Source organism: Kribbella sp. NPDC005582, assembly GCF_040605415.1.
Classification (GTDB): domain Bacteria; phylum Actinomycetota; class Actinomycetes; order Propionibacteriales; family Kribbellaceae; genus Kribbella.
In genome coordinates this window covers 1,084,007-1,195,123 of sequence record NZ_JBEXCU010000003.1, presented here as the reverse complement: position 1 = coordinate 1,195,123, position 111,117 = coordinate 1,084,007, and the positions used below count along the sequence as shown (strand labels likewise).

The following is a 111,117-nucleotide window of genomic DNA, read 5'->3' as shown; positions in this document are numbered from 1 at the left end:
AAACTCACACCCATCGAGTTTGAGACAATTCAACCCGTCGCACTCGCGGCCTGAAACACCAAACCCCGCGAGTCAACTGAACTCGGGGCAGTCCCACTCAGTGGACAACAGGCTGAGGCAGGCTTAGGCAATGGATGATCTTGAGCTTGCCTTTCGTACGTCGGATCTGGCGGCGCGGCGCGCGCTTGAGTACTTCGCTGCCGGGGTCAGTGTGTCGACGAAGGCTGATGGTTCGCCGGTCACCGAGGCGGACCGGGGGGTGGAGCAACTGCTGCGGGAGACGTTGTCGGCGGCTCGGGTTGGGGATGCGTTCCTGGGGGAGGAGTTCGGGGAGTCTGGGGAGTCTGAGCGAGTCTGGATCCTCGACCCGATCGATGGCACCAGCTCCTTTACCCGGGGTGAGCCGAACTGGCGAGTCCAGCTAGCGCTGCAGGTGAACGGGAGGACCGAGCTGGCCGTGGTCACCTCGCCGGCGCTTGGTCTGTGTTGGTGGGCGACTCGAGGCGGTGGCGCGTTCGAGTCCGCCTGGCCGCGGTCGGAGGCACGACGGCTCGAGGTCAGTACGACGGCGACGGTCGCGGACGCCGTACTGGATGCTGTGGGCAATGACCCTCGCCTGCCAACAGCACGGCCACCCGCCAGCCCGCTTCCGCTGATCGAGCTGGTCCGCGGCGAGATCGACGGCTTCCTCGTTGAGCGCTACTCGACCTGGGACCACACGCCGTGGATCCTCCTCGTCGAAGAAGCCGGCGGCCGGTTCACGAACCCGCTCGGCACCAACGCCGGCGATCAGAACGGCGGTGTCTACTCCAATGCCAATCTCCACCCCGAGCTGCTCGCGATGCTCAACTATCCGTCTGTACGGCGGCGTAGCGGGTGGTGAGGGATTGGGCTCGGGTGTGGAGGGCTTGGCGGAGCCAGGGTGGGGAGAGGGCTTCGGCGTTGGTGGAGAGCTGCCAGAGCGCCCATTCGGCGTGGCGGCGGTCTTGGAAGGTGACTTCCAGGCGGAGCCAGCCGTCGTCTTCGGGGGTTTCGGAGAGGATGGCCAGGGCGGTGCGGACGAGGTCTTCGCGGCGGATGGGGTTGATGCGGGCCACGACGGTGACCTGGTCGCCGCTGGTGCGGAAGCGGGTACTGCGTTCTTGCCAGGCGCGGTCGAGGTCGACGCGGTCTGGCCGCTCGGCGGGTTCGGGGAGTTCTTCGGCGGCGAGGATTCGGTCGAGACGGTACGTGCGGTCCTCGCCGGATTTGGTGGCGAGCAGATAGCCCTGCTCGCGGACGGTCACGACGCCGATCGGGTCGATGGTCCGCCATCGCGCGGACTGGTCGGTCGCGGCGTACGAGATGCGCAGCTTGCGGCCAGCCAGTACAGCGCGCAGTACGGCGGCGGTGGTGGCGTCGGGCAACTCGTCGGGGTTGAGGCGGCGCGAGAGCAGATCGGTCTCGGGGTCGATGAGTAGGCGCTGGGATGCGCCGGCCGCGGTGTCGCGGTAGGTCTCGGGGAGGGCGTCGACCACCTTGAGCATTGCGGAGGCGAGCGCGGAGCCGAGCCCAAAGACCTGCGCACCCCGCCGCGAACCGGCGACTACGAGGGCGAGCGCTTCGTCGTGGTTCAGCCCGGTGAGCTCGGTCTGGAATCCGGGGAGCAGTGCGAACCCGCCGTGCCGACCGCGCTCGGCGTACACGGGGACGCCTGCTGCGGACAGTGCCTCGATATCGCGCAGCACTGTGCGGGTGGAGACCTCCAGCTCGCGGGCCAGCGTGACGGCCGACAGCTGACCGTGCTGGCGCAGGAGCAGAACCAGCGAGACCAACCGGTCGGCGCGCATGCGAAAACTCTAACGGAATACACGACACAGGTTGTCGTGATTCGCTGAGAGGCTCTCTTCACAACGTCAACCGAAGGGAACTGAAGTGGGAGTGGAACGAACGGCGGTCAACCCGTGGGACTGGTCGAAGGCACTCGGCTACCACCAGGGCGAGGTCGTCTCCGGCAACACCCGCACCTTGTACTGCGCCGGCCAGACCGCCATGAACGCCGACGGCAAACCCGAGCACATCGATGACATGGCCGGTCAGCTCGCGCTGAGCCTCACCAACCTGGAGGCCGTCCTCACCGAAGCCGGCATGACCCTGGCCAACGTGATCCGGCTCAACGTCTACACGACCGATGTAGACCTTCTGTTCCAGCACTACGGCGTACTGGCCTCCCGCCTCGGCGCCGCCCAGGTAGCCCCGCCGACCACCATGCTCGGCGTCACCCGCCTGGCCATCCCCACGCTGATGGTCGAGCTCGAGGCAACAGCGGTCGCGTAACCCTCAAGCCGGCCAGGGCTCGGGGCGGGTGCCGTCTGTCGTCGTGAAGGCGGTCGCCAGTACGGCGTACTCGGGCGGCTGGGTCCATCCGCGCCCGCCGGTTGTCGACGATGTGCGCCAGGTGCCGCGGGTGCGCCTCGCCTACCCGAACGGCCGCTCGCAGGAGTGGGACACAACTGTCAGCGCTCATCCGGGCTAACACTTCGGCACGTAGGAGACCGTCCACGCGATCAATCTACGGCTCGTGTCGAAAAGGAGGTGGGTGGTTCGACGCAGGGGTAAGCACTCACAAAGGAGCACTCCAGATGACCCGCAAAGTTGTTGCTGCCTACTTCCTGTCGCTCGACGGAGTCGCCGAGGGGGCGGACAAGTTCCTCACCGGGTGGGACGATGAGACGGACGCTGCCGGCGCCCGTCTCATCGAGACCCAGGACACGGTGATCTTCGGCCGTCGCACGTACGACGAGTTCGCCGGGTTCTGGCCGACCAGCGACATCCAGCCGTTCGCGGACTTCGTCAACGCCGCGCCGAAGTACGTCGCGACGTCGACGCCGCTCGAGGCCGAGTGGGCGAACTCGCAGGCGATCGAGGGCGACCTGGCCGAGTTCGTCCGGAGCCTCAAGTCGGAGCCCGGTGGTGACATCGGCATCCACGGCAGCATGTCGGTCACGCAGACGCTGCTCGCCGCCGGACTCGTCGACGAGCTCAGGCTCGTCATCGTGCCGACGATCGTCACCACCGGGCGCCGGCTGCTCGACGGGTTGCCGGGCATCCAGCTCGAAACGATCCGCGGTACGACGTCGCCGAGCGGCCACCTGCTGGTCGAGTACCGCGTCGTCCACTAGGCAGGTCGGCCGAACCAGCGGGTCAGGCGGCGGTCCAGGTTCTGCTGGTCGTCGCCGGCCCAGGCGACATGGCCGTCTGGTCTCAGCAGCACGGCCGGTACGTCGAGTGCCACGGTCGGATCCGCGAGGTAGTCGACGCGGTCCGACCAGGCGCCGACGCTCAAGCGTTCGGTCCGGTCCAGCAGGAGGCCCCGGCCGCGGTGCAGGAGTGCGTAGAGACTGCCCTGCTTCAGGTCGAGGTCACGCAGGCGCCGGCCGACCAGGTCGGGACCCTCGCCCAAGTCGTAGCGGATATCGATCGCGGTGATCTTCTCGATCAGGTGGCGGTTGACCTCGTTGAAGTCCATCAGTTCGGTGAGCAGTCGACGGACTGCCTGCGGGCCCGGCTCCGGCGATGACAGCTCGATCTGGGCGCGGGTGTTGTCGAGGACGTTCGCGGCGACCGGATGGCGTTCGGCGTGGTAGGTGTCGAGCAGCGTCTCCGGTGCCCAGCCCTGGATCTGCGCGGCCAGCTTCCAGCCGAGATTGAACGCGTCCTGGACACCGAGGTTGAGGCCCTGTCCGCCGGCCGGCGGATGGATGTGCGCCGCATCGCCGGCCAGTAGCACGCGGCCGACCCGATACTGCTCAGCCAGCCGAGTGGCATCGCCGAAGCGGGACAACCAACGCGGTGAACGCACGCCGAAGTCGGTTCCGGTGATGGCTCGTAGCTGTCTCCGGAAGTCGTCGAGTGTCGGCTCCTCCGCGCGATCGCTGACGCCTGCGGCGGGGACCACGACGCGGTAGAGCCCGCCGCCCATCGGCCGCAGACTGAGCGACCTGCTGAGCTCCTGAACCTCGGCAACCTTGGCCGCGATCTCCTCCTGCGGCGCGTCTACTTCCATCTCGCCCATGAGGGTCTCGCTCCGCGATGGCTCGCCCGGGAACCCGACGCCGAGCAGCTTGCGCACGGTACTGCGCCCGCCGTCACACCCGACGAGATAGCGCGTACGCAGTTGCTCGCCGTCCGCCAGTTCGACGGCCACATGGTCGTCGTCTTGCGCGAATCCGGTCACCGCCACGCCACGCCGTACCTGTGCGCCGAGAGCGACGGCATGCTCCTCGAGCAGCCGGACGATCACGGGCTGCGGGATGCCGAGGAGGTAGGCGTGTGCCGAGTCCAGACCCTCGGGCGCCGGCTTGTTGATCGCCGCGAAGAAGCCTCCGGCCGGGCGCTCGCGCCCATGTTCGCGAAGGCGTTCCAGCAGGCCGCGCATCGCCATCAACTCGAGACTGCGAATATGCAGGCCGACGATCCGGACGAACGAAGCGGGCTCGGTGTCCTTCTCGAGAACCAGCACGCGGACGCCGTGCAGCCGCAGCTCCGCGGCGAGCATCGCGCCCGTCGGTCCGCAACCGGCGATGATGACGTCAGTCGAAGTGTCCATAGGTGTTACCTCTCAGGAGTGCCCAGTGGGAAGGCGCTCCCGGCGACACCTACGCCAATCGCCCGACCGTGACAGCACAGCGGAGCACCCACATCGCTACAGCGTTCATGGGTCCCACCTCCTCGAGCAGTGTCACGGTTCCCGGCAAACTACAAGCCCGATGCTCACCAAGTCGAACCCTTTTCACCGGTCTGGCTGTGGAGCATGGCTGCTAGTTCGGTGGGGTGGCTGAGTGCTGGGCAGTGGCCGCTGGGGAGCTCGTCGGGAGTGATGTTGAGGCGGTCGTGGGCGAGTTGGCGTTGGAAGGACGCTGGGAAGAGGCGGTCCTCGGTGCAGAGGATGTAGCGGGTGGGAACTGTGGGACGAGCTTTGAGAGGGGACGGGTCGTAGTAGGCGGTGTTGGAGGGCGGGCTCGGCTCTCGAGCCGGGATCTGGTCGGCGAGGTGCTTAGGTACGTCGTGGAAGTAGCAGACTGCTGGGTCCGAGGAGCCGGTGAGGCCGCCGTCGCGGGCGGCCTGAGCTCGGACCGCTTCCGCGTGGCCGGTGTTGCTCCACCAGTCCGATGGACGTTCGCCGGGTAGCGGGACCATCGCGGTGACATAGATCAGCCCCGCGGTGGGGATCCGGTCGACGACCAAAGGCGCGGTGAATCCACCGAACGAATGCGCGACCACGTACAGCTCCTCCGCCGGACCGACCGCAGCGACGACCGCGTCGGCGTACCCGGCCAGGGTTTCCGTCTGGTCGCCGGCCCACAGCGTCGGGGCAACGGTGGTGTGACCGAGCGCTTGGAGCTCGGCCTCCACGAGATGCCAGAACCAGCCGCCACCGACGCCGGCGCCGTGAATCAACGCGAAGGTGCTCATGGCTCACGACGCTAGCCACGCGCAACCAAGCTGTATAACGATGCTTCGCGATCATGATGATCGGCTCCGGGAATCGCTAGTTGATATCGAACTCGTTTCCCTCGGGATCGGTCATCGCGACGGCGTAGTGGTCCAGCCCTTCGGGAGCGTTCGTGCGCACCCGCGTGGCGCCGAGCGCGACCAGCCGCGCTGCCTCGGCCTCGACGCGCTCGCGTCTGACGTCGAGGGACGACTCGCGCCCGCCGCTGGCGTTCACGTCGATGTGGAGGCGGTTCTTGATCGACTTGCGCTCCGGCACGACCTGGAACCAGATCCGCGGGCCTTCGCCGTTCGGGTCAACGATGCTGTCGGCACCTACGCCCAGCTCGTCCTCCGGTACGCCGATCGAGCGGTAGAAGTCGTCCCACGAGTCGAAGCCGGCGGGCGGGGGAGCGATCACGTAATGCAGCGCCTCGGCCCAGAACTGGGCGAGTGGTTCGGCCGCACTGCAGTCGATCACCAGTTGGTAGGACACGGTCATGGGTGGGACCTCCCCGAGATTGGACTGGCAACAGCCTTCCAGGGCCTACCGACAGTTTTCGTCAGCTGACAGAGTGAGCGGATGTTGAAGCAGGTGGCCGACGGCGTTTGGGTACGGCAGAGCGAATGGGTGTGGAGCAACGCTGTCGTCGTGAGAGGCGACGACGGGCTGATTTTGGTTGATCCCGGCATCAACGGTTCGGACCTGAACGAGCTGGCCGATGACGTGGAGCGGCTCGGGACCCCGGTGGTTGCCGGGTTCTGCACGCATCCTCATTGGGATCACCTGCTCTGGCATGCCCGGTTCGGCGATGTGCCTCGGTATGCCACGGCGAGCGCCGTACAGGTTGCCAGCGAAGCGCGCGAGCGGGCGCAGGCGATGGCGGCGGAGACCGCGACGGGCATCCCGCTGGAGCTGATCGGGTTGTTGACGCCGGTGCCTGACGATGGGGGAGTCGTGCCGGGGGAGCTCATCGCGCACGACGCGCACGCCGTCGGGCATACCGCGATTCTGCTGGCGGATCGCGGCGTACTGATCGCGGGCGACATGCTGTCCGATGTCCTGATCCCGATGCTCGATCCTCGCCGTACGGGTCAGGTTGATGCCTATGCGGCAGCGCTTGACCGGCTCGCCGACGCGACGCAGCACGTCGAGGTACTGGTCCCCGGGCATGGATCTGTTGCCCAAGGCCCCGAAGTGGCGGCTCGTCTGGCGGCCGACCGGGCCTATCTCGACGCGTTGCGCCAGGGCGACGAACCGCTCGACGAACGACTGCTGACTCACGACTGGCTCGCGGGCCCGCACCAGGCGAACCTGAAGTCAGCCGGTTAAGGTTTCCACTCGCGCCTGAGGAGTCCGTAGACCCAGGAGTCCGAGACCTCGCCGTTGACGATGCAGTCTTCGCGCAACGTGCCTTCGCGCACGAATCCGAGCTTCTCCAGGATTCGAGCAGACGCTGCGTTGCGCGTGTCGGCTTCGGCCTGGACCCGGTTGAGATCCATCGTGTCGAACGCCCACTCCAGCAACGCACGCGCCGCCTCGGTCGCGTAGCCGTGGCCCCACGACGCAGCGTTGTAGCAGTAGCCCAGTGAGGCGCTCCGGTACGTCGGATTCCACTGGCTGACGCTGCACCAGCCGAGAAACGCCCCATCGGCCGACCGCTCCACGGCCACCCGCGCGCCAGTGCCTTCGCCGGCCATCTGCCGGCACGTTGCGATGAAGCGGTCCGCACGCTCCGGTTCGTCCCACGGCGGCGAGTCCCAGTACCGCAGTACGTCGGAGTTGCTGTGCAGCGCATAGAGGTCGTCAGCGTCCGATTCGCTGAACGGCCGCAACCGGAGCCGGTCGGTGTACAGCGTGGGAGGCGGCAGTGGCATGACCGCATCGAAGCACCCAGCCCGCGCCGTCGCAACGGCATTTGGGGGAGTGGCATGCTGATCAGGTGGCGTTGGATCACCAGCAACTGGAACTACTGAGCCGCTGGTTGCCCGGCGCAGTCATCGAGCACGACTACAGCTGGGGACTCGTCGGTACGACGGTGCTCCAGGTCGGGGGAGTCGACGGCACGCGATACATCGTCAAGGCCGGCGATGCTCACGACCATCACATCGAGCGGGAGCTCGCTGCGCACCGCCAGTGGCTCGCGGTGTGGATGTCCACCGGACAGGCGCCGCGGCTCGTTCATGGTGACGACGCAGCCAAGCTGATCGTCACTGAGTTCCTGCCGGGACAACTTGTCGAAGGCACCGACAGCGAGTGGCAGCTCGACACCTACCGCCAGGCTGGTGAGCTGCTGGCTCGGTTCCACGATCAGTACGCCGTACTGGATGACGGCGAGTATGAGTCGCATCAGAAGGCGAAGACGCTCAGCTGGCTCAAGCGGCCGCACCGCATCGACGAGGCGGCCACGGCAGTGCTGACAGCTGAGGTCGAGAGTTGGCCGACGCCACACTCGCTGGTCGTGCCGACGCACGGCGACTGGCAACCCCGCAACTGGCTCGTTCACGAGAGCTGTGTCAGCGTCATCGACTTCGGGCGTGCCGAGCTGCGACCTCGCCACACTGACTTCGGTCGGCTCGCCGTACAGCAGTTCCGGACGATGCCTGCGCTCGAGTCCGCGTTTCTCGACGGGTACGACGGCGATCCTCGCCGTACTGATGCTTGGCGCCGACTGCAGGTTCACGACGCGATCACCACCGCGGCGTGGTCGCATCACGTCGGCGACGAGTCCTACGAACGCCAGGGCCTCAGGATGATCGCCGACGTACTAAGTGCTTTGTGAGATGGCGTTCAGGAGGTCGGGCAGGCTGGATGGGTGCGCGAGTTTCAGGTCGGGGAGTTCGTTCGGGTGGAACCAGCGGAGGTCGTCGAGTTCGTCTGGGGCGGTGATGGCGGGGTCGCCGTGCCAGTCGGTGACCAGGAATGCGTGTACGTCGAGGGTGGGGTCGGTGGTCGTCAGGGGGATAGGTGTCGGGTGTTGGAGGTGGACACCTAGTTCTTCGAGGCCTTCGCGGTGGACTGCCTGGAGGGGTGATTCGCCGGGTTCGACGTGGCCGCCGACGAGGTCCCAGCAGTCCGGGTACCAGCGGCGGGACGGATGGCGATGGGCGAGGAGCGCGAGATCGTCGCGGACGAGAAGCGCGACGGCGATTTGTATCAGGGGAGTCTCAGCTGACTGATGGGGTGGGCCGGCGTTCGTTGAGCCAGCTCTCGAGGACAGCTGGATCAGTGACATAGCTGTTGAGAAGTCGTACGTCGGCGGGCCAGGCCACTGGGCGTTTGCCCACGTGCAGGGTGTTCGGAGTGACAATGAGGTGCGGTTGACGGGAGCGGGCTGCCCAGACGAAGCAGACGATCGACATGATCGAGAATCCCAGCACGAGCAAGAGCATCAGCCTCGGTGTGCCTTCTGCATCCCTGAGGGCGAGCAACGGAAACACGACACCGGCGAAGCTGAACGGCAGAGTCAGACCGATGCGGCGCACATTCGGACGCTTGCGCAACGGGAAGACAACTCGCCCACTGCGCTCGAGCTCGGCAGTCCAGTCGGCCGGCGACAGCTCACCCATGACCATCGATCCCCACCCTCCAGAAGTTCGCCAACCGTACTGCAGGAAGCAGGCCTTCTCCAGGCGGGCGAAACTGAGGGCGAAGGCTGGCGGATTGTCCGGCCGGCGGCCGGAGCTGGCCAATGGGTCTCGATCGACGCGCTCATCCCCGACGCGGACTGGTTCTGACTCTCACTCCAACGGGAGTGTCTCCCCGAGTGCTGCGGTCTCGACGCCTACGATTTCTCGGCGGAGTCGGTCGCCTGGGCGTGTGGGTGGGGAACATCGGATCCAGGTGGTGTCATTGACCGAACTCCCATGCCAGCGGACGTGCCGGCGCTGGTAGTTGGCCTTCGGGAAGCGGCAGGCGCGATCCGCAAGCTGCACTCAGGTGCTGTCTCGGCGAAACTGTTCAACGACATCATGACGCCCGGCGCTTACGCCAACCTCCTCGAGGACCTCGCCGCCAAGGCAGCTCAGTCCGGAGCGCAGACGTAGAGTTGGAGCGCCGCGGCTGCGTGAACGGCGTACGGGACCAGTCGCCGAAGCGTTCGACAACCCGAAGACCGCCAAGTGTGAGCAGCAGCGGCAACTCCTGGGGGAAGATGCTCCTGATCTCGAGCGGCGTGACACTGAAGTCGGCCTCGGAATCGGTCGAGAAATACCACTGGGCGCGAGTCACCTGCGCGGCCGGGTCGTAGGTCTCCGCGACATCGACATGAACCACGCCACGAGATGGATCCACGAACGACAATGCGTCGCGCCTGCGTCGAACGCCGTCGGCCTGGGCAAGCATGCGCACGCTCGGGTTGAAGACGTCGAAGATGAGCCGTGCTCCGGGCGCCAGGTGCTTCCGCACCGAACGGAAGCAGTCCACCAAGTCCTCAGCCTTGTGCAGATGGAGCAGTGAGTTCGCGGCGATGAACACGAGATCGAACGTTCGCCCCAGGTCGAACTCGCGCATGTCGCCCTGGACCCACTGCACCTCCACGCCGCGCTCGTCCGCCTTGCGCCGAGCCTCGGCAAGCATGTCCGGCGAAAGCTCCAGGCCCACGCACGGATGCCCGTCGGACGCGATCGGGATCAGCTTCTGTCCGGTGCCACTGCCGAGTTCCAAGACCGACCCACCGTGCCGATCGGCTTCGGTCCGGTAGAAGTCGACGGCCTGTTCACCGCCAGGGAACAACCGGTCGTACAGCCTCGCGTCCGAGTAGAACTGCTCGCTCATGAGTCACCCACTCTTATTCGGGGATGGCCAGCCAGACGCTGATCGACATGGTCACGTCTCGCTCGTCATGAGAAGTATCTTCGTGTGCAGGTCGCCGGACTCCAGTCCGGCGTGCACGGAGGCGGCCTCGGCCAGCGGCCGGATCGTATGCGGCCGAAGCTTCAGGCGCTGCTCGCCGAGCCGGGTCATCACCTCGCTCAAGGCTGACCGGATGCCGTCCGGAACGGAAGTGGAGAGAGTGACGCCGAACTGTGGGCCGCGTGGGTCAGACAATGTGATCACGCGTTCGGGGCCACCCGCCAGGCGGACCGCAGTCTCAAGATCAGAGCGGCCGGACGCGTCGAACACGGCGTCCACCGCGGTCACGCTGTCGCCGAGCGGCCGCGCGTAATCGATTGGAGTCGCGCCCAACTGCCCCGTCACGACGAAGTCTTGTTCGCGTACGGCCGAGATCACGGCGACACCAGCCGCGACGGCCAACTGTGTCGCGATGGTACCGACCGCGCCTGCGCCGCCGAGGATCAGAAGCGTCTCTCCTGCGGTGACCCCGAGCAGGCGGAGGACACGTACGGCGGCCTCGCCCGAGGCAGGAACCGCAGCGGCGTCCGCCCAGCTGACTGCCTCGGGCTTACGGACCCAATAGTCCGCCACGACGTAGTCGGCGTAGCCGCCCAAGCCGGGTAAGGACACGGCGACCTCGTCGCCCGGCGCGACGTCGTCCACCCCTGCGCCGACCGCGTCGACGACACCTGCCGCCTCGAAGCCGAGGATCGCGGGATCACCCATCGAGAACACTTGCCGCAGGTGGCCGGCTCGAATCGCCAGGTCGGTTGGGCCGACGCCGGCCAGCCGGACGGCCAGCCGGATCTGGCCCTCGCCGGGATCGGGGAGGTCGACCTCGGACATCCTCAGCACATCCGGCATGCCGTACTCGGACATCACCACTGCTCGCATCGAACCTCCACTCAGTGACCTTTGACGTGACGAACCGGCCGCGATCCACTACCGCGACTGCGTGTGCTGGGTTGGGAGCAGACCGAGGGCGAGCAGGCTTTCCGCGGTCGCGACGACGGTGTCCGCGGGGGAGCGCGGTTGCCACTCGAGCACCGTGCGGGCCTTCTCGTTGGAGACGTGGCGGATCACGCCGAGGTTGGGCAGCATGGCCTGCAACGCAGCGGTGTTCTCGGCGGCCGCACGAACCACGTCGTCCGGCAGTTCGTCGGTGGGCACCGAGTTCGCGGCGTCGCCGAGCCGGCCGCGGATGGCCAGGGCGATCTCGTGCAGGGACACGGCGTCACCCGCGGCAGCGATGAACCGCTGCCCGGCGGCCTTGGGGCTGGTCATCGCGCGCAGGTGCAGGTCGGCGGCGTCCCGGACGTCGACCACCGCGAAGTGTAGGCGGGGTGTGCCTGGCATGGCGCCGGTGAACAGCTGGCTGATGATGCCGATCGAGGAGGAGGAATCGGCGCCGACGACCGGGCCGAAGATGCCGACCGGGTTGACCACGGTCAACTCCATGCCGTTGCCCTCTTGCTCCACGAAATCCCACGCCGCGCGCTCGGCCACGGTCTTGGACTTGATGTACGGGGCGATCGGCCCGGTCGTGTCCGTCCAGTCCTCTTCGGCGAACGCGCGATCGGTGTGGGGGTGACCGTAGCCGATCGCGGCGAACGAGGACGTGACGACCACCCGCTGCACCTGGGCGTCCCGCGCCGCGCGCAGCACCCGGAGCGTGCCTTCCCGCGCCGGCACGATCAACTCGTCCTCGTGCTGTGGCGCCCCGACCGGGAACGGGGAGGCCACGTGCAGGACATACCGGCAGCCGGCCACGGCGTCGGTCCAGCCCGCGTCCCTGGTGAGGTCGGCCACGAGGAAGGTGAGGAAGTCGCCCGCGGTCACGCCCATGGCCTCGAGGTTCTGGCGGACCTGGGATTCGCGATCCGGAGAACGCACTGTGGTGCGCACGCGGTAGCCCTCGCCCAGGGCCTGGGCGATGATGCGACCGCCCAGAAACCCGGAGCCTCCGGTGACGAGGATGGTGTCGACGGAATCGCCGACGGCGTTGTCTGTGGAACTGCTGGTCATCGACAGGTGCCTTTCAACGTGCCGTGTCGGCGGTGAGAGCGGGTAGCAGCAGCGCGTCCATCACGGCGATCAGCTGCTCCCCGGTGGCTTCCTCGCCATTGAGGAGTTTCTCGATGAAGAAACTGCCGAGCAGAAACACCTCGGCATGATCCAGCGCCGGGTTGTCCGACCGGATCGCCCCACGCTCGACGTGCCGCTCCAAGATCGTGTGCAGCGCCTGGACATAAGGGGCGAGCATGACGTCCTGCAGGGCCCGGGCCAGTGCCGGGTCGGACATCACCGCCTGCCAGATCCCCAGCGTGGGGACGCCTGCGGGATGGGGCGGGGGACTATGCCGAGCCAGTGCGACCAGGTCCCCGCGCAGGTCACCGGTGTCGATCGGGGGTAACGGCGGGTACTTGCGCGTGCGAAGCGCGGTGATCACCAGGGTGGGTTTGTTGTCCCACTGCCGGTACAGCGTGGCAGTGCTGGACCGCGTGCGCCGCGCGACCTCGTCGACCGTGGCGTGGTCGTAGCCGACCTCGGCGACCAGGTCGAACGTCGCGTCCAGGATCTCGCGTTCTCGCTCAGCGGTCAGCCGCTTACGCCGCGCCGACTTCACTGCCGACGGTGGCGTCGGCGTCTGCTTGCTCACTGACGAACTCCCGATCCCGGCGTGTCGATCGCAGGGGGATCGCGCACCGGATAGACATCGAAAACCTATTGTCGACAGTACGTTTTCGAAAACGCGTTGTCAAACAATGCTTTTGCGAACTGGCAGGAAGGGGAGTGGCGACGGGTTCGGGGGCGGCCACCATCTCCTTGTGGCCGTCCCGCCAGTGGCTCAGACGGTCGGGACCGTGCCGCCGTCGATGACGTACTCGGCGCCCACGATGGCCGAGGCGCGGTCCGACACCAGGAACCCGACCAGGTCGGCGATCTCCTCGGGCTGGGCGAACCGCCCCAAGGGAACCCCGCCGAGGGAGTCGTAGATCGTCTGCTTTGCGGCCTCGCGGGTGAGCCCGTTGCCCTCGGCGATCCGGTCCACGAACCGCTCGTAGGCCTCGGTCTCGATCCCTCCGGGGCTGATCGCGTTGACCCGCACGCCGCGCGGTGCGAGCTCGTTGGCCAGGCCCTTGCTGTACGTTCGCAGCGCCGCCTTGGCTGCCGCGTACGCCAGCGACGCGTCGTACTGCGGTAGTTCGCGCTGGATCGAGGTGAAGTGGAGCACCACACCCGACCCGGCCTCGGCCATCGCCGGCAGAAGGGCCCGGTCGAGCCGCACCGCACCCAAGAAGTTCAGGTTCAGTTCGGTCAGCCACTGCTCTTCGGTGATGACCGCGAACCCACCCGATGGCGTCGAGGCGCCCCCGACCACGTGCACGAGGACGTCGAGCGCGCCGACGGACTCAGCGATGCGGTTCGCCACGAGTTGCGCGCCATCGGCGGTCGACGTGTCCGCCTCGATGAACCGGTCGGGGCGGTCGTACCCGTTGGGCATTGTCCGGGCCGTGGTCCACACGTCGGCGCCCATCTCCCGCAGGCGGGTGACGACGGCCTTGCCCGAACCTTTCGACCCACCCGTGACGAGCGCGTGACGGCCGTCGAGGCGGTCGCGTTCTTTGCTGGACATTCTTCTCTTCCTTCTGACGGTTCGGTGGTCTGCGGTCGGGCTCAGGCCTCGTGGTTGGCGATGACGAGCTCGGCCACGAGGTTGCCGCGGAGGGTGAAGCGGTAGTCCAGGTCGGCGACGCCGCCCGGGAAGGTGCCTTCGAGGCGCAGGGTCACCACCCAGTGGTCGTCGTCGACGCGGCGGGCGCCGATCTGCTCGGTGGTGTACTCGAACTCGGCGCCGGCGTCGCGCAGGAACGCGTGCACCTCGTCGCGGCCTCGGAAGGTCTCGTTCTGGTCGACGATCACAACGTCTTCGACGAGCAACGACGAGGCCGTGTCGGCGTCGTGCACGGTGCTCGCCGCGAGGAAGTCGCGGACGGTGGCCGGGAGGGTGTCGGAGCGCAGGTTGGTGTTTGTCATGCCCTCACCGTGCGGCCTCGCGGCGCAGGAGGGTCAAGCGTTGGACCCTCTCCCAGAGGGAGAGTCCACACTGGATGCGTGCTGACCATCGGGGAGTTCTCGCGTCTGACCCACCTGAGCGTGCGGACCCTGCGCCGCTACCACGAGGGGGAGTTGCTCGAGCCGGCCGTCGTGGATGAGGTGACCGGCTACCGCTACTACTCCGTCGAGCAGATCCCGACCGCGCAGGTCATCAACCGGCTCCGCGAGCTCGACGTCCCCTTGAGCGACGTGCAGCAGATCCTGCGGACGCCGGACCCCGGTGTCCGGTCGACCCTCGTCGCGGGTCACCTGCTGCGCTTGGAGGCCGAGTTGGATCGCACCCGGGCCGCAGTCAGCTCGCTGCGCCGCCTCCTGCAGCCCGGCCCCGCGCGGATCGAGGTCGAGCTGCGCGCCGAACCCGCCCGCGAGGTCGCAGCGATCGAGGCCGTGATCGGCCTCGACGACGTCGACGCGTGGTTCGCCGGCGCGATGGCCGAGCTGGAAGCGGCCGTGGGCGTGGGTGTGACCGGTCCGCCGGGGGGTACCTATGACAACTCCCTGTTCGAGGAGGGCCGTGGTCGGGTGCTGGTCTACCTGCCGACCTCCGCTCCGCCGCGCACCGGACGGGTGCACGCCGTCACCCTGCCTGCCGCGGAACTGGCGGTGACCACCCACGTCGGTGAGCACGAGGGCGTGGACGTCACCTACGGCGAGCTCGGCGCGTGGGTCGTGGAGAACGCGATGTCAGTGGCTGGGCCCGTGCGGGAGGTTTACCGTGTGGGACCCCGGGATGTGAGCGATCCGGCCGCCTGGCGCACGGAGATCGGGTGGCCGGTGTTCCGCGTGACATGAAGCCGCAAGCCCATGTTTTAAGTGCCGATAAGCGACATTATGTCAACTAGCAGTCTGAGGAGCCCCGCTCGGCGCTCACGATCAGGAAGTTCGGCAAAGCGACGTAGGACTCGATCGCCTCGATTCCGCTCTCCCGCGCGACCTGTGGATCGAGCCTCGGTTCGCACAGTTCAAGCACGCGACACCCAAGGCCGATGACCTCGTTGATGTACGTAGACAGCGGGCGGTGGAAGTCGGGTGCATGACCCGCTGGCATCTCGTACTCATCCAAGTACCGGTCAAGTTGGTAATGACCGTGATCCCGCCACGTTGCGTAGAGATTCTCAAACGCAGGATGAGTAATCGAGAAGACGAATCGGCCGCCCGGCTTCAGCGCGCTGACGCATGCCGCCATCGCCGACTGCCAGGCGGGTATGGCGAGCAGCACCATGCTGCAGACCACCGCATCGAACGGCTGACCAACCTCCGGCAACGTCGACAGATCAGCCTGTACGAACCTGATCCCCTGGCGCCGCTCCTGCTCGATCTTCTGAGCGCGCGCCAGCAGCGCGGCAGCCGGCTCCACACCGACCACCTCAGCTCCGCCTTCGGCCAACAGCCGGCTCAAATAGCCTTCGCCGCTGCCTGCATCGAGGACTTTCCGGCCATCGACGGGCCCCAGCATCCGGAGCAGGTTTCCATTCATCAAGTGGCGCTTGGGAAAGTCGCCCTGATCGTCGTACGCCTCGATCGCGTCAGTCGGCATCGCCGACCACGCTGCGATCGCCTCTGAGTTGCTGATCGTGGACATGCGGTCACACCTCCTTGCTCGCGACCACCAGGTAGTTCTCGGACTCACCGTCGTACGTGCTCACTTCCGTCCGGAGTCCGACGCTCTGCAGCTCGGCTTCGAGTTCCTCGTACCGGTAGGGCCAGCAGGACAGCAATTCCTTGCGGACGACAACCGACCCCGTCGCATCGACTTGGGCGATCGCAATTTCGATGTGGTGCTCGTCCTCCCAGTTCGGCGCGATCTCCCAGCGGTAGACCACGACGGCATCGCGACCGTTGCGGCGGACGAGTCGGTCACTGATGTCCAGCCGGGAACCTCTGGCCCGCACGAGTTCCCAGGTGCGGGATGTGAGCACCAGGCGCCCGCCAGGGCGCAGGAGCCGTGACATCGACTCCAGAGCAGCAGCCCTGGCTGTCGCGCCCGCGGCGTGGTGAAGCGAGTTGCCAACGCAGAACACCATGTCGAACGTGCCGTCCTCGAAGTGGTCGGGCAGCTCTTCCCAGCTCGCCCGCTCGACTCGGACGGATGCCCCGAACTCCCCCGCCAACTCCGCAGTACGTCGAACCATCGCTTCGCTGGCGTCAGTTGCGACAACCTGTAGCCCACGGCCGGCGAGGCCAACCGCCAACTGCCCGGTTCCGCACGAACAGTCGAGGACATGAGCGTTCGGCGGCAGGAGACGGAGGACGTCGTCGAAGGACGCAGCGAACTCGGCTGGAGGCAACTTCGCGTCCGAGATCAGCCATTCGTACACCTCGGCAAGCACGTCGTAATCCGTCACAACCACTACCTCCGTCACGCGGCAGACTCACGGTGGGACGTCAGTCCATCAGCGGAGCGAGCCGTACGCCAATGATTTTCGGAGCTTGAAGATGAGGATGCCGAGGTGCTTGTTCATCCACTCTTGTTTGTGGGGGTATCGGCGGCGGGCCTCCGCCGACAGCTGCGGCTCGACGGTGGTTTCGATCCAGAGTCCGGCGGCGCTGAACTCGTTGAGCAGGTCGGAGATCGTGTACGGGCGCTTGGTGAGCTTGATGTTCTCGTTCCAGCTGTGCGAGTACGTGTACGGCGCTGTGGAGAAGTATTCCTCGCCCAGCGACGTACCGTTGGCTTCGGAGCGGTCGACGGCGAAGCGGATCGGGTGACTCCTGGTCAGCAGGATGAATCCGTCGTCGGCCAGTAGGTCGCGTGCGGCCCGAAGGGTGCGGACGGGATCTTGCGCGTAGCCGAAGGACTGCAGGAACAGGATCCGGTCGAACGTGCGGCCGGTGAGTTCAGGCAGTGAATCCAGCTCGGAGAGATCGCCTTGGACGAGCTCCACGCCAGGCGGCGGGCTGATGAAGTTGGCGCTGATATCGACGCCCACAGAACTGGCTGCCCCCTCGCCTGCCAGCTCGGCGAGTTTGCCGCCGTTGCCGCAGCCGACGTCGAGCACCGACAGCCCGGTGACATCACCGAGGAGGTTTCGCTGCGCCGGCCACTCGACGATGCGATCGAGCGAGTCCTCCTTGGCTCGGCCTTGCTCGTAGTACGACGAGAGTTCCAGCCACGGCCGGCTGGCTTCCGGGAGATTGTCTGCCATGACTCCGACCCTAGCTGCTCCCCCCGGTGCTATTCAGAGCGAAATGATGTCCTTCAGTTCGCGCAGAGTTTGAATGCGGTGGGTGGCTGCCGAGAAGTCGTGCGTTGCAGTGAATTCGTTGTGGACGATCGCGCAGTCGATTCCGGCCGCGACAGCCGAGTTCAATCCCCTGGCTGAATCCTCGACGACCAATGTTTCCGAAGCGGTGGCGCCGAAAAGGCTCAGGCCGGTCAGGTAAGGCTCAGGATGCGGCTTACTGTGGTTGTAGTCTTCGCGCGTCAGGACGAAGTCCATGAACTGCGTGATCTGTCGCTTCTCGTGGATGAGGTCGAAGTCAGTGCGCTTGGCGGTGGTCACGATGGCCATCCGGACGTGTTTCGACAGCTCAGCCAGCGTCTCGACGACGCCGTCGATCTCGATGGATTCGGTGCGCAGATAGTCTTGGTAATACCTGTCGCGTATCCCCCGCTGCCGGTCGATGGTCGCCTCGTCGATACCCGCCGCCCGCGCCTGCGCCCAGGTGCCGATCCCCTGGTTCATGTCCCGGACATATTGTTCTTCGTCGAGAATCAGTCCGATCTCCGCCAGCGCCCGCTCACCGGCTTTGAAATACCAGAATTCGGTATCGACGAGAACGCCGTCATGATCGAAGAGAATATAGTTCTTCATCAGTCGATACAGAATTCGTTGCCTTCGATGTCCAGCATCGGGATGCAGGAATCGGTGCCGTCGTACAGGGTTTGCACGTGGACGGCGCCGAGCGGGATCAGCCGGGCGCATTCGGCCTCGAGTGCGGCGAGCCGTTCGGGGCCTGTGAGTCCGGTGCCGACGCGCACGTCGAGATGGACGCGGTTCTTCACGGCTTTTCCCTCGGGGACGCGCTGGAAGTACAGCCGCGGGCCCACACCGGTGGGATCCACGCACGCGGACCAGGTGTCATCACCAGCGGCACCCTCCGGGACGACGTATCCCAGCACCTCGCACCAGAAGCGAGCGAGACGCTCGGGTTCGGCGCAGTCGAAGGTCACTTGAAACTGCTTGATCCCTGACACGGCAGCACCGTATCAAGGTGCCTATGGACGATGAGGCGGTCGCTCGGGCTGAGGCAGCCAACACTGCAGCGCGTCCGGTGGTGATCGCTGACGGCCTCGTGACGCGTCCAGCCAGTACGGCGGCCGCCACCGTGCAATCGTTTCTGCGGTTCCTGCGTTCGCAGGGCATCGACAGCGTCGCTGAGCCGATCGCGTTGGACGGCGACGTCGAAATGCTGCGGTACCTCCCGGGCGCGAGCGGCGGCGACGCCTGGCAGCACCAGCACACCGACGCAGGGCTGGCCTCGGCAGCGCGGCTGCTGCGACAACTGCACGACGCGAGCCAGGCCTGGACCCCGCCGTACGACGCCGTCTGGGGATCAGCGCCGATCCCGGCCGATGACCTGGTCTATTGCCACGGCGATCCCGGCCCCTGGAACTTCGTTTGGGAGGACACCACCGCCATCGGGCTGATCGACTGGGACTATCTGCACCCCGGTCCGCGGCTCGACGACATCGCCTACGCCTTGCACTGGTTCGCTCCGATGCGCTGCGACGAGTACGCCACCAGCTGGCATCACTTCCCGGAGGTGCCCGACCGCCGGCATCGCATCGCCGTGTTCCTCGAGGCGTACGGCGACCTGCCGGACTTCGACGTGGTCGACGCGGTGATCGCCCGGATGGAGGCGGTGTCCGAGCTCGTGAGCGAACTGGCGGCGAAGGGCCAAGAACCGCAGCGGACGTGGGTTCTCGACGGAGCTCTTGAGCGTGATCGCGAGGAGATCGAGTGGGTGCGCGAGCACCGCGCCCAGCTGTCCCCCGGGTGATGCTGCGAGGATGGCGGCATGCGCGAGTGGTTGGACAGGGCGACCGACACGTGGGCTCCGCCGACGGCCAAGGACACGGCCGGGCCGTTCCGGTTCCTGTTCTGGCTGACTCGCTCCCAGGCTCGTCGGATCTCAGCGGGTGCGTTGCTCGGGACGGTCTGGATGGTCGGGCTGACCGTGCCGCCGTGGGTGTTGTCGCGTGCGGTGGACGAGGGACTCGTGGGCCGCGATCCGGCCGCGCTGGTCAGGTGGGCGCTGATTCTGTTGGGTGTCACCGTCCTGCTCGCGTTGCTGGCGATCGCCCGGCACCGCACGATGACGAAGGTCCGGATGGATGCCTCGTTCCGTTCGGTGCGGGCCACGGTCTGGCATACCTCGCGACTCGGCGCGTCGCTGGCGCGGCGGATGAGTGCGGGCGAGATTGTGACGGTCGGCATCAACGACGTCCACACGGTCGCGATGGCGCTGACCGTCACCGGCCCCGGCGTCGGCGCGGTCGTCGCGTACGTCGTGGTCGCGGTCATCTTGTTCACCACCTCCCCGTTGCTGGCCGCGGTTGTCCTGGCCGGCGTACCGGTGCTGGTTGTTGCCGTCGGCCCGTTCCTGCATCGCATCGAACGGACCGGCGGTGAGTACCGCGTGCATCAAGGACGGTTGACGACCCGACTGGTCGACGTCCTGGCTGGGCTTCGGGTCCTCAACGGTCTGGGCGGGAAGCAGTTCGTCGCCGACCGGTACGGCGAGCAGTCGCAGCGACTGGTCCGGCGCGGTTACCAGGTCGCCGGACCAGCGAGTTGGGTCGGAGCGCTGTCGACCGGGCTGCCCGCATTGTTCCTGGCCGCGGTCGTCTGGTTGTCGGCGCGGATGGCGGCGACGGGGGCGATCACGATCGGCGACGTCGTCGCGGTCTACGGGTACGTCGCCGTACTGGTGGTGCCGGTGTCGATGTTCATCGAGGGCGGTGGCGACATCGCGCGCGCCCGCGTCGCCGGGCAGCGGATCATCGACCTGCTGAACCTGCCGGTGGCGCGTGACACTGAGCAAAGCGGTGTCCCACTCCCCCAGGGGTCGGGCCCGCTGATCGATCCTGAGTCGGGTGTCGTCGTTCGCCCTGGGCTGCTGACGGCGCTCGTCGCCGCACGGCCGGGAGACACGCTCGCGGTCGTCGAGCGGCTCGGCCAGCTGACCGATGCCGACGTGACGTGGGCAGATGTGCGGCTGGACGAGGTCGGCCGAGCGGAGTTGCGGAGCCGATTGGTTGTCGCCGACAACGATGCTGAGGTGTTCGCCGGGACCGTGCGCGAGATCGTTGCCGGCCGGCTGGAGCCGGATGACGACCGGATTCACGCGGCGCTCCAGGTGGCGGTGGCCGAGGACGTCGTCGAGGCATTGCCCGATGGTCTGGATGCCCTGATCGCTGCCGGCGGGTCTGATCTGTCCGGCGGGCAACGGCAGCGGATCCGGCTGGCGCGCGCTGTGTACGCGGCTCCCGACGTACTGGTGGCTGTCGATCCGACCTCCGCGGTCGACGCCAACACCGAGGCGGCGATGATCGACCGGCTTCGCGAGGCCCGGTGCGGCACGACGACGGTGCTGACGACGATGTCGCCGCTCGTCCTGGATCGGGCCGACGAGGTGATCGTGCTGGTCGACGGCAAGATGTCGGCGGCCGGCAAGCATGTCGAGCTTCTGCAGACCGATCCCTCCTATCGCGAACTCGTGTCGCGCGCTCAGGACGGCCGATGAACAGGCAACTGCCTGTGGCCAACCCGGCCGAAGTCCGTACGGCGGCGGTCCGCGATCTGCGCGCGGATCGGTGGGCTGTGGTCGCGGTTGTCGTGGTCAACGCGCTCGCGGCGGCCGCCGGTCTGATCGGCCCGTGGCTGCTCGGAAAGATCATCGACACGATTCAGTCCGGCGAAGGGAACGTGCTCGGCACGGTCGACCGGCTGGCGTTCGGCGCGCTGGTGTTCACCGTCGCACAGACTGTGCTGGCGTGGTGGGCGCTCAAGATCGGCTACCGGTTCGGTGAGCGTACGGCGGCCCGGGTTCGGGAGCGGTTCCTGCAGCGGACCTTGGCACTGCCTCCGCGGGTGGCCGATCATCTGCCGGCCGGCGACCTGATCGCCCGCGGCAGCACGGATGCTTCGCTCGTCGCCACGACGTTGCGGTCGGCCGTGCCCGAGGTACTGGTGGCGACCGTCCATGCGTTGTTCCTGGTGGGCGCCGTACTGGTGCTGGATCTGCGTCTCGGTGTGTGCGGACTCGTGTGTCTGCTTGGTGTCGGAGCGGCGGTGCGCTGGTACATGCGTCGCGCGCGGCCGGTGTACTTGGCTGTCGCGGCAACGGGCGCGGAGGTCGCCGACGTCGTCGCCAGTACGGCGAAGGGCGCGCGCACGATCGAGCTGCTCGGGTTGGATGACCGTAGGTGGCAGGCGTCGGAGGCGGCGATCGCCGAGTCTCGGTCTGCACGGCTGGGAGCGCTGTGGCTGCGGACCGTTCTGTTCCCGTGGTCGGAGGTCGCGCTGGGGATCCCGGTGGTCGGCGTACTGCTGGTCGGCGGCGCGCTGTACGCGAACGGGTTGGTCAGCGTCGGAGTGGTGGTGACGGCGACGGTGTATCTGCGCCAGCTCGTCGGCCCGCTCGACACGTTGATGATCTGGATCGAGCAGTTGCAGGGCGCGGGCGCGTCGTACGCCCGCGTCGAGGGGCTCGCTGATGTTCATGGTGCCGAGCCGGCGCAGACCCAGCATCTCGACGGTGAGCGGATCCGCGTGAGCGATGCTCATTACAGCTACACCGGAGATCGCGACGTACTGCGTGGGATCGATCTGCTGGTGCAACCCGGTGAGCGCCTGGCGATCGTCGGTACGTCGGGAGCCGGCAAGTCCACGCTTGCCCGGCTGCTCGCGGGGCTCGATCGTCCGCACACCGGCTCGGTGACGATCGGCGGCCGGCCGGTTGCCGAGCTGCCGCCTGACCAGTTGCGGGAGCACGTCGTACTGATTACTCAGGACCATCATGTCTTTCACGACACCCTGCGCGACAACCTGTTGATCGCGAAGCCGAGCGCGACCGACGAGGAGCTGTACGCCGCCTTGACCGCGGTCGGCGCGGATTGGCTCGACGAGCTGCCGAACGGCTTGGACACCGAGATCGGCGTCGACATCGAGCTGCCCGACGCGAGCGCCCAGCAGCTCTCACTCGCGCGGGTGGTCCTGGCCGATCCGCACACGTTGATCCTCGACGAGGCCACGTCGCTTCTCGACCCGAAGACGGCCCGCCGTACCGAGCAGTCGTTGGCCGCCGTACTGCGCGGCCGGACGGTGATCGCGATCGCGCACCGGCTGCAGACCGCACACGACGCCGACCGGATCGCCGTCATGGAAGCCGGTGAGCTGGTCGAGCTCGGCACCCACACCGAGCTGGTCAGCGCGGGACGCCTCTACGGCAAGCTCTGGCGGACCTGGAACACCGAAGCCGAGTAGCCCCGATCGGAGGCTCTCCCCTGTGGATGACCCTCGACGTGAATGTTCAACGGCTGTTCACCCTCGGTCGATGAGTGATCAACGCATCGTGATGCGAAGGCTATCCCTTGTGTGACCCCGCAGCTGCCGGTGCGGGCTTGTTGGGACGATCGCTTACCGACAACGATTCCCATCACCGCGGCCCTCCTCCCAGGCCGCCTCAGAGGAATCGGATGTGACCTATGCGTTTCCCGCCCCGCCCCCGCAAGTCCCTCGCCGGTGCTGTTCTCGCTCTCGGACTCGGTGCCGCCGCCTTGGCGCCGATGCAGACCGCGACGAGTGCCCCGGCTCCCTCCCCCGTCGACGGCGTGTACGACGTACTCGGTAAGAGCTGGGGTGTCAGCCCGGCCGAGGCGAAGGCGCGGCTCGATGGCGAGCACACCAAGGCCGCCGCGTTCGAGACCGCGAAGGCCCAGCTCGACGGTGCGTTCTTCAACTCCGAGCGGCAGCTGGTCGTGAACGTTCATTCCGCTCGGGCCGCGCAGATTGCCCGTGAGCACGGTCTGGCTCCGCGGTCCGTGGCCCGTGGTGAGAAGGCGCTGGCCAAGCTGCAGTCGCAGGTGCAGGCGCTGGCCGACAAGTCTGGCTCGCTGCAGGTGCAGTCGATCGGCGCCGACCTGCCGACCGACCGGCTGCAGGTGGTGCTCCAGCCAGGCAAGCAGTCGGCGAAGACAGTTGCCCTGGTCAAGCAGTTGAAGGCGATCTCCGGTGTCGACGTGAGCACGAACGACACCACGCTGACGATGACGGCCGACGTGATCGGCGGCCAGATCATGGACCTGGTGCCGGGCACGAACTGCTCGCTCGGTTTCCCCGGCACGCGCAACGGCGGTGACAACGTGCTTCTCAGCGCCGGCCACTGCGTCGAGGGCAACCCGATGATCCAGAACCGCTCCGGGGTCCGGCTCGGGGTTGGTGTCGCCAGCCGGTTCCGTACCGGTTCGCCGAGCGTCGACATGGGTCTGATGGACATCGACAGCAACAACGTCGGCCGCGGCTACATCGACAACCGCAACGGGCAGACCACCCGGGTCACCGGTTCGTCGAAGGCGCCGGTCGGCTCAACGATCTGCAAGGCCGGTAACACGACCGGCTGGACCTGCGGCACGATCACGCAGTACAACCTGACCGTCAACTACGGCGGCGCCGGCGGCAGTGTCACCCAGACGAGCGGCCTGGCCCGCTCGACCGTCTGCACCGAGGGCGGCGACTCCGGCGGCGCCTACATCTCCGGCACCACCGCGCAGGGCATGACGTCCGGCGGCCCGAACGACGGCCACGACTGCGGCTGGAACCAGGGCAGCAACGCCACCGGTTCCTACTCCTTCTACCAGCCGGTCGTCGACGCCGCCCAGTACTACGGCGTCACCCTCACGACCAGCTGACGCCAACTGGCCTGGACCGCAACCTTGTTAGGGTCCCGGTGGGGTGGGCAGCACGCCCGTCCCACCGGGATCGGAGTTGTTGCATGGGACATTCGGGCATCGCCGTGTGGAGTCTGTCGGCCGACGTCCGGCCGCAAGACGACCTGCATGGCTACGTCACGGCGGGCTGGCGCGAGCGGACGGCGATCCCGGCCGGCGAGGCTCGCGTCGACACATTCGTCGAGCTGTCGTTGCAAGCCGAGGAGCGGCTTCGCGAGCTGATCACCGAGGATGCCGGCGACGACCGCGAAGCGCGCCAGCTCAGTGACTTCTTCCGCAGCTTCCTGGACGAGGCGACGATCGAGCAGCTGGGACTGCAGCCGCTGGCCGGTCAGCTCGATCTGGTCCGCGGAATCAGTGATCTGTCCGGCCTCTGCACCGCGCTCGGCGCGCTGCGGGCCGAAGGCGTCGAGGGGCTGTTCACCTTCGACGTAGCCATCGACTCGAAACAGTCCGAGCGGTTCCTGGCCCACCTCGGCCAGTCCGGGCTCGGGCTGCCCGATGAGTCGTACTACCGCGGCGACACCTTTGAGACCGAGCGAGCGGCGTACGGCGCGCATGTCGGTCGCATGCTCGAGCTTGCCGGGCTGCAGGGGACCGCGGCCGACCGGATTGTGGCGCTCGAGACCCGGCTTGCCGAGCATCACTGGGACGTGGTCAGGAAGCGCGATGCGCCGGCGTCGTACAACAAGTACAGCCGCGCCGAGCTGGCGAAGGCCACGCCGTCGATCGACTGGGATGCGTGGCTCGCCGGCGCAGGTCTCCCCCAGGACTGCCTGGCCGAGGTGATCGTCCGGCAACCCAGCTATCTGGAGGCGCTCACCGACCTGCTGGCCGAGATCCCGCTCGACCAGTGGCGGGAGTGGCTGAGCTGGCGGGTGGTGAGGACCGCTGCTCCCCTCCTCGGCGCCGCCTTTGTCGAGGAGGACTTCGCGTTCAACGGGCGCGTGCTGACCGGCGCGTCCGAACCGCGAGCGCGCTGGAAACGAGGTCTGAGCGTCGTGGAGACGGCGATGGGATCGGCGCTCGGTCGCCGGTACGCCGAGCGCCACTTCCCGCCGGCGGCCAAGACCCGGATGACCGAGCTGGTCGCGAACCTGATCGAGGCCTACCGGCAGCGCATAACCGCACTGGACTGGATGAGCCCCACGACGAAAACCCGGGCGCTGGAGAAGCTCGACCGGTTCGTCGTCAAGATCGGCTACCCCGAGGTCTGGACCGACTACTCGGGACTGAAGATTGAGGCCGACGACCTGGTCGGCAACGTTCGCCGAGCGGCCGCGGACCAGCTGCGCCGCGCGGTCGAGCGACTCGGCCGTCCCGCGGATCGCCGGATCTGGACCTTCATGGACCCGCACTGGGTGAACGCCTACTCGAACGCACGCTGGAACGAGATCATCTTCCCGGCCGCGATCCTGCAGCCGCCGTTCTTCGATCCCGACACCGACGACGCGGTGAACTACGGCGCGATCGGGGCGGTGATCGGCCATGAGATCGGGCACGGTTTCGACGACCAGGGCTCCAAGTACGACGGCAGTGGCAATCTGGCGAACTGGTGGACCGATGCCGATCGGCGGGAGTTCGAGGCGCGGACCCGGCGGCTGATCGGTCAGTTCGACGGTCTGGAGCCGGCCGGTACGCCGGGACACGGCGTGAACGGCGAGCTGACGCTGGGCGAGAACATCGGTGATCTCGGTGGACTCTCGGTCGCGCACACGGCGTACCGGATCTCGCTGGGTGGTGTCGAGGCGCCGGTGCTGGACGGGCTGACCGGCGACCAGCGGTTCTTCGTGGCCTGGGCACAGATCTGGCGGCACAAGGCACGGCCCGCCGAGGAGATCCGGTTGCTGACCGTCGATCCGCACTCGCCGCCGGCGTTCCGCACGAACGTGATCGTCCGGAACCTCGACGAGTTCCACCAGGCCTTCGAGGTCGGACCCGGTGATGCGCTGTGGCTGGATCCGGCCGAGCGGATCAGCATCTGGTGAGGTCTAGGCGATCGTGCCGATCCAGTCGCCGGGGCGGGGGTCGGCGTAGAACGCGACGAAGATGAGGTTGTCGTCTTCGGGGTGGAGCGGGTCGAACAGGACCTGGGTGGCGGTGGTGGCGGTCGGGATCTCGGAGCGGTTGGTGGTCCGGCGGGTGACCCAGCGGTCGGTGCCTTGGAGGTCGGTGAACTTCACGATCACGTCGGCGCCGACGACCGAGCGGTGACCTTGATCGTTCTGCGAGGTCCGTACGTCGATGTTGGTGATGGTCCCGGTGACCGTCCGGCCCGCGGCGAGGAGGCGGTTGCGGTCGGCGATCTGGGTGCTGAGCCGCCGGTTGTGCCGGATGGCGTAGACGGTGGTCAGAGCGGCGATGACCACCGCCAGGACCGGTAGCCAGATGTCGGCGCGGTACATGACCCAGGTGAAGGTGCCCCAGGTGTCGTCGTCCTCGTGGAACACCGGATCGACCGCCGTACCGACGGCGAGCGGGTCGGTCCAGCTGCGGCTGTCCAGGAACAGTCCGAGCGCGACCGCCCAGAGCACAGCGGGAGTCCGCAGCATGAGCTGCTTCTCGCCGCCGCGGTACAGGTCGAGGAGATAGTGGGCGGTTGCGGCCGCCACGATCAGGCCAAAGGTTCCGACGATGAACAGCACGGGGATCGTCCCCAGGCCCAGGAAGCCCTTCGTCCCCGGCTCGTTGTCGGCGAAGACACTGTTGATGAGGCCGTCCCGCAGCAGGTCGACGATGCTGCCGATCGCAAGACCTGTGCACAGCGCCGCACCCAGTTGGGCGACTCCGGCGATGATCGCGCCGACGAGAAGTCCGGGCCGGCCCGCGCGGCTCAGGCGCTTGGCGCGGCGTGCCACGATCGGATCCACTGTGCTCACGTGTGCCCCCTAGGTGCCCGGCCGGAGGCAGCAGATTACACGCGGTGAGGCTCGTTCGGCGTCCAGTTCCAGTCGGTGATAGTGGTGCGCAGCAGGCGGGCGGCGGCGGACAGGTGGCTGTCGGCCGCCCAGTACAGCGTCACCGTACGACGGGAGCCGGGATCGTCGACGGGGATCCAGACGAGCGGGGCGCGGGTGACGCTGCGGTTGGCGAAGGCGGGCACGAGACCGACGCCCAGGCCCGCGCTGATCAGATCGGCGATCGCGCTGTACTCGTCGCTCTCGCACATGATCTTGGGAGTGAGACCGTGGGCGCCGAACAGCCGGTCGAGCAGGCGGCGCCCCCAGTGACCGGGGCGGGCGGTGACGAACGGCTGGTCGGCGATATCGGCGATCGTCACCGACGCGCGACCCGCCAGCGGATGATCGAGCGGAAACGCCACTCCGACCTCCTCGTCGAACAGGAGCGCAGACTCGAGCCCTTCGCCGGGGATCGGCTGCGAGGCGACGCACAGGTCGATCTCCTGAGCGCGCAGCCGCCGCGTCATGTCCTCGGGCGGCGACCAGTGGAGCGCGATGTCGGCATCCGGGTAGGACTGTTTGAAGGCGGACAGCGGGCCGGTGAGCGTCAGGAAGGTCTCCGACGCGAGCCGCACCGCGCCCAGCCCTTGGTCCGCGGCGTCGATGACGGCACGCCGTCCTGCCTCGAGCTCACCAAGGGCGCGCTCGACATGGTCGCGGAAGAGCTTCCCCGTGTCGTTCAGCCGAAGCCGGCCGCTGCGGTCGAACAGCGGCACGCCCAGTTCGCCCTCCAGCCTGGCGATCGTGCGGCTCAGCGACGGCTGGGCGATGTGCAGCTCGTCAGCCGCTCGGCTGAGGTGCTCCAGCCGGGCAACCACCAGGAACTGCCGGAGCGAGTTCAGCTCCATCATGACTCCCTAGACATAACACGATAGCAATATTGATCTTAGACACCATAGCTGTGCGGTCATAGCGTTGTTGTCATGACTAGCTCCGATGAAGCTCACATCCAGCAGCAGCTCGACAGGATCGTCGCGGCACTCCGGGACAGGGACCTCGACGCGCTGAACGCCGTCTACGCGACCGACGTCGTGTCGTTCGACGTCGAGCCGCCGCTGCAGCATCTGGGGATCGCGGCGAAGCTGCGGAACTGGGCGAACGTCTTCACGTTCTTCGAGACGGTCAGCTACGAGATCCGGGACCTGCACCTCACCGTCGGGGACGAGGTGGCCTTCGGGTACGCGTTCGCCCGCCTCAGTGGCACGCTCAAGAACGGGACGGCCGTGGCCGGCATGTGGGTCCGCGTCACGTACGGCCTGCAGAAGGTCGACGGAAGCTGGCTGATCGCGCACGACCAGGTGTCGGTGCCGCTGGACATCGTGTCCGGCAAGGGCGTCGTCGACCTCGAGCCGTGACGGCGATGGCCACGAGGCCGGCCGGCTGGGTGCTGCGGGCGCTCGTGAGCGCGCATACGGTGGCGATCTTCGGCCAGCCGGTCTTCGCCGGCGTCTATCTGAGCGGCGACTACGAGGGGCTGCGCCTGCACGCGACCGGCGCGGACGTCGTCACCTCCCTCGGTTACCTGCAGCTGATCGCAGCGGGCGTGGCCTGGGCACGGCTGCGGCGGCCCGCGCTGTTCCTCACCACGCTGGCGCTGGTGACGGCCGAGACAGTGCAGTACTTCGCCGGACGGGACGGCGCCCTCTGGCTGCATCTACCGCTGGGCGTGGCGACCATCGCCGGCGTCGTCGTCCAGTTCGTCTCGGTCTGGCGGGGCCCGATCACCCGGCAGGAGAACATTGATGAGTGAACTGAGCAGACGCCGAGTGCTTGGCCTCGGCGGTGCACTCGGGCTGACCGCGGCCGCCGGGTTGTCAACTGCGGCAGCGCTGTCCCGGCACCCGTCGGCGACCGGCGCCGAATTGCGCAGCGCTGTCCCGCTCCCACCGGCGTACCGGACGCCGCTGCCGCTGCCGCCGGTCCTGAAGCCAGTCAGTACGGCGGGTGGTGTCGACCGGTACGAGGTGACACAGCGGGAGGCGAACCTGGAGATCCTGCCGGAGATCAGGACGCCGATGTGGACCTACGAGGGCATCTTTCCGGGGCCGACGATCGAAGCGCGCCGCGGGCGGCCGGTCACGGTCACCCATCGCAACGAGCTGCCTGTGCCGACCGTCGTCCATCTCCACGGCGGGCACACCACGGCCGCGTCCGACGGTTATCCGACCGACCTCGTCGTACCTGAAGGTTGGCAGGACCACACGCACGGGCACCATCAGGCGACGGGCGGAATGCACGATCCGCGGGCCGTCGTGACGAGGTTGACGCGGGACTACACGTTCGGAATGAACCAGCGGTCGACGCTGCTCTGGTACCACGACCACCGGATGGACTTCACCGCACCCGCCATCTGGCGTGGCCTCGCCGGGCTGCACATCATCCGCGGCGAGGCGGAGGATGAGCTCGGACTGCCCACTGGTCCTCGCGAGCTGCCGCTGGTGATCACCGATCGCGCCTTCGACGGCGAGGGTGGCCTCAGCTATCCCTCGCTCGATCCGGATCTGCGCAGTCAGCCGGGCGTCCAGGCGCCGTACCTCGCTGGAGTTCTCGGCGACGTGATCCTCGTCAACGGCGCACCCTGGCCCGTCCACGAGGCCGATGCGGCGCGCTACCGGCTGCGTGTTCTGAACGCCTCCAACGCGCGGCACTACGAGCTCGAGGCTGTCACCGATGACGGGCGCCGGCTCGACCTCGTTCAGATCGGCGCCGACCAGGGGCTGCTCGCCGTACCGGTCACTCACGCGACCGTGCCGATCGCGCCTGCCGAACGCTACGACCTGATCGTCGATCTCTCGGGCGTCCCCGTGGGCGGCCGGGTCCGGCTCCGCAACCGGCTGGGCTCGGGACGCACCAGCGAGGTGGTCGCTTTCCACGTCGTCCGCAAGGCTGCCGATCCGAGCCGCATCCCACCCGTCCTCTCCCACGACCTGCCTACCTGGCGCCGGGAGGACGCGGTGCGGGTCCGCGACTTCGCCTTCCGCGCCGGCCGCATGCACGGCGGCCATGGCTGGGTGATCGGCGGCCTGCCGTTCGACCCCGCCCGCAGCGACGTCACCACTCGTCTCGGCGATGTCGAGGTTTGGCGTCTGATTGCCGACGTACACCACCCTGTCCATCTCCACCTCGTCGGATTCCAGGTGCTGTCGCGCGGCGGGCAACCACCCGGCCCGTACGACGCCGGACTCAAGGACACTGTCTCGCTGCGGCCCGGCGAGTCGGTGGAGATCATCACCCGCTTCGACGGCTACCGCGGCCGGTTCCTGTTCCATTGCCACAACGCTGAGCATGAGGACATGGGCATGATGGCCAATCTAGAGATCGTCTGACGCCGGTCGCTTCGGGCCGCGGAGTGCGGTGAACAGAGCCAGCGCTGCCATCAAGATCACGCCCGCCCACATGGAGGTCTGCCAGCCCTCGACGAAGGACTGTTTCGCGGCGTTCACGAGTGCAGGCGTCGCGTGGGCGTCATGCAGCGCGTTGGCGATTCCTTCGCGAGCGGCGGCCGCGGTCGCCGCCGGTACGCCGTACAGCGCGGGCTCGATCGCGGAGCGGTACCCGGCCGTCAGCAGCGCACCCAGGAGTGCGACGCCGAGCGCCGTACCGAATTCGCGGGTGACGTCGTTGAGGGCCGAGGCCACGCCTTGCTGCTCGCGCGGCAAACTGCTGGTGATCACCTCGGTGGACGGGGTCATCGCGATGCCCATGCCGAGTCCCATCGTGATCATGCCGGGCAGGACACTCAGGTAGCCGCCGTCGACGGAGACCAGTACGGCGAGCAACGTCAGGCCGCCGCCGGCCAACGCGATGCCGATCAGCATCGTGGCGCGGGCGCCGAGCCTCTCGGTCAAGCGTGGGCTGATGCCGGAGGCAACCATCATCAGCAGCGCCATCGGCATCAGACCGGCCGTGGACAACAGTCCCGACCACCCGAGTACGGCCTGGAAGTACGGGTAGAGCATCACGAAGATGCAGGCTTGGACCCCGAAGACCACGAGGAGGCCCGGATCTCCCGAACGTGACCCCAGCCGCAAGGTAGTTCGCCCGTTCGCTCTACCGGCTGGCGTGTGTTGGTTCTACGGTGGCGGGTCATGCGTAGTGAGTGGGCGGCGGAGGATGTTGTCGGGTCCTGGACGCTGGTTGATGAGGACTGGCGGTTGGTCGCGAACAAGACGGGGCCGACCAGGCTCGGGTTCGCGTTGTTGTTGAAGTTCTTCGAGCTGGAGGCACGGTTCCCGGAGAGGGTCGACGAGCTGCCTGTGGCAGCGGTGTCGTACATCGCGGAGCAGGTCAAGGTTGATCCGGACGAGCTGGCGGCGTATCGGTGGCAGGGCCGCACGATCGAGTACCACCGTGCCCAGATTCGCGATGCGTTCGGTTTTCGTGAGTTCACGCGGGCTGATGAGGACAAGTTCGCTGATTGGCTGGCGGCCGAGGTGTGTCCGGTCGAGCTGCGCGATGAGCAGTTGCGCGAGGCGGTGCTGGTGCGGTGCCGGGCGGCCAAGGTGGAACCACCGGGCCGGCCGGAGCGGATCATCGGTGCTGCCAAGGCACTGTTCGAGAAGATGTTTTGCGAGCAGACTGTGCTGAGGCTGGGGCCGGGGTGTGTGGAGCGGCTGAGTGCGTTGGTTGAGCTGGGCGACGGCCGGGCTGGTCTGCTGGCGGAGCTGAAGGCGGATCCGGGTCAGGTGAGCCTGGACACCCTGCTGCGCGAGATCGGCAAGCTGAACGCGGTGAAGACCCTGCAGTTGCCGGCGGGGCTGTTCGCGGATTGTTCGGAGCGGCTGGTCCAGGCCTGGCGGTCGCGGGCGATGCGGTCGTATCCCTCAGATCTCGCGGCCGCGGCGCGGCCGGTGCGGCTGACGTTGCTGGCGGCGTTGTGCTGGACTCGGCAGGCCGAGATCACCGATGCGCTGGTGGACCAGCTGCTCGCGCTGGTGCTGAGGATCAACACCCGCGCGGACAAGAAGGTCGAGCGGGAGCTGACCGAGGACCTGCGACGAGTACGCGGCAAGGAAGGGATCTTGTTCCGGCTTGCGCAGGCCGCGATCGATCACCCCGACGACACGGTCCGGGCGGCGGTGTTCCCGGTGGTCGGTGAAGGCACGCTGCGGGATCTGGTGCGGGAGGCGAAGGCGAACAAGAAGGTGTTCCAGGCGCGGGTCCGCACGGTGCTGCACTCCAGCTACACCCATCACTACCGGCGGATGCTGCCGCCGCTGCTGGCGGCGTTGTCGTTTCGGTGTAACAACACTGCCTACCGGCCGGTGATGGACGCCCTGGGCCTACTCGCGCGGTATGCCGGCGTCGACGGCAAGCAACGGTTCTACGCCGCAACGGACCGGCCACCGATCGAGGGGGTGGTGCCTGCGGCGTGGCGCGAGGCGGTGGTCGACGAGACGGGCCGGGTCGAGCGAGTGCCGTACGAGTTGTGTGTGCTGGTCGCGTTGCGGGACGCGATCCGCCGCCGCGAGGTGTACGTCGATGGCGGGGTGCGGTGGCGCAACCCCGAGGACGATCTCCCGGGCGACTTCGACGACACCCGCGAGGTCCACTACGCCGCGCTGCGCCAGCCGACCGATCCGACTGAGTTCATCACCGGCCTGCGGCAACGGATGACCGACGCGCTCACGCGGCTCGACCAGGGCTGGTCGGCGGCACGGCGGGCGGGGTGCGGATCAAGACCCGCAACGGGGAGCCGTGGATCTCGGTACCGAAACTCGGCCCGTTGCCGGAACCGCAGCATTTGCAGGCGGTCAAGGACGAGGTCCAGCGCCGGTGGGGCACCCTGGACCTGCTCGACGTCTTGAAGGACGCCGACTTCCTGGCCGACTTCACACCCGAGTTCAGCTCGGTGGCGTCGCGTGAGGTGCTGGACCGGTCGACGTTGCAGCGCCGGCTGTTGCTGTGCCTGTTCGCGCTGGGCACGAACATGGGCATTAAGGCGATCGTGTCCACCGGCGAGCACAGCGAGACCGAGGCCCAGTTGCGCCACGTCCGCCGGCACTACATCACCCGCGACAACCTGCGCCGCGCGATCGCGAAATTGGTCAACGCCACCTTCGATGCCCGCGACCCGGGCTGGTGGGGATCCGGGACGGCGTGCGCGAGCGACAGCAAGAAGTTCGGGTCGTGGGAGTCGAACCTGATGACGGAGTGGCATCAGCGCTACGGCGGGCCGGGGGTGATGATCTACTGGCATGTCGAACGCAAGTCCACGTGTATCTACTCGCAGCTGAAGTCGTGCTCGAGCAGCGAGGTTGCGGCGATGATCGAGGGTCTGTTGCGGCACTGCACCGACGCCGAGATCGACACCAGCTACGTCGATACCCACGGCGCGTCAGTGGTGGGGTTCGCGTTCACCGAGCTGCTTGGGTTCCGGCTGCTGCCTCGGTTGAAGAACATCGGCTCGATCCGGCTCTACCGGCCCGACGACACCGGTACGCCGTACGCGGCGCTCGGTCAGGTGCTGACGCGGCCGATCCGGTGGGAGCTGATCGCGCAGGAGTATGACCAGATGGTGAAGTACGCGACCGCGCTGCGGCTGGGGACGGCGGAATCGGAGACGATTCTGCGCCGGTTCACCCGCGGCGGCCCCAAGCACCGCACCTACGCCGCGCTGGAAGAACTTGGCCGGGCGGTCCGTACGGTCTTCGCCTGCGACTACCTCGCGAGCGAGGACCTGCGCCGTGAGATCCACGGCGGCCTGCAGGTCGTGGAGAACTGGAACTCGGGCAACACGGTCATCTTCTATGGCAAGGACGGCGATCTGACCGGCCCCGACCGCGAACACGCCGAAGTCTCCATGCTCGCCCTGCACCTGCTCCAGTCAGCGCTCGTCCACGTCAACACCCTCCTGCTCCAGTCGGTCCTCGAGGACCAGGCCTTCCTCGACCTGCTCGACACCGCCGACCGCCGCGGACTGTCCCCGCTGTTCTGGACTCACATCAACCCCTACGGCCGCTTCCACCTCGATATGGACACCCGGCTCGACCTGGCCAGCTTGGCCAGTGCCGATGGTGCTGGGCTGGCTGGCGGCTGAGTCTCCGTACCACGTAGCGATCCGCCGCCACTGGCCCGACACCCTGCGGGGTCGTCGCTTCGATCCAGACCGGCACTGTGACCGGCGGTGGACTCGTGCCGATCATGCCTGCTCCGAAAAGGCTGCACTTTGCTGCAACTGTTCTTCCTTCCCGCTGCTGTTGTCTGGCCGGTAGTTTCGGAGTGCCCGGTGCTGGAGGGTGCCGGGTTTCCGCCCACGGGGAGGTTCGATGAATTTTCGGAGAACGGCGACGCTATTTGTCGCGTTGAGTTTTGGATCAATTGCGTGCATTCCGTCGGCTGTTGCTGCGCCGTCCGACGGACGGATGCAGTCGCGGGTGGCTGCCGACGCACCCGACGACTGCTCGCTATCGGACCAGGATTCAGGTGAGTGTCTGGGGTGGGCAGGTACGGCCGGAGCTGACCCGGCCGCCGCCACCGTCGCCAGCGCCATCCTGCTCGGCAAGGCTGACCAGGCGCGGGCCTTCTTCAGCCGGGAGCGCGCGGCCATGAGCTCTGAGACCCAGAACTTGATCACGCAGGCGTTCGCGGTTGCCGAAGCAGACGGAGCAGACGAAGGCGCGCGTGTGCTTGCTCCGCTTGTGTATCCATCGCCGGATGAGGCTGCAGGTAAGCGAACGAAGAGCTTCAGCCCGACCGTCTCACCGATCAACAACGGCGAGTCGCGTGCGATGAACTACTACAAGTGGACCCTGCACGGATCCACGAAGACCCAGATCTACTACGGGTACAAAAACTCGTCCGGCTACCACACACTCGGCTCCCTCACCGCCGACCTGGAAGCGCACACGTACTTCCAAGACAACGGCACCAACTGGTACATGGACGTCGTTCACAGCTCAGGGGTGCGGCCGTACCTGACCTCTAACGTCGAAAACATTTTGCAGGACGCGACCGGGCCCGACCCCAAAAAGTCGACGCTGAATTGCCCTGGGGGCGGCTATCTGCTGAACTGCAACGTCTACAGCAACCCGTCAATGACAACGGGAAACTGGTACTACATTCAGGCCAATTGGACCAACACCCCCGGGGCGTATCCCGCCTCAAGAGTGTCGGTCCAGACCCGGCGCTGGAAGGTGATAACTTCCAAGAACTGGCAGTTCCCTGTCTACGCCCAAGGTGGCTGAGTTCAAGCTGAGGAGATGACGTGATCGCCGAGGAAGAGATCGCCCAAGCACAGCGCACTCGCCTGGCGATGCTGGACGCTGTCCACGACGGCATCCAGCGGCGGACCGAGATACTGGCGCTCGTCAGCAGTTCCGAGTCGTCGGCTGATGCGCTTGCCGGCATTCAGGAACTTCTCGGGGTGGCCGAGGAGCACGCACAGGCTGTCCTCGATCTCCAGTTCGCGCGGCTCACTCGTTCGAACGTAGCCCGCATCGACCGCGAGCGTGAGCAGTTGCGCGCCGAATGGACCTGAACAACAGGCACTGAAAGGAAGGTGCGTGGTCGGCCAGACATTTGGCCGACCACGCAGCTTTCTTCCCTTTCAGCCCACCACGAGCTGCTGGAAGACCTATGACACGGAGACGCTGCTACTGAAGTGCCTACACTGGTGGCTATGAACGCGAACTTGCACAGCTCGGATCCAGGCGCCTTCCCCGACGCCGTGCAGGACGGCGATGAAGGTCTCGGGTGGACAGGAACGATCGGCGCCGACCCGGCCGCTGCAACCGTGGCCAGCGCGCTGGCACTCGGCGAGGCCGCCGCAGCCCGCAGGTTCTACGACCAGTACCAGGGCGAGGTCGATCCAGCGACGAAGGCACTCATCGAGCAAGCGCTGGACCTGGAGCCGCTCGAAGGGGCCAGCGCCGCCGCCCGCCATCTCAGCTCACTCGTCTACCCATCACCAGACCGTCCGGCCTAGCGCGACAGCCTCGTGCACTCGCGGCCCTGCTGCTTTGGCAGCGGCTCCACGAGCTACGGCGTGCCGTCGGCACCGGAGTCGCTGCCGTTGAGATTGCCCACCTTGCGGCGGTAGCGGCCCTGCGCGGCCTTGTTCGGACTCGCCTCCGAGCGCGGTGGCGATCTGCCGGAACGTCAGCAGCGACGACTCTGCCCGGCCCTTCGCATGGCTGGATAGGTTCTCGGAAACGAACGTTCACGAGACACTCCGAGCAGTCAGGTCAGCCCGGCGACCAACTCGTCATCACCAAGCTGGACCGGCTCGGCCGGTCGCTGGAACACCTGATCGACCTGTCGAAGGACCTGCAGACGCGTGAAGTGGACCTGGTCGTGCTCGACCAGGGCATCGACACCTCCACCGCCGTCGGTCGCATGTTCTTCCAGATCCTCGGCTCGATCGCCGAGTTCGAACACGCACTCATGTCCGAACGCACCCTCGACGGCCTCGCCGCAGCGCGCGCCAGAGGACGCACCGGCGGCCAGAAACCGAAGCTCGGCACCCGCCAGGTCACCCTGGCCCGGCAGATGTACGAAGAACTCGCCGACGACGGGAAGCGGCGCTACACCGTCGCCCAGATTGCAGCCGAGTTCGGCGTCACCCGCCCCACCATCTACCGCCACCTATCCAAGCCATAGACCACAGCCGGGTTCTCAGCCGCTCACATCGGAACGGTCAGGGGCCGGCACCTCCGCCTACCCCGGTCGGCTATCGCCCCTGACCGTTCCATTGCCGCTCGAGCCCCTACGCCACCCACGACCAGGTCTGCGAGCGTGAGTTCGGGACCGAGCGCAGCGTGGCGGCGAGCGCGACCAGAACCAACGCGACCGGCAGGACGAACAGGTACCGCCAGCTCGCGACGTCCACGAGCGCTGCCGACAAGAACATCCCCAGTACGCCGCCTCCCCCGGCCACCCCGGTCCAGACACCGATCGCACGGCCGCGTTCCTTGTCCGGGAACGTGGAGGTGATGACGGCGAGCGTGACCGGCATGATCATCGCCGCGCCGATGCCGCTGAGAATCCGGGCCGCCAGCATCACCTCGGCCGACGGCGCCACTCCCCCGGCGACGTTCGCGATGCCGAAGACGGTCAGGCCGATCAGCAAGACCGGCTTGCGTCCCCACCGGTCGCCGACCGCGCCCAGGGTGAGCAGCAGCGCGGCCAGGGTGAGGGTGTAGCTGTTGATGATCCACAGGATCGTGCTCTGCGAGGCGCCGAAGGCGACGGCGAGATCCGGCTGGGCGACGTTCAAGCCGGTGACCGACGAGATCACCGCCATCAGGGCGATGCAGACCGCGATCAGGATGGCCCGGCGCCGGCGCGCGTCCGGGACGATCGAGCCGGACGGGAGGACGGGCGTCGTACTCATGGATTTCCTTTCGCACACTGACTGAACAAGCTCGACCGTAGGCAGTGTTTGCGGGGTAGGCATAGAGTTGTGCCTATGACGCAAGATGATGGCGAAGTGGACAGCCTCGTACGCAAACGCATCCGGGCGCTGCGAGTGGCCCAAGGGTGGTCGCTGGACGAACTGGCCACCCGGGCGCGGATCAGCGCGTCGTCACTGAGCCGGATCGAGAACGGTCAGCGGCGGCTCGCCCTGGATCAGCTCGTCACCCTGGCCCGCGCGCTCGACACTTCCCTGGACCAGCTGGTGGAGACCGCTTCGGACGACGTCATCTCCAACCCGATGCTGGACGGCACGCACGGTTCGATGCGCTGGCCGATCAAGGCCGACCCCGGGATGACGGTGATGCGCCGCCGGCTGACCGATCCGCCACCTGACAACCCGGCCAAGATGCGCGCGCACCCCGGCCGCGAGTGGCTCGTCGTCCTGTCCGGTACGGCGGTGCTGATGCTGGGCAACCGGCGGTTCCGGGTGGAGACGAACCAGGCGGCCGAGTTCCCCACGATGCTTCCGCACGCGATCGGCGCCGAGGGCCGGCCGTGCGAGATCCTCGGCATCTTCGACCGCGACGCCCGCCGCGGCCACCTGACCGACCAGTCCGATCAGGCCTGAGTGAGCTCCTGGTGCATGCCCAAGGTGTTGTGCGGCGGGTTGAGCGGAGCGGGGTGCGCGGCAGGACTCTGGTACTGCGCCAGCTCGAGCCGGCCGCTGCCGTCGGGAGTCCGCATCATCGCGACATCCGAGACGACGCCCTCGAGGCCGACACACTGGTCCGCCCACGGTCCCTCCGCCCGCGCTCGGCCCTCGACGTCCAGACCGAGCTCGGTGAAGTAGGCAACAGCGGCCTCCAGGTCGCCGACCACGATGCCAACGTTGTCCATCCGGTGAATCGTCACGATGTCTCTGCTTTCCTCAGGTAGCTGTTGCCCCTGAGACGACACCGAGCCGGCGGTCTCGACATCACTCCATTGGTTGGAGTTCGCTACTCCGGCGCTCCGCTTGGTTCGGGCGCTACCGCCGCTGCCTGCGCGGCGGCCAGTTGATCGCGCAGCGCGTCGACCATCTGCTCGGCGGCCCGCTGACCAGAGAGGGCCGCGGCGACGCGGTCGGCCGCGGCCTCCCTGATGTCAGCGAGCTGGGCCTGGTGGTCCGCGCGCAGTTGATCGCGGTCCGCTCGGTGCTCGGTCCGGAGGCTCTCGAGCTCGGCGCGGTGCTGGTCGCGCAACTCGCGCAGCTCTGCACGGAGCTGGTCGGCGGTCTGCTGGGCGATCTGGCGCTCGGACTCAGCCGTGGCTTGAGCGATCCGCGCGACCTCGATCTCGGTGCGTGCCTGCTGAACCTGAAGCTCTGCGGCGGACTGGATCTCGGCGATCCGGCGCTCAGCGTCGAGACGTAGCTCTTCTGCTCGTGCGCTGGCGGCTTCCTGAGCGGCCAACACCTCCTGCCGAGCCTGCTCCACTTCCGCGGCAGCGCTCTCACGGGCGCTGACAGAATCTTGGCGGGCCTTCTCGGCGGCTGTCAGCGCAGCCAGCGCCTCGGCGCGGGCGGACTCCAGCTCTTCGAGAGCGTCCTGGGCAGCCGCGTCGGCCTCCTCGCGGGCGTCTTCGGCCTCGACTGCCTGCTGCTCGGCCTGGCGCCGGCGGTGTTCTTCTTCCCCGCGCTGGCGCTCGACCTCTGCGACCTGGGCACGCGATGCGGCTTGAAGCTGCTCCACCTCGGCCGCCACCGCCTCGGCATCGCCGTACGCCCGAACTGCTGCGGTGATCCCGGTCAGGAACTCCTGCAACTGCTCGAGCCGGCGCGGCAGCTCGAGCATCTGGTTCTCCAGGGTTGTCCTGGCGGTCGTCACCGGGCCGGCAGGCAGCGGCGCGACGGATCCTGCGCCGGCCGGGGCGCGCTCAGGGCGCCTCTCAGCGGCATTCTTCGCCTGCCAGGCGGTCGCCTTGTTGTGGACGACGAGCTTGCCGTCGATTCCAGGGCCTTCCAGACCGCAGTACTTCGGTGGCCGACCCGATGCCCCGGCGTCTTGCAGCTTCGGATTAGGGCAGTTCACGCCAGGAAACTCGCAGAGGCCGTCACGGGCCGGCGAGATCACTTCAGTTTCGGTCGCGGTCATGGATTTCACCCTACCCTACTTTCGTTATTTAGTTCATGGTTACGTTCCTTTAGTTTCGTCATATATGACTGAACTATGAGAACTAAAGTCAGAGTGCAAAGAGCGCATAATCCCCGTTATGCGCTACCCTCGTCGCTGTGGACGATGAGCGGTCGGACGGCCTGGAACGACGGAATCTGGTGGCTGAAAAAGAGCCCCTCCCTGATCGGGTAACCGAAGCTGCCGTGCGACGCTCACTGGGAGCGCGCCGTCCAGTAGGAGCCGAGCGGTCAGCCGCACCGGTAGACCGGCTGGATCTCCTGGCCGCTGCCCTGGCTCCGGAGCTGACCGCACTCTGCGTGCTTTGGCTCGGCGGGACTCGACGCGCCAGCCCACAGACCCGGATCGCGTACGCCGATGACCTGCTGCTCTGGGCGGAGTGGGCCCGCCGAGAGCTCGGCCGCGACCGGTTCGCGCTCGATCTCCACCGGGCCGAGGTGACGATGTGGTTGTCGCAGCAGCAAGATGCCGGGACCAGCGAGTCCTCGATCGCGCGCCGGCTGTCGACCTTGTCCAGCCTCTACCGGTACGCCGCCAGCTGGGGCCTGCAGGTGGTCTCCCCCATCTCCGACGACGACCACCGCCCGAAGTTCCGCCGCGGCCGGCGCGCCACCTCGGCCCGCGTCCTGCAGGCCGATGACGTCTCAGCGATCCTCGCGGCCGCCACCGATGTCCGGGACGCTCTCGTCGTCGGCCTGCTCTTCACCGGCGCACTTCGCGTGTCCGAACTGTGCGCGGCCAACGACACCGACCGGCAGGACGAAGGACGCCGTACGTGGCTGGTCATCACCCGCAAGGGCGGTGAGGCCGTCCGCGTACCGCTCGAGACCACGGTCGCCGAGCTCCTCGACCTGTACGTCGCCATCCGCCCGCCGTGGACCGGCCCTGGCCCGGCGCCTCTGGTTGCCGATGCCGCCGGTCAGCGCCTTGACCGCCACGACGTCACTCGCCTGCTCCGGCGCCTCGCCAAGACCGCCGGCATCCCGCGGCCGGAGAAGGTCACCCCGCACTCCCTGCGTGCCACCGCGATCACCGACCAGAAGCGCCGCGGCCTCAGCGCCGAAGACATTCAGGAACTTTCGGGCCATGCCGACGTACGGACCGTGATGATCTACATCGACGACAGCGGCCGCAGCGACCGTGTCTCGGCGATCACCGACGACCTGGGCCGCGTCATGCGCGCCGTACCGCGTCACCTGCGCCGTACCTGAGCCGGTGCCGCCGAGGACTTGCTATAATTCAGCAGTCGGCCTTCGGCGCCCCTGTTAGGTGCGTGCGGAGGCTTTTTTCATGCCTTCTGACACCTCCGCCGCACCACCCACCACGTACCGCGATCTGCTCCGCCGCCGCGAATTCGTCGGCCTCTACGCCAGCTTCACCCTGATGGTTGCCGCGAGCACCTTGTCGGGCTTCGCGCTCGGCACGCTGGTCAACCAGCAGACCAAGTCCCCGTTCCTGACCGCTGTCAGCATGTACGGCGCCACCTTCGCTACGGTCCTCGGTGCGCTGACGCTGATGTCGGTCGCGGACGGCAGCCGCCCGCGTCGAACCCTCGTCGCGCTCCAGTGCGTCTCGCTCGTGGGTGTGGCCGCACAGGCGATCCCTGGCCTGCCGCTCGCCGCGCGGTTCGGTCTGCTGCTGATGCTGGGGTTCTTCCAGTCACTGGGCACGGGCGCACGGATGGGCCTGCTCGCCGAGGTGGTGCCGACCTCCACCTACGCACTGGCGCGGTCACTGATGAACATCACCTCGGGAGGGATGGCCATCCTCGGATACGCCATCGGCGCCCTGCTACTGCGATCTCTGAGCCCACAGCAAGTCTTCGCCGTCGCGGCAGCGCTGACCGGCGGTGGATTGATCGTCGTGGCGGCAACGGTCCGCGAACACTCCATCCGTTCGACCCGCCGCCCTGGACTGCGCCAGACCTGGACGACGAACATCGAGCTGTTCTCCCACGCCGGCCAACGCGCGCTGCTGCTGAACCTGTGGGTCCCCAACGGCCTGATCGTCGGCTGCACGGCCCTGTTCATCTCCTACGCTCCCGACCACGCCGGCGTCTTCCTAGCTGCCGGATCGGCAGGCATGCTGCTCGGTGACCTTGCAGTCGGCCGGCTCTTCACCGCCGAGCAACGCCGTCGCTACGCCTTCGCCCTGCGACTGCTGCTGGCCGCGCCGTACCTGCTGTTCGCCGTCCACCCGCCGGTGCTGGTGGCGACGGCCGCCGTACTGATCGCCAGCGCGGGCTATGCCGCCACGTTGCCGCTCCAGGAACAGCTGCTCGAGTTGACCCCTGATCCGGTCCGTGGCCAGGTCCAGGGTGTCGAGTCCGCCGGCCGGATGACCTGGCAAGGGATCGGAGCCGCGATCGCCGGCGGAATCGCCCAGCACTTCACCGCCGGCACGGCCATCACCTTGGTGGCGGCCGTCTCGATCGCCGTGACAGTCTTCTCCCGCCCGTTCGTGGTTCGCGCCCGACCCGTCCAGGCGGTCAAGGCCTGGCCCTAGGTGGTCTCACCGGCTGTACGACGGATGTGTCGGTGGCCGGTGCGATGCTCTGCCGCATGCTGATTCCAAGAGCCGCAGCAGTCGTGGTCGACGCCGGCAAGGTCCTCGTCATCAAGCGGTACCTGCGGCAACAACGAGCTGACGACTGCGTGATGTGCGAGGCGCTTGGCGCTTCTGAGTTGATGTGCGCCGGGCACCACTACGCGGTACTGCCCGGCGGTCACGTCGAGGACGGCGAGACCCCTGAAGAGACCGCGCTCCGCGAGCTCACCGAAGAGACGACGCTCACCGCCGAGATCGACCGGCTGCTGTGGACCGGCGAACACAACAAGCGCCCCGCCTACTACTACCTGATGCGCGACGTCCGCGGGACCGTGCAGTTGTCCGGCCCCGAGGCCGAGGACCATCGCCCCGACAACAGCTTCGAACTGCTGTGGATGGAACCAAGCACGCTCAGCTCCATCGGCATCCACCCACCCGAGATCCCATCCCGCCTGAGCGAGCTCCTCGGCTGACACGACGCTGGCTCAGTTGGGGTGGAGGCCGGCCATGAGGAGGTCGAGCAGGCGGCCTGCGAGCGCTTCGTGTTCGCGTGAGCCGGCGACGGCGAAGATGCCGATGAGGGCGGCTGAGATGTCGCTGGCGGGGACGTCGGTGCGGAGTTCGCCGGTCGCGCGGCCGGCTTCGAGGATGCTGTCGATGGCGCCGAGCAGTTCGGCGCGGGTGTCGCCATGGGCGATCTCGCCCGCCTCGACCATCGCGAGCAGCGTGTCGAGCATGCCGTTCTTGGTCGCGATCCACTCCCCGAACAGGTCCATCCAGCGACGCAGCGCCGTGGGCGGGTCAAACTGCGCAAGCATCTCACGGGCACCGGTCGTGAGTCGCGTGACCTGGTCCTGGTAGACCGCGTCGACCAGCGCCTCGCGGGTCGGAAAGTGCCGATAGAGCGTTGCGATACCGACTCCGGCTTCGCCGGCGATCGCGCGCATCGACGGCTCGTCCTTGGCGGCCGCGAACATACGGGTCGCCACGACCAAGAGCTGTTCGCGGTTGCGGGCGGCGTCCGCCCGCGGTCGACGGGCCTGAGTGGCAGGCAAAACGGATCACGCTCCACTTATGCTAGCTTGGATCTCTAAACGGAGCATAGTTCGTTTACGGCGGACCGCTACAGGAGATCAGCGCAGATGAGAGAGCAGAGCCGGGCAGTTCAGTTCGAGTCGTTCGGCGGGCCGGAGTGCTTGAGCGTCAACGACGTACCCGAGCCGCACGCCGGGCCGGGGCAGCTTCGCGTGCGAGTCACCGCCGCCGGTCTGAACCCGATGGACTGGTACATGACGTCTGATGCGGAGACCGCCGCCCGGTTCGGGTTGAGCCTGCCGTGCGGGTTCGGGACCGACTATGCCGGGGTGGTGGACGAGGTTGGTGACGGCGTGACCGAGTTCGCGGTCGGTGGCCGGGTGTTCGGCGGCGCCATGTCACGGGCTGTCGCCGACTACGTCATCGTCGAGGAAGCGGGCGCCATCGCGGCGGGCGGCCAGGCGCATCACACTCCTGATGGCGTCGACGATCGCACCGCTGCCACGCTGACGATTGCAGGCTGTACGGCGGCCGCAGCGCTGGCCGTGGTCAACCCCGGCCCGGGCGACACCGTGCTGATCGGTGGTGCGGGTGGCGGGGTCGGCGTGTTCGCCGTCCAGCTCGCGCGCCTTGCTGGTGCGCGGGTCATCGGGACGGGGGCGGCATCTTCGGCCGATGCTTTGCGGGCGCTCGGGGCCGAGCCTGTCACGTATGGCGATGGTCTGGTGGACCGCGTCCGTGCGCTGGCCCCTGCCGGCGTCACCGCGGTGATGGATCTGCATGCGACAGACACAGCGCTCGCAGGGCGGGAACTCGGCGTACCGGATGAGCGCATCACCACCATCGCGGGCGTGATCGACGGGATCACGCCGGCGAACGGCGCGAACGCGGCGCCGGGGGCCATCGAAGAGATCGCCGGTCTGGTCGCGGCGGGCAGTCTCCGGGTGCCGATCGCGGCCAGCTTCCCGGTCGAGGAGATCCGCGCCGCGGTCGAGCTACAGGCCGGGCGGCATGTCCAGGGCAAGGTTGTCATCGAGCTCTGGGGCGTACAGAAGGACTGGTGATGGGCAGCGTTCATCGTCCTTCGCCGGTCTTGCCCACGCTCGCACGCCCGGCGAGGGCGAGACCTATTAACAGTCCGTCCGTACACCTAGGTGAGGGTCGCTAGGTCTCGGGTGGCGTAGCGGAGGTGTTCCCACTCCTCTTCGAGGATGGTGTGGAGGCAGGACAGGACCGTCTCGGGATATTGCGGGGACCACGGGTTCGGGCGGGACTCGGCCAATGACTCGTCGGTGACGGTTGTCAGGTAGTCGCGGACCTGGGTGAGGTGCTCGGCTCGGACGGCCAGGACTTCGTCGTACGTCGGGTTGGTCGTGGCGAAGACGGACGGATCGCCGCCGTCGGATTCGTACTCGACGTTCGGCTGGCCGACGGGGTGGAACGGGTTCTCGATGCCGAGGACGGCTCGGCCGAGCCAGACGTCGGTGGCCATGATGAGGTGCCGCAGTGTTTGCGCGAAGGACCACTCGCCGTCAACGGAGATGTCGACCGTCTCCGGTGGGAGGGCGGCGGCCCGGTCGAGGGCGTTGGCCCAGGCGCGTTCGAGGGTGGACCACGCTGTGCGAAGAGTGGCGGGGTCCTGGGCGCGGCGGAGTTCGCGGCCGGGGAAGCGGCGGTTGAGTTCGGTGTCGACGAAGGGCGCTACGTTCACGCCGTTGACGAGCAGGACGTTGTCGCCGGCGAGCAGCCAGGGGGCGTCGATGTCGGCGCCGGCGACTTCTGCTCCGCGCAGGACGACTCCGGACAGGTCGCAGCGGACGAAGCGTGCGCCGCGCAGGTTGACGTCGGCGAACCGCGCTCCCTGCAGGTCATCGGATTCCGTGAACGCTGCCATGCCGCCAGTCATATCGCATCGGGGACGGTTGCAGGAACCTGCAAGCCTTTTGCCGCGCTTCGGCGGTGGACCTAGCTTGGGCGATTCGCCCAGCTTCAGGAGGATTGCGAATGTCGAACAAGATCATTGCGCGCGTTGCCGTGGCAGTAGCGGTGACCGCCACGTCGTTGGTGGTCGGCGCCGGTACGTCGCAAGCGGCGATCGATTGCACGCAGTACGGGACCAACAACGACTCCGGGTTCCTCTACACCATCGGTGCGGTCCCCCCTACCGCCGTGGACCGGGCGCCGCGTGTGCGAGCGTCGGCAACCACGAGGGCAAGGCCGCCATCTGGTGCTCGAAGTACAACCCCGAGACCGGCAACCTCTGGTACTACGCGCGCGACATCTCGTCGAACACGGTCGGCTGGGTCTGGGCCGGCAACGTGCAGCGGACCGAGGGCTCGAACCACGCGGGCTGCTGATCGACCCGTCGGGGCAGCGCGTTCAGTGCGCGCTGCCCCCGCGGCCGAAGTGCGCCAGGCAGTGCCACAGGTGCTTGAGATCCTGCGCCGAGTGGGTCGAGGCCCGAGCCGCTCGGCCGATCAGCTCGGGAGTGAGCAGCGGGCCCAGGGACTCGGCCAGCGCGACGATGTGCGGACCCCGGTACGCCGGGTCGATCGCCTCCGCGCGGACCCGGAATCCGGGGTGGTACTCGACCGGACAGCCCAGCCGCTCAGCGGCGTCCGCGATCGGAGTGCCACGAAAACAAGGATCGAGTACGACGGCCTCCACGTCGGCCGTGAAGCGAACCGGACCGTGGACGTGGGCTTCGACGGCATCGTCGAGATCACCCAGAGCTGACGCGTCAGCCAAGGCGCAGAGAGCAGCCAACGCTCTCCAGTCGCCGAAATCGGTCGGTTCGTAGACCGAGTCCGGGAAGCAGAAGGTAGCGCGATCCACGGTCTCCGGACGCAGTCGCACGTACGACGAGCCGAAGCGGACCGCTCCCCCGTACGGATCGGCTCGCCGGTTCCAGGCGCCGTACACGGGTCGGTCCGCGGCGGGAGCGGCGTCGTACCGGCCGGCGAAGAGGCGGGACTCCCAGCGCCAGCGGTCACCACCGGCGTAGGCGGTCAGCCCGCCGTTCGAGCTGCCGGTGCTGAACTGCGAGCGGTAGATGCCGTCGGCAACCATTGACTCGATCACGGTGCGACCCTGGTACGGCCAGTCCGGGTGAAACTGCAGCGTGATCATCGGCGCTGCGCGACGACCCGCACCAGGCCGAGCAGCTCGCCTTGGTCGGCTTCGAGCATGGTGGCATCGGGAGCGTAGCCGCGGCCGACGAGGTCGCACGCGCGAAGCCATTGCAGCCAGTCGTCCCAGCCGCCCTCGACCATCTCCGCCGTGGTGACGTCGACGAGCTCGGTGCGCTGCCAGTGTGTGCGCCACCAGTCGGGGCTCTGCCAGGTGAAGAAGTCCGGAGTCCAGCGCTCAGCCAGGTACGGCGGGAGGGTCGGGCCGGGATCGCGGGTGAGACCGGGCGCGACGAAGCCGACCGAACCTTGTGGCTTCAGGAAGTTGAGCAGATAGGCCAGGTAGCGGGCCTCGGTACCGAAGTAGTGGTAGGCGCCGATGCTGACGACCGCGTCGAAGTAGCCATGCGCGAAGGGCAGTTCGCGGGCCTCGGCGCGGATCGGGTGCACGCGGTCCGCGACATCCCAGGTGCGGATGCGCTGCCAGTTGTCGGTCGGGTCGGTCCAGAGGTCGGCGGCCCAGACTTCGACGCCGTACTCGCGGGCCAGGAAGATCGACGAGACCGCGGCACCGCAGCCGAGGTCCAGCACGCGCATGCCAGGTTCGAGCGTCATGACTTCCATCAGCGACTCGACGCACCACAGTGGGTGCGGGCCCATCGGCACCTCGACGATCCAGGCCGGGTCGTAGGTGGAGCTGCGGGGATAGCGCTCTCGCGTGAGCGCGGTGCGGAGTTCCTGCTCAGTGGTGGGTGGCATCTGTTAGAAGATGACAGGCATGCCGCTGGAGTCGCAACGCAATTCCTCGCCGGGCAGGCTGATCGCCCTGGTCGGTACGTCGAGTGCTGGGAAGTCGAGTACGGCGAAGCAGCTGCAGCTCGTGCTGCCCGAGCCTTATCTACTGGTCGGGCTCGACCACTTCTACGACATGTTCCCGTCGGACTGGGGAGGCCACCGGCGCGGACCCGGCCCGGGGTTCTGGCAGGAGACGGTGACTGACCCGGACGGGAAGCCGCGCATCGTGACGCACTACGGCGAGGCGGGCCGGCGGATGTTCGAGGGTATGCGGGCGTCCGTACTGGCGCTGCTCGATACCGGGAACCACGTCATCCTTGACGAGATGCCGGTGGACGACTCGATCATGCCCGCGTGGCGGGAGGCGCTGCGTGAGCGGGATGTCTATTGGGTTGCGGTCGAGGCGCCGCTCGAGGTGATCGAGGCGCGGGAGCTGGAGCGGAATCACGGTCGGCACCTCGGCAACGCGCGCGGGCACCACGGCACCGGGCTGGACGGTCGTTTCGACCTTCGGCTTGATTCGGCCGCGCTCACGCCGGAGGAACGAGCGGCAGCGGTACTCGAGGGCCTCCTCAGCCGCGGGAACGGTAGCGGGTCATCGCTTTGAGAAGCAGCTGATTGATCGGACCGGGGAGAGCGCGCTCCCACTCTCCGACGGCTTGGACGAGTTCGCCGCCGGTGCCCAGCTTCCAGCGAAGCAGGCCGAAAGCACGGTCTTCGGGGTCAAGCGAGTCGGAGACACCGCGCATGTCGTAGCGGTCGGCACCCAGACGGTGAGCTTCGGTCATCATGGTCCACTGCAGGATGTGGCTGGGGCGGACATCGCGGTGGTGATTGGCCGAGGCACCAGACTGGTACCAGACCCGCTGCCCGACGACGTTCATCGTGTGCGCGGCCAGCACTTCGCCGTGCCACGTGGACAGATAGAGGCGCATCCGGCCGGGCTGCTCCGCGTTCAGCACGCGGTACTGGCGCTGGTAGTAGGCGAGACTGCGCCCAAGCCGGAAGCCGTTGCGGCGCTCGGTCGCCTGCAGCAACTCGAAGAACGCGGGGAGGTCGCTCTCCGAGCCTTGCCGGATCTCGATCCCGGACTTCTCGGCCTTCTGGATGTTGCGCTTCCACTCCTTGCTCAGCCCGGCCCACAACTCGGCCTGCGTCCGGCCGGCGATCGGCACCTGGAACAGGTACCGCGGCTGGGCATCGCCACCGGTCCCCTCCTCACCGCCGCGAGTCCACCCGAGATCGCGCAACCGCTCCGCGACCGACGACCCGACCGGCTCGACGACATCCGGCAGTACGTCGTCGACGCGCCGCCCCCGCCGTACGGCGTTCTTGAGCGTGGACGCCTGCCACCGCTTCAGTACGGCGGGTGGGCCGAGGCGGACTGCGAACACCTGACGCCGATCCAGGTGCTCGAGCAGCGGGTCGAGCCAGCGCTCGAGTCTCGGATCGGCCCAGTCGATGTCCGGCCCCTCCGGCAAGTAGGCGTACCAGCGGGAGACTCCGGGGAGCCGGCGGTACAGCACGAGCGTGGTGCCGACGACTTCGCCGGCGCTGTCGCGCCAAGCGAGTAATTCAGAGCTCCACTCCGTTTTCACGGCCGCCCAGGACGCGACTTGCAGATAACTCCGGCCGCCGTGGAGTCCGGCCGCGGCGTGGTATTCCGGCGGAGCGATTACTCCGATCTCGAGTACTTCCGAACGTGTCCGGACTTCGGTCCTCACGGTGCCTCCCCAGCGATCGCCTCTACCTCTTAAGACGGAGTGGAGCGCCGAAAAGTCACACGTGGACTGGAGATCCGTCCGCGTCGGCCCGGAGCCGGGCAACAAAAAATCCACCCGGAAAGGGTGGACCTGAATTGTTTCTTGCTTTATTCTGAACAAATGCCCAAATGGAATGTAAATGCGTTCCTATCAATAAACTTATCATCAGAAATTGTGAGGTGCAAGTCCATGGAATTTTGGCAGGGAGTGCGGCGGGTCGGGTTCGGGACCAAACGGCTGGCCGGCTCCGGCGGCGGGACCGAGAGCCGGACGAAGGCCGTCTCTCTGCTACGGCGGGCCGTGGATCTCGGGGTGAACCATCTCGACACCGCGGCTTTCTATCCGAGCTTCGCCAGCGGCGGCAACCACCGCAGCTTCGAGTCGCTCGGGTGGGCCAACGAGGCAATTCGTGAGGCACTCTCGCCATCCGGCAAGGAGGTGCTGGTCGCGACCAAGGTCGGTCCGCAGCCCGGCGGTCTGGCGAGACCGGACGAGCTGCAGGCACTCGTCGAGCAGGATCTCCAGGCGCTGGGGCGCGACGTCGTCGATCTCGTTTATCTGCGGCAGACCGGCCTGGAGTCGATCGCCGAGCACTTCGGCGTGCTGGCACAGCTGCGCGACAAGGGCCTGATCAGGGAGCTCGGGCTGTCGAACGTCCGGGCCGAACATCTCGAGCAGGCTCAGCAGATCGCGCCGGTCGTCGCCGTCCAGAACCGGTACGGCGTCGGCTTCGGCCGGGTCAACGACGACCTCATCCGCAGCTGTGGTGAGCAAGGCATCGCCTTTGTCCCGTTCTTCGCGCTCGCCGGCGCTTCCCGCGAGGCCGGTGGCGTGGCGGCCTCCGAGATCGTTCAGCAGATCGCCGACGCCCAGCAAGCAACGCCTGCCCAGGTCCGCCTGGCCTGGACCCTCAGTCGTGGCGACCACGTGCTCGCGATTCCGGGCACCAGCAGCGTCCAGCACCTCAGCGAGAACCTGGCGGCCGAATTCATCCACCTCTCCCCCGCCGACATCGCCGCGCTGGACGCCGTACCGTCTGACTAACCGATCTGGAGGTCACCGCGTGCTCAAGGCAGTCCTGTTCGATCTCGACGGCACACTGGTCGAACAAGAGCACGCGGCGGCCCGGGCGGTTGTCGAGTGGGCAGCGCAGTACGGGGTGACCGGCGCAGCTGTTGCTGAGCGGTGGGCAGAGGTCTCCGATCGGCACTATCGGCGGTATCAGCGTCGCGAGTTGAGCTTCGACGAGCAGCGGCGAGCGCGGGTGCGTGAGTTCCTCGGGCTGCACGGCGACGATCTGGAGATCGACGCGATCTTCGACGGCTACCTGTGGCGCTACGAGGCCGGCTGGCAGCTGTTCGACGACGCGATCCCCGCCGTACGACGGGCTCGCGCCGCCGGACTGCGCGTCGTGGTCTTCACCAACGGGAACTCGGCTCATCAGCAGCAGAAGCTCGACCGCTTCGGGTTGACCGCCGAGATCGATCGCTTCATCTCGTCCGAGGACCTGCCTGCCGGCAAACCCGATCCACGGGCCTTCCAGCAGGCGCTCACGATCGTCGGCGTCGACCCCGATCAGGCGTTGATGGTCGGTGACTCGTTGACCAACGACATCGAGGGAGCGCTCGCGGTCGGCATGGGCGCCGTCCTGGTCGCGCGGTCCGGCCAGCATGCCGAGGTCGGCGTCCGCCGGATCGCGAGCCTGGACGAGCTCAACTGGTGAACGACACCTCGGCGGCCTCTTGGACGCCGGCCGTGCGGCCTGGTGCCCGGTGGTACTGCCAGTAGAGGTTGGTGTGCGCGATCACCTTGTCCGGGGTCGGAGCGCCGTACTCGGAGAGGTCCTCGGTGGTGTGCGCGTCGGCGACCAACGTGACGTCGTACCCGCGGGTGATTGCGCCGTGCAGCGTCGAGCGAACGCACTCGTCGGTCTGCGCACCGGTCACGAACAGGCGGCCGATCCCGTCGGCTGCCAGCACCGACTCGAGGTCGGTCTCCTCGAACGAGTCCGGGAAGGTCTTCGGCACCAGCGCCTCCGACTCGTCCCGTTTCAGCTCCGGCACAAACTGCCAAGCCTCCGTCTCGGCCACCAGGTTCTCACTGGAGTGCTGCACCCAGATCACGGGCACGCCCTCCGATCGCGCGGCCGCGACCACCGTCCCGATGTTCGCCACCACCCGATCGCGCTCATGCGCGCCCGCAACCACCCCGTTCTGCACATCGATCACCAGCACCGCCGCGTTCGGCCGATCAGTCAACGTGGTCATGACACCCCTCCTAGGACAGTGGCAGGACAGTAACGCCTGCCACCGACAGTTTTAGGTGCGGAGCTGGAGGCGGAGGGTCGGGCTGTCGCCCTCGTCGAGGGACTGGGCCTTCCGGACGGCCGCTTTGATCGGGACGATGTAGTCGCCGTCCTTGGGGAAGAGCGACGTGTCCCAGGTGCTGGTGCCGATCTGGGCAGTGACCGGGATCATCCCCCACCCGTAGGAGACATGGGCCGACTCGGCTTCGAGATAGGCGCACTCTTCGTCGGGCACGGTGACGAAGTACCAGGGCGCCGGGCCACGCCAGAACCAGATCTCCGCGGTGAACTCCAGCTCACGCACCGTTACTTGCCTCCAGCAATCGTCGCCCGAGGGTCCGGGACGCCTCCTGTAGCTCGGCCGAGCCGAGAATCCGGTACGGCGCGCGCAGGTCCGCGAGCTTGGTCGCGTACCAGTAGGGATCGTCGGTGCTCGCCAGCAACCGCGTCTGCGCGGAAGAGAGAGCCTCGAGCCGGCCCATGCTGCGAGCGATCCAGTGCCGGACCTCGTCGACCGGAGCGTCGATGACGACCTCGATCGGATACTTCCAGCCCATCGCCAGATGCTCCTCGACGACCGCGAGCGGGTCGAGCTCGGCCGGAGCGCAGAACTCGCCGCCGGTCTCCTGGACGCCGATCACCTTGTCCACGCGCAGCACGCGCTGCGCCTCCTTGGCGTGTGACCAGCACAGCAGGTACCAGCGCCCACGCCGTACGACGACCGCCCAAGGGTCGACGTCCATCGACGCGACCCGGTCCGGGCGGAGGCCGTAGTCGATGACGACGCGGCGCCGCTCGGTGCTGGCGGCCACGAGCGCGGCGGCGATCGCGGGCTCGGGAGCGCGGATGCCGGGGTCGGCTGCGCGGGCGCTGACCTGGCGGATGGCGTCGGTCGAGCGGGCGATCGGTTCGGGCAGCACGCGGATGATCTTGCCGAGGGCGGTGTCGACCGGGTCGTCGGCGCCGCGTGGGCTCTCCAACACGGCCATAACCAGGCCGAGCGCCTCGGTCGTGCTGAACATGAGTGGCGCCAGTCGCAGCCCGCGGCCGACCCGGTACCCGCCGTACGGGCCGCGGACGGACTCGATCGGGATCTCGGCCTCGCGCAGGATCGCGACGTACCGGCGGGCGGCGCGCTCGGAGACCCCGAGCTTGTCACCCAGCTGCTCGGCGGTGATGCCGGGGCGGTTCTGGATCAGCTCGAGCACCGTCAGCGTCCGCGCGGTCGGGCTCACGTCATGTGCCATCGAGAAAAGGCTAACCGAGAAGCTAGTTGGACTCCGGGAGTGAGTAAGGTTCGGAGGTTCGACTTTTGGCTTCTAGTCCCAGGAAGTTCTCGTGACCACATCCCCTCCTCAGCCGCCGCAGAACCCGTACGGCGCGCAGCCCGGCAACTACGGTCCGCCGCAGGAGCAGTTCCCGCAGTACACCCAGCCGGGCCAGCCGGCACAGCCTCAGTACGGTCAGCCCGGTCAGCCCCAGCCCGGGCAGCCCCAGCCCCAGTACGGTCAGCCGCAGGCGCCGTACGGGCAGCAGCAGCCGGGCCCGTACCAGCAGCAGTTCCCGCAGCAGGGCCAGTTCCCGCAGCAGGCGCAGTTCCAGCCGGGCACCTGCCGGTTCTGTGGTGGTTTCCCGGCGGTCGACGCGACCGTCCGCGGCCACCAGGGCATGTTGATCGTGATGCGCTGGCTGAAGCTGACCGGCCCGTTCTGCAAGACCTGCGGTACGGCGACCGTGCGCGACATGACCGCGAAGACCATGGTGCAGGGCTGGTGGGGTATCGGCTCGGCGATCGTGACGCCGTTCGTGATGCTGTCGAACATCGGTCCGGCGCAGAAGTTCAAGCAGCTGCCCGAGCCGCAGCCCGGTCCGGGCCGGCCGATGGATCCGGGCAAGCCGCTGTTCAAGCGTCCGCAGGTCTTCATGCTGCTGATCCCGATCGCGATCATCGCGGCGATCGTGATCGGCAACATCACCACCACCTCGACCTCGGAGGCCGCGGTCGGTCAGTGCGTGGTCAACAACGGCACCGACGACAACCCGAAGGTGAAGGTCCTGGACTGCAGCAAGTCCGAGGCCCAGTACCGGATCGTCGGCAAGCTGGACAACACCACCGACGACAGCCGCTGTGAGCAGTTCCCCGGCTACGAGGCGTCGTACACGGTGCGCGAGCGCTACACCCGCTACACCCTCTGCCTCGGTTCGAAGTGAGCTGAAGGGCCCGGCCGAAAAGGCCGGGCCCCGCGGTGCCTTGCTGTGGCAGGGTGACCGCGTGACTCTCACCGTCCTCGGCATCGAGGTCCCGCCGGCGTTGCTCGACAAGTGGGTCGGCTGGCTGGCGCCTGACACGCAACCGTTCTTCCTCACCCCGCAGCAGGCCGGCGCCTGGGGCTTCGAGAACGACGACCGAACGCTCAGCCCCGAGGACCGCGACACCTTTCTCCAGTACGCCGTCGACTCGAGCGCCACCGTGACCGCCTGGCTGACCGAGGCCGAGTTCGCCGCGCTCGACCAGCCGATCCGGGCGCAACTCGTGCGGGCCCAGGTCCGCCACGGCCGAGGTTCGGTCCCGACGGTACGGCGCTGGCAGCAGCTGATCGGCCCTGCCCTCAAGGAACAGGCCGACGGCCACCGGTTCGTCTGGTGGAAGTCGCTGCTCGCCGATCATGCGGCCGAGATCCTGCCGGTGGTCGTCAGCGAGGACTTCGGCCCGAGCCGCCACGCCGAGGTGCGCAACTGGCCGGCCTCACTCCCCCGCGCCCGGCAGCTCGCCGGGACGTTCGCCGACGGCAGCGGACCGAACTGCTTCGGCACTGTCATGGCGGCCGCCGGGGTCGAGGGCGCGGACAGCGTCTGGATGTTGTGCGAACCGTTCGAGGAGTGGCTGGCCGAGCACACCGTTCCGGGCGGCCGCGACGACGAGCCCGGCACCGTCTTCGTCTGGCGCAACGACCGCCTTCAGCACGCAGCGATCACGATCGGCGGTGGGTGGATGCTGCACAAGCCCGCGCAACAGTGGTGGGCGCCGCGCAAGGTCCGGACCGTCGACGAGGTACGCCGCGCCACGCGGACGGTCGGGTGGCGGTTGTCGCGCCATAGGCTGATTGGGTGAGGCTACTGGTCACCGGCGCGGCCGGCCTGCTCGGCCGCGAAGTGGTGCGCCTGGCCGACCACGACGTGGTGCCCACGTATCACTCGACCCCGGTCGAGGGCGGCGTACGCCTCGACGTCCGCGATCGCGACGAGATCGACGCGGTGATGCGGCGGGTACGACCGGACGCGATCATTCACGCCGCGTTCAAGCAGGACGACTGGGTCACGACCGCGACAGGGCCGGCCAACCTCGCAGTGGCTGCTCGCGACGTGCGGCTGATCTTCGTCTCGACCGACGCCTTGTTCGCGAGCAGCATCGACTCGTACGACGAAGACGCCGTACCGTGCCCGACTACGCCGTACGGGGCGGCGAAGGCGGCTGCCGAGACCGCGATCCGCGCGATCCATCCGGACGCCCTGATCGCCCGTACGTCGCTCATCGTCGGATCAGAAGGCCGGTCGGAGTCGGAGCGGCTGACGCATGCGCTCGCCGGCGGCGGATCCGGGGCACTGTTCGTCGAGAACGTCCGCTGCCCGGTGCATGTCACCGACCTGGCGACCGCGCTGCTCGAACTCACGCCATCGGATCGCACGGGCGTCGTACATCTGGGCGGCCCGGAGGCGGTCAGCAGGCTGGAGCTGGGGCGACTGATCGCCATCCGCGATGGGCTCGATCCGGATGCGCTGCCGTCGGTGCCGGGTGCGGTCTCGCACATCCGGCTCGACAGCACGCGGACGCAGCGACTGATTGGGACCAGGCTGCGTCCGGTGAGTGAGTTCCTCAGACCGCTTCGGTCGTGACCGGCGTACCGAGCTCGACGGTGCGGCTCACCGTGCAGAGGCGGTCGTGCGACATCTTCACCGCGCGCGGCAGCGCCTCGCGGGCCTTGTCACCGTCCTCGCCCTCGGGGAACCGGATCGTGAACTCGACCGCCAGGTTCTCCATCCGGTTGCCCTGCTCGGCGTCGCGGACCTTGTCACCGCGGACGACCGCACTGAACTCGGTCGGTTCGGCGCGCCGGCTGACCACGACGTCGACGTCGATCGCCGAGCACGTCCCGATCGCGGCGAGCAGCAGCTCGACCGGGGTGAAGTCGGTGTCCGCGCCGCCGGAGCCGACGGTGATGCTGCCGCCGCGGTCGTTGGTCACCCGGTAGCTGCTGTTCGCCAGGCGCTCGAAGCCGACCTGACGCAGTGAGTCACCCATAGCCATCACAATCTGTTGCCCGCGGCAACGTCAGAGGTTCGCGAGCGCCTCGGCGACCGGGGTCTGTCCGGCCACGAGTTCGAGGGTGCGGCCGATCGCGGCCTTCGTCGTACAGAGCCCGGCGAGCGTGAGCGCCACGTCGTCGCGGCTGATACTGCCGCGGCCGGTCTGGTCGGCGATCAGGATCTGCCCGGTCCCGGGATCGTTGGTGAGGCCGCCCGGCCGCAGGATCGTCCAGTCCAGGTCGCGGCTGCGCAGGTCGTCCTCGGCCGCCTTCTTCGCGCGCAGGTAGATCGTGAACGTCTCGTCGTCGGTGAGCGTGTCGGCCCGGTCCGCGCCCATCGAGCTGACCTGGATGTGCCGCCGGACGCCGGCCTGCTCCGAGGCCTGCGCGAACAACGCGGCAGCTCCACGGTCAACCGTGTCCTTACGTTCGTTCCCGCTGCCCGGCCCGGCGCCCGCGGCGAAGATCGCGACATCCGCCTGCGCCAGCACCTCCGCGACCGCGTCGGCGTCGGCCTGCTCCAGATCCAGTACGGCGGCCTGCCCGCCGGCCGCGGCGATATCCGCCTCGTGATCGGGGTTGCGGACCAGCCCGACCACTTCGTGCCCGTCACCACTCAGCAGCTTGGTCAGCCGAAGAGCGATCTGTCCGTGTCCACCCGCAATCACGACTCGCATACCCCGAGCCTAGCTCGGGTCGGGCAGACTGGGTGGGTGCCGTATGCAACAGCACTTGATGGTGTCCGGATCGGTTATCAGGTCAGTGGTGAGGGGCAACCGCTGGTTCTGCTGGCCGGTCAGTCGAACAATCACACCTGGTGGGACCCGGTGCGGGCCGACTTCGAGGCGTCGTACCGGACGATCACGCTGGACTGGCGCGGTACCGGGATCAGCGACAAACCCGACGAGGTCTACAGCACTCCAGGCTTCGCCGAGGACGTGATCGCGGTGCTGGACGAGCTCGGCCTGCCGAGCGCGCATATCTATGGGACGTCGATGGGTGGGCGGGTCGCACAGTGGGTGGCGATCAACCACGCGGATCGCGTCGACCGGCTGATCCTCGGCTGTACGTCGCCTGGCCCGGCGCACGGGTTCGAGCGCAGTCAGGAGCTTCGCCGGGCGCTCGCGGACCCGGTGCGGGGCGGGCGGGTGCTGGTCGACTTGATGTACACGCCGCAGTGGCGGGCGGCGAATCCCGGTCCGTATCCGGTGCTGGGTGATCGCGACATGCCGCCGTACGCGAAGGCGCGGCACCTGGTCGCGAGCAACAAACACGAGGCGTGGGACCAGCTGCCCAAGATCACCGCGCCGACGCTCATCCTGCACGGCTCCGAGGACATCTTCAGCCCGGTCGCCAACGCCCAGGTGCTCACCAACCGCATCCCCGGGGCGCGCGCCGAGATCATCCGCGGCGCCCGGCACGCCTACTTCCACGAGTTCCACGCAGTGGCCAGCCCCCTGGCTCTGGCGTTCCTGCGGTCTGAGTAGCCCTACCCCCGGAGGATCGGGCGGAGGGCGTCGAGGACGGCGGGGTCCTCGATCGTCGAGGGGGCGGGTTCGTCGCGGCCGTCGGCGATACCGCGCATGGTTTTGCGGAGGATCTTGCCGGAGCGGGTTTTGGGCAGGCCGTCGACGACCGAGACGTCACGGAACGCGGCGACCGGGCCGATCTCGCGGCGGATCGCGGCGACCAGCTCGGCCTGCAGTACGGCGGGGTCGATGTCGACGCCGGCTTTGAGTACGACGAGACCTCGTGGCAGCTGACCCTTCAGAGCGTCGTGAACGCCGATCACGGCGCACTCGGCGACTGCTGGATGCGCAGCGAGGACGGCTTCCATGGCTCCGGTGGAGAGGCGGTGACCGGCGACGTTGATGACGTCGTCGGTGCGGCCCATCACGAAGACATAGCCGTCGGCGTCGAGGTAGCCGGAGTCGCCGGTGAGGTAGTAGCCGTCGTACTGACTGAGGTAATTGTCGACATAGCGCTCGTCGTCACCCCACAGCGTGGGCAGCGCGCCGGGCGGTAGCGGGAGCTTGATCGCGATCGCGCCCTCCTCCCCCGCCGGCTGGCGCTCACCGGAGGCGTCCAAGATCTGCACGTCCCAGCCCGGTACCGGCACGGTGGCCGAACCAGGCCTGGTCGGCAGCGGCTCGAGGCCGCGCGGGTTGGCGACGATCGGCCAGCCGGTCTCGGTCTGCCACCAGTGGTCGACGACCGGTACGCCGAGATGTTCGTGCGCCCAGCGGTAGGTCTCGGGGTCGAGGCGTTCGCCGGCCAGGAACAGCGTGCGTAACCGACTGAGGTCGTACTCGGCGGCGAGCTTCGCTTCGGGGTCGAGCTTCTTGATGGCGCGGATCGCGGTCGGTGCGGTGAAGAGTGCGCTGGCGCCGTGGTCGGCGATGACTCGCCAGAACGCGCCCGCGTCCGGCGTACCGACTGGTTTGCCTTCGTAGAGGATCGTGGTCGCGCCGACCAGAAGCGGTGCGTAGACGATGTAGGAGTGGCCGACCACCCAGCCGACGTCGGAGGCGGTCCACCACACGTCACCCGGGCCGATGTCGTAGATCGCCCGCATCGACCAGGCCAGCGCGACGGCGTGCCCGCCGTTGTCGCGGACGACGCCCTTCGGCTTCCCGGTCGTCCCGGAGGTGTAGAGGATGTAGAGCGGGTCGGTCGCGGCGACCGGGACCGGATCGACCGGATCCGCGTCGAGCGTGGCCCAGTCGAGGTCGCGCTCGCCCAAGTCTGCCTGGCAGGCGGGGCGTTGAAGGACGATCGTGTGTTCGGGTTGATGCGTGCTGAGTTCGAGTGCGGCGTCGATGATCGGCTTGTACTCGACCACGCGGGTGGGCTCGATTCCGCAGGAGGCGGAGACGATCACGCGTGGTGTCGCGTCGTCGATGCGGGCCGCGAGCTCCTTCGGGGCGAAGCCGCCGAACACGACCGAGTGGATCGCGCCGAGCCGCGCGCAGGCCAGCATCGCGATGACCGCTTCCGGGACCATCGGCATGTAGACGATCACGCGGTCGCCTTTGGCGACGCCCAGTCCGGCGAGCGCTCCGGCGAAACGGGCGACTTCGTCGCGCAGCTCGCCGTACGTGAAGGAGCGCGAGCTGCCGGTCACCGGGGAGTCGTGGATGAGTGCGACGCGGTCGCCGTGGCCGGCTTCGATGTGCCGATCGAGACAGTTGTACGACGTGTTCAGCTCCGCGTCGGGGAACCAGCGGTAGAGCGGTGCCTCGGAGTCGTCGAGTGCCCGGGTCGGTGGAGTGGTCCAGGTGATGGCCTCTGCGGCCTCCAGCCAGAAGCCTTCCGGGTCGTCCAGGCTTCGCCGGTAACTGTCCTCATACGCGCCCATGCCAGCATCGTGGCAGGGTTGACGCATGACGGTAAATGTCCAGGACGTGCAAGCAGCGGCAGAACGGATCACGGGCCGGGTACGGCGTACTCCGGTGATCGAGGTGTCACCGGGGATCGTGTTCAAGCTGGAGCTGTTGCAGCACACGGGCTCGTTCAAGCCGCGCGGTGCGTTCAACCGGCTGCTGCTGGCCAAGGAGAACGGTCAGCTCACCGGGCAGGGTGTCGTCGCGGCGTCCGGCGGGAACGCGGGGCTGGCGTCGGCGTACGCGGCGCGGGAACTCGGCGTACCGGCGCGGATCTTTGTGCCGGTCAACGCGCCCGCACCGAAGGTCGCGAAGCTGCGCACGCTCGGCGCGGAGGTGGTCCAGGTCGGCAACGAGTACGCCGAGGCCTACGCCGCTGCCGTGGTCGCGCGGGAGGAGACGGACGCGCTGCTCGTGCATGCTTTCGATCAGCCGGAGGTCGTGGCCGGTCAAGGCACGATCGGGCTTGAGCTGTTGGAGCAGGTCGATACCTTCGACACCGTTCTGGTCGCGGTCGGTGGTGGCGGGCTGGTCGCGGGGATCGCGACCGCGCTCGGCGACCGGGCCAAGGTGATCGGAGTCGAGCCGGTTCAGGCGGCTGCTCTTCATCGTGCGCTGGCGGCCGGGCAGCCGGTTGATGGTCCGGTTGGTGGTGTCGCGGCTGATTCCCTCGGGGCACGCCGGCTCGGTGAGATCGCGTTCGAGGTGGCGCAGCGCGAAGGTGTCGGGTCGTTGCTGGTCGAGGAGGAAGCGATCATCGCGGCTCGCCGCAAGCTGTGGTTCGACTACCACCTCGCCACCGAACACGGTGCAGCCACCGCCTTCGCCGCCCTCGACTCCGGCGTCTACCAGCCGGCCGACGGCGAACGTGTCGTCGTCCTGGTCTGCGGAGCCAACACCGACCCCACGACCCTGAGTTGAAGCGGACCGCCCCCACTCACCAACCTCGGCGGCACACCGCGCTCCACGCTCAGCCCACGACCTGATGGCGCCGTCCGAGGCACTTGGTGAGTGGCGCAGGTCCGCCTGCTATCTCGCCTTGGTCAGTGGGCGCGTCCGCTCGCCTCTACCTCACCTTGGGTTTGTCGTCGGCGAGGAGCCAGGCGGCGAGGATGCCGGCAATGGCGCCGAAGAGGTGGCCTTGCCAGGAGATGCCGTCTTGCGGCAGGAGGCCGCCGAGCAGGGCGCTGCCCCAGACGCCGATCACGAGGACCCCGACCAGGACCTGGCTGATCCGGCGGTTGAAGATGCCGCGGGCGACCAGGTAGGCGGCGTAGCCGAAGACGACGCCGCTGGCGCCGATCGTGATGGTGTTCGGCGGGGAGATCAGCCAGGTGCCGAAGCCGCCGATGACCGCGACCACCGCGGTGACGGCGGCCAGCCGGGCGGCGCCGCTGAAGGCGATCAGCGCCCCCAAAGTGACGAGCGGAAGCGTGTTCGAGATGAGGTGACCGAAGCCGAGGTGCAGGAACGGCGAGGTGATGATGCCGACCAGGCCCTCGGGGTCGCGCGCGACGATCCCGTACTGGTCGAGGCGGCCGTGCAGCGCGGTGTCGACGACCTCGCTGATCCACATCAGCCCGATCAGCACCGCGAGCAGCTTCAGCCCACTGCCGATCCGGGAGGTGTCGACCGCCCGCCCGGTCCGCTTCGCCGGCGTCTGAAAGCTCATGACTCAACGATGCCGTACGCCGCCAAGTCTCAAGGCGCGGCGGGCGCGGCGACAGCGCAGCGTGATCTCTGAAATACTCAAGGTGGTTGTCGAGTGGGGGCTTTGGGGGAACACGATGCCGATCGCTGTCTACGTGCTCGGGTTGAGCATTTTCGCGCAAGGGACGTCCGAGCTGATGCTGGCCGGTCTGCTGCCCGAGCTGTCCGACGACCTCGGCGTCTCGATCCCGGCCGCCGGTCTGCTGATCTCGGCGTTCGCGCTCGGAATGTTGCTCGGCGCACCGATTCTGGCCGTGCTCACGCTGAAATGGTCGCGGCGCACCGCGCTGCTGCTGTTCCTCGGCATCTTCACCCTGACCCACGTCGCGGGCGCCCTCACGCCGAACTACGAGGTCCTGCTCGTCACCCGCATCGTCGGAGCCTTCGTGTACGCCGGTTTCTGGTCGGTCGCCGCGGTCACGGTCGTGGCGCTGGTTCCGGCCAATCGCCGGGCGCGGGCGATGAGCATCGTCACCGGCGGTCTGACGATCGCGACCATCGTGGGGCTGCCGATCGGCACGGTGCTCGGTCAGAACCTCGGCTGGCGGGCGGCGTTCTGGACCGTCGCCGGTCTCTGCCTGCTCGCGACGGCCGGCGTGGTGCGGACGATTCCGCCCGGCCGACCGGATCCGGCGGCCGCGCCCAAAATGCGGGCGGAGCTGCGAGCTCTGAGAAGCCCGCGGTTGTGGCTCGCGTTCGCGACGACCGCGCTGGTGACGGCGTCGATCCTGGTCGTGTTCAGCTACCTCGCGCCGCTGCTCATCCAGACCACCGGTCTGCCGGCAGGCGCCGTACCGGGAGTGCTGGCGCTCTACGGGCTCGGCTCGTTCATCGGGATCGCGCTCGGCGGCCGGACCGCGGACGCGATGCCGTTCCACACGCTCTTCACCGGGATCAGCGGGCTGATCGTGCTCTCGGCCGTGCTCGCGCTTGCCGCCGGCAACCCGGTCGTGGCGGTCGCGACGATCTTCCTGCTCGGCGGCTTCGGTTTCGCGGTGAACCCGGCGCTCAACGCACGGGTCTTCAGTCTCGCCGGAGACGCCCCGACGCTGGCGACCGCGACCAACTTCTCGGCGTTCAACATCGGCATCACGCTCGGGCCGTGGCTCGGTGGGCTCGCGATCGACGCGGGAGCGGGATATCGCTCCCTCGGCTGGATCGCCGTGGTCACCGGGCTCACGGCCCTCGCGACGGTCGTGGTGGCTGCCTATCTGCCGGTCAGTTCACCGGACCACTCGGGTCGAGGTGCGACGGATCGAACTCGGCCGTCCGCTTGAAGACGTACTTGTTCAGCACCCAGGTGAGCGCCCACAGCGCGACCCCGAGCACCATCAGCCAGCCGGCGATCTTGTAGTCCTTCGTCGCCCGCCCGGACAGCGGGCTGGCCAGGTAGACACACAGGACGGCGCCGATCACCGGCAGCGCGGTCGGGGCCCGGAAGTGCTTGTGCTCGACCCGGTCCCGGCGCAGCACCAGGACGGCGACGTTCACGATCGCGAACACGCACAGCAGCAGGAACGCCGTCGTACCGCCGAGCGCGGTCAGGTCGGCGTACCCGATCAGGACGAAGGCGAGCGCGGTGGTGAAGAAGATCGCCACGTACGGCGTCCGCCGCTTGTGCAGGACGCGGCCGAGCGGACCCGGCAGCACCTTCTCGTGGGACATGCCGTAGAGCAGACGGCTGGCCATCAGCATGTTGATCAGCGCCGAGTTGGCGACTGCGAACATCGTGATCCAGGCGAAGATCTCGAGTGGGAACCCTGGTGCGCCGGCCTTGATCACTTCGAGCAGTGGCGCGTCGCCCTCGCTCAGCTTGTCCGGCGGCACCAGCGCGATCGCGGAGATCGCGACCGCGACGTAGATGACACCGGTGATGCTCAGGCCGAGCAGCATCATCTTCGGGAAGATCTTGACCGGGTCCTTGGTCTCCTCGGCCATGTTCACCGAGTCCTCGAAGCCGACCATCGCGAAGAACGCCAGCGCGGTCGCGGCGGTCACCGCACCGAACGGCGACTCCCCGTCCGGCACCTTGAACTCGGTCAGCCGCGCGGTGTTGCCGTCACCGTGGAGCAGCGCCCAGGCGCCGATCGCGATCACGATCAGCAGACCGGTCAGCTCGACACAGGTCAGGACGACGTTGGCCTTCACGCTCTCGCCGACGCCACGCAGGTTCACGATCGCGATCAGCGTCATGAACCCGAGCGCGGTGAGCATCAGCCACGAACCGTGCTCCTTGCTGACCCCGATCGCGGTGAAGAAGTTCGCCGAGAACGACTTCGACGCGCTGGAGGCCGAGGTGAGTCCTGAGCACATCACCGCGAAGGTGAGCAGGAAGGTCAGGAAGTGGATCCCGAACGCCTTGTGCGTGTAGACCGCCGCACCACCGGCCTTCGGGTACTTCGTGACGAGCTCCAGGTAGGCGGTCGCGGTCAGCATCGCCACGACGAACGCGCACAGGAACGGCAACCACACCGCGCCGCCGACCTGACCGGCGACCTTCCCCGTCAGCGCGTACACGCCGGTGCCGAGAATGTCGCCGACCACGAACAGCAGCAACAGGCCGGGACCCATGACCCGTTTCAGTTCGGGGCGATCGCCGGTCGCAGGCGCTGCGGTGGCGCCTGAGGTGTCGCTCATTGTGCCTCCCTGGATTCGGTGCGTCAGTGGACCATATCCAAGGGTGCTCCGCCACGCCCCGTTTGCGCAGGGCGTGGCCGGAAAATGCCCGCCCGATCAGCAGGTGGCGAGCATGCTCTGCAGCGCGGTCTTCTCTGCCGCCTGCAGGGACAGGCCGTAGGTGTGCTTCACCCAGATCCACTCGCGGGCGTAGACACAGTGCACGGCAGTGTTGGTCGGCTTCCAGGCGGACGGGTCCTTGTCGCCCTTCGAGCGGTTGCTCGAGGCCGTGACCGCGATCAGCTGAGCGATCGTGAGGTCGTTGGCGAACTGCTCACGCTTCGCCGTGGTCCAGCCGCTCGCCCCGGACTTCCATGCTTCGGAGAGCGGGACGATGTGATCGATGTCGATCGCCGAGTCGTCGGTCACCCAGACGGCGTCGTACACGCTGTACCAGCGGCCGGCCGTCGGCTCGCAGTTGCTGTCGACACTGACGCCGGTGCCATCACGCTTGAGAACTTCGTCGCGGGTGTCGCAAGCCCCCGAGACCGTGTGCCAGTGCGGGAACTTGTCGCGGGAGTACCCGGTGCTCGACCCTTCGGCCTTAACGGTCAGGGCGTTCAGCTGGGTGGTCGCCGTACTGGCACTCGGCGGGGTCGGCGGATACGCGAAGGCTGGGCTCGAAGCGAGCAACCAGACGAAGACGGCGGAGATCAGCAGGGCGGTGAGACGTCGCATCGGTCAGGCCTTCCGAAGGGCGGATCCCCCCTGACGTGCTGCCTCAAGCCTTCCCCGGACTGCTCAAACCGGAAACCACCCAGTGGTGAAAGGCGGGTGAACGCTCGGCCGAACCAGCAGCACCAGCACGGCGTCACACGACCATGCGAGACCTCGAATGGGACGGCTGCAGCAATGTCCGGGACCTGGGTGGCCTGGGGAGGATGCGGCCGGGTGCGATCGTGCGCATGGAGGCCCCGACCCTACTGACCGCGAGCGGGTGGTCCGCGGCGTGGGCGTACGGGATCCGCACCATCCTCGATCTGCGGCACGTGGACGAACGAGATCCGGATCAGGTGCCAAGATCGGCGGGGATCGCCGTTGTGCGGGTACCACAGGACCCTGCAAGAGACACCGCGTTCTACAAGCACTGGTCGCGGCTCGACAACCTGGCTTCGCCGCTCTACTTCCCCGCGCTGCTGGCGGAGTACCCACAGGTCATCGTGGCCGCGGCCCGGGCGATCGCCAACGCTGCGCCGGGCGGCGTGGTGATCCACTGCGCCAGCGGCAAGGACCGCACCGGGCTCCTGTCGCTGGCGCTGCTCGCACTGGCCGGCGCCGAGCCGCAGGAGATCATCGCCGACTACCTGCGCACCTTCGACCGCATGAAGCCTCGGTGGGACGAACTGGGCATCCGGGATCAGCTCACTGCGGTGACCGAGATCCTGACCGCCCACGGCACCACCGTCGAGGCGTCGCTCACCTCGACCATCGAGTCGTTGGCCATGCCTGATTTCCTCCTGGCCAACGGCCTTCGGCCCGACGAACTCGACGCCCTGCGCGCCCGGTTGCTGACCACCTGACCGCGTGGTCGATCAGTCGCGCTCGACCACGGTGAGGGTCCAGCCTGACGATGCCGGCTCCAGTTCGGCGTTCCAGCGGTCACTCACCAGCTTGTGCAGTGCCTTCGGGGTGCCGGGGTCCTTGCCGGACTCGAGTATGTGCCGCGCGACTAGACCGCGAGTGTGCTTGGCCATGTGCGACACCACCGTCCGTACGCCCTCGCGCTCGCGGACCACGTTGACCGACACCCACTTGGCCGGGCTCGCAGGACGCCAGGCGGCGACATAGGTGGAGGAACGGCAGTCGACGATGACGCCTTCGTGGCCAAGGGCAGCGGCCAGCGGCTCGCGCCACACTCCGGCGAGCGGTCCGTGGCCGGGCAGCGTCGTACCCATCGACAGCCGGTACGGCGGCACGCGGTCGCCCGGCCGGAGTGCGCCCCAAGCAGCGGAGACGACCAGCAGGCGGTTCGCCGCGCGACGCTTCGTGCCCGCGGACAGCGTCGAGTAGCCGAGAGCGTCGTACAGAACACCGGAGTACAGCTCAGAAACCGGTACGGCGGGCTCCGTGCGCCAGCGCGTGTTGCGCTCTACCTCGGGCCGCAGCGAAGCGCCGACGCCGAGTACGCCGTACGCGTCCTCGGAGGCGGACACCTTGGCGAGCGTCTCGAGGACCTGCTCGCGGACCGGGTTGAGCTCGGGGAACGACAGCGTGCCGAAGTCGACGGCGCGGCCGCGGGAACGGCCGGTCTTGCCCTCGGACGGCGGCAGGAGGATCAGGGTCACGTCAGCTCGTCCAGCACGGCGAGGTCCTCGAGTGTCGGGTTCCAGGTGCCGGCCGCGACGTTCTGCGCGATCTGCTCCGGGCTGGTGGCGCCGGCGATCACCGAGGCGACCGCGGGCTGCGCGGCCAGGCCGCCGATCGCGACGTCGATCATGGTCAGGTCGCGCTCGGCCGCGAAGGTTTCGAGCGCCTCGATCTTGTCGAAGTCGGCCTTCGCCAACCGCTGCGGCTGTCCCGCGAGCCGCGTGCCTTCGGGTGCATCTGCGCCGCGCTTGTACTTGCCGGTGAGCAGACCGGCCGCGAGCGGGAAGTAGGGCAGGATGCCGATCCCCAGGTGCTCACACGCGGGAACCAGCTCGTCCTCGACGTCGCGCTCGAGCAGCGAATACTGGTTCTGAGCGCTGATGAAGTGTTGGTGACCACCGGTCCGAGCGGCCCAGTCTGCGTCCACCACCTGCCAGGCGGCGAACTGTGAGCTGCCGAGGTAGCGGACTTTGCCTTCGGCAACGAGCTCGCTGAGCGCGGCCAGGGTCTCCTCGATCGGAGTGACCGGGTCCGGTACGTGCAGCTGGTAGAGATCAATCCAGTCCGTCCCGAGCCGGCGCAGGCTCGACTCGACCGCCCGGCGGATGTAGCGGCGGGAGCCGCGCACGCCCCAGTCCGGGCCGTTGTCGCCGTGCATGTCGCCGCCGAACTTCGTCGCGACGACCACCTGGTCACGCCGTGAGCCCAGCGCCTTGCCCAGCAGCTCCTCGCTGGAGCCGAGGTCACCGCGGTAGACGTCGGCGGTGTCGAACAGGGTGACTCCCGCGTCGACAGCGGCGTTCACGACCGCATCGGTTCGGGTGCCGTCGAGGCGACCACCGAAGTTGTTGCAGCCCAACCCGACCACACTCACTGTGAGGCCGGAGTCACCCAGTTGCCGGTACTCCATAGTGCTCATGAACGCAGCCTAGCCACCGCATACAGTTGCGGGCATGCCGAGTCTCTCCGTCGACGGCGCCCGCACCAGGGCCGCCGCACTCACCGTCCACTCGTACGACGTCGATCTCGACCTCACCCAGGGCGAGCGCACGTTCGGATCCACCACCGTCGTCCGGTTCGCCGCCGCTGAACCGGCCAGCTGGGTCGACGTGAAGCCGGACGAACTGTTGTCGGTGACGCTGAACGGGGACCCGGTCGACGTCGCCGGACTGACCGACGGGCGGCTCGAGCTGACCGGCCTGCAGGCCGAGAACGAGCTGGTCGTGGTGGCCTCGATGGCCTACACGCACGACGGTGAGGGCATCCACCGCTCGGTCGACGCGGCCGACGGTCTGGTCTACACCTACGGGATGTCGTTCCTGGACGCGGCGCCGCGGGTGTTCGCGTGTTTCGACCAGCCCGACCTCAAGGCGCCGTACCGGATGAAGGTGACCGCGCCGCCGGAGTGGCTGGTGCTGGGCAACGGCGCCGCGACGCAGGTCTCCCCCGGTCGCTGGGAGCTGGCCGAGACCAAGCCGCTGTCGACGTACTTCGTCACGATCGTGGCCGGGCCGTACCACCAGGTCACCGACTCCCACGACGGGATCGCGCTCAGCGTGGTCGCGCGGCAGTCGCTGAAGGAGGCGGTGGACCGCGAGGCGCCCGACGTCTTCCGGGTCACCAAGCAGGCCTTCGACGAGTACCACCGCATGTTCGGCTACCGGTACCCGTTCGGTGAGTACCACCAGGCGTTCGTGCCGGAGTTCAACGCCGGCGCGATGGAGAACCCGGGCTGCGTGACGTTCCGCGACCAGATGATGTTCCGCTCGGTCGCGACCGACGCCGAGCGCGGCAACCGCGCCCGCACGATCGTGCACGAGATGGCTCACCAGTGGTTCGGCGACACGGTCACCATGAAGTGGTGGAACGACCTGTGGCTGAACGAGTCGTTCGCCGAGTACATGGCGCACCGGGTCTCGACCGCGGCCACCGACTACCAGGACAACTGGATCGACTTCGCCTACATCCGCAAGTGGTGGGGGCTGCAGGCCGACCAGCGCTCGTCGACGCACCCGGTCGCGGCCGATCCGGTCAAGGACGCGATCTCCTCGCTCGACGACTTCGACGGCATCTCCTACGCCAAGGGCGCGGCGGTGCTGAAGCAGCTGAACAACTACCTCGGTGACGACGTCTTCCTGGCCGGCGTCATCGCGCACATCCGCGCCGCCGAGTTCGGCAACGCGACCTTCGGCGACCTGCTGGCCAAGTGGACCGAGGCCGGCGCGGTCGACATCGACACCTGGGCGCAGAACTGGCTCCGTACGCCGGGCCTCGACACGATCAGCGCGGTCCGGACGCCGGACGGCATCAAGCTGCGCCGGACCGCTCCGGAGCAGTTCCCGGCGCAGCGGCCGCACAAGCTGACGGTCGGCGGGTACGACGCGGACGGCAACGCCACGATCGTCGATGTCGTGGTCGACGCCGACGAGGTCGACGTACCGCTGGACCCGGCGACGCTGGTCGTCATCCCGGACACCGGTGACGACACCTGGGCGAAGATCCGGCTCGACGCGGACAGCCTCGCGAACCTGACCGCCGTACTGCCGAAGATCACCGACGGGGTGACACGGGCCGTCGTCCTGAACAGCGTGCGCGACTCGGCGGCGGACGCGGAGCTCGACCCGAACCTCGCCTTCGACATCCTGCTCGGCATGCTCGCCGGCGAGGCCAGCGATATCGCCGTCGGCACCATGGTCGGCTGGGCGCGCAGTCACGTCCTGGGCGGCTACCTCCCGTACGACGAGGGCCGCGCGCGCCTCGAGCAGGTGCTCGCGGACCGGCTTCCGGAGCTGGAGGCCGGCTCCAGCGTGCAGCTCGCCGTGGTCCGCGCCTACACGCAGTTCAGCGCGGACGCCGACCGGCTGAAGGGCTGGCTGACCGGCGACGGCGTACCCGACGGAATCACGATGGACGCGGACCTGCGCTGGCTGGTCACGCTGCAGCTCGCGCGGCTCGGCGCGATCGGTGACACGGAGATCGATGCGGAGCTCGAGCGCGACGCCTCCTCCGAAGGCCGCGAGCACGCGACGCGTTGCCGTGCGGCGCTGCCGACGGCGGCCGCCAAGGAACGCGCCTGGGCTCAGATCATGACCGACGGCGAGCTGTCGAACTACGAGCTCGACGCTGCGGCCGAGGGCTTCTGGCACCCGGCGCAGCGGGAGCTCACCGCGCCGTACGTCGAGCGGTACTTCGCCGAGATCCCGGGAACCGAGAAGTTGCGGACCGGGTTCGTCGTGGCGGCCGTGGCGAGCCGCAGCTTCCCGCGGTTCGAGATCGACGAGCAGGTCGTGGCGCGGTCCGCCGATCTGGTGGCCGACGACTCCGTGGCGGCCGGTATCCGGCGGTCGGTGGGTGACCGCGCCGACGACGTGAAGCGGGCGCTCGCCGTGCGTTCGGCGTACGGCGTCTGATTCGTAATGTTGACCAGGGCTCTGTGTCGCTGCGGTCACGGCGGGTTGTGACTACTGTGACTGGTGTGACGTAAAGGGCCCTGGTGAGCAGCATGAAGGTGATTTCGTGACCTAATCTCCACAATGACCGACCGGTACGGCGTGCCGGTCTTTGGTCAGGCCCCCGTCCCGGGAGAGACTGTCGAGAACCGCACAGGAGAACAAAGGCAATGCGCGAGGCGAGGCTCGTCGGTCTGAGCCAGGACGGCACCAAGCTGGTCCTGGCGATGCCTGAGACGGGTGAGGAGTTCGCCGTTCCGGTCGACGACCGGTTGCGTGCGGCCCTGCGCGGCGACCGTGCCCGACTCGGCCAGCTGGAGATTCAAATGGAGAGCGCGCTGCGCCCACGAGACATCCAGGCTCGGATCCGCGCCGGGGAGAGTCCCGAGGCGGTCGCGGCCGTTGCCCAGATGCCGATGGAGCGCGTGATGGCGTTCGCCGGCCCGGTGCTGGCCGAGCGCGACCACATCGCGAACCTCGCCCAGCGTGCCTCAGTGCGCCGCCGCGGCGGCGCCGACGCGCCGACCCGCAATCTCGGCGCCTGGGTCACCGAGCGCCTGCGCACCCGGCACGTCGACCCGGCCACCGCCGACTGGGACGCCTGGCGCCGCGACGACGGCCGCTGGCAGGTCCGCGTCTCGTACTTCGTCGAGGCCGAGGACCTCTCCGATCCCGATTCGGAGCAGAAGGAAGAGAAGATCGCTCTCTTCGCGTACGACGCTCCCGGGCGCTACGCCGTACCGGACGACGACGAGGCGCGCTGGCTGGTCGGCGAGCAGGCTCAGGTCATGCCGCCACCGGTGCAGCCGGTCCACCAGCCCGGCGAGCGGCGGCTCGCGGCTGTCGCTGACATCGACCTGTCGCTGGCGCCGGATCACGGAGCCGACTCCTACGAGGCCGGGTTCGAGGACACGATCAGCCTGCCGCGTCGCAACCACCCTGGGAACCAGCCGGTTTCCCGCGACACCGAGCGTGGCCCGCGCCGCGTGCACTCGGTCCCGAATCCGGATGAAGAGCCGACGCTGATCGACGTACCGATCGAGCAGCCGCCGGCGTTGCACCCGACCGTTCGCGCGGTCGAGCGGCCAACACAGCCGCCGGCGGAGTTCGCTCCCCCGGAAGAGCGCGCGGCGGCGCCGTCCAACCCGTTCACCGAGCGGCGCGACGTGCAGCCGTATCAAGAGTCGCGGAACGCTCCCGAGCGTCCTGCTGAGCCGTCGCGCGGCGAGCAGCCGCCGTACGAGCGTCCTGTGGCGGCGCCTCCTGCATCGCACGAGCGTCCAGCTCCGACCAGTCCTGGTCAGCCGACCTACGAGCGGCCGGCCGCGGTGCCTCCTGCGGCGCACGAGCGGGCGCCGCAAGGTCAGCCGACCTCCGCGCCTCCCGCTCAGCCGACGTACGAGCGACCGGCCGCAGCTACTCCCCCAGCACCTGTGCGCCCGGCCGAGCAGCGACCGACGCCGCGTCCTGCCGAACCGGGTCCGGCCGCCTCACGTCCTGCCGCTCCGCCGCAGCCCGGCGACGCGTCTCCGGCCGAGGAGGCTCCGGCCGCTCAGGAGCAGCTGCCCGCCGAGCCGGCTGCCGAGGCCGCGCCTGCGGAGGAGCCCAAGAAGAAGCCTGCCCGGCGCGGTTCGAAGCGTGCCAGCGTGCCGAGCTGGGACGAGATCATGTTCGGCAAGAAGGCCGACTGACGCGCTTCCACCGACGAACCCGCACCGATCTCCGGTGCGGGTTTTGTTGTTCCTACGGACAGTTGTCCCAGATCGCGGACGGTGTTGTCGCCACGGTCGAGCTCTGCCATGATCGTCCGCATGCAGAACCTGCTGTGTTGTTGCTGTTGTTGTCGCTGACGCGCGCCGTCTCCGGCGCACGAGGCCCTGCCCTTTCCCAGGCCCGCCCGCCGACACCAGCACCCACAGGATCCTGCACCCATGAACCTCCCGGCCTTCGCCGATCTCCTCGCGTCCCGCGGCCTTCGTCTGCTGCCCGGCTCCCACGCCGTACCGGTCGAGCTGCTCGTCCAGCTGCCTGACGCCACGATCGCCCGCTTCACCGCCCGCGGCACCACGCTGCAGCTGCAGCACTACCCCGCCGAAGCCCTCACCGCGATCACCATCGCCGCCGAATGCGGCTGCGGCGACCACCACCCCCAGACCGGCCCCGCCCGCGTCACCCTCAGCCGGTACGCCGTCCCCACCGACGAGCGCACCATCGACGGCGAACTAGCCTTCGGCTGGACGTCGCACGAGGCTGGCCTCCTCCGCCTGACCGACGCCGCCACCCACTTCTTCACCCTCCTCGAGTCCCTCCAAGCGCCAGCCCGCCAACTAGTCGGCGTCGCCTGACCTCGATCTCATTTCATGGGCCCGCCCATCGCGTTGTGGGTGGACCAACCGCATGCCGTGGGCGGACCCACACTCGCGTGGGTCCGCCCACCAAACAACGACGGACTGGTGGACCGTGTGCAGTGGACCGCACCACTCACGCGCCCGGCGGCCGATCCGTTCGACGGCCGGCCGGCAACAGCCCTCCGAGGCGGTTGCCCAATGGCGTAGTGCGGACCGCCAGGCCATCACAACTGAACCTGTTCGGAGAAGCGCCGCGTGAGACTCCGGCCAGCTAGCGATTGTGATGGCCTGGGCGTCCGCGCCGGCGGGTGTCGGTGGCACGGGATCGTGATGGTGGGGTCGGCCGGCGGGTGTCGGCTGATGCTCGCGGACTCCCACCACCCGGTTCGGCTGAGAATTTGCCAGGTCTTGAATTAGTAACACGCTTGGTTTAACTTATCGGCGCCTGCCCCTGTGCGCTTCCGGACCGCCACCTGGAGACCAGCATGACCAGACGTCTGCTTGCCCGGTTCCTGCCCGCCCTCCTGCTTGCCGGCGCGATCGCTGTGCCTCAGCACGCGCAGGCGGCGACCATGTATCCGAGTGGTGTGGGGGCCGATCTCGGCCCGGCGCCGACCACGCTGGGGGTGAAACCGGCGGCCGGGGACGACCCGGCTGGGTTGCGGACCGGGACCGAGCAGGGACGCGGCTACTGGCAGACCGATCCGGCGGCCGGCACCGGCTACTTGGAGTTCGACGTCGACCGGGACTACGTGGACGAGATCGGCACCGACGACGTCCTGGTGACGGTGACGTATCTCGACCGTGGGACCGGCAGCCTCGAGCTCCAGTACGACGCCGCCTCCAACCCGCAGGCCGACGCGACCGACGTGAAGCTGACCGGCAGCGGCCAGTGGAAGACCGGGATCTTCGAGCTGACCGGGATCGGGTTCACCAACCGGCTCGGGGACGCCGACATCCGGCTGTTCGGCAGCGCGGACATCACGGTGGCCGGCCTCCGCATCAGTACGGCGGGAGCTTCCGTCCAGCTCGGCGCGACACCGGACCAGGCCGGCATCAGCCCGCGAGCCGGTGACCGCGCCGAGAACCTGGTGACCGGCGTACTGGACGGGCGCGCGTACTGGCAGACCGACCGGACTGCTCCGGCGCCGGGGACGAACTTCTTCTACATGAACGTCTCCGACACCTACCTCTACAACAACCGCAGCCTGGTGCTGGTCAGCATCGACTACTTCGACGCGGGCAACGGGCAGTTCGGTCTGCACTACGACTCGCCGGGCTCGACGATCCCGGAGATGTTCAAGAACTCGGAGGTCGTTCAGTACGGCGACACCAAGACCTGGAAGACCTACACGTTCGCACTGCCGGACGCCGTCCTGACGAACCGGTCGAACGGCGGCGACTTCCGCATCCACAACGGTGATGGAACGGTCGACCTCAAGGTCGCGGCGGTCCGCGTGGCCAAGGTCGCGACCACGCTGAACGTGACCGAGGGCCTGGTCGATCTCATCAACGCGGCGACCCGCGTGGAGAAGGCAGCGCGCGAGGGCAAGCGCGACGGGCAGTACCCGGTCGGGAGCCGGGCGACGCTGCGGCAGGCGATCGAGGACGCGCGCACAGTCGCGACCACGCCGGGTGCGACCGACGTACAGGTTAAGGAGGCGCTCCAGGCGCTGCAGTCGAAGCTCGACGCATTTACTGCCGCGGTTGTGGACACCAACTTCGCCAGCACCGGTACGGCGTCCGCCAGCGGCGGCACCGGAGCGGCCAACGTCAACGACGGCGACCACCAGACCGCATGGACCAGCGGTCCCGGCGATTCGTGGTTGCAGCTCGACCTCGGCAAGGCTCGACCGGTCAACGATGTCCGGGTCGAGTGGGCGCAGGCCTACTCCCCCGACTACACCGTGCAGGTCTCGAACGACGGCCAGAAGTTCACCACCGTCGGCCGCACCGGATCGCCGGGCGGCAACCAGTTCAGCAGGACGCGGTTCGCCACGACCAGCGCTCGCTACGTCCGGGTCGTGATGACCGGCGCCGACTCCTACATCGTCCGCGAGCTGCAGCTTCGGCTCGTCCCGGTCGTGGCCCCGAAGCCGCGGCTGGTGGACACCGTGAACCCGACCGAGGACGGCGTGGTCGCCGACTTCGACGCCACCGCGTACGGCGCCGACCGCAGCGGGCGGAAGGATTCGACCAAGGCGATCCAGGCTGCGATCTACGCGTGCCAGGACGCGGGCGGTGGCACGGTGTGGCTGCCGGCCGGCAAGTACAAGGTGACCGACACGATCGAGGTACACGCGTTCTGCACGCTCCGCGGTGACCGCCGCGACCCCGACAAGAAGCGCGCAGGCGACTACGGCACGGTCGTGATCGCCGACCTGAAGTCCGGGGACGACGGCCCGAGCCTGTTCCGGGTCGGCGGGAGCGCCGGCGTCCTCGGCGTGACCACCTATTACCCGAACCAGAACGCCACCGACCCGGTCCCGTACAACTACACCTTCGAGGTGCCCGGCGGCGCCTGGATCGGCAACGAGAACTACATGATGTCGACGATCGCCGACATCACCATGCTGAACTCGTACCGCGGCATCGGCATCAGCACGATGCCGAACGACCGCGGTAACGCGCCGAGCTCCGGCCAGGTGCACGAGTCGACGACGATCCGCAACATCCGGGGGACCGCGCTCTTCGAGGGCGCTCGCGCCTACAACGGCGCCGACGTCGGCACCTGGGAGAACGTTGCTTTCAGCAACAGCTACTGGGCGTCGGCGCCCGCGGCGTACCGACCGCCGGCGCGTGCGGCGCTCGACGCCTGGACGCGGAAGAACGGCACCGGTCTGGCGCTCGGCGATCTCGAGTGGGATCAGTTCCACCAGATCGCGCTCTCCGATTACCACACCGGGATCCACGTGGTGGCCGGTCAGCGCGCGCAGTTCACCGGGAGCTTCGTGCAGCTGGACATCCGCCGCACCGATGTCGGGGTGCTGGTCGACGAGATGGACAGCCGCTGGGGCTGGCAGGTCGCCGGTGGGCGGATCGAGGGCAGCGAGCACGCGATCGTCAACAACTCGCAAGGCTACGTGAAGCTCACCGGGGTAGCGCTCTCCGGCGCTCTCGCCGGCACGATTCACCAGATGAGCGGGACGGCGCCGAGCTACACCCAGAGAGCGCTCCCCAAGCCGAAGCAAAGCCTGTACGTCGCCAATGCGCCGCACGGAATCGGGTACCTCCCGGCCGCCGACGCGACCAGCGCCGTACAGAAGGTGCTCGACCAGGCCGGGCGGAACGGCGGCGGCATCGTCTACCTGCCGGCGGGCTGGTACCGGATCAGCACGCACCTAAGCGTTCCCGCAAAGGTCGAGCTGCGCGGCGCATCCGCCGTACCGAACCGGGACCAGGGCGGCGCCAGCTACGGAACCGTGCTGCACGCCTTCGAGGGTCGCAACAAAGCCGACGGCACCCCGCTCCTCACGCTCGGCAAGTCAGCCGGTGTCCGTGGGCTGCGCGTCTTCTATCCGGAGAACAACCCGGGCAGCGCCGACGGCGTCGTCCCCTACCCGTACGCCGTCCGCGGTCACGCCGGCGGGAACTACGTCATCAACGCCGGCTTCCCGAACACCTGGAACGGCATCGACCTGCGCGGGGACCACACCGTCGTCCGCAAGGTCGCCGGAGCGTTCTTCGACCACGCCATCCACCTCGGCGCCGGCCGCGACGCCCGGGTCGAGGGTGTGCTCTCGAACGGCAACGCGGTCACCCGGACCGGCTACCAGCAGCCGCACTGGATGGACGAGGGCCGGATCTTCGAGCTCGTCATCGACAAGTACATGCGCAAGACCGCCAAGATCGTGACCGTCGACGGCACCACCGGCGTCACGCTGCTGAACGTCTTCGCCTACGGCTTCCACGACGGCCTGGTGGTGAACAGCGGTCAGGTCGACGCGATCAACCTGGGCACCGACAACCTCGGCGACGGCGGATTCACAGTCAAGGTCGCTGCAGGTGACGTGGCGGTGACGAACATCGCCCGCTACAACGGCGCCACGCTCGAAGGTCCGGCGCTGCTGCGGAACGTGATGGCGATCAACATGGTGCAGCGGAGTGTGAGCGTCACCGCGGACGGGAAGGGTGATGTCCGGATCGCCGGCAACGAGTCCGAGCCCGGGAAGTACGAACCGGGCGCGCAGGTGACCGTGACGGCGACGCCGGAATCGGATAGCGTTTTCCAGAACTGGACCGTGGCTGGAGCGGTCGTCTCGACCGACCCGGCGTACAGCTTCACCGTGAGCACGGACCAGATTCTGACCGCGCACTTCACCTCCCCGTAGGAGCGAGATGGCTGACACAGACCAGCAGGTCGCGATCGTGGGATGCGGCATCATCGGCCGCGCCCACGCGGACACCATCGCGGCACGACCGGATGCGACCGTCACGGCGCTCGTCGACAACGACGCCGACGCTCGCAGTGCGCTGGCGGCCCGGCTGAAAGAGGCCGGGCACCCGGAGCCGCAGGTGTACGACGACCTCGCCGGAGCGCTCGCCGGGTCCGACGTGACGCTGGTCGCGATCTGTACGCCGAGCGGTACGCACGCCGCCCTGGCCGAGCAGGCGCTGGACGCGAAGAAGCACGTGGTGATCGAGAAGCCGCTCGACGTCGACCTGATCCGGGCCCGCCGGCTCGGTGCGGCCGCCGACCGGGCGGCCAACCACGGCGTCGTCGCGTCCGTGATCAGCCAGCACCGCTTCGATGCCGGCAGTGCGCAGGTGAAGCAGGCGATCGACGCCGGCCGGTTCGGTCAGCTCACGTCCGCCGTCGCGACGGTCGCCTGGTGGCGGAGCGACGAGTACTACGCCTCCGCCGGCTGGCGTGGTACGTGGGCGCAGGACGGCGGCGGCGCCCTGATGAACCAGGGCGTCCACACCGTCGACCTGCTGCTGTGGTTCATGGGCCGGCCGGTCAGCATCTACGCTCAGGCGATCCGCGCGGCGCATCAGGCGATCGAGGTCGAGGACACCGTCGTCGCCACGGTCACGTTCGAGAACGGCGCGGTCGGCACCCTGCACGCCACCACCGCGGCCTTCCCGGGCGGCCGGACGCGGCTGTCCGTCCACGGCTCCGAGGGCGGCGCCGAGCTCGAGGACGATCTGCTCGCGCGGTTCAATGCCGACGGCAACAAGGACGACCTGTCGATCGACGCCGGTCCGCCCGGCGGCCACAAGGCGCAGTACGACGACATCCTGGCCGCGATCGCGAAGGGCGAGCAGCCAGGCATCACCGTGCAGCACGCGATCGAGGCGCTGGCGACGGTCAAGGCCGTCTACATCGCCTCGACCCTGCAGCGCCCGGTGAAGTTCGTCGACGTACTGGAAGGCCGGTACGACGACGTAGACGTCTCCCGAGGGATCGGCCTGCCGCCGGCTTAGGCGCCTGGCGGGCGGTTGTTGAGGATGCGCTGGAAGAGGTTGGAATCTTGCCAGCGGCCGCCGATGTAGAGGTAGTCGGGGGCGAAGCCGATCTGGGTGAAGCCAGTGCGTTCGAGTACGGCGTGCGATGCCGCGTTGTGCACGAACACACTGGCCTGCAAGCGGTGCAGCTTCAGCTCGGTGTCGGCCAGTTCGGCGGTGGCGTTCACGGCCAGTGTCATCAGCCCTCGGCCGACCGCCTCGGCGGCGAGCCAGTAGCCGAGGTGTGCGTTGCGGAACGGACCGGCGACGATGTCGCTGAGGGTCACAGCGCCCAGGATGCGGTCGCCGGAGGCGAGCAGTAGTGGCAGCGCCGTGCCTCGGCCGAAGTTCTCCAGCGCCGACCCGAGCCGCTCGCGCTGGCCCTCGGCAGTGAACCAGTTGGCCGGCCGAGCGGGTTCCCAGCGCTGCAGGTGGTCCCAGCTGCGGGTGTACGCGTCGGCCAGCGCGGCAGCGTCTTCCAGAGCCGCAATCCGTAGTTCAACAGAGGGCGTGAGTTGGCGGGGCTTGATCACTTCGGAAGCCTACGAGCCTGACTCGAGCCGCTGACCCGCGGGGTGAACGCGTCGTGGAAGATCGTCGACGCCGCGCCAACGGCAGCCGCGTCGGCCTGCAGCATCGACTCCTCCACGACGACCGGACGGATCTCCCGAGCGACCGGATGCAGGTTCACCGCCCGGCCGATCTCGGTCAGCAGGATCCGCGAGATCTCCGGCGCGTACGCCGGCCCGCCGACCACGACGAGGTCGATGTCGAGCAGATCGACCAGCCCGACCGCACCCTGCCCGATCACCTGAGCGACCCGGGTGACCGCCTTCAGTGCGGCCTCGTCCCCGTCGGCCGCAGCCCGGCACACTGCCTTGTAACGCTTGGCCTCGTCGGTCGCATCCGGATCGGTCTCCACATACCCGTACGACGCCGCGATCACCGGCAGCGAAGCCGTCGGGTTGCACTCCGGAACCATCTCCGGTCCGGTCGAGACGTCCCACTCCCCCATCCGCAGCGCCGCGACCTGGCCAAACTCGCCGGCGTTCGCCGTACCGCCGCGATAGATCGACCCGTTCAGGATCAGCCCGCTCCCGACACCGGTCCCGAGATACAGGTACGCGAAGTCGCGAGCCCGCGCCGATCGGCCGATCCAGCGCTCGCCGATGGCGGCCGCCGTACCGTCCTTCTCGACCAGGACCGGATGGTTCAGCTTCTCCTGCAACAGGTGCCGAATCTTCAGCCCACGCCAGGCCGGCTGCAACGGCAGCGCCAGCAGCGACCCGTCCGCATCGATCGGCCCCGGTACGGCGACGCCGACGCCGAGCATCGACTTCGGGTCGATCTGGCTGATGCTCAGTGCCGCGGTCACGGTCGCCGCGGTCAGGTCGATCAGTTTGTCGGTCGGCAGGTCGTCGGCCAGGTCGACCGTCTCGCGCCGCACGATCGTGCCGTCGAGGTCAACCACCGCCACGGTCAGCAGTTCAGGGTCGAGATGGATCCCGACGGCGTGCGCCGCGTTCGACCGCAGCCGCACCGGCGTCCGCGGCTTGCCGAGCCGCTCGGCGCGTTCCTGGGCCTCTTCGACCAGCAGTCCTTGCTGCAGCAGGATCCTCAGGATGCGCGAGATCGACTGCTGGGTCAGCCCGGTCCGCCGGGAGATCTCGGTCCTGCTGATGATCCCGGCCTGCCGGATCGTCTCGATGATCACAGCCTCGTTGAAGGACCCCAGGTCCAACTGGTTCGCCCCGGAGAATCCGTCGTCCGCCGTCACCATCGTCCACCTCCCCGTCGCATCAGCCGTGATCGTACTGCGAGAACGTCGTACTCACGGCGCTTCGAGCGCACCGTCGATGCGCCGTACCCCGGCCGCCCACTCGTCGTGTCCGGACAACTCCGCCGGATAACGGGCCGCGGCGTCGAGATCGATGTCGATCCCCCAGCCCGGCGTGTCGTTCGGGGTCAGCCAGCCGTCCTCGATCCGGAGCGTGCCCGGGAACACCTCGTGCACGGCGTCGTCGTACAGATGGCCCTCTTGGATGCCGAAGGCAACAGAACTCACGTCGAGCGCGACGTTCGCCGCCGCACCGATCGGCGAGGTGTCACCGGGACCGTGCCACGCCGTCCGTACGCCGCACAGCTCGGCCAGATCAGCGAGTTTGCGAGCCGGCGTGAGCCCGCCGATGTCGGAGACATGTGAGCGAATGAAGTCGACGCCACCGTCACGCACCAGCCGCACGGCATCACCCATAGACGTCGTCAATTCGCCCACCGCCAGCGGCACCGGCGAAGCGGCTCGCACCTCAGGCAGCCGGTCCCAGTGCTCCGGCGGCAGCACATCCTCGAGGAAGAACAGCCCGTACTCCTCCAGCGACCGCGCCAGCAGCACAGCCTCCTTCGGCGTCAGCCGCGAGTGCACGTCGTGCAGCAGTTCGATGTTGTCCGGCAACACGTGCCGCGCCTCGGCGAACAGCTCCGGGGTTGCCCGCAGGTAGTCGCGCGCCGACCAGCCGTTGTGGTACGGCGAGTCCGGATAAAGCGTCGGTACGGCGGGAGCGCCGTACCCGCCACCGCCCGGAGTCGAGATCTGCAACCGGATGTGCCGCTGCCCCTGCGACACCAGCTTCTGCGCGTGGTCGAGCGCCTCCTCGATCGTGCGGCCGCTGGCGTGCAGGTAGGTGTCCGCGGCCGCACGCACCTTGCCGCCGAGCAGCTCGTAGACCGGCATCCCGGCGCGCTTGCCGGCGATGTCCCACAGCGCCTGGTCGATTCCGGAGATCGCGTTGTTCGTCACCGGCCCGCCACGCCAATAACCACTGAAGCCGGCCAGCCGGGTCAGGTCGCCGATGTCACCGGGGTAGCGCCCGATCAGCAGCCGCGCGAGGTGCTCGTCGACGAAGGTCTGCACGGCCTTCCACCGCTGGGTGAACGTCGCGCAGCCGAGCCCGTACAGCCCGGGTTCGGTCGTGTCGATCTTCACCACGACGAGCGGGATGCCCTGGGGCGCGGTGACGATCGCCTTGACCGCGCGGATCCGGATGTCGTCGCGGACCGGCCAAGGTTGGTCGAAATTGGAAGGCATCACGGCTCCGTCGGCAGATGGTCGGGGGTCGGCAAGTCGAGGGTCGGCAGGTCGAGCTCGTGCTGCGCTTGGAAGCCTAGGACCGTGCGCACCGCGGTCAGGTCGATCGGTACCTCGCGGCCGATGAACCGCCGCAGCCGCGGTACTTCGGGGGCGAAGGTGTCCAGCAGGGACTCGGTCGGGTACGGCGCGTTCGTCGTACCGGCGGCGACGAAGAACGTGTGCGCGCCGTGCAGCGGCTTGGTCAGCCCCAACTCGATCGCGTACGCCGCGTCGCGGTTGTCGAGGTAGCTCCAGACCTCGCGCAACCCGCCTTCGGGCTTTTCGCGCATGTGGTCGGCCTGTGTCTGCAGGACGTCGGCCGCGTTCGTGTGTGGGAAGCGGAAGGCGACCACGTCGATCCCCCACCGCCGCCAGGCCATCCGTGCGGTGTTCTCGTCGTTCTGCTTCGACAGCGAGTACGGATCGGCGACATCGGCCGGGATGCGTTCGTCGATCGGGTAGTACGCCGGGTGTACGTCGTGCAGGTTGAACGGCAGCCCGGTCGCGTTGATGCTGCTCGCGATCACCGCCCGCTTGATGCCCAACTCGCCGGCTTGGGCCAGCACGTTGAACGTCGACACGACGTTGATCGAGTACACGTCGTACGGCGTACCGGCCGAGGGGTGAGCCAACGCGGCCAGATGGACGACGAACTCGGCGCCGTCGAGCGCGTCGGCGACATCGGCCTCCGACCGGGTGTCGCCCACGAGCACCCGATCCGCCTTCAGGTCGGGATGCTCGGCGTTCGACAGCGTCGTCACCAGCGCGCCCAGCTCGTTGAGCCGTTGCACGGTGACCAGACCGATGCGGCCGCTGGCGCCGGTCACCAGCACCCGCCGGCCATGCAGTGCAGACGTCATTCCTTGATGCCTCCGGACATACCAACCCCTTTGAGGAACTGCTTCTGGAACACCAAGAACAACACGACCGGGATCAGAACCGCCAGGAACAACGCGCTCATCTGCAGGGAGATCTCGGTGGTCTTGGCCACCCGCGGCAGCGCGACCGAGATCGGCTGCAGCCGCGGGTCCGGCAGCACCAGCAGCGGCCAGAGGTAGTCCTTCCAGGAACCGATCACGGTCAGCAGCGCCACGACTCCGACGATCGGCTTCGACAGCGGCAGGATCAGCGCGGTGAACATCCGCAGATTGCTCGCACCGTCGATCCGAGCCGCCTCGATCAGCTCGCGCGGGATCGAGTCGAAGTACCGCTTCATCACCAGCACGTTGAACGCACCGGCCGCCGACGGCAGCCAGACCGCCCAGAAGGTGTTCTGCAGGCTGATCCCGAGCACCGGCATCTTCAGGATCGTCATGTAGAGCGGCACCAGCGAGATCACGCCGGGCAGGAAGAGCGTGGCCAGGACGGCACCGGTGACGATCGGGCCCCACTTGGGCCGCAGCACGCTCAGGACGAAGGCTCCCGTCGTGCAGACGAACAAGGTGGAGACCATCGAGCCGATCGCGATGAACGCGGTGTTGCCGAGGTAAGCGCCGATCTGGACCCGGTTCCAGGCGTCCGGGATGTTCTTGAGCTGGATCCCCGACGGCCACAGCTGCATCGGGCCGCTGAGGATGTCCTGACTCGTGGAGACGCCGGACTTGAGCAGCCAGAGCAGCGGGCCGACGCCGGCGACCAGCACCCCGATGAAGATCAGCACCTGGATCGCGGGCAGGCCGTAGCGGACCGCCGTACGGCGTCGGTCCTGGGTGGAGATGATTCCGCGCTCATGCGTCATGTGGTGCTCCAGCGGCGGGTGACGAAGTAGTAGGCGACCGACAGCAGGCACAGCACTCCGGCGAGCAGCACGCTGAGCGCGGTCGCGGCGCCGAAGTCGCCGTTGACGAAGGCGTAGCGGTAGATCAGCAGCAGGATCGTCGTGGTGGCGTTGTTCGGGCCGCCGCCGGTGAACAGGAACGGCTCGGTGAAGACCTGGAACGTCCCGATCAGCTGCAGCAGCATCATGATGAAGATGATTCCGCGGATCTGCGGCAGCGTGACGTGCCAGATCCGGCTCCAGATCCCGGCTCCGTCCAGCTCGGCCGCCTCGTACAACTCCGTCCGTACGCCGGTCAGCGCAGCGAGGTAGATGATCGAGGTGGCGCCCGCGCCGGCCCAAGTCGCCTCGAGCACGATCGCGGGCATCGCGAGGCTCTGCGAGTTCAGCCAGGCGAACGGGCCGATCCCGAACCAGCCGAGAATCGAGTTGAAGACGCCCGCGGTGCTCGGGTCGTAGAAGAACGTCCAGAGCAGGATCGCCACCACCGGCGGTACGACGGCCGGCAGGTAGGACAGCACGTTGTAGAGCCAGCCCGTCGTTCGCAGCTCGCTGACGAACACGGCCAGGAACAACGGCACCGGGAATCCGAACAGCAGTGCCAGCGCCGCGAAGTACAGGGTGTTGAGGGCCGCTTGCGGCAGCTGCGGGTCGGTCAGGACGTAGCTGAAGTTCGCCATCCCGACCCACTCCGGGGCGGCGACCAGGTTGTTCTTCTGGAAGCTGAGCACCAGGCCGCGGACGATCGGGCCCCAGGAGAAGTACAGGAAGGTCAGCACCAGCGGTACGGCGAACAGGACGGCGCTGAGCCCGCCGGAGCGGTACCAGGTCGTGAGGGACCTGGCACCGCTGCGGCTCTGCTTCGTTGTCTGAAACATGGGGCTACCGCGCGAGGCGGGCGTCGACCTTCGCCGCGGTCTCGCTCAGCAGCTTGTCGATGTCGGCGTCCTTCTTGGTCAGCACCTGCTGCACGACCGGGTCGAGCAGCGAGTAGACCTCCTGGCCCTTGTTGCTCGGCTCCGGCAGCAGCTTCAGCGACGTGGTCGAGTCGATGTAGCCCTGGAACTGCTTGACCGGCACGTTCACGTACGGCTCGCGCCACTTGTTGTACTGGTCGTACGTCGCCTGGCTCAGCGGGCTGATGCCGGGCCGGCCGACGAAGCCCTTGTCGGCGATCGTGGTCTTGGCGTCGGCGACCGCGACCTTCTCGTCGGTGTACTTGTCGAACTGCTCGAACTTGATCCACTTGAGCGCCGCGACGATCTCGTTCTTGGTCGCCTTCGGGCTGATCATCTTCAGCGAGCCGCCGGTCAGCGTGCCGTGCGGACCGCCGTCCTGCGGCAGCGCCGCGTGCCCGTAGTCGGCCGGCTTCATGCCGAAGTTCTTCACGCTCATGTCGAACGCGTCCGGCGCCTGCATGACCATGCCGATCTTGCCGGCCGCGAAGTCCTGACGGACCTCCTCCTGGTTGTAGAGGAACCGGCTGCCCATCGAGTTGTCGGTCCAGCGCATGTCCTTGAGGAGCTGCAGCCCCTTCTTGGTCGGCGCGTCGTTGAACGTGCTCTTCTTGCCGTCCGGGCTCTGGACCGTGCCGCCCATGCTGTAGGTCATCGTGGTCAGCATCCAGCCGCCGGTGTTGTTCGTGGTCAGCTGCGCGTAGCCGGCCTTGCCGGTCTTGTCGGCGATCTGCTTGGCGTACTGGCGGACCTCGTCCCAGGTCGTCGGCGGCTTGTCCGGGTCCAGCCCGGCCTGCGTGAACAGCGCCCGGTTGTAGGCCAGCCCGACCGAGAAGACGTCGATCGGTACGCCGTAGATCCGGCCCTTGTCGTCCTGGACGATCTTCAGCACGTTCGGGTTCAGGTCCTTGGTCAGGTCGACCAGCTTCAGCTCGTCGGTGATGTCCGGGAGCTGCTTGTTCGGGATCATGTTGGCCGGCTCGGTGAAGCTGATGCTCATCACCGTCGGCAGCGTCCCGCCGGCCACCTGCGCCTGGAACGTCTGCGCCTGCCAGGCGGTCTCGGTCGACTTCACGGTGATGTTCGGGTACTTGGCCGTGAAGTCCTTGATCTTCTGCTCGAACGCCTTGATGTCGTTCGGCTTGTCGGGGGTGGGGCGGTCCCCGATCGTGATCGTGACCGGCGCCTTCTCGTCGATGGCGCCGGTGCTGTCCGCGGGCGTCGATCCGTCGGCGCACGCCACCAGGCCGAGCGCCAGTCCCGCCACGCCCAGTCCGGCGCCCAACCTGTTCACTCTCGTCATGCGGAACTCCTCAGGTTTCCGAATTTCGAGTAAGTTAAACCAAGCGTGTTACTAATTCAAGACCTGCTCGACAACTGGTAGCAGGCCGACCCCGGCAGGCGGCAGGATGAGCGCATGCTGCTCCGACCGGCGACCGCCGCCGACCTCGATTTCCTGGCCGCGATGATGCTGGAGGCCTGCAACTGGAACGGCACGCCGTGGTTCTCGGCTGCGAAGGTTCGGACCGACCCCAAGGTCTGGCAGTACCTCGACGGCTGGATTGCGCCTGGTGATTTCGGGGTGGTGGCCGAGATCGACGGTGTGTCGGCCGGGGCGACGTGGGCGCGGCTGGTGCCGGACGGGTATGGGTACGTGACGGACGACGTACCGGAGTTGACGCTGGGGGTCTCGCCGGCGTTTCGGCGGCGTGGGGTGGCGCGGGCGCTGCTGGCGGCGTTGGCCGACGCGGCGCGGGCGGCGCCGTACGAGCGCCTGTCGCTGAGCGTTGATCCGGGGAACCCGGCGGCTGAGCTGTATCGATCCGCCGGGTTCCGCAAGGTCGGCGTGTCCGGTACGTCGGACACGATGGTGCTGGAGCTTTAGCCGAAGCCTCTGACGCGGAACTGCATCGCGCGGTACGGCCAGCCGGCGTCGGTCTTCCACTGGCTGACCGACAGGTGCAGGTCGCTCAGCGTGGAGCCGGGGATGAGGTAGCCGCCGTACAGCTGGGCGACGTGGTTGTCGTTCTCCTGACCCCAGGCGCCGCCGTAGATGAGGGGCTGGCGGTAGGCGGTGTAGAGGTTGTCGGTCGGGGTGTTCATGATCATGCCGTCGATGCGGTAGTCGCCGGCGTTGAACCAGGTCAGGATCCACTTTCCGCCGAGCGGCCGCAGGCACAGCTCACCGAAGCTGCCGTTCAGGATCGGCGTGGCCGGGTTGCCCCAGGCCCACCTGCCGTCCCGATAACCCCACGGCTCGTAGGCGGCCGGGTTCGCGATCTGGTTGCTGCGGACCCGCTTCAGGATGATCGGTTTGTTGCGCTGGAACCCGGTCGAGTAGACGTAGACGTACCCGTCGTTGCCCTCACCCCAGGTGATGCACTGGAACATCCCGCCGTCGATGTTCGGATCGAACTTCGCGCCGGTGTGGTACCAGTTCGCCCCCGAGTTGTCGCTGCGCCAGATCTCGGTCCACACCACGTTGCCGAGGCCTTTGTTGACCATCACGTGCAGGTACATCGACCCGCCGATCGTGATCACGTCCGACGGCAGCACCGTCGAGAACGTCGGATTGTCGTGCGGGTAGTCCCACAGCTGCTGCGCAGCCGCACCACCCACCGCTCCCGACCACTCCACTCCCCCGGCCAGGTTGGTCGTGTTCGACCACAACGCCACCGGCGACCGCCACCACCCACCCCCGACCCGAGCCTCCTCGAACGTGTCCCCAAAGACAAAGACCATCCGCCCGTCCGGCGCCCGCGCCGGAATCCCCAGGTCGGTCCCCGCCATCCGGAACCGGTCCGTCAACCCAGGCCCGGTCAGATCCTTCACCTTGCTGACCGCGATCGCCTGCGCCCCAGCCCACGCCGTACCAGGCAGGACCGCAGCCCCCACCCCACCCAACAACAATGCTCTCCGAGAAACTGTCATCGACTGACTCCCAACTTCGAGGCGGACGGGAAATCGATTTCTCCCGCCACCCTCCAAGAGCCGCCCACCGAAGTCAAGGCGTACCGAAGAACTGTTAGTAGTCCCGCCGCCAGTCTGCTCCGGCCATGACCCGCGCCTGCGGCGTCAGGGGGGACGGAGCTACTAACAGTCGGTCGGTACAGCTGTGGATAACTGCCGACGTCGCTGGCGGAAAGTCGGCACGATAGTCGGGATGACAGCGGTCAGCGAGGTTCTGGTTCGGCTGGGTGGCACGGCCACCTTCGCCGACCTGGTGGCTGCCACCTCGCGGCGCGCGCTGGCTCGGGCGGTCAGAAGCGGCGACGTCGTCCGGCTGACCCGCGGCGTCTACGGTCATCCGCAGCTCAGCGCTGATCGGTCCACTGCACTGGCCCACGCGGGCGTCCTGTCGCACACCAGCGCGGCGTTGGCCTGGCGGTTGCCGCTCCTGGGCCCGCCACCCAAGCCGCATGTCACGCTGCCCACACACCGCAAGGCTCGGCCCGGCCCCGCGGCCGTTCTCCATTGGGCCGACCTCCCGGCGATCGACCTTCGGCGAGGACTGACTTCGCTGGAGCGAACGGTTGTCGACTGCGCCCGGATCCTTCCGTTCGGAGAAGGTCTTGCGGTGGCCGATGCCGCACTGGCTACCGGCCGATTGACCGCGGAAGAGCTGCGGGCCGCCGCCTTGCGCTCCAGGGGCCGAGGCCGAGCGAACGCCGTCCGGGTCGCGGCCATGGCGGATCCGCGTTCGGAGAGCTTTCTCGAGTCGGTCCTGCGCAGCGTCGCCCTGTAGGCCGGGATCGACGACTTCGAACCACAGGTGGTGGTGATGACGCCGGGAGGTCGGGTCCGCGTCGACCTGGGGAATCGGCGCGTCCGGATCGCGATCGAGGCGGAGGGCTACGAGTTCCATGGTTCCCCGGCCAAGTTCGCCGCCGACTGCCGCCGGTACGACGACCTTGTGAGTGCGGGCTGGCTGGTGCTTCGCTTCACCTACCAGCAAGTTCTCGGCGACCCCGTCTGGGTCGTCTCGAGCATCCGGAGCGCGCTGGCCCAGCGCAGCGCCGTACCGACCGACTGTTAATAGTCGTTGCACTGGACCTCGGTGAGGGCAGCCGCCGGTGGGCGATGCCCGTGCACGCGAGGTACTAACAGTCGGTCCGTACGCCGACCTCAGGCGCGGCCGGTGGCGGTGGGACGGGTGGGGTCGGTGATCCAGTCGGACCAGGAGCCGATGTAGACGGGGGCCTGGATGTCGACCGTGGCCAGGGCCAGGGCGGTGTGGGTGGCGGTTACGCCGGAGCCGCAGTAGGTGGCGAGGGTGGCGTCGGGGGTGACGCCGTGGGCGGTGAAGTAGGTGGTGAGGTCGGCGGCGGGCTTGAAGTGGCCGTCGGGGGTGAGGAGGTCGGCCATGGGGGTGTTGACGGCGCCGGGGATGTGGCCGGCGACCTTGTCCATGGGCTCGACCTCGCCCGCGAAGCGCTCGGGGGCGCGGGCGTCGAGGAGGACGCCGGAGGCGGCGACCTTGGCTGCGCCTTCGGCGTCGACGAGGGGCAGGTGGCCGGGGGTTGCGGTGAAGTCGCTAGAGCTGTCGGCCGGGACGTCGGTGGTCACCTCTCCCCCGGCGGCACGCCAGGCCGCGAGGCCGCCGTCGAGCACGCGGACGTCGGACACACCGAAGTAGCGCAGGATCCACCAGGCACGCGCCGCGGCCAGCGAGTTCGCGGCGTCGTACACGACCACGGACGTCTCCGCCGAAATCCCAGTACGCCGTGCCAGCGCCGTAACCGTGGTTGCGTCCGGCAACGGGTGGCGACCGGGGCCGGGCGGACCGGCGAGTTCCGTCTCGAGGTCGACGAAGTACGCGCCAGGGATGTGACCGGCGTCGTACGCCTCGCGTCCGGGCGGCCCGGCCAGGTTCCAGGTGACGTCAAGGAGAACCGGCTTCAGCGCCTGCAATTCGGCGACGGTGATCAAAGGACTGGTCACGACTGGGCTCCTCCGAACGGTAGGACTTCGGGTGACAGGGTGGCGCGGGCGCGGGCCTGGGTGAGGCGGCGGCGGTGGTGACGGCGGCACAGGACCTCGTAGGCCATTTGGGCCGCGTTGGTCTCGATGTCGCCGACTGCCAACTGCTCGCCTTCGGTCACCATCTCTCCACCGATCGTACGGGCGTTGTGGGTGGCTCGTTCGCCGCACCAGCACAGGGCTTCGACCTGGAGCAGTTCCATCCGGTCGGCGAGCTCGACCAGCCGGGCGGATCCGGGGAACAGGGTCGCGCGGAAGTCGGTCAGGATGCCGAAGCAGAAGACGTCGATCTGCAGTTCGTCGACGAGCCGGGCCAGTTGCTCGATCTGCAGGGCGCTGTAGAACTGCGCCTCGTCACAGACGACGTAGTCGATCCGGCCGCCCTGGGTGAGCTCGTTGACGACGTGGTCCCAGAAGTCGAAGTCCGGCCGGACCTCGATCGCTTCGGCGACCAGGCCGAGCCGCGACGACAGCACCGACTCTCCGGCCCGGTCGTGGCTGGTGAAGATCCTCCCTCGGCGCCCGCGCGCCTTGTGGTTGTGATCCATCTGCAGCGCCAGCGTGGACTTACCGCAGTCCATGGTCCCGGTGAAGTAGAGCAGCTCAGCCACGGGCGATCATCCTGCCAAGTCAACGGGCCGGGCCGCACGCCGGGGGGTGTGTCGGACCAGATGACGACCCCGGCTTGGTTCTGCACCTCGGGACGGTTTGAATGGACCGTGCGCAAAGCCTTGCTGTTGTTCGCCGCGGTCTGTCTCTCGACCGCCTCCGCCGCTCCGGCGGCCGTCGCTGTTCCGGTACGGTCCACTGCCGGGCTCCGTGCGTACTTCGTGATCACCGAACCGGCGAAGACCGTCCAGGCCGCCGCCGCGATCTCGCAGAACGGCGGCACGGTCTACGCGGCGTACGACGCGATCGGCGTCATCGTCGCGCACTCGAGCAACACCGACTTCGCGGCGAAGCTGCGGACCACCGCCGGTGTGCAGAAGGTCGGGGCGACCCGCACCGGCGACCTGCCCGCCGAGGCGGCGAACCCGCCGCTTCCCCCGGCCGGCACCGAGGCGGTCGAGAGCGAGCCCGAGACCGACCGCAGTGACATGACCCAGATCGGCGCGGACCGGGCTTGGACGAAGAACCTCGGCTCCAAGTCGATCACGGTCGGCGTCCTGGACACTGGCGTCGACGACCAGCACAACGACCTGAAGGCGAACTTCGATGCCGCCAAGTCGGCGTCGTGCGCGTACGGCAAGGCCGACACCCGGCCGGGCGCCTGGCGGCCGATCGCCGACCACGGCACCCACGTCGCGGGGACGATCGCCGCGGCCAAGAACGGCGTCGGCATGGTCGGCGTCGCGCCGGGCGTGAAGGTGTCGTCGATCCGGGTCGCGGAGGCCGGCAGCGATCTGTTCTTCCCGGAGAACACCGTCTGCGCGTTCATGTTCGCCGCCGACAAGGGCGTCTCGGTGACCAACAACAGCTACTACGTCGACCCGTGGCTGTTCCTGTGCCCGTCGAACCAGGACCAGGACGCGATCGCCGAGGCGGTGCGCCGCTCGGTCGCCTACTCCGACTCCAAGGGCGTGGTGAACATCGCCGCGGCCGGCAACGAGAACTACGACCTGGCCAACAAGGGCTCCGACGACTCCAGTCCGAACGACACCACTCCGGCTCCGCGCACGGTCACCAACGACTGCCTGAGCCTGCCGACCGAGCTGCCGAACGTCGTCATGGTCTCGTCGGTCGACGCCACCGGCGCGAAGTCACGCTTCTCGAACTTCGGTGAGGGCAAGATCAACATCGCGGCCCCGGGCGAGAACGTCTACTCGACCGTCCCCGGCGGCGGCTACGAAGCAATGAGCGGTACGTCGATGGCCTCGCCGCATGTGGCCGGAGTGGCCGCCTTGCTGCGCAGCGCGAACCCGAAGCTCACGCCTGAGCAGGTTCGCGCCAAGCTCGCTGAGCAGGCCAACGACCTCGCCTGCCCGACCGGCATGTCCGCGAGCTGCAAAGGCACCACGGCCAACAACTCGTACTTCGGTGAAGGTCTCGTCGACGCGGCCGAGGCCGTCGGTGCGGCGGCCGCTCAGCCGAAGGGTGCGATCTCGGTGACGAAGCCGGCCGAGCAGCTCGGCTTCGGCGGTATTCCGGCCGCCCCGCTACTGATCAAGGGCATGGGTGGCTCCGGCGACATCAGCTACTCGGCGACAGGCCTGCCACCGGGCCTGGAGATCAACCCCGAGCGCGGCTGGATCACCGGCGTACTGAGCCCGGGCGCCGGCCGCTACAAAGTCACCGTCTCCGCCCGCGACGGCGAAGCGAAGACAGCCAGCGAGAGCTTCTACTGGAACGTCTGGAGCTTCTAACGCCCCGGATCGACCAGGAGCGGAATCTCCATCTCGTCCCGCGTGAGCGAGCCGTGCAGCCCGATCAGCCCGGCCTCCTGCGCGAACCGGCGGCTCGCCACCACCGACAGTGCGCCGAGCGCAGCGACCACGACGTCACCGATCCGCGGCGCCACGCGATCCTCGACGGCACCGAACCAGCCGCGCGCGATCGCCTCGTCCCGGCTGAGCACCAGCGCCCGATCACCGAGCCGCTCCCGGTACGTCGCCAGTACGTCGTCCTGCGCGCCATCGACGCAGTACAGATGCCGGAAGCGGGACTCGCCACCGATCAGCCGCAACCCGTCGGTGAGCTCAGGCTCGCTGTCGAGGTCGACCCGGTTCTCCGGGGCGACGTCGATCATCCCGTGATCAGCAACCACGACCAGTACGGCGTCGCGCGGCAACGCAGCGCGCACCTGAGACGCGAACGTGTCCGCGGCAACAAGCTCCTTGCGCCACTGCCACGAGTCGCACCCCTGCCCGTGCCCGGTGTAGTCCAGCTGCGAGTCGTAGACGTAGGTCAGCGACGACTGACCCTCCCGACTCGCGAACCGCGTCGCATCCAACCGGTCCTCGACCGTGTCCGCACCCCGATGGAGACTTCCCCGGAACGCCGCCCGGGTCAGCCCGGACTTCTCGAAGCGCGCCTTGCTCACATTGCGCGTCACCACACCGGCCGCCGCGACCCGATCGAAGACCGTGGTGTGCGGCTGCCACTTCCACGGATCGACCGGCGCATCCCACTGCAGTGCGTTCAGCAACGCACCGGTCTCCGGGACGATCGTGGTGTAGCCGATCATGCCGTGCGCACCCGGCGGCAGCCCGGTACCGAGACTGGTCAGGCTGACCGCGGTCGTCGACGGCACTCCGGCCGTCAGATTGCGCCCGGTCGCCAGCAACGACGACAGGTACGGCGCGGAGTCCGCATAACGCTGGAGCAGGTTCCACCCGAGCCCGTCGAACAGCAGAACGGCGTACCGGGCAGCCGGTGGGAGGCCGAGCGTGTTCGTGAAGCCGGGCACCGACAGGGCGCCGGCCACGGACGGCAGGACGTCGGCGAGCGCGCCGCCGCCGTACTCCGGTCTGATCGGGTCGATCACGGCACTACTTGGTGGTGGCGAACGACAGCGCCCGCGCGAAGTCCAGCACCTGCTGGATACCGGCCGGGCCGTCGGCGGCCGCGCTGATCCGCAGCGAGATGTCGTCGGCGGCGACCGAGCCGGTGTAGCCGTGGTCGGCCTCGCAGTTCGGGTCGGCGCAGACGGCCGGCTCGAGGTCGATCCGGTTCACCATCCCCCAGCCGATCGTCAGCACGACCTCGCCGCCACCGGCCACGGCCGGGTCGGACTTGCCCGACGCGTAGCCCGCGGGGTTGGGAACCACCCGGTTCACCACCACCGCGTTCACCCGCGACAGCGGGATCGCCTCGGTCGAGGTCGACGCGTACGGCGCGCGGATCATGTCATCGGCGGCGTGCTCGTCGGTGTGCCCGACGATCAGCCGGGTCGGGGTCAGCGCCAGGATCGTGATGTGCCGCCGGACCTCGTCACGGTCGAACGTCGGTTCGTGCTGCAGGACGAAGGCCCGGATCGGCTCGTCGGCGATCGCGATCGCGAGCGAATCCGTCACCACGTCGGGGTAGTAACCACAGTGGTCGATCGCCGCGCGCAGCTCCGGGGAGGCGTCCACGAGCTCCGGTGTATTCAGGTCACGCATACCCTCATCCTTGCACGACCCGCGTACGCCGCGATTCCGCCTTGTGGACAACCTCCCCGGCAAGCGATCAGTTCGCACTTGCCTTCCGCAGCACCGGCGCGCCGGCCATCCCCGCCGCCGCGACCAGGACGAGCCCCACCACGACCTGCCCGATCAGCAACAGGATGCCGGAATTGCCTTGGGTGATGATCTGGCCGCCGCTCAGCGCGAGACCGCACAGGGCACCGAATGCGACCACCGGCAGACCAACGCCGACCACCGGTACCAGGGCCGCGAGTCGCGCCGACCGCTCGATCACAGACAGCGGTACGCCGGATCGCCGCAGCGCTCTCGCCGGTCCGGCCTGGTCGAGCGCCGTACCGACTGCACCGGCCGCCGTGGACGCGGCACCGGTCAGGAACACCAGCCCCATCAGCAGGGCGACGCCGATCCGCATGTCCTGCCAGATCGGGTCGTCGTCACCACCTGGCATGAAGACCGAGATGAAGCCGGCGACGAACCCGCTCAGCACCAGCGCGGCAACCGGCCGGAAGGCCGCCTTCGGATCGTCGGCGAGTCGGCGACCGGCCAGCAGCGCGACCGGGCCGTTGGCCAGGTTGGCCAGCATCTTCCCGATGATCTGCACCGCGAACGGCCCAAGAATCCGTACGGCGAGCGCCGCGAACCCGATCGCGATCAGCAGCGGCAGGATCGCCGCGCTCATCCCCAGCGAAGCCAGCGCGATCGGTCCGACCAGCAGTGGCACCAGCCGCAGCGCAGTGGTCGCCTTGCGCGTCTGACCCCGTACGACGCCCAGCGGCGTAATGCTGACCCGGCCGAGCCCGATCAGCGCACTGAGCACCGACAACACCGGTACGGCGGTCAGCACGATCAGAACCGTCCACCACGGCGGTGCGATGTCGGAGACGAACCAGCGGCCGCCGCCGAGCGGGATCTGCGCGATCAGTGGCGTCAGAACGACGTACCCGACCAGACCGACCACTGCGCCTGCCAGACCGAGTACTGCCTGTTCGACTGCGCTCAGCCAGAGCACCTGCGTTCTGGTGGAGCCTGCGAGCCGCAGCGCGGCCAGTCGGTGTTCACGACGCTTGGCTGCAACACCAGCGGCTTGGCCCACCAGACTGAGGAGCGGGAACAGCACCAGGACGATGCCGAAGGCCACTGCGATCAGTAGACCGCCGAGACGGCTGTCCATCGTGGTGGTCTGCCAGGTGTCAACGTAGTTCGGGTATTTGCTGTCGATCTTCTCCACACCGTGAATGAGGACCAGCTCCTCCGGTGAGGACAGTCCCTTGTCGGTGATCACGCCGGTCGGCTTGTCCAGCCCGAACTCGCTCTTCAGGCTGGCCCAGTGCTTGGCCACCTCCGGTGAGACGAACACCTCGCCCGGCTTCGGCGTGTGGTCGAGCCCCGGCGGAGGCGGCTGGTTGTTCGGCTTCAGGACGGCGAGGTCGACCTGCACCAGCGGCTTCCCGTCGACCTTCTTGCCGTCGACGTCGTGCAGAGCACCGATCGCCGTGGCCGCGTCACCCGAATCGGCACCCCGCCAGCCGATCCGGTCCGAGCGGTGCGAGATGCCGAGTGAGCCGGCGATCAGGAACGTCACCAGCAGCGCGACGATCGCGGTCGCCCCCAGCGCCGCGAGGTTGGCGGCCCGGCCGCCCGGTCCGGGGCGACGCACGAAACGCAGCCCCAGGTCGGTCATCGGATTCATCGGGCTGCGCCCATGGACTCGTGCACGCGACCGTCGACGATCGTCATGACCCGGTGGCAGCGGGCCGCGACCGAGTTGTCATGGGTGACCACGACAACCGCCGCACCGCGATGCGTCGCGGCACCGATCAGGAGATCGATGACCTGCGAACCAGTGGCCGCATCAAGTGCACCAGTCGGCTCATCGGCGAACACCACCTGTGGCTCGCCGACCAGCGCGCGGGCGATCGCGACGCGCTGCGCCTGACCGCCCGACAGCTCGCCAGGCCGGCGCCCGGCCTCGTTGGCCAGGCCGACCTGCGCGAGCGTGTTCCGCGCCCGGCCGATCGCCTCGCGACGGCTGACGCCGTCGACCATCAGCGGCAGCGCGACGTTCTCGTCGGCCGGCAGCTCGGCCAGCAACTGGTTGTCCTGAAAGACGAACCCGAGCCTGCGGCGGCGCAGTACTGTCCGGGCGGCGTCGTTCAGCTGGTCGACGCGCTCGCCACCCAGCCACACCTCCCCCTGATCCGGGGTGAGGATGCCGGCCAGCACATGCAGCAACGTCGTCTTGCCGTTGCCGCTCGGGCCCATCACGGCCAGCGCCTCGCCGGCGCGAACACCGACGTCGACCCCGGCCAGGCCGACGACATCTCCGTAGTACTTGACCAGGCCGTGTCCACTGAGGACGACCTGCGGTGCGAGTTGGGGACTCTGGAAGCTCATGCTGCCAAGACTTCCGCGGATCAGCTCCCGGTTCGTCGGCCCGTGGACCGGTCTTGCCGTCGCCTTCGGGTGCCCTTCGGCGACCCCACGTAGTACTGGAGTCGTACGTCTAGGTCAGCGTTTGGATCAGCTCGCTGCGCGTCGCCGTGTGAACGACCCGGCCGCGCGCCCCGTTGACGATCGGCAGGTACGGCGGCACGTGGCCGCACTCGACGTCGGCGATGATCGGGACGTTGAGCGGTCTCAAGGCATCAAGAACGGCTTCGTGCTGGGAGAGCGTGGCAGCGCCCGGAGCCCTGGTGCGGCCGACGAGAATCGCCTTCGCCTGGTCGAAGAAGCCGGCCAGCCGCATGCCGTGCAGGTTGCGGCAGATGGTGAAGGCCTGGTCCTCGGCCGCTTCGACGTACACGATCAGCTCGCCCAGCGCGGAGGGATCCAGGTACGGCGTACCGGCGAGGTTGGAGAGGACCTCGATGCAGCCGCCGATCAGGCGACCCTCGACCTCCACTTCACCTTCAGCATCAAGGCGGGTCCACCTGCCAGGCGTGTCGAGCGTGAACTCGCTGATCCCGGGCTGGTTCTGGTAGTCGTCCCACCCTTTCGAGCGGTACCGGTTCGGCGGGGTCTGAGTGAACTCGTGCCCTGCCGGCGCGGCCACGATGTCGAGCCAGGTCGCGAGTCCCTCGGGCGCCCGGTACGGCGTGTCCATGAGGTTGTTGCCGTGGATGGTCGCCGTACCGGTCATGAGCGTCAGCGGGGTGATGATCGTCGACATGTCGGAGAAGCCGACGACCCACGTCGGCTCGGCGGCGCGGATCCGGTCCCAGTCGAGCAGCGGGATCAGATCGATCGCCGTCTCGCCACCCCACGGCGGCACCACCGCGCGGATGTCCGGGTCGGTGAGCATCGCCATCAGCTCGGCGGCGCGCTCGTTCGCCGGGGCGCTGACATGTCCCTCGCCGTCCATGCAGTTGCCGACGACAACCTCGTACCCGCGGGACTCGACCGTGCGAATACCCGCGTCAAGGCGTGCGCGAAGAGCCTGCGCGACTCCGCTCGACGGAGAGGTGACGCCTACGCGGTCACCGGGGCGCAGGGGACGTGGATAGCGAACCGACATGGGCCGAATTCTCACATGACTGGTGGAGAAGGCCGAGGGAATTAAAAGGCTGACGGGTAGGCGTCGCGGTAGCTCAGCATGGTGCCGGCCGGGGTGGTGACGGTCTCCGCGTTGAGCACGGCGTGCACGATGGCGCGGGTCAGGGTGTGCGCGCCGGCCGCGAAGATCGTCTCCAGCTGGAGTAGCGCGGTCGGGTCGGTGACGCTGAGGCGCGGGCGGTCGTCTCGAAGAGGCGCCGTCGGGTCGGTGGCGTTGCGCGGGTGCTCATCCGGGAGGGGCGTCGGGTCAGTGGCGCTGCGCGGGTGCTCATCCGGGAGGGGCGTCGCGTCGGTGACGCGGGGGCGGTTGTCCGCCGGTTGGCGGGTCGAGAGGGCGAAGATGGTGTCGCCGTCTACGAGGGTGTGGATCGGGTCGAGCGCGCGGGCGAGTCCGTCGTGGGCGATCATCGCCATCCGCTTCGCGGCCGCCTTGTCGAGCGGCGCGTCGGTGGCGATCACGGCGATCACCGTGTTCATGGCGGAGCTCGCGCTCGGGCTGGGACTTGTCAGGCTGGGGCCGGCCGGAGCCGGCGGCGGTGGGTCGGTGGGCGTCTTCAGGTGGGTGAACTCGTCGCCGAGGCCGTAGCGCGCGCCGTACAGGACGCCGTTGGCGTCGACCGCGGAACCGGCCGCATTCACCACGACTAGCGCACCGACCATGGTGCCGTCGTCCAGCTGCTGACTCGCCGTGCCGACGCCGCCTTTCAGCGAACCGACCCTCGCCCCGGCGCCCGCGCCGTGGTTGCCCTGGGCAACGGGTCCGTCGGTGGCTGCTGCGATCGCGTCGGCACCCCAGGCCGGCTCCGGCCGGGCCTGGAAACCGCCCCCGCGACCAAGGTCGAACAGAACCGCGGTCGGCACGATCGGCACCACGTCGTTCGTCCCGGGGCCCACGCGCACGCCTTCACCGCGCTCCTCCAGCCAGCGCATCACGCTGCCCGCCGTGTCGAGGCCGAAGGCGCTGCCGCCGGTCAGGACGACCGCGTTCACGCCTGGGTTGGAGTTCACCGGGTCGAGCAGGTCTGTCTCGCGCGTGCCCGGTGCGCCGCCGCGCGCGTCCACGCCGGCAACCGCAGAGGCCGGTACGTGGATGACCGTCGTACCGGTCAGGTACGGCGCGTCCGTGCGCTCCACTTGGCCGACCAGCACACCGGGGACGTCAGTGATCGCGTTCTGCGGACCCGGCTGCATCGTCGCTCCTCGCCTCAAAAAGTAGTTGCCACCGACATTAGCGTGGACGGCATGAACACCGATCAGCTCTGTGGTCTGCTGGCCGAACCGTCCCGCCTGCGCACGTACTCCGCCGTCGTCCTCGGCGCCACCACGCCCGACCAGGTCGCCGGAAGCACCGGACTCCCGAACGCGACCGTCGGCAAGGCCCTCCAGAAGCTGATCAAAGCCGGACTCATCACCGCGTCACCAGCTCTCGCGGCTGACGAGTCAGTCTTCAAGGAAGCAGTGCGTGGACAGCAGACGGAGCGGACGCCACTCGACCCGGATCCAGAGCGCGATGCGGTCCTCAAGGCGTTCATCCGCGATGGCCGGCTGACGCATTTCCCGACGTACCCGGAGAAGCTGCGGATCGTCCTCGAGTACCTGGCCAAGACGTTCGAGCCGGACCGGGACTATCCCGAGACCGAGGTCAACACTCTCCTCAACCAGTGGCACCCCGACCACGCAGCCCTCCGCCGAGAACTCATCGAAGCCCGCCTGCTGGTCCGCACCAACAGCATCTACCGCCGAGCCTGAGTCAGGTCAGCCGGCGCACCGGGGTGTCCTGGCGCGGCTTCTCATTCGGCGCGATCCGGATGGCCGCGTCCAGGACGGTCGCACCTTGGACGCCGACCAGGACCGAGCGAAGATCCAACCGCACGACTTCCTCGAGGTCGAGGGTCAACCGCGAAACCCGGTGCAGCAGGTCCTCGATGGCGGCGATGTCGGCCGGCTCGGTGCCGCGGTAGCCGTAGAGCAGCGGGGCGGCGCGGACCTCGCGGACCATTTCCGCTGCGTCGCGAGTGGTGAGCGGCGGCATCCGGTAGGAGCGGTCGCCGAGCAGATCCGTCGCGACGCCGGACAGACCAAACGTCACCACCGGGCCGAAGGACACGTCCTCCACCGCCGAGATCACCACGGGCACGCCGGGCGGCGCCATCTTCTGTACGACGAACTGCGCGCGACCGGGATCGGACGCGACACCGAACGTGTGCGTCATCTCCGCCCACGCTGCCCGCATGTCGTCCTCGTCGTGGATGTGCCGCCAGATGTCGGCCAGGTCGGGGCGCATCCGCCACTGCTCGGCTGTCGCCTTCAAGATCACCTCGAAGCCGAGATCCGCCGCCCGGGCCACGGCCTCGTCCGCGCTCAGCACGGGGAAGGCGGGCAGCACGGTGATGCCGTAGAAGCTCAGCAGCAACTGCCGGTCGGGGTCGTCCAGGTCAGCACCCTTCGGATGCCGCTGCAGGTACTCCGTCACGAAGGCCTCGGCTCCCGAAGTATCCACATCCGGCAACTCCGGTACGCCGCTGTCCGACCGACGCCGCCATTCGGCGTACTGAGTCGCCTTGGCCAACGCACCGACGGCGTACTGAGGATTCAAGAACGACGGGATCGACCCACGCGCCGCTCCCCCGTCGTCATCCGGAACCTGCAACTCCTTCGGCACGCTCCGCGACGCAAGGAACGTCGACACCACTGGCTTGTCCGACCCCGCCGCCGCAGCAGCCAGTACGGCGGCCACCTCGGCGCCGCTGGATTGCACGGGCGGCGTGTAGATGACGACGACCGAGTGCACCCGGTCGTCGGCGAACACCTCGGTCAACGCGGCCCGGAAATCGTCGGCGGACGCGTCGGCGCTCAGGTTGCGCGGCTCACCGGCCACGTGCAGGTCACAGCCCGCCATCGTGTCCAGCGCGAGCAGGGTCAGAGCGTCGGAGTTGCTGACGATCGCCACCCGGCGACCCTTCGGCAGCGGCTGGTGAGCGAGCAGCTGCGCGACGTCGAACAGTTCGCCGGTGGTGTCGACGCCGATCAGACCGCTCTGCCGGAACATCGACTCGATCGTTGCGGCCGGCAACTTGCTGCGCCGGACCAGCTGACCGACCGGCACACCCTGCGTCGCCCGGCCCGACTTCAGCGCGACCACCGGCTTACGCCTCGCGAGCCGGCGCGCGACCCGGCTGAACTTCCGCGGATTGCCCAGCGACTCCAGATACAGCAGCACGACCTCGGTCGCCTCGTCGGAGTACCAGTACTGCATCAAGTCGTTGCCCGAGACATCGGCCCGGTTCCCCGCGGAAACAAACGACGACAGCCCGACACCACGCGCAGCCATGTCGGCCAGAATCGGTACGCCGAGCGCACCCGACTGACAGAAGAACGCGACCCGGCCGCGGCTCGGCATCACCGGCGACAGCGTCGCGTTCAACGACACCCCCGCAGCGGTGTTGATCAGCCCCAACGCGTTCGGCCCGATCACCCGCATCCCGTAGGAGCGAGCCAGCCCGACCAACTGCCGCTGCCGCCGCCGACCCTCGTCACCGATCTCAGCGAAACCGCTCGACACCACCACCAGACCACGCACGCCCTTGGCGGCACAGTCCAGCACGACGTCCGACACCATCTCGGCCTTCACCGCGACGATCGCCAGATCAACCGTGTCCGGCACCTCCCGAATCGTCGGGTACGCCGCAACGCCCTCGATCTCGGTCGCCGACGTGTCCGCGTTGACGGCGTACATGCTCCCGGAGAAGCCGGAGTTGCGCAGGTTGCGCAGCAACGCGTTCCCGATCGTGCCTTCGCGCCGCGACGCACCGATCACCGCGACACTCGCCGGCGTCAGCAACCGCGCGATCGACAGCGCCTCCGAGCGCTGCTCGCGAGCCTGCATCACCCCGAACGACGTGTCCGTCGGCGCGATGTCGAACTCGACCATGATCACGCCGTCCTCGAACTCGCGCGCGACCTTGTACCCGGCCTCGGTGAAGACGGTGATCATCTTGCGGTTGTCCGGCAGCACCTCGGCGACGAAGTGGTTGATCCCGTTCTCCCGGGCCGCCTGGGCCAGGTGCTCCAGCAACAGTTGCCCCAGGCCCCGGCCCTGGTGGGCGTCCTCAATCAGGAACGCGACCTCCGCCGTCCGCCGGCCGGTCCGCTCGTAGCGACCGACACCGATCATCTCGTTGCCCACGGTCACGATCAGCGCGAGCCTGTCGTGGTAGTCGACCTGCGTGAATCGCGCCACATCGCGGTCCGACAACTGCGGGTACGGGGCAAAGAACCGGTAGTACTTCGACTGCTCGGACACACGGGCGTAGAACTCGACGAGCAGGTCGGCGTCGCTCGGCGTGATCGGCCGCAGGCGGGCCGTCGCGCCGTCCCGCAGCACCACGTCGGCCTCGAAGTCCACCGGGTAATCGGCCGGAGCCTGCACGGCATACTGTGCAAGCTGTCCAGCTGACGTGTCATCCGGCGAAGTCACGCAGCCAGCGTACTCAACAGACCTGACAGGAGGCGGTGAATTTGGTCGCGCGGATCGCGCCAGTACTGGTGTTCCTGATCGCAGTGACCGTCATCGCCGAACTGGCCGACAAGGCCAAGGTCTTCGACGTGGCAGCCCGCGAAGCCGCCCACCTCGCCCGCGGCCGCGTCTGGCGGCTCTGGCTGCTCGTCGTCGTCCTGGCGACCGGACTGACGATCGTGCTCTCGCTCGACACCTGCGCGGTCCTGCTGACCCCGGTCGTGCTCGCGATGGCCCGCCAGCTCCACATCCCGCCCAAGCTGTTCGCGTTCACCACAGTCTGGCTCGCCGGTACGGCGTCGCTGCTGCTACCGGTGTCGAACCTCACGAACCTGCTCGCGCTGCACCAGTTCCGCAAACTGAACACGCCGTACCTCGAGGTCAGCTGGCGACCGGCCATCGCCGCGATCGTGATCACGGTCGTCGTACTGGCGGTGCTGTTCCACCGCGACCTCGGCCGCTCCTACGACGTACCGGCGACTCCCGCGGTCGAGGACAAAGTCCTCTTCTGGAGCGCGACCGCGGTCTGCGTACTGCTCGGGCCCGCCTTCGTCTCCGGCATCGAGGTCGCCTGGCCCGCCGGCATCGGAGCGCTCATCCTGGTCGTGCTGTTCGCGATCCGCCGCCGCAGCGAACTTCACTGGTCACTGATTCCGGCGAAGCTCGTGGTCGGCGTGGTCATCCTGTTCACCGTCGTCGCGTTCCTGACCGACCACGGCCTGGAGGAGATTCTCCGCCAGGTTGCCGGCACCACCTCTGACCTGCGCCTGAGCGCCACCGCGGCCCTCGGCGCCAACCTCTTCGACAACCTCCCCGCCTACCTCGCGATGGAACCGGTCGCCGCGTCCGACCCGCACCGGATGACCGCCCTCCTGATCGGCGTCAACACCGGCTGCCTGCTCACCCTCTGGGGATCCCTGGCCACCCTGCTCTGGCGAGCCCGCTGCAAATCCGCCGGCGTCACCATCACCTGGTGGTCCTTCCTCTGGCGCGGCCTCATCCTCACCCCGCTCGTGGTCACCGGAGCGGTTCTGGCGCTCTAGTCCTCGGGCTCCCGGCACGTCACGGGCGCATCGGCGCTCGTCTGCGTCGACACGACCAGACCGTCGATGCGGATCGTGCACGTAATCGGGCCCGACACACCCTCCGGCCGCCCAGCGGCAACCCGGGCCTGCCGCGTCATCCAGGTGTGGAACGTCATGGACCAGGGCAGCTCGACCGGATCACGACCCCACCCGGGATCGTCGTCCGTGACGTAGGTGAGCCGGACCTGAGCGCCGGGCGGCCCGGTCAGCTCGTAGCTAACATCGCGCTCGAGATTGGCCTTGGCCCAGAAGTACACCCCGACGAAGCCACCGACGATCAGCACCCCGAAGGCGCCGATGCCGATCAGGACGACGGTCAGGAGCCGCGAACGGCGACGTGGCGTGCTCATGACGGCGGTTCTATCGCGTGCCGAGGTCAGGGGGACGTTTACCGATCGGTAGTGGGTGGGCAATCATGCGGGCATGAGCGAAGCGGACAGCACCGAGCAGAGCACGGCGGATGTGACGCGGGAGTTCCGGACCGCCCGGGACTTCCTGGTCGCGCACCGGGAGGACTACGAGACGGCGTACCGGGACTTCAAGTGGCCGGCGTTCGAGCGGTTCAACTGGGCGCGCGACTGGTTCGACGCACTCGCGGTCGAGCAGGGCGAGGTGGCGGCGCTGACGATCCTCGAGGAGGACGGCGAGGTCAACACCCGCACGTACGCCGAGCTCGCCGAACACTCGCGCAAGATCGCCGGCTGGCTCACCGAGGCCGGACTCAAGCCGGGCGACCGGGTACTGATTGTGCTCGGCAACGTCGTACCGCTGTGGGAGACGATGCTCGCCTGCATCCGCGCCGGCGCGGTGATGATCCCCGCCACGACCCTGCTCACCGACGCCGACCTCGCCGACCGAATTGCCCGCGGCAACGTCCGAGCCGTGGTGACCGCCAGCGCCGAGACCAGCCGGTACGCCGGAATCGCGGACGACTGCCTGCGGGTCGCAGTCGGCGAGCCGGTCGACGGCTGGCTGCACTTCGACGACTTCGCGCAGTACGACGGTCCAGTGCCCGAGGTGGACACCGCGGCCGACGACTCGCTGCTGCTCTACTTCACCTCCGGTACGACGAGCCAGCCGAAGCTGGTCGAGCACACGCACGTCAGCTACCCGGTCGGCCACCTGTCGACCATGTACTGGATCGGCCTCCAGCCCGGCGACGTCCACCTGAACGTCTCGTCACCCGGCTGGGCCAAGCACTCCTGGAGCAACTTCTTCGCACCGTGGAACGCCGGCGCGACCGTCTTCCTCTACAACTACACCCGCTTCGACGCGGAGAAGATGCTGCGCGTCCTCCAGACGTACGGCGTGACCACGTTCTGCGCGCCGCCGACGGTCTGGCGGATGCTCATCCAGGCCGATCTGTCCGCGGTCGAGGTCGCGATCCGCGAGTGCATCTCGGCCGGTGAGCCGCTCAACCCCGAGGTCATCGAGCAGGTGCGCAACGCCTGGGGCATCACCATCCGCGACGGCTACGGCCAGACCGAGACGACCGCTCAGATCGGCAACCCGCCTGGTCAGCCGGTGAAGCTCGGCTCGATGGGCCGGCCGCTGCCCGGCTACGCGATCGCGCTGGTCGACCCGAGTACCGACGAGATCGGCGACGACGGTGAGATCTGCATCGAGCTCGCTCCCCCGCCGGTCCCGCTGATGCGCGGGTACCGCGACGCCGAGGAGCTGACCGCCGAAGCTACGCGCGGCGGTTTCTACCACACCGGCGACGTCGCCAGCCGCGACGAAGACGGCTACATCACGTACGTCGGCCGCTCGGACGATGTGTTCAAGGCGAGCGACTACCGGATCTCGCCGTTCGAGCTCGAGTCGGTCCTGATCGAGCACCCCGCGGTAGCCGAGGCGGCCGTCGTACCGTCGCCTGATCCGGTGCGGCTGGCCGTCCCGAAGGCGTACGTCGTCCTGGCCGCCGGTCATGAACCGACGCGGGAGCTGGCTGCGGAGATTCTGCAGTTCTGCCGCGACCACCTAGCGCCGTACAAGCGGATCCGGCGGATCGAGTTCGCCGAACTCCCGAAGACGATCTCCGGGAAGATCCGCCGCGTCGAACTGCGGACCGACGAGGCCACCAAGGTCGACAGCGGCACACACGGCGAACACGCCTACGACGAGTCCGACTTCCGCGACGCCTGATGTCGTTCGACACTGGTCTCGGGTACGCCGCGCTGATCGTCCTGCCACTGCTGATCGCGATCAGTGTGGTGGGATCCCGGTACGCCGGGCTGCGGCACGACAAGGGGATCGTCACGGCTGCCCTGCGAGCGATCGTGCAACTGGCGGCCGTCGGGCTGGTGGTCGGGTTCGCGCTACAGCACATCCTGGGCGCGATCGCGTTCGTGCTGCTGATGTTCGGCGTCGCGACGTTCACCAGCATGCGGCGGCTGCATCAGACTGCGGCGATCCGGAATCTATGGCTTTACTGCGGGGCTGCGATCGGCGCCGGTGCGCTGGTCGTGCTGCTGATCCTGATCCTGCCTGGTGTCGTCCCGCGGAATCCGGCCACCATCCTGCCGATGGGCGGCATCATCGTCGGCGGCGCGATGACCGCGACCACGCTGGCCGGGCGTCGGGTGCTGAGCGAGTACGGCGCCCGGTTCGGTGAGTTCGAGGCCGGGCTGTCGATCGGGCTGCTCCCCCGCGAGGCGTTCAAGCTCGTGGTCGGTCAGGTCGCCGGGGACGCGCTGCTGCCGGCACTCGATCAGACCCGGACTGTTGGGCTCGTCTCGCTGCCCGGCGCCTTCGTCGGGATGGTGCTCGGCGGTGCCTCTCCGGCCGCCGCCGCGGCGCTGCAGCTCGTCGTACTGATCGGCCTGATCGCCGCCGAGACGATCGCCATCCTGACCATCACGGAGCTGCTTTCGCGCTCTGCCCTACCGGACGGGCGTACGGTTTCCTCATGACCGACGACAACAACATCTTCACCAAGATCGACGCCCTGGTGGCGGAGGAGCACGAGCTCCGGAGCAAGCACGCGGCCGGCGAGATCGGCGACGGCGAGGAGCGCGAGCGGCTGAAGGCCCTCGAGGTCGAGCTGGACCAGTGCTGGGACCTGCTCCGCCAGCGCCGCGCCAAGCGCGAGTTCGGCGAGGACCCCGAGACCGCCGAGGCCCGCCCCGCCTCCACCGTCGAGGGCTACCTGAACTAACCCCGTCCCCGGGGCCGTTGTCGCTTTCCCCTCCAGAGCGCGTGACGCTCCGGGAGTTAGACAAGAACTCTTGTACAAAGCGCATTGCAGAATGTCAGAGCCTGACGGAGAGGTGCGAAGCAGCCGATCGCACCTCTCCTAGCTCCTCACCGCGGCCCCCGCCTGTCCGCCGCGCTCCCCTACCCCGCCGACACGCAGCCGGTCAGCACGCACTCCCCTGGCCGCAACCCCTCGGGTGATTCGGCGTGCGCTCCCCAGCACTTCTTCCCCGCGGTCAGAAGCCGCGGAGCTTCTCCGGCGTGATCCGGATGATCACCGAGTACTCCGCGTGGAACTGCTCCGTGGTCATGCCGAGATTGACGATGTCCTCGCCGTACTTGGCGTTGTAGATCGCGGCGACCTCACCCGCCAGCGGCTCGCTGTCGATGCGCGCCGTACCGGAGATGACACCGACGTCACCTCCGCCGTGCGTGGCGTTGAAGTGCACGGCGACCTGCGGATGCGCGGTGATGTTGTGCAGCTTGGCCTTGTGGCGCTGGCTGGCGATCAGGATCTCGCCGTCGTGCCAGAGGAACCACACCGGGTTCGGGGCCGGCGTCCCCGACTTCCCGACCGTGGTCAGCCAGACGATGCGTTCGTCGTCGAGCTGGCGTGCGATCCGCTTGCCGAAGTCGGTGGAGGTGTCGATCGAGAACATCCGGGCCCCTCAGGTCGTCAGGAAGGACCGAGACGAGCCCACTCGATCGCCGGGCAGTGGTTCATCACCATGGTGAGTCCCGCCGCGGTCGTGCGCGTGTAGGCGTCCTGGTCCACTACTCCCAGCTGGAACCACACCGCCTTCGCGTTGATTCCCACCGCCTGGTCGGCGATCGCGCCCGCCAGCTCGGACCGCACGAACACGTCCACACAGTCCACCGGGAACGGGATGTCGGCAAGGCTCGCATAGCCCTGCTCGCCGTGCACGGTCTCCGCCGACGGGTGTACAGGCACGATCCGCTTCCCGTGACTCTGCAGGAACCGAGCCACGCCGTACGCCGCTCGGTCGGTGTTGTTCGACAGGCCGACCACGGCCCACGTGTCGCAGTCGGCCAGGATCTTCCGGATGTCCGCGTCCATGCGGCTATGGTCTCTCAGCCACGCAAATACGTGAGTACCGCGGAGACCCGGCGATCGAGCCCGTCGTCCAGCTGCAGCTTCGCAAAGATGTTGCCGACATGCTTCCGTACGGCGGCCTCGCTCACCACGAGCTGGTCCGCGATCGCGCCGTTCACCCGGCCCTCGGCCATCAACGCCAGTACCTCGAGCTCGCGCGGAGTCAATGCGGCCAGCGGACCATCGTTCCGGCGGCGAGCCAGCAACTGCCGAACCACTTCCGGGTCGACCACCGTGCCACCGGACGCGACCCGGTCCAGCGACTCCAGGAACTCGGCCACATGCCCGACGCGGTCCTTCAACAGGTACCCGATCCCACCGGTCGTTGACTCGAGCAACGACGCCAGGTACGCATCGGCGACGTACTGCGAGAGCACCAGGATGCCGATCGCCGGGAACTCGGCCCGGATCGCGGCGGCCGCGCGCAAGCCCTCGTCGCTGTGCCCGGGCGGCATCCGGACATCGGTGATGACGAGGTCCGGCGGCTCCTTGCGAACGACCGCGAGCAGGGTGTCCCCGTCGCCAACACTGTCGCGGACCTCGTGCCCGGCGCGATCCAGAATGCTGGCCAGGCCCTCGCGCAGCAGCAGCGAGTCTTCGGCCAGCACAATGCTCAGTCGCCGAGTCGGCACGGGCACTCCATTCGCAGTCGGGTAGGCCCACCGGGTGGGCTGTCGACCACGAGTGTGCCGCCCAAGGCGTCCAACCTGGTCACCAGGCCGGTCAACCCGGTGCCCGCACCGACCGTCGCGCCACCGACGCCGTTGTCGGTGACCGTGATGACGAGCAGCTCTCCGTCGAGCCGGCCCGCCACCTCACACCGGGTTGCCTGCGCGTGCTTGGCCGCGTTCGACAGCGCTTCGCTCACCACGAAGTACGCCGCGGCCTCGATCGGCGGCGGTAGTCGTGAGTCCAGCAGCATCGATACGTCGACCGGCATCGGACTGCGGTCGGCCACCTCCCGGATCGCAGCCTCGAGCCCCAGGTCGACCAGCACCCGGGGATGGATACCCCGAACAGCTTCCCGCAGATCGGCCAGCGCCGCCTCCGCCTCGGAGTGCGCCTTCACGACCAACCGCCGCCCCTCCCCCTCGGGCAGGTCCAGCTCCGCGAGCCCGAGCGTCATCGTCAGACCGACAAGACGCTGCTGTACGCCGTCGTGCAGGTGCCGCTCGATCCGCGCACGCTCGGTCTCGAACGCGTCGACCAGGTCCAGCCGGGAGCGGCGCAGTTCGGCGACGTTCCGCTGCAGTTCCTCCTGCCGGGGACCAAGCATCGCCTTGGCCAGCGACGCCTCGGCCGCAGCCAGTACGCCGACCAGGTAGGAGCTGATGACGTAGAACACCGGACCGAAGGTCACGCTGAACAGGAGCCCCTCACCCACCGTGTCCAGGGTCCATGGCCCCATACCGACCTGCTCGGTGTCGGCCAGCACCGGAGTGACGATGGTGACCCCGAGGACCGCGGCAGAGAGCCCGGCCACTGCCGCACTGAACGGCCAGACCAGCACGCCGAGCACGAAGCCGTAGCCGAGCTCACGCATCGACGCCTGCTCGCGCCGGCGGAACTTGAGCTTCTCCCGCAGCGACAGCGACGCCGGCGTCACCGCATGCGGACTGCTGATGCCGGCCATCAGCATCAGGCCCGCCCGCCACCGCTCGGCGCCTCCGATCAGCACACCGGCCAGGGGGAACAGCGGGAGCAGCAGAATGCCGATCACGATCGGGCTGAGCAGCGCACTGGCCGCGGTGAGGCCGATCAGCACGCAGATGGTCAGCAGGCCGACCGGTACCGAGGTGAACAGGTACAGATAGGCGCGCCACGGCCAGGACGAAATCAGGAAGCGCGGGGATGCGAGCGCTTGCCAGCCCGTCAGAGGTCTCTCCACGCCGTCAACCCTAGGTCCGGCACCGGCCGGAGAGCGGTAGCGTGCGCGCTACTCCAGGTCTCTTGTGTAGGCCCGCGTACACAACGCATCTGAGCGGTTGGCTAGTGATATGACCGCAACCGCGCCCTCGTACCCCAGCGCCGTACCGGCCGCAGCGCCTGCTCTGGTGCTCGACGGGATCACCAAGACCTACCGCTCCAAGGCCGGTGGGGTCGATGCCCTGCGTGGCGTCACCTACCACTTCCCACGTGGCTCGTTCACTGCCGTGATGGGGCCGTCCGGGTCCGGCAAATCGACGCTGCTGCAGTGCGCGGCCGGACTGGATCAGCCGACGACCGGCGTCGTCGTACTGGGTGGGGTGAACCTGCACGGTCTCGGTGAGGTCGCGCTGACGAAGCTGCGTCGCGAGCAGATGGGTTTTGTGTTCCAGGCGTACAATTTGCTGCCGTCGCTGACCGTGTACGACAACGTCGCGCTGCCGCTTCGGCTGACCGGCAAGCGTCCGCAGCGGGGCGACATCCTCGGCGTACTGGAGCAGGTCGGGCTGGGCGACAAGGCCAAGCGCCGGCCGGCCGAGCTGTCCGGCGGTCAGCAGCAGCGCGTGGCGATCGCGCGCGCACTGATCACCAAGCCGTCGGTCTTCTTCGCCGACGAACCGACCGGGGCACTCGACAGCAACAGCAGCCGGCAGGTGCTCAGCTTGTTGCGTGAGGCAACTGACCGCGCCGGGCAGACGGTCGTGATGGTCACCCATGACCCGGTCGCCGCGGCGTACGCCGAGCGCGTGGTCTTCCTCTCCGACGGCCTGATCGCCGGTCACCTCGACCGCGGTACGCCGGGTCAGATTGCCGCGGCCATGAGCGATCTGGAGCGGTGATGTTCTTCCTGAGCAGGCAGACGGTCGGGCAGCACAGACATCTGTACGCCGGTGCGTTCGTGGCACTCGCGGTCGGCGTGTTCCTGCTCGGATTGGCAGCCACCGCCACCGCGGCGACCGTCGCCTATGGGACCGCCGGGCTCCCGAGCATCACTGTCACCACACTCGGTGATTCTGATGCGGCGCCGCGACCGGTCCGGGTGCCGTTGCCCGGTGCGGACGTGTCGGGGCTGCAGGTCGTGCTCAGTCTGGTCGGGACGATCAGCGGGTTCATCACGATCTTCGTCATCGCCAGCACGTTCGCGTTCGCCGTGGCATCTCGACGACGGGAGATCGGGCTGCTGCGGTTGATCGGCGCGACACCGCGGCAGATCCGCCGGATGATTCTTGGCGAGGCGTTGGTCGTGGCGCTCGCCGCGTCGGTCACTGGCGCGGTGCTGGCTCAGCTTGCTACTCCCCTGCTGCTGGACATCGCGTCGAACACCGAGCTAGCGCCGGTCAAGCTCGAGCCGGCTTCTCCGTGGTTGCCGCTGGCCATCGCGGTCTGTATCGGCCTGGTGGTGGCGATGCTGGGTGCGCGCTCGGCCGGGCGCCGGGCCGGCAAGGTCGGACCGATCGACGCGCTGCGCGAGGCCGCGGTCGAGTCCGGGCGGATCGGTCCGGTGCGGATGATTTTCGGGATCGTGGTGCTGGCCGGGTCGATCGTGCTGCTCTCGCTGATCCGGCCGTCGAGTGGCGAGGGCGTCGTACCGCTGTCGATGTTCACGCCGATGCTGCTGGTCATCGCACTCACGCTGCTCGCGCCACTCGTCGTACCGGTGCTTGGGCGGTTGTGGGCGCTGCCGCTGGTCGCGTGGACAAAGGTCAGCGGGCGGCTCGCACGCAGCAACGTGGTCGCGACACCGCGGCGCAGTGCGTCCCTGGCGGCGCCGATCCTGGCCATCTCCGCAATCGCCGGGTCCATGGTGCTCAGCCTCAGCTTCGCCGCCGACAGCGCGGTGGCAACCATCCGAGACACCCTCCAAGCACCAATCGTCGTCACCGCCGAAGGCGATCCCGCGGCTGTGCGCGCGGTGGCTGGGGTTGCAGCGGTGGACGCGGGACTGCCGGTGCAGTTCGTGCGGGCCGGCGCCGAGGATGCACTGCTCGAGGATGCTGAAGGGATCGATCCGGCGATCGCCGTGCAGACCCGTCGCCTGACTCCGCTCTCCGGTGACCTCAACCAGCTGACCGGCACCACGGTCGCGATCAGCAAGGAGACGGCCTCGATCGAGCACTACAAGGTCGGCGACGAGATCCCGGCGACGTTCCTCGACCACGCCGCGGTCAAGCTGCGGGTCGTGGCGATCGTCCCGGACGGATTCGGCGTGAACGCGTCCTTCCTGCTCCCGCTCGACCTCGTCCGGCAGCACGCACCGACGGCCAAACCCGACCACCTGTTCGTCCAGCCGGCGCCAGGCGTCGACCCCGGCGAACTCGTCGGCCGCATCGATCACGCCGTACTGGCCGCGCAGTGGGAGGCTGAGCAGGCGGACGGCGTGCGGCAGGGCAACCAACTCGGTCTGGTCCTGCTGCTCGGCCCCGCCGCGGTCTACAGCGCCATCGCCATCGCGAACACCCTGCTGATGGGCAGCCTGCAGCGGCGGCAGGAATTCGTCACCTCGCGGCTTCTCGGCGCGACGCCGAACCAGATCCGCCGGATGGTCCTGTGGGAGTCCTCGCTGGTCGGAATGGTCGCCCTCAGCCTCGGTACGGCGATCACCGTCACCGTCGGCGTCCTGATCCGGCACGCGATGACAGCCGGCATCCCCGACGTACCGGTGACGGTTCCCTGGGGTGTCCTGCTGGGCATCGCCGCACTTTGTCTGATCCTCGCGGTAGGGTCCGCCTTGGCTCCGACCGCATACATCCTGCGGGTCGTGAGTCGGGAAACTGTCGTTCACCAGCGACAATGAGGGCCACCGTTCGACCGAGGAGCAGTTCACCCGTATGGCACGCCGTTCCAGCACCACCGCCGAGCCCGAGGACTTCGAGGAGCGCATCCTCGACGTCGATGTCTCCGACGAGATGCGCACCAGCTTCCTGGAGTACGCCTACTCGGTGATCTACTCCCGGGCGCTGCCGGACGCGCGGGACGGGCTGAAGCCGGTGCAGCGGCGGATCCTGTTCTCGATGGCGGAGAACAACATCCGCCCCGACCGCGGCCATGTGAAGTCGGCCCGCGTCGTCGGTGAAGTGATGGGTAAGTACCACCCGCACGGCGACGGCGCGATCTACGACGCCCTGGTCCGGACCGCGCAGCCGTGGTCGATGCGGCTGCCGCTGATCGACGGGCACGGAAACTTCGGCTCGCTCGACGACGGCCCCGCCGCGATGCGGTACACGGAGTGCCGGATGGCGCCGTCCGCGATCGCGATGACCAACGGCCTGGACGAGAACGTCGTCGACTTCCGGCCGAACTACGACGGCCGCGAGGAAGAGCCGTCGGTGCTGCCGGCGGCGTTCCCGAACCTGCTGGTCAACGGCGCCGCCGGGATCGCGGTCGGCATGGCCACCAACATGGCCCCGCACAACCTGGTCGAGGTGATCCAGGCGCTGCGGCACCTGATCAAGAAGCCCGACGCGGACCTCGACGACCTGATGCGCTTCGTCCCCGGCCCGGATCTGCCGACCGGCGGCAAGATCGTCGGCCTGGAAGGCATCAAGGACGCCTACGCGACCGGCCGCGGCAGCTTCAAGATGCGCGCCACCGCCCGGATCGAGAACGTCACGCCGCGCCGCAAGGGCATCGTGGTCACCGAGCTGCCGTACACGGTCGGCCCGGAGAAGGTGATCGAGAAGATCAAGACCCTGGTCCA

At 68.2% G+C, this 111,117-nt stretch carries 116 protein-coding genes and 1 pseudogene (1 of these 117 running past the window's edge); 55 read left to right on the top strand and 62 right to left on the bottom strand.

The genetic code is table 11. The features are described from left to right. Positions 1-130: 130 nt before the first annotated feature. Entirely contained in the window at positions 131-883 is a 753-nt protein-coding gene (locus ABZS29_RS23265) for an inositol monophosphatase (protein WP_355464400.1), read from the top strand. Here the strand turns inward: ABZS29_RS23265 and ABZS29_RS23260 are convergent. Continuing rightward, the gene (locus tag ABZS29_RS23260; protein ID WP_355464399.1) at positions 846-1,829 is read right to left on the bottom strand and encodes a WYL domain-containing protein; all 984 of its coding nucleotides are present in this window, start codon (positions 1,827-1,829) and stop codon (positions 846-848) included. The genes ABZS29_RS23265 and ABZS29_RS23260 overlap by 38 nt on opposite strands. Before the next feature lie 91 nt (positions 1,830-1,920). Between ABZS29_RS23260 and ABZS29_RS23255 the strand changes: the two genes are divergently transcribed. The 3 genes from ABZS29_RS23255 (at position 1,921) to ABZS29_RS23245 (ending at position 3,161) form a co-directional block, all read left to right on the top strand. Further along, positions 1,921-2,316, top strand: a complete 396-nt coding sequence (locus ABZS29_RS23255) for a RidA family protein (protein ID WP_355464432.1) — start codon at positions 1,921-1,923, stop codon at positions 2,314-2,316. A 28-nt stretch (positions 2,317-2,344) separates the two neighbouring features. Then, the gene (locus ABZS29_RS23250; RefSeq protein WP_355464397.1) at positions 2,345-2,515 is read left to right on the top strand and encodes a hypothetical protein; all 171 of its coding nucleotides are present in this window, start codon (positions 2,345-2,347) and stop codon (positions 2,513-2,515) included. A 106-nt stretch (positions 2,516-2,621) separates the two neighbouring features. Next, positions 2,622-3,161: a dihydrofolate reductase family protein gene (locus ABZS29_RS23245; RefSeq protein WP_355464395.1), complete on the top strand. Its 540-nt coding sequence runs from the start codon at positions 2,622-2,624 to the stop codon at positions 3,159-3,161. On the opposite strand, the gene rox is transcribed toward ABZS29_RS23245, so the two are convergent. The 3 genes from rox to ABZS29_RS23230 form a co-directional block, all read right to left on the bottom strand. Continuing rightward, complete coding sequence (rox, locus tag ABZS29_RS23240) at positions 3,158-4,588, bottom strand: rifampin monooxygenase (RefSeq protein WP_355464393.1); 1,431 nt, start codon at positions 4,586-4,588, stop codon at positions 3,158-3,160. The two genes, ABZS29_RS23245 and rox, sit on opposite strands and share 4 nt — an antisense overlap. 164 nt (positions 4,589-4,752) lie before the next feature. Next, positions 4,753-5,454, bottom strand: coding sequence for an alpha/beta hydrolase (locus ABZS29_RS23235; protein ID WP_355464391.1), 702 nt, complete (start codon positions 5,452-5,454; stop codon positions 4,753-4,755). Positions 5,455-5,530: 76 nt separating this feature from the next. Continuing rightward, positions 5,531-5,974, bottom strand: a complete 444-nt coding sequence (locus ABZS29_RS23230; RefSeq protein ID WP_355464389.1) for a VOC family protein — start codon at positions 5,972-5,974, stop codon at positions 5,531-5,533. Between the two features lie 81 nt (positions 5,975-6,055). On the opposite strand from ABZS29_RS23230, the gene ABZS29_RS23225 reads away from it, so the two are divergent. Beyond that, entirely contained in the window at positions 6,056-6,805 is a 750-nt protein-coding gene (locus ABZS29_RS23225) for an MBL fold metallo-hydrolase (RefSeq protein ID WP_355464387.1), read from the top strand. Here the strand turns inward: ABZS29_RS23225 and ABZS29_RS23220 are convergent. Further along, positions 6,802-7,350: a GNAT family protein gene (locus ABZS29_RS23220; RefSeq protein WP_355464385.1), complete on the bottom strand. Its 549-nt coding sequence runs from the start codon at positions 7,348-7,350 to the stop codon at positions 6,802-6,804. The genes ABZS29_RS23225 and ABZS29_RS23220 overlap by 4 nt on opposite strands. 65 nt (positions 7,351-7,415) lie before the next feature. Between ABZS29_RS23220 and ABZS29_RS23215 the strand changes: the two genes are divergently transcribed. After that, on the top strand, positions 7,416-8,255 hold the full coding sequence (locus tag ABZS29_RS23215; RefSeq protein ID WP_355464383.1) for an aminoglycoside phosphotransferase family protein: 840 nt from the start codon (positions 7,416-7,418) through the stop codon (positions 8,253-8,255). Here ABZS29_RS23215 and ABZS29_RS23210 read toward each other — a convergent pair. Beyond that, positions 8,241-8,708, bottom strand: a complete 468-nt coding sequence (locus ABZS29_RS23210) for an NUDIX domain-containing protein (RefSeq protein WP_355464382.1) — start codon at positions 8,706-8,708, stop codon at positions 8,241-8,243. The two genes, ABZS29_RS23215 and ABZS29_RS23210, sit on opposite strands and share 15 nt — an antisense overlap. Further along, complete coding sequence (locus tag ABZS29_RS23205) at positions 8,641-9,048, bottom strand: hypothetical protein (RefSeq protein WP_355464380.1); 408 nt, start codon at positions 9,046-9,048, stop codon at positions 8,641-8,643. Before ABZS29_RS23205 ends, ABZS29_RS23210 begins: the two co-directional genes overlap by 68 nt. A 228-nt stretch (positions 9,049-9,276) precedes the next feature. Here ABZS29_RS23205 and ABZS29_RS23200 point away from each other — a divergent pair. After that, positions 9,277-9,519 (top strand): annotated as a pseudogene (locus ABZS29_RS23200) (hypothetical protein); the annotation flags it as partial. On the opposite strand, the gene ABZS29_RS23195 reads toward ABZS29_RS23200, so the two are convergent. The 6 genes from ABZS29_RS23195 to ABZS29_RS23170 all read right to left on the bottom strand — a co-directional run bounded on the left by ABZS29_RS23195 (position 9,443) and on the right by ABZS29_RS23170 (position 14,347). Beyond that, a complete protein-coding gene (locus ABZS29_RS23195) occupies positions 9,443-10,249 on the bottom strand; it encodes a class I SAM-dependent methyltransferase (protein ID WP_355464378.1) in 807 nt (268 codons plus the stop codon). The pseudogene ABZS29_RS23200 and the gene ABZS29_RS23195 overlap by 77 nt on opposite strands. A gap of 51 nt (positions 10,250-10,300) precedes the next feature. Beyond that, on the bottom strand, positions 10,301-11,203 hold the full coding sequence (locus ABZS29_RS23190; protein ID WP_355464376.1) for an NADP-dependent oxidoreductase: 903 nt from the start codon (positions 11,201-11,203) through the stop codon (positions 10,301-10,303). A 48-nt stretch (positions 11,204-11,251) separates the two neighbouring features. After that, positions 11,252-12,334, bottom strand: a complete 1,083-nt coding sequence (locus ABZS29_RS23185) for an aldehyde reductase (protein ID WP_355464374.1) — start codon at positions 12,332-12,334, stop codon at positions 11,252-11,254. A 13-nt stretch (positions 12,335-12,347) separates the two neighbouring features. Then, on the bottom strand, positions 12,348-12,968 hold the full coding sequence (locus ABZS29_RS23180) for a TetR/AcrR family transcriptional regulator (protein ID WP_355464372.1): 621 nt from the start codon (positions 12,966-12,968) through the stop codon (positions 12,348-12,350). A 189-nt stretch (positions 12,969-13,157) separates the two neighbouring features. After that, a complete protein-coding gene (locus ABZS29_RS23175) occupies positions 13,158-13,946 on the bottom strand; it encodes an SDR family oxidoreductase (RefSeq protein WP_355464370.1) in 789 nt (262 codons plus the stop codon). Between the two features lie 41 nt (positions 13,947-13,987). Then, complete coding sequence (locus ABZS29_RS23170) at positions 13,988-14,347, bottom strand: nuclear transport factor 2 family protein (RefSeq protein ID WP_355464368.1); 360 nt, start codon at positions 14,345-14,347, stop codon at positions 13,988-13,990. Positions 14,348-14,425: 78 nt separating this feature from the next. Here ABZS29_RS23170 and ABZS29_RS23165 point away from each other — a divergent pair, with 78 nt between their 5' ends. After that, positions 14,426-15,220, top strand: a complete 795-nt coding sequence (locus ABZS29_RS23165) for a MerR family transcriptional regulator (RefSeq protein WP_355464366.1) — start codon at positions 14,426-14,428, stop codon at positions 15,218-15,220. Positions 15,221-15,266: 46 nt separating this feature from the next. Here ABZS29_RS23165 and ABZS29_RS23160 read toward each other — a convergent pair whose 3' ends face one another. The 5 genes from ABZS29_RS23160 to ABZS29_RS23140 are packed head-to-tail and all read right to left on the bottom strand — an operon-like array spanning position 15,267 to position 18,626. Next, positions 15,267-16,010 carry a methyltransferase domain-containing protein gene (locus tag ABZS29_RS23160; RefSeq protein ID WP_355464364.1) on the bottom strand — a complete coding sequence of 248 codons (744 nt, stop codon included), beginning with the start codon at positions 16,008-16,010 and terminating at the stop codon, positions 15,267-15,269. A gap of 4 nt (positions 16,011-16,014) precedes the next feature. Further along, positions 16,015-16,773: a class I SAM-dependent methyltransferase gene (locus ABZS29_RS23155; protein ID WP_355464362.1), complete on the bottom strand. Its 759-nt coding sequence runs from the start codon at positions 16,771-16,773 to the stop codon at positions 16,015-16,017. 48 nt (positions 16,774-16,821) lie between these two features. Then, the gene (locus ABZS29_RS23150) at positions 16,822-17,574 is read right to left on the bottom strand and encodes a class I SAM-dependent methyltransferase (protein ID WP_355464360.1); all 753 of its coding nucleotides are present in this window, start codon (positions 17,572-17,574) and stop codon (positions 16,822-16,824) included. A gap of 33 nt (positions 17,575-17,607) precedes the next feature. Further along, entirely contained in the window at positions 17,608-18,243 is a 636-nt protein-coding gene (locus ABZS29_RS23145) for an HAD-IA family hydrolase (RefSeq protein WP_355464358.1), read from the bottom strand. Then, entirely contained in the window at positions 18,243-18,626 is a 384-nt protein-coding gene (locus tag ABZS29_RS23140; protein ID WP_355464357.1) for a VOC family protein, read from the bottom strand. Before ABZS29_RS23140 ends, ABZS29_RS23145 begins: the two co-directional genes overlap by 1 nt. A 23-nt stretch (positions 18,627-18,649) precedes the next feature. On the opposite strand from ABZS29_RS23140, the gene ABZS29_RS23135 reads away from it, so the two are divergent. The 5 genes from ABZS29_RS23135 to ABZS29_RS23115 all read left to right on the top strand — a co-directional run bounded on the left by ABZS29_RS23135 (position 18,650) and on the right by ABZS29_RS23115 (position 26,371). Continuing rightward, entirely contained in the window at positions 18,650-19,432 is a 783-nt protein-coding gene (locus ABZS29_RS23135) for an aminoglycoside phosphotransferase family protein (protein ID WP_355464430.1), read from the top strand. Positions 19,433-19,450: 18 nt separating this feature from the next. After that, the gene (locus ABZS29_RS23130) at positions 19,451-21,178 is read left to right on the top strand and encodes an ABC transporter ATP-binding protein (RefSeq protein WP_355464355.1); all 1,728 of its coding nucleotides are present in this window, start codon (positions 19,451-19,453) and stop codon (positions 21,176-21,178) included. Then, positions 21,175-22,920 (top strand): ABC transporter ATP-binding protein, encoded by a 1,746-nt coding sequence (locus tag ABZS29_RS23125; RefSeq protein WP_355464353.1) that lies wholly within the window; start codon positions 21,175-21,177, stop codon positions 22,918-22,920. Before ABZS29_RS23130 ends, ABZS29_RS23125 begins: the two co-directional genes overlap by 4 nt. A 221-nt stretch (positions 22,921-23,141) precedes the next feature. Beyond that, the gene (locus ABZS29_RS23120; protein ID WP_355464351.1) at positions 23,142-24,344 is read left to right on the top strand and encodes a S1 family peptidase; all 1,203 of its coding nucleotides are present in this window, start codon (positions 23,142-23,144) and stop codon (positions 24,342-24,344) included. An 83-nt stretch (positions 24,345-24,427) separates the two neighbouring features. Further along, positions 24,428-26,371: a M13-type metalloendopeptidase gene (locus ABZS29_RS23115; protein ID WP_355464349.1), complete on the top strand. Its 1,944-nt coding sequence runs from the start codon at positions 24,428-24,430 to the stop codon at positions 26,369-26,371. 3 nt (positions 26,372-26,374) lie between these two features. On the opposite strand, the gene ABZS29_RS23110 is transcribed toward ABZS29_RS23115, so the two are convergent. Together ABZS29_RS23110 and ABZS29_RS23105 are read right to left on the bottom strand one after the other, a co-directional pair. Continuing rightward, entirely contained in the window at positions 26,375-27,262 is an 888-nt protein-coding gene (locus tag ABZS29_RS23110; RefSeq protein WP_355464348.1) for a hypothetical protein, read from the bottom strand. Between the two features lie 35 nt (positions 27,263-27,297). After that, on the bottom strand, positions 27,298-28,191 hold the full coding sequence (locus tag ABZS29_RS23105) for a LysR substrate-binding domain-containing protein (RefSeq protein ID WP_355464346.1): 894 nt from the start codon (positions 28,189-28,191) through the stop codon (positions 27,298-27,300). A 75-nt stretch (positions 28,192-28,266) separates the two neighbouring features. Here ABZS29_RS23105 and ABZS29_RS23100 point away from each other — a divergent pair, with 75 nt between their 5' ends. Genes ABZS29_RS23100 through ABZS29_RS23090 form a run of 3 tightly spaced genes read left to right on the top strand, consistent with a single transcriptional unit; the run spans position 28,267 to position 30,669 of the window. Beyond that, positions 28,267-28,698 (top strand): nuclear transport factor 2 family protein, encoded by a 432-nt coding sequence (locus tag ABZS29_RS23100; protein ID WP_355464344.1) that lies wholly within the window; start codon positions 28,267-28,269, stop codon positions 28,696-28,698. A 5-nt stretch (positions 28,699-28,703) separates the two neighbouring features. Beyond that, positions 28,704-29,093, top strand: a complete 390-nt coding sequence (locus ABZS29_RS23095; RefSeq protein ID WP_355464342.1) for a hypothetical protein — start codon at positions 28,704-28,706, stop codon at positions 29,091-29,093. After that, positions 29,086-30,669: a multicopper oxidase family protein gene (locus tag ABZS29_RS23090; RefSeq protein WP_355464341.1), complete on the top strand. Its 1,584-nt coding sequence runs from the start codon at positions 29,086-29,088 to the stop codon at positions 30,667-30,669. Before ABZS29_RS23095 ends, ABZS29_RS23090 begins: the two co-directional genes overlap by 8 nt. Here the strand turns inward: ABZS29_RS23090 and ABZS29_RS23085 are convergent. Further along, a complete protein-coding gene (locus ABZS29_RS23085; protein ID WP_355464340.1) occupies positions 30,655-31,335 on the bottom strand; it encodes an MFS transporter in 681 nt (226 codons plus the stop codon). The two genes, ABZS29_RS23090 and ABZS29_RS23085, sit on opposite strands and share 15 nt — an antisense overlap. A gap of 96 nt (positions 31,336-31,431) precedes the next feature. On the opposite strand from ABZS29_RS23085, the gene ABZS29_RS23080 reads away from it, so the two are divergent. The 6 genes from ABZS29_RS23080 to ABZS29_RS23055 all read left to right on the top strand — a co-directional run bounded on the left by ABZS29_RS23080 (position 31,432) and on the right by ABZS29_RS23055 (position 36,943). Continuing rightward, a complete protein-coding gene (locus tag ABZS29_RS23080) occupies positions 31,432-33,150 on the top strand; it encodes a DUF4158 domain-containing protein (RefSeq protein ID WP_355464339.1) in 1,719 nt (572 codons plus the stop codon). Then, a complete protein-coding gene (locus ABZS29_RS23075) occupies positions 33,069-34,382 on the top strand; it encodes a transposase (protein WP_355464338.1) in 1,314 nt (437 codons plus the stop codon). The genes ABZS29_RS23080 and ABZS29_RS23075 overlap by 82 nt, the downstream gene beginning before the upstream one ends. A 229-nt stretch (positions 34,383-34,611) precedes the next feature. After that, positions 34,612-35,529: a hypothetical protein gene (locus ABZS29_RS23070; RefSeq protein WP_355464337.1), complete on the top strand. Its 918-nt coding sequence runs from the start codon at positions 34,612-34,614 to the stop codon at positions 35,527-35,529. Between the two features lie 20 nt (positions 35,530-35,549). Further along, the gene (locus ABZS29_RS23065; RefSeq protein WP_355464336.1) at positions 35,550-35,822 is read left to right on the top strand and encodes a hypothetical protein; all 273 of its coding nucleotides are present in this window, start codon (positions 35,550-35,552) and stop codon (positions 35,820-35,822) included. A gap of 141 nt (positions 35,823-35,963) precedes the next feature. Continuing rightward, the gene (locus ABZS29_RS23060) at positions 35,964-36,269 is read left to right on the top strand and encodes a hypothetical protein (RefSeq protein ID WP_355464434.1); all 306 of its coding nucleotides are present in this window, start codon (positions 35,964-35,966) and stop codon (positions 36,267-36,269) included. Beyond that, positions 36,248-36,943, top strand: coding sequence for a recombinase family protein (locus ABZS29_RS23055; protein WP_355464428.1), 696 nt, complete (start codon positions 36,248-36,250; stop codon positions 36,941-36,943). Before ABZS29_RS23060 ends, ABZS29_RS23055 begins: the two co-directional genes overlap by 22 nt. A 106-nt stretch (positions 36,944-37,049) precedes the next feature. Here ABZS29_RS23055 and ABZS29_RS23050 read toward each other — a convergent pair whose 3' ends face one another. Then, the gene (locus ABZS29_RS23050) at positions 37,050-37,676 is read right to left on the bottom strand and encodes an MFS transporter (protein ID WP_355464335.1); all 627 of its coding nucleotides are present in this window, start codon (positions 37,674-37,676) and stop codon (positions 37,050-37,052) included. Between the two features lie 75 nt (positions 37,677-37,751). Between ABZS29_RS23050 and ABZS29_RS23045 the strand changes: the two genes are divergently transcribed. Then, on the top strand, positions 37,752-38,327 hold the full coding sequence (locus ABZS29_RS23045; protein ID WP_355464334.1) for an XRE family transcriptional regulator: 576 nt from the start codon (positions 37,752-37,754) through the stop codon (positions 38,325-38,327). Here ABZS29_RS23045 and ABZS29_RS23040 read toward each other — a convergent pair. Both ABZS29_RS23040 and ABZS29_RS23035 read right to left on the bottom strand, forming a co-directional pair. After that, positions 38,318-38,611: a VOC family protein gene (locus ABZS29_RS23040; protein ID WP_355464333.1), complete on the bottom strand. Its 294-nt coding sequence runs from the start codon at positions 38,609-38,611 to the stop codon at positions 38,318-38,320. The genes ABZS29_RS23045 and ABZS29_RS23040 overlap by 10 nt on opposite strands. A gap of 86 nt (positions 38,612-38,697) precedes the next feature. Next, positions 38,698-39,831 carry a hypothetical protein gene (locus tag ABZS29_RS23035; protein WP_355464332.1) on the bottom strand — a complete coding sequence of 378 codons (1,134 nt, stop codon included), beginning with the start codon at positions 39,829-39,831 and terminating at the stop codon, positions 38,698-38,700. 224 nt (positions 39,832-40,055) lie between these two features. On the opposite strand from ABZS29_RS23035, the gene ABZS29_RS23030 reads away from it, so the two are divergent. The 3 genes from ABZS29_RS23030 to ABZS29_RS23020 all read left to right on the top strand — a co-directional run bounded on the left by ABZS29_RS23030 (position 40,056) and on the right by ABZS29_RS23020 (position 42,890). Further along, a complete protein-coding gene (locus ABZS29_RS23030) occupies positions 40,056-41,081 on the top strand; it encodes a tyrosine-type recombinase/integrase (protein WP_355464331.1) in 1,026 nt (341 codons plus the stop codon). Positions 41,082-41,160: 79 nt separating this feature from the next. Then, entirely contained in the window at positions 41,161-42,375 is a 1,215-nt protein-coding gene (locus ABZS29_RS23025; RefSeq protein WP_355464330.1) for an MFS transporter, read from the top strand. A gap of 56 nt (positions 42,376-42,431) precedes the next feature. Then, a complete protein-coding gene (locus ABZS29_RS23020; RefSeq protein WP_355464329.1) occupies positions 42,432-42,890 on the top strand; it encodes an NUDIX domain-containing protein in 459 nt (152 codons plus the stop codon). Positions 42,891-42,902: 12 nt separating this feature from the next. Here the strand turns inward: ABZS29_RS23020 and ABZS29_RS23015 are convergent, their stop codons facing one another. Then, on the bottom strand, positions 42,903-43,406 hold the full coding sequence (locus tag ABZS29_RS23015; protein WP_355464328.1) for a helix-turn-helix domain-containing protein: 504 nt from the start codon (positions 43,404-43,406) through the stop codon (positions 42,903-42,905). A gap of 153 nt (positions 43,407-43,559) precedes the next feature. Here ABZS29_RS23015 and ABZS29_RS23010 point away from each other — a divergent pair, with 153 nt between their 5' ends. Further along, a complete protein-coding gene (locus tag ABZS29_RS23010; protein WP_355464327.1) occupies positions 43,560-44,516 on the top strand; it encodes an NADP-dependent oxidoreductase in 957 nt (318 codons plus the stop codon). 86 nt (positions 44,517-44,602) lie between these two features. On the opposite strand, the gene ABZS29_RS23005 is transcribed toward ABZS29_RS23010, so the two are convergent. After that, the gene (locus ABZS29_RS23005; RefSeq protein ID WP_355464326.1) at positions 44,603-45,346 is read right to left on the bottom strand and encodes a DinB family protein; all 744 of its coding nucleotides are present in this window, start codon (positions 45,344-45,346) and stop codon (positions 44,603-44,605) included. 205 nt (positions 45,347-45,551) lie between these two features. Here ABZS29_RS23005 and ABZS29_RS23000 point away from each other — a divergent pair, with 205 nt between their 5' ends. Then, positions 45,552-45,809 (top strand): hypothetical protein, encoded by a 258-nt coding sequence (locus ABZS29_RS23000; protein ID WP_355464325.1) that lies wholly within the window; start codon positions 45,552-45,554, stop codon positions 45,807-45,809. A 22-nt stretch (positions 45,810-45,831) separates the two neighbouring features. Here ABZS29_RS23000 and ABZS29_RS22995 read toward each other — a convergent pair whose 3' ends face one another. Together ABZS29_RS22995 and ABZS29_RS22990 are read right to left on the bottom strand one after the other, a co-directional pair. Then, positions 45,832-46,581, bottom strand: a complete 750-nt coding sequence (locus tag ABZS29_RS22995; protein ID WP_355464324.1) for a DUF3626 domain-containing protein — start codon at positions 46,579-46,581, stop codon at positions 45,832-45,834. Further along, positions 46,578-47,339: a methyltransferase domain-containing protein gene (locus tag ABZS29_RS22990; RefSeq protein WP_355464323.1), complete on the bottom strand. Its 762-nt coding sequence runs from the start codon at positions 47,337-47,339 to the stop codon at positions 46,578-46,580. The genes ABZS29_RS22995 and ABZS29_RS22990 overlap by 4 nt, the downstream gene beginning before the upstream one ends. Positions 47,340-47,358: 19 nt before the next feature. On the opposite strand from ABZS29_RS22990, the gene ABZS29_RS22985 reads away from it, so the two are divergent. Beyond that, the gene (locus ABZS29_RS22985; RefSeq protein WP_355464322.1) at positions 47,359-47,982 is read left to right on the top strand and encodes an AAA family ATPase; all 624 of its coding nucleotides are present in this window, start codon (positions 47,359-47,361) and stop codon (positions 47,980-47,982) included. Here ABZS29_RS22985 and ABZS29_RS22980 read toward each other — a convergent pair. After that, positions 47,948-49,099: a peptidoglycan bridge formation glycyltransferase FemA/FemB family protein gene (locus tag ABZS29_RS22980; protein WP_355464321.1), complete on the bottom strand. Its 1,152-nt coding sequence runs from the start codon at positions 49,097-49,099 to the stop codon at positions 47,948-47,950. The genes ABZS29_RS22985 and ABZS29_RS22980 overlap by 35 nt on opposite strands. A gap of 228 nt (positions 49,100-49,327) precedes the next feature. On the opposite strand from ABZS29_RS22980, the gene ABZS29_RS22975 reads away from it, so the two are divergent. Together ABZS29_RS22975 and ABZS29_RS22970 are read left to right on the top strand one after the other, a co-directional pair. Further along, entirely contained in the window at positions 49,328-50,182 is an 855-nt protein-coding gene (locus ABZS29_RS22975; protein ID WP_355464320.1) for an aldo/keto reductase, read from the top strand. A 19-nt stretch (positions 50,183-50,201) separates the two neighbouring features. Further along, positions 50,202-50,861: an HAD family hydrolase gene (locus ABZS29_RS22970; protein ID WP_355464319.1), complete on the top strand. Its 660-nt coding sequence runs from the start codon at positions 50,202-50,204 to the stop codon at positions 50,859-50,861. Here the strand turns inward: ABZS29_RS22970 and ABZS29_RS22965 are convergent. Genes ABZS29_RS22965 through ABZS29_RS22955 form a run of 3 tightly spaced genes read right to left on the bottom strand, consistent with a single transcriptional unit; the run spans position 50,851 to position 52,690 of the window. After that, positions 50,851-51,405, bottom strand: coding sequence for an isochorismatase family protein (locus ABZS29_RS22965; protein ID WP_355464318.1), 555 nt, complete (start codon positions 51,403-51,405; stop codon positions 50,851-50,853). The two genes, ABZS29_RS22970 and ABZS29_RS22965, sit on opposite strands and share 11 nt — an antisense overlap. 51 nt (positions 51,406-51,456) lie before the next feature. Then, positions 51,457-51,747, bottom strand: coding sequence for a DUF1905 domain-containing protein (locus tag ABZS29_RS22960; RefSeq protein WP_355464317.1), 291 nt, complete (start codon positions 51,745-51,747; stop codon positions 51,457-51,459). Beyond that, a complete protein-coding gene (locus tag ABZS29_RS22955) occupies positions 51,740-52,690 on the bottom strand; it encodes a WYL domain-containing protein (protein WP_355464316.1) in 951 nt (316 codons plus the stop codon). The genes ABZS29_RS22960 and ABZS29_RS22955 overlap by 8 nt, the downstream gene beginning before the upstream one ends. Before the next feature lie 91 nt (positions 52,691-52,781). On the opposite strand from ABZS29_RS22955, the gene ABZS29_RS22950 reads away from it, so the two are divergent. The 3 genes from ABZS29_RS22950 (at position 52,782) to ABZS29_RS22940 (ending at position 55,337) form a co-directional block, all read left to right on the top strand. Further along, the gene (locus tag ABZS29_RS22950; protein WP_355464315.1) at positions 52,782-53,654 is read left to right on the top strand and encodes a toxin-antitoxin system, toxin component; all 873 of its coding nucleotides are present in this window, start codon (positions 52,782-52,784) and stop codon (positions 53,652-53,654) included. Positions 53,655-53,715: 61 nt separating this feature from the next. Next, on the top strand, positions 53,716-54,555 hold the full coding sequence (locus ABZS29_RS22945; protein ID WP_355464314.1) for a hypothetical protein: 840 nt from the start codon (positions 53,716-53,718) through the stop codon (positions 54,553-54,555). Beyond that, positions 54,552-55,337, top strand: a complete 786-nt coding sequence (locus ABZS29_RS22940) for a sugar nucleotide-binding protein (protein ID WP_355464313.1) — start codon at positions 54,552-54,554, stop codon at positions 55,335-55,337. The genes ABZS29_RS22945 and ABZS29_RS22940 overlap by 4 nt, the downstream gene beginning before the upstream one ends. Here ABZS29_RS22940 and ABZS29_RS22935 read toward each other — a convergent pair. Together ABZS29_RS22935 and ABZS29_RS22930 are read right to left on the bottom strand one after the other, a co-directional pair. Beyond that, positions 55,318-55,743, bottom strand: a complete 426-nt coding sequence (locus ABZS29_RS22935; RefSeq protein ID WP_355464312.1) for an OsmC family protein — start codon at positions 55,741-55,743, stop codon at positions 55,318-55,320. The genes ABZS29_RS22940 and ABZS29_RS22935 overlap by 20 nt on opposite strands. A 30-nt stretch (positions 55,744-55,773) precedes the next feature. Continuing rightward, positions 55,774-56,424, bottom strand: a complete 651-nt coding sequence (locus ABZS29_RS22930; protein ID WP_355464311.1) for an SDR family oxidoreductase — start codon at positions 56,422-56,424, stop codon at positions 55,774-55,776. A gap of 36 nt (positions 56,425-56,460) precedes the next feature. Here ABZS29_RS22930 and ABZS29_RS22925 point away from each other — a divergent pair, with 36 nt between their 5' ends. Next, the gene (locus tag ABZS29_RS22925) at positions 56,461-57,234 is read left to right on the top strand and encodes an alpha/beta fold hydrolase (RefSeq protein WP_355464310.1); all 774 of its coding nucleotides are present in this window, start codon (positions 56,461-56,463) and stop codon (positions 57,232-57,234) included. A gap of 2 nt (positions 57,235-57,236) precedes the next feature. Here the strand turns inward: ABZS29_RS22925 and ABZS29_RS22920 are convergent, their stop codons facing one another. After that, a complete protein-coding gene (locus ABZS29_RS22920) occupies positions 57,237-59,105 on the bottom strand; it encodes a propionyl-CoA synthetase (RefSeq protein ID WP_355464309.1) in 1,869 nt (622 codons plus the stop codon). 25 nt (positions 59,106-59,130) lie between these two features. Between ABZS29_RS22920 and ABZS29_RS22915 the strand changes: the two genes are divergently transcribed. Continuing rightward, entirely contained in the window at positions 59,131-60,051 is a 921-nt protein-coding gene (locus ABZS29_RS22915; RefSeq protein WP_355464308.1) for a threonine/serine dehydratase, read from the top strand. A gap of 145 nt (positions 60,052-60,196) precedes the next feature. Here the strand turns inward: ABZS29_RS22915 and ABZS29_RS22910 are convergent, their stop codons facing one another. Then, the gene (locus ABZS29_RS22910) at positions 60,197-60,802 is read right to left on the bottom strand and encodes a rhomboid family intramembrane serine protease (RefSeq protein ID WP_355464307.1); all 606 of its coding nucleotides are present in this window, start codon (positions 60,800-60,802) and stop codon (positions 60,197-60,199) included. Positions 60,803-60,917: 115 nt separating this feature from the next. Here ABZS29_RS22910 and ABZS29_RS22905 point away from each other — a divergent pair, with 115 nt between their 5' ends. Beyond that, positions 60,918-62,117, top strand: a complete 1,200-nt coding sequence (locus ABZS29_RS22905) for a Cmx/CmrA family chloramphenicol efflux MFS transporter (protein ID WP_355464306.1) — start codon at positions 60,918-60,920, stop codon at positions 62,115-62,117. Here ABZS29_RS22905 and ABZS29_RS22900 read toward each other — a convergent pair. Both ABZS29_RS22900 and ABZS29_RS22895 read right to left on the bottom strand, forming a co-directional pair. Then, entirely contained in the window at positions 62,059-63,477 is a 1,419-nt protein-coding gene (locus ABZS29_RS22900) for an APC family permease (RefSeq protein ID WP_355464305.1), read from the bottom strand. The two genes, ABZS29_RS22905 and ABZS29_RS22900, sit on opposite strands and share 59 nt — an antisense overlap. A 96-nt stretch (positions 63,478-63,573) precedes the next feature. Next, positions 63,574-64,194, bottom strand: a complete 621-nt coding sequence (locus tag ABZS29_RS22895; RefSeq protein WP_355464304.1) for an HNH endonuclease family protein — start codon at positions 64,192-64,194, stop codon at positions 63,574-63,576. Positions 64,195-64,337: 143 nt separating this feature from the next. Here ABZS29_RS22895 and ABZS29_RS22890 point away from each other — a divergent pair, with 143 nt between their 5' ends. Then, complete coding sequence (locus ABZS29_RS22890; RefSeq protein WP_355464303.1) at positions 64,338-65,036, top strand: tyrosine-protein phosphatase; 699 nt, start codon at positions 64,338-64,340, stop codon at positions 65,034-65,036. 12 nt (positions 65,037-65,048) lie between these two features. Here the strand turns inward: ABZS29_RS22890 and ABZS29_RS22885 are convergent, their stop codons facing one another. Beyond that, positions 65,049-65,801 (bottom strand): peroxide stress protein YaaA, encoded by a 753-nt coding sequence (locus ABZS29_RS22885; protein WP_355464302.1) that lies wholly within the window; start codon positions 65,799-65,801, stop codon positions 65,049-65,051. Further along, on the bottom strand, positions 65,798-66,742 hold the full coding sequence (locus tag ABZS29_RS22880) for an aldo/keto reductase (RefSeq protein ID WP_355464301.1): 945 nt from the start codon (positions 66,740-66,742) through the stop codon (positions 65,798-65,800). Before ABZS29_RS22880 ends, ABZS29_RS22885 begins: the two co-directional genes overlap by 4 nt. Before the next feature lie 34 nt (positions 66,743-66,776). Between ABZS29_RS22880 and pepN the strand changes: the two genes are divergently transcribed. The 5 genes from pepN (at position 66,777) to ABZS29_RS22855 (ending at position 77,047) form a co-directional block, all read left to right on the top strand. Continuing rightward, positions 66,777-69,233 carry an aminopeptidase N gene (gene pepN / locus ABZS29_RS22875; protein WP_355464300.1) on the top strand — a complete coding sequence of 819 codons (2,457 nt, stop codon included), beginning with the start codon at positions 66,777-66,779 and terminating at the stop codon, positions 69,231-69,233. A gap of 209 nt (positions 69,234-69,442) precedes the next feature. Continuing rightward, on the top strand, positions 69,443-70,963 hold the full coding sequence (sepH, locus tag ABZS29_RS22870; protein WP_355464299.1) for a septation protein SepH: 1,521 nt from the start codon (positions 69,443-69,445) through the stop codon (positions 70,961-70,963). Between the two features lie 240 nt (positions 70,964-71,203). After that, a complete protein-coding gene (locus ABZS29_RS22865; protein WP_355464298.1) occupies positions 71,204-71,617 on the top strand; it encodes a hypothetical protein in 414 nt (137 codons plus the stop codon). 488 nt (positions 71,618-72,105) lie between these two features. After that, a complete protein-coding gene (locus ABZS29_RS22860) occupies positions 72,106-75,951 on the top strand; it encodes a discoidin domain-containing protein (RefSeq protein WP_355464297.1) in 3,846 nt (1,281 codons plus the stop codon). A 7-nt stretch (positions 75,952-75,958) separates the two neighbouring features. After that, positions 75,959-77,047 (top strand): Gfo/Idh/MocA family oxidoreductase, encoded by a 1,089-nt coding sequence (locus ABZS29_RS22855; RefSeq protein WP_355464296.1) that lies wholly within the window; start codon positions 75,959-75,961, stop codon positions 77,045-77,047. Here ABZS29_RS22855 and ABZS29_RS22850 read toward each other — a convergent pair. Genes ABZS29_RS22850 through ABZS29_RS22820 form a run of 7 tightly spaced genes read right to left on the bottom strand, consistent with a single transcriptional unit; the run spans position 77,044 to position 84,231 of the window. Then, on the bottom strand, positions 77,044-77,601 hold the full coding sequence (locus tag ABZS29_RS22850) for a GNAT family protein (protein WP_355464295.1): 558 nt from the start codon (positions 77,599-77,601) through the stop codon (positions 77,044-77,046). The genes ABZS29_RS22855 and ABZS29_RS22850 overlap by 4 nt on opposite strands. After that, positions 77,598-78,848: an ROK family transcriptional regulator gene (locus ABZS29_RS22845; RefSeq protein WP_355464294.1), complete on the bottom strand. Its 1,251-nt coding sequence runs from the start codon at positions 78,846-78,848 to the stop codon at positions 77,598-77,600. Before ABZS29_RS22845 ends, ABZS29_RS22850 begins: the two co-directional genes overlap by 4 nt. Before the next feature lie 51 nt (positions 78,849-78,899). After that, positions 78,900-80,153: an enolase C-terminal domain-like protein gene (locus ABZS29_RS22840; RefSeq protein WP_355464293.1), complete on the bottom strand. Its 1,254-nt coding sequence runs from the start codon at positions 80,151-80,153 to the stop codon at positions 78,900-78,902. After that, positions 80,153-81,055 (bottom strand): NAD(P)-dependent oxidoreductase, encoded by a 903-nt coding sequence (locus ABZS29_RS22835; protein WP_355464292.1) that lies wholly within the window; start codon positions 81,053-81,055, stop codon positions 80,153-80,155. Before ABZS29_RS22835 ends, ABZS29_RS22840 begins: the two co-directional genes overlap by 1 nt. Further along, complete coding sequence (locus ABZS29_RS22830; RefSeq protein ID WP_355464291.1) at positions 81,052-81,933, bottom strand: carbohydrate ABC transporter permease; 882 nt, start codon at positions 81,931-81,933, stop codon at positions 81,052-81,054. The genes ABZS29_RS22835 and ABZS29_RS22830 overlap by 4 nt, the downstream gene beginning before the upstream one ends. Next, the gene (locus ABZS29_RS22825; RefSeq protein ID WP_355464290.1) at positions 81,930-82,850 is read right to left on the bottom strand and encodes a sugar ABC transporter permease; all 921 of its coding nucleotides are present in this window, start codon (positions 82,848-82,850) and stop codon (positions 81,930-81,932) included. The genes ABZS29_RS22830 and ABZS29_RS22825 overlap by 4 nt, the downstream gene beginning before the upstream one ends. Before the next feature lie 4 nt (positions 82,851-82,854). After that, positions 82,855-84,231 carry an extracellular solute-binding protein gene (locus tag ABZS29_RS22820; RefSeq protein ID WP_355464289.1) on the bottom strand — a complete coding sequence of 459 codons (1,377 nt, stop codon included), beginning with the start codon at positions 84,229-84,231 and terminating at the stop codon, positions 82,855-82,857. 114 nt (positions 84,232-84,345) lie between these two features. Between ABZS29_RS22820 and ABZS29_RS22815 the strand changes: the two genes are divergently transcribed. Beyond that, entirely contained in the window at positions 84,346-84,813 is a 468-nt protein-coding gene (locus tag ABZS29_RS22815; protein ID WP_355464288.1) for a GNAT family N-acetyltransferase, read from the top strand. Here ABZS29_RS22815 and ABZS29_RS22810 read toward each other — a convergent pair. Further along, positions 84,810-85,859, bottom strand: a complete 1,050-nt coding sequence (locus ABZS29_RS22810; protein WP_355464287.1) for a DUF4185 domain-containing protein — start codon at positions 85,857-85,859, stop codon at positions 84,810-84,812. The two genes, ABZS29_RS22815 and ABZS29_RS22810, sit on opposite strands and share 4 nt — an antisense overlap. A 232-nt stretch (positions 85,860-86,091) precedes the next feature. Between ABZS29_RS22810 and ABZS29_RS22805 the strand changes: the two genes are divergently transcribed. After that, positions 86,092-86,673, top strand: a complete 582-nt coding sequence (locus tag ABZS29_RS22805; protein ID WP_355464286.1) for a type IV toxin-antitoxin system AbiEi family antitoxin domain-containing protein — start codon at positions 86,092-86,094, stop codon at positions 86,671-86,673. A gap of 36 nt (positions 86,674-86,709) precedes the next feature. After that, complete coding sequence (locus ABZS29_RS22800) at positions 86,710-86,964, top strand: DUF559 domain-containing protein (RefSeq protein WP_355464285.1); 255 nt, start codon at positions 86,710-86,712, stop codon at positions 86,962-86,964. An 89-nt stretch (positions 86,965-87,053) separates the two neighbouring features. On the opposite strand, the gene ABZS29_RS22795 is transcribed toward ABZS29_RS22800, so the two are convergent. Both ABZS29_RS22795 and ABZS29_RS22790 read right to left on the bottom strand, forming a co-directional pair. After that, positions 87,054-87,869 (bottom strand): sulfurtransferase, encoded by an 816-nt coding sequence (locus ABZS29_RS22795; protein ID WP_355464284.1) that lies wholly within the window; start codon positions 87,867-87,869, stop codon positions 87,054-87,056. Then, positions 87,866-88,519: a thymidine kinase gene (locus ABZS29_RS22790; RefSeq protein ID WP_355464283.1), complete on the bottom strand. Its 654-nt coding sequence runs from the start codon at positions 88,517-88,519 to the stop codon at positions 87,866-87,868. Before ABZS29_RS22790 ends, ABZS29_RS22795 begins: the two co-directional genes overlap by 4 nt. Before the next feature lie 60 nt (positions 88,520-88,579). On the opposite strand from ABZS29_RS22790, the gene ABZS29_RS22785 reads away from it, so the two are divergent. After that, the gene (locus ABZS29_RS22785) at positions 88,580-90,271 is read left to right on the top strand and encodes a S8 family serine peptidase (protein WP_355464282.1); all 1,692 of its coding nucleotides are present in this window, start codon (positions 88,580-88,582) and stop codon (positions 90,269-90,271) included. Here ABZS29_RS22785 and ABZS29_RS22780 read toward each other — a convergent pair. The 6 genes from ABZS29_RS22780 to ABZS29_RS22755 all read right to left on the bottom strand — a co-directional run bounded on the left by ABZS29_RS22780 (position 90,268) and on the right by ABZS29_RS22755 (position 96,775). Further along, positions 90,268-91,392, bottom strand: a complete 1,125-nt coding sequence (locus tag ABZS29_RS22780) for a nucleotide pyrophosphatase/phosphodiesterase family protein (protein WP_355464281.1) — start codon at positions 91,390-91,392, stop codon at positions 90,268-90,270. The two genes, ABZS29_RS22785 and ABZS29_RS22780, sit on opposite strands and share 4 nt — an antisense overlap. Before the next feature lie 4 nt (positions 91,393-91,396). Next, positions 91,397-92,008, bottom strand: coding sequence for a DUF5998 family protein (locus ABZS29_RS22775; RefSeq protein WP_355464280.1), 612 nt, complete (start codon positions 92,006-92,008; stop codon positions 91,397-91,399). 67 nt (positions 92,009-92,075) lie between these two features. Next, a complete protein-coding gene (locus tag ABZS29_RS22770; RefSeq protein WP_355464279.1) occupies positions 92,076-93,713 on the bottom strand; it encodes an FtsX-like permease family protein in 1,638 nt (545 codons plus the stop codon). A 5-nt stretch (positions 93,714-93,718) separates the two neighbouring features. Continuing rightward, a complete protein-coding gene (locus ABZS29_RS22765; protein ID WP_355464278.1) occupies positions 93,719-94,426 on the bottom strand; it encodes an ABC transporter ATP-binding protein in 708 nt (235 codons plus the stop codon). Between the two features lie 109 nt (positions 94,427-94,535). Next, entirely contained in the window at positions 94,536-95,546 is a 1,011-nt protein-coding gene (locus tag ABZS29_RS22760; RefSeq protein WP_355464277.1) for a S66 peptidase family protein, read from the bottom strand. Positions 95,547-95,587: 41 nt separating this feature from the next. Beyond that, positions 95,588-96,775, bottom strand: coding sequence for a P1 family peptidase (locus ABZS29_RS22755; RefSeq protein WP_355464276.1), 1,188 nt, complete (start codon positions 96,773-96,775; stop codon positions 95,588-95,590). Between the two features lie 51 nt (positions 96,776-96,826). Here ABZS29_RS22755 and ABZS29_RS22750 point away from each other — a divergent pair, with 51 nt between their 5' ends. Beyond that, positions 96,827-97,333, top strand: coding sequence for a DUF2087 domain-containing protein (locus ABZS29_RS22750; RefSeq protein ID WP_355464275.1), 507 nt, complete (start codon positions 96,827-96,829; stop codon positions 97,331-97,333). A 1-nt stretch (position 97,334) separates the two neighbouring features. On the opposite strand, the gene ABZS29_RS22745 is transcribed toward ABZS29_RS22750, so the two are convergent. Next, the gene (locus tag ABZS29_RS22745; RefSeq protein WP_355464274.1) at positions 97,335-100,061 is read right to left on the bottom strand and encodes a GNAT family N-acetyltransferase; all 2,727 of its coding nucleotides are present in this window, start codon (positions 100,059-100,061) and stop codon (positions 97,335-97,337) included. Between the two features lie 35 nt (positions 100,062-100,096). Here ABZS29_RS22745 and ABZS29_RS22740 point away from each other — a divergent pair, with 35 nt between their 5' ends. Next, the gene (locus ABZS29_RS22740) at positions 100,097-101,143 is read left to right on the top strand and encodes an SLC13 family permease (RefSeq protein ID WP_355464273.1); all 1,047 of its coding nucleotides are present in this window, start codon (positions 100,097-100,099) and stop codon (positions 101,141-101,143) included. Here the strand turns inward: ABZS29_RS22740 and ABZS29_RS22735 are convergent. After that, positions 101,140-101,535, bottom strand: coding sequence for an MmpS family transport accessory protein (locus ABZS29_RS22735; RefSeq protein ID WP_355464272.1), 396 nt, complete (start codon positions 101,533-101,535; stop codon positions 101,140-101,142). The two genes, ABZS29_RS22740 and ABZS29_RS22735, sit on opposite strands and share 4 nt — an antisense overlap. A 73-nt stretch (positions 101,536-101,608) precedes the next feature. On the opposite strand from ABZS29_RS22735, the gene ABZS29_RS22730 reads away from it, so the two are divergent. The 3 genes from ABZS29_RS22730 to ABZS29_RS22720 are packed head-to-tail and all read left to right on the top strand — an operon-like array spanning position 101,609 to position 104,342. Continuing rightward, entirely contained in the window at positions 101,609-103,330 is a 1,722-nt protein-coding gene (locus tag ABZS29_RS22730) for an AMP-binding protein (RefSeq protein WP_355464271.1), read from the top strand. Continuing rightward, positions 103,330-104,097 carry an ABC transporter permease gene (locus tag ABZS29_RS22725; RefSeq protein ID WP_355464270.1) on the top strand — a complete coding sequence of 256 codons (768 nt, stop codon included), beginning with the start codon at positions 103,330-103,332 and terminating at the stop codon, positions 104,095-104,097. Before ABZS29_RS22730 ends, ABZS29_RS22725 begins: the two co-directional genes overlap by 1 nt. Further along, positions 104,094-104,342 (top strand): DUF2630 family protein, encoded by a 249-nt coding sequence (locus tag ABZS29_RS22720; protein ID WP_355464269.1) that lies wholly within the window; start codon positions 104,094-104,096, stop codon positions 104,340-104,342. The genes ABZS29_RS22725 and ABZS29_RS22720 overlap by 4 nt, the downstream gene beginning before the upstream one ends. A gap of 274 nt (positions 104,343-104,616) precedes the next feature. Here the strand turns inward: ABZS29_RS22720 and ABZS29_RS22715 are convergent, their stop codons facing one another. Genes ABZS29_RS22715 through ABZS29_RS22700 form a run of 4 tightly spaced genes read right to left on the bottom strand, consistent with a single transcriptional unit; the run spans position 104,617 to position 107,382 of the window. Next, on the bottom strand, positions 104,617-105,039 hold the full coding sequence (locus ABZS29_RS22715) for a TIGR03667 family PPOX class F420-dependent oxidoreductase (protein WP_355464268.1): 423 nt from the start codon (positions 105,037-105,039) through the stop codon (positions 104,617-104,619). A gap of 17 nt (positions 105,040-105,056) precedes the next feature. Beyond that, positions 105,057-105,458, bottom strand: coding sequence for a CoA-binding protein (locus tag ABZS29_RS22710; protein ID WP_355464267.1), 402 nt, complete (start codon positions 105,456-105,458; stop codon positions 105,057-105,059). 14 nt (positions 105,459-105,472) lie between these two features. Next, on the bottom strand, positions 105,473-106,126 hold the full coding sequence (locus ABZS29_RS22705) for a response regulator transcription factor (RefSeq protein ID WP_355464266.1): 654 nt from the start codon (positions 106,124-106,126) through the stop codon (positions 105,473-105,475). Next, positions 106,108-107,382 carry a sensor domain-containing protein gene (locus tag ABZS29_RS22700; protein WP_355464265.1) on the bottom strand — a complete coding sequence of 425 codons (1,275 nt, stop codon included), beginning with the start codon at positions 107,380-107,382 and terminating at the stop codon, positions 106,108-106,110. The genes ABZS29_RS22705 and ABZS29_RS22700 overlap by 19 nt, the downstream gene beginning before the upstream one ends. Positions 107,383-107,491: 109 nt before the next feature. On the opposite strand from ABZS29_RS22700, the gene ABZS29_RS22695 reads away from it, so the two are divergent. The 3 genes in view from ABZS29_RS22695 to ABZS29_RS22685 are tightly spaced (at most 34 nt apart) and all read left to right on the top strand, a layout consistent with a single transcriptional unit that may run on beyond the window. Further along, positions 107,492-108,259: an ABC transporter ATP-binding protein gene (locus tag ABZS29_RS22695; RefSeq protein ID WP_355464264.1), complete on the top strand. Its 768-nt coding sequence runs from the start codon at positions 107,492-107,494 to the stop codon at positions 108,257-108,259. Then, positions 108,259-110,214: an ABC transporter permease gene (locus tag ABZS29_RS22690; RefSeq protein WP_355464263.1), complete on the top strand. Its 1,956-nt coding sequence runs from the start codon at positions 108,259-108,261 to the stop codon at positions 110,212-110,214. The genes ABZS29_RS22695 and ABZS29_RS22690 overlap by 1 nt, the downstream gene beginning before the upstream one ends. 34 nt (positions 110,215-110,248) lie before the next feature. Further along, a protein-coding gene (locus ABZS29_RS22685; protein ID WP_355464262.1) for a DNA topoisomerase IV subunit A crosses the window boundary here: on the top strand, positions 110,249-111,117 show its beginning. It continues 1,582 nt past the right edge of the window; the window shows 869 of its 2,451 coding nt (coding positions 1-869); its start codon is at positions 110,249-110,251; its stop codon lies off the right edge, out of view.

Coding starts and splice junctions, on each gene's coding strand:
- ABZS29_RS22715 (WP_355464268.1), bottom strand. CDS start 105,039: ATGTTCTCGATCGACACCTCCACCGACTTCGGCAAGCGGATCGCACGC.
- ABZS29_RS22775 (WP_355464280.1), bottom strand. CDS start 92,008: ATGCGTGACCTGAATACACCGGAGCTCGTGGACGCCTCCCCGGAGCTG.
- ABZS29_RS22695 (WP_355464264.1), top strand. CDS start 107,492: ATGACCGCAACCGCGCCCTCGTACCCCAGCGCCGTACCGGCCGCAGCG.
- ABZS29_RS23195 (WP_355464378.1), bottom strand. CDS start 10,249: ATGAGCGAGCAGTTCTACTCGGACGCGAGGCTGTACGACCGGTTGTTC.
- ABZS29_RS23220 (WP_355464385.1), bottom strand. CDS start 7,350: ATGCCACTGCCGCCTCCCACGCTGTACACCGACCGGCTCCGGTTGCGG.
- ABZS29_RS22835 (WP_355464292.1), bottom strand. CDS start 81,055: ATGACGTCTGCACTGCATGGCCGGCGGGTGCTGGTGACCGGCGCCAGC.
- ABZS29_RS22725 (WP_355464270.1), top strand. CDS start 103,330: ATGTCGTTCGACACTGGTCTCGGGTACGCCGCGCTGATCGTCCTGCCA.
- ABZS29_RS22975 (WP_355464320.1), top strand. CDS start 49,328: ATGGAATTTTGGCAGGGAGTGCGGCGGGTCGGGTTCGGGACCAAACGG.
- ABZS29_RS23115 (WP_355464349.1), top strand. CDS start 24,428: ATGGGACATTCGGGCATCGCCGTGTGGAGTCTGTCGGCCGACGTCCGG.
- ABZS29_RS23170 (WP_355464368.1), bottom strand. CDS start 14,347: ATGACAAACACCAACCTGCGCTCCGACACCCTCCCGGCCACCGTCCGC.
- ABZS29_RS23070 (WP_355464337.1), top strand. CDS start 34,612: ATGAATTTTCGGAGAACGGCGACGCTATTTGTCGCGTTGAGTTTTGGA.
- ABZS29_RS23205 (WP_355464380.1), bottom strand. CDS start 9,048: ATGGTCATGGGTGAGCTGTCGCCGGCCGACTGGACTGCCGAGCTCGAG.
- ABZS29_RS23130 (WP_355464355.1), top strand. CDS start 19,451: ATGCGCGAGTGGTTGGACAGGGCGACCGACACGTGGGCTCCGCCGACG.
- ABZS29_RS23125 (WP_355464353.1), top strand. CDS start 21,175: ATGAACAGGCAACTGCCTGTGGCCAACCCGGCCGAAGTCCGTACGGCG.
- ABZS29_RS23010 (WP_355464327.1), top strand. CDS start 43,560: ATGAGAGAGCAGAGCCGGGCAGTTCAGTTCGAGTCGTTCGGCGGGCCG.
- pepN (WP_355464300.1), top strand. CDS start 66,777: ATGCCGAGTCTCTCCGTCGACGGCGCCCGCACCAGGGCCGCCGCACTC.
- ABZS29_RS23105 (WP_355464346.1), bottom strand. CDS start 28,191: ATGGAGCTGAACTCGCTCCGGCAGTTCCTGGTGGTTGCCCGGCTGGAG.
- ABZS29_RS23235 (WP_355464391.1), bottom strand. CDS start 5,454: ATGAGCACCTTCGCGTTGATTCACGGCGCCGGCGTCGGTGGCGGCTGG.
- ABZS29_RS22820 (WP_355464289.1), bottom strand. CDS start 84,231: ATGACGAGAGTGAACAGGTTGGGCGCCGGACTGGGCGTGGCGGGACTG.
- ABZS29_RS23185 (WP_355464374.1), bottom strand. CDS start 12,334: ATGACCAGCAGTTCCACAGACAACGCCGTCGGCGATTCCGTCGACACC.
- ABZS29_RS22855 (WP_355464296.1), top strand. CDS start 75,959: ATGGCTGACACAGACCAGCAGGTCGCGATCGTGGGATGCGGCATCATC.
- ABZS29_RS22830 (WP_355464291.1), bottom strand. CDS start 81,933: ATGACGCATGAGCGCGGAATCATCTCCACCCAGGACCGACGCCGTACG.
- ABZS29_RS23135 (WP_355464430.1), top strand. CDS start 18,650: ATGGACGATGAGGCGGTCGCTCGGGCTGAGGCAGCCAACACTGCAGCG.
- ABZS29_RS23230 (WP_355464389.1), bottom strand. CDS start 5,974: ATGACCGTGTCCTACCAACTGGTGATCGACTGCAGTGCGGCCGAACCA.
- ABZS29_RS23050 (WP_355464335.1), bottom strand. CDS start 37,676: ATGAGTACGACGCCCGTCCTCCCGTCCGGCTCGATCGTCCCGGACGCG.
- ABZS29_RS22755 (WP_355464276.1), bottom strand. CDS start 96,775: ATGCAGCCGGGTCCGCAGAACGCGATCACTGACGTCCCCGGTGTGCTG.
- ABZS29_RS22770 (WP_355464279.1), bottom strand. CDS start 93,713: ATGACCGACCTGGGGCTGCGTTTCGTGCGTCGCCCCGGACCGGGCGGC.
- ABZS29_RS23035 (WP_355464332.1), bottom strand. CDS start 39,831: ATGACCGCGACCGAAACTGAAGTGATCTCGCCGGCCCGTGACGGCCTC.
- ABZS29_RS23245 (WP_355464395.1), top strand. CDS start 2,622: ATGACCCGCAAAGTTGTTGCTGCCTACTTCCTGTCGCTCGACGGAGTC.
- ABZS29_RS22965 (WP_355464318.1), bottom strand. CDS start 51,405: ATGACCACGTTGACTGATCGGCCGAACGCGGCGGTGCTGGTGATCGAT.
- ABZS29_RS23090 (WP_355464341.1), top strand. CDS start 29,086: ATGAGTGAACTGAGCAGACGCCGAGTGCTTGGCCTCGGCGGTGCACTC.
- ABZS29_RS23225 (WP_355464387.1), top strand. CDS start 6,056: ATGTTGAAGCAGGTGGCCGACGGCGTTTGGGTACGGCAGAGCGAATGG.
- ABZS29_RS22730 (WP_355464271.1), top strand. CDS start 101,609: ATGAGCGAAGCGGACAGCACCGAGCAGAGCACGGCGGATGTGACGCGG.
- ABZS29_RS23060 (WP_355464434.1), top strand. CDS start 35,964: ATGAACGCGAACTTGCACAGCTCGGATCCAGGCGCCTTCCCCGACGCC.
- ABZS29_RS22710 (WP_355464267.1), bottom strand. CDS start 105,458: ATGGACGCGGACATCCGGAAGATCCTGGCCGACTGCGACACGTGGGCC.
- ABZS29_RS22910 (WP_355464307.1), bottom strand. CDS start 60,802: ATGAGCTTTCAGACGCCGGCGAAGCGGACCGGGCGGGCGGTCGACACC.
- ABZS29_RS23260 (WP_355464399.1), bottom strand. CDS start 1,829: ATGCGCGCCGACCGGTTGGTCTCGCTGGTTCTGCTCCTGCGCCAGCAC.
- ABZS29_RS22840 (WP_355464293.1), bottom strand. CDS start 80,153: ATGCCTTCCAATTTCGACCAACCTTGGCCGGTCCGCGACGACATCCGG.
- ABZS29_RS22900 (WP_355464305.1), bottom strand. CDS start 63,477: ATGAGCGACACCTCAGGCGCCACCGCAGCGCCTGCGACCGGCGATCGC.
- ABZS29_RS23160 (WP_355464364.1), bottom strand. CDS start 16,010: ATGTCCACGATCAGCAACTCAGAGGCGATCGCAGCGTGGTCGGCGATG.
- ABZS29_RS23210 (WP_355464382.1), bottom strand. CDS start 8,708: ATGTCACTGATCCAGCTGTCCTCGAGAGCTGGCTCAACGAACGCCGGC.
- ABZS29_RS22930 (WP_355464311.1), bottom strand. CDS start 56,424: ATGCGAGTCGTGATTGCGGGTGGACACGGACAGATCGCTCTTCGGCTG.
- ABZS29_RS22915 (WP_355464308.1), top strand. CDS start 59,131: ATGACGGTAAATGTCCAGGACGTGCAAGCAGCGGCAGAACGGATCACG.
- ABZS29_RS22785 (WP_355464282.1), top strand. CDS start 88,580: ATGACGACCCCGGCTTGGTTCTGCACCTCGGGACGGTTTGAATGGACC.
- ABZS29_RS22810 (WP_355464287.1), bottom strand. CDS start 85,859: ATGACAGTTTCTCGGAGAGCATTGTTGTTGGGTGGGGTGGGGGCTGCG.
- ABZS29_RS22690 (WP_355464263.1), top strand. CDS start 108,259: ATGTTCTTCCTGAGCAGGCAGACGGTCGGGCAGCACAGACATCTGTAC.
- ABZS29_RS23025 (WP_355464330.1), top strand. CDS start 41,161: ATGCCTTCTGACACCTCCGCCGCACCACCCACCACGTACCGCGATCTG.
- ABZS29_RS22880 (WP_355464301.1), bottom strand. CDS start 66,742: ATGAGCACTATGGAGTACCGGCAACTGGGTGACTCCGGCCTCACAGTG.
- ABZS29_RS23150 (WP_355464360.1), bottom strand. CDS start 17,574: ATGGCAGACAATCTCCCGGAAGCCAGCCGGCCGTGGCTGGAACTCTCG.
- ABZS29_RS22935 (WP_355464312.1), bottom strand. CDS start 55,743: ATGGGTGACTCACTGCGTCAGGTCGGCTTCGAGCGCCTGGCGAACAGC.
- ABZS29_RS22890 (WP_355464303.1), top strand. CDS start 64,338: ATGCGAGACCTCGAATGGGACGGCTGCAGCAATGTCCGGGACCTGGGT.
- ABZS29_RS23080 (WP_355464339.1), top strand. CDS start 31,432: ATGCGTAGTGAGTGGGCGGCGGAGGATGTTGTCGGGTCCTGGACGCTG.
- ABZS29_RS22995 (WP_355464324.1), bottom strand. CDS start 46,581: ATGATCACGCTGCAGTTTCACCCGGACTGGCCGTACCAGGGTCGCACC.
- ABZS29_RS23020 (WP_355464329.1), top strand. CDS start 42,432: ATGCTGATTCCAAGAGCCGCAGCAGTCGTGGTCGACGCCGGCAAGGTC.
- ABZS29_RS22760 (WP_355464277.1), bottom strand. CDS start 95,546: ATGTCGGTTCGCTATCCACGTCCCCTGCGCCCCGGTGACCGCGTAGGC.
- ABZS29_RS23175 (WP_355464370.1), bottom strand. CDS start 13,946: ATGTCCAGCAAAGAACGCGACCGCCTCGACGGCCGTCACGCGCTCGTC.
- ABZS29_RS22860 (WP_355464297.1), top strand. CDS start 72,106: ATGACCAGACGTCTGCTTGCCCGGTTCCTGCCCGCCCTCCTGCTTGCC.
- ABZS29_RS22865 (WP_355464298.1), top strand. CDS start 71,204: ATGAACCTCCCGGCCTTCGCCGATCTCCTCGCGTCCCGCGGCCTTCGT.
- ABZS29_RS22735 (WP_355464272.1), bottom strand. CDS start 101,535: ATGAGCACGCCACGTCGCCGTTCGCGGCTCCTGACCGTCGTCCTGATC.
- ABZS29_RS23265 (WP_355464400.1), top strand. CDS start 131: ATGGATGATCTTGAGCTTGCCTTTCGTACGTCGGATCTGGCGGCGCGG.
- rox (WP_355464393.1), bottom strand. CDS start 4,588: ATGGACACTTCGACTGACGTCATCATCGCCGGTTGCGGACCGACGGGC.
- ABZS29_RS22985 (WP_355464322.1), top strand. CDS start 47,359: ATGCCGCTGGAGTCGCAACGCAATTCCTCGCCGGGCAGGCTGATCGCC.
- ABZS29_RS23045 (WP_355464334.1), top strand. CDS start 37,752: ATGACGCAAGATGATGGCGAAGTGGACAGCCTCGTACGCAAACGCATC.
- ABZS29_RS23190 (WP_355464376.1), bottom strand. CDS start 11,203: ATGCGAGCAGTGGTGATGTCCGAGTACGGCATGCCGGATGTGCTGAGG.
- ABZS29_RS22845 (WP_355464294.1), bottom strand. CDS start 78,848: ATGGTGACGGCGGACGACGGATTCTCCGGGGCGAACCAGTTGGACCTG.
- ABZS29_RS23145 (WP_355464358.1), bottom strand. CDS start 18,243: ATGAAGAACTATATTCTCTTCGATCATGACGGCGTTCTCGTCGATACC.
- ABZS29_RS22825 (WP_355464290.1), bottom strand. CDS start 82,850: ATGTTTCAGACAACGAAGCAGAGCCGCAGCGGTGCCAGGTCCCTCACG.
- ABZS29_RS22800 (WP_355464285.1), top strand. CDS start 86,710: ATGACGCCGGGAGGTCGGGTCCGCGTCGACCTGGGGAATCGGCGCGTC.
- ABZS29_RS23095 (WP_355464342.1), top strand. CDS start 28,704: ATGGCCACGAGGCCGGCCGGCTGGGTGCTGCGGGCGCTCGTGAGCGCG.
- ABZS29_RS22920 (WP_355464309.1), bottom strand. CDS start 59,105: ATGGGCGCGTATGAGGACAGTTACCGGCGAAGCCTGGACGACCCGGAA.
- ABZS29_RS22805 (WP_355464286.1), top strand. CDS start 86,092: ATGACAGCGGTCAGCGAGGTTCTGGTTCGGCTGGGTGGCACGGCCACC.
- ABZS29_RS22750 (WP_355464275.1), top strand. CDS start 96,827: ATGAACACCGATCAGCTCTGTGGTCTGCTGGCCGAACCGTCCCGCCTG.
- ABZS29_RS22955 (WP_355464316.1), bottom strand. CDS start 52,690: ATGGCACATGACGTGAGCCCGACCGCGCGGACGCTGACGGTGCTCGAG.
- ABZS29_RS23005 (WP_355464326.1), bottom strand. CDS start 45,346: ATGGCAGCGTTCACGGAATCCGATGACCTGCAGGGAGCGCGGTTCGCC.
- ABZS29_RS22895 (WP_355464304.1), bottom strand. CDS start 64,194: ATGCGACGTCTCACCGCCCTGCTGATCTCCGCCGTCTTCGTCTGGTTG.
- ABZS29_RS22765 (WP_355464278.1), bottom strand. CDS start 94,426: ATGAGCTTCCAGAGTCCCCAACTCGCACCGCAGGTCGTCCTCAGTGGA.
- ABZS29_RS22990 (WP_355464323.1), bottom strand. CDS start 47,339: ATGCCACCCACCACTGAGCAGGAACTCCGCACCGCGCTCACGCGAGAG.
- ABZS29_RS22720 (WP_355464269.1), top strand. CDS start 104,094: ATGACCGACGACAACAACATCTTCACCAAGATCGACGCCCTGGTGGCG.
- sepH (WP_355464299.1), top strand. CDS start 69,443: ATGCGCGAGGCGAGGCTCGTCGGTCTGAGCCAGGACGGCACCAAGCTG.
- ABZS29_RS22905 (WP_355464306.1), top strand. CDS start 60,918: ATGCCGATCGCTGTCTACGTGCTCGGGTTGAGCATTTTCGCGCAAGGG.
- ABZS29_RS23120 (WP_355464351.1), top strand. CDS start 23,142: ATGCGTTTCCCGCCCCGCCCCCGCAAGTCCCTCGCCGGTGCTGTTCTC.
- ABZS29_RS22815 (WP_355464288.1), top strand. CDS start 84,346: ATGCTGCTCCGACCGGCGACCGCCGCCGACCTCGATTTCCTGGCCGCG.
- ABZS29_RS23100 (WP_355464344.1), top strand. CDS start 28,267: ATGACTAGCTCCGATGAAGCTCACATCCAGCAGCAGCTCGACAGGATC.